This window comes from Streptomyces sp. NPDC058812 (assembly GCF_042744565.1).
GTDB classification, from domain to species: Bacteria; Actinomycetota; Actinomycetes; order Streptomycetales; family Streptomycetaceae; genus Streptomyces; species Streptomyces thinghirensis.
Genome location: NZ_JBHYOB010000007.1, coordinates 170,571 through 285,913, shown reverse-complemented (window position 1 = coordinate 285,913; position 115,343 = coordinate 170,571). Strand labels below are relative to the sequence as shown.

Annotated in this window: 88 protein-coding genes, 1 tRNA gene and 1 pseudogene (2 of these 90 cut by a window edge); 45 read left to right on the top strand and 45 right to left on the bottom strand. The window is 72.2% G+C overall.

The window, feature by feature from the left end; genetic code table 11:
• Positions 1-94, bottom strand: partial view of a helix-turn-helix domain-containing protein gene (locus ACFW48_RS16980; protein WP_386315368.1) — the 5' end (the start) only. It extends 164 nt beyond the left edge of the window; only the first 94 of its 258 coding nucleotides appear in the window; its start codon is at positions 92-94; the stop codon falls past the left edge of the window.
• A gap of 175 nt (positions 95-269) precedes the next feature.
• Between ACFW48_RS16980 and ACFW48_RS16975 the strand changes: the two genes are divergently transcribed.
• Both ACFW48_RS16975 and ACFW48_RS16970 read left to right on the top strand, forming a co-directional pair.
• Complete coding sequence (locus ACFW48_RS16975; protein ID WP_386315366.1) at positions 270-704, top strand: hypothetical protein; 435 nt, start codon at positions 270-272, stop codon at positions 702-704.
• 452 nt (positions 705-1,156) lie between these two features.
• Entirely contained in the window at positions 1,157-2,536 is a 1,380-nt protein-coding gene (locus ACFW48_RS16970) for an integrase (RefSeq protein ID WP_386315364.1), read from the top strand.
• 213 nt (positions 2,537-2,749) lie between these two features.
• Here ACFW48_RS16970 and ACFW48_RS16965 read toward each other — a convergent pair whose 3' ends face one another.
• Positions 2,750-3,364: a TetR/AcrR family transcriptional regulator gene (locus ACFW48_RS16965; RefSeq protein WP_386315362.1), complete on the bottom strand. Its 615-nt coding sequence runs from the start codon at positions 3,362-3,364 to the stop codon at positions 2,750-2,752.
• A gap of 223 nt (positions 3,365-3,587) precedes the next feature.
• On the opposite strand from ACFW48_RS16965, the gene ACFW48_RS16960 reads away from it, so the two are divergent.
• Positions 3,588-4,388 (top strand): phosphatase PAP2 family protein, encoded by an 801-nt coding sequence (locus tag ACFW48_RS16960; RefSeq protein ID WP_386315361.1) that lies wholly within the window; start codon positions 3,588-3,590, stop codon positions 4,386-4,388.
• On the top strand, positions 4,385-5,392 hold the full coding sequence (locus tag ACFW48_RS16955; protein ID WP_386315360.1) for a hypothetical protein: 1,008 nt from the start codon (positions 4,385-4,387) through the stop codon (positions 5,390-5,392). The genes ACFW48_RS16960 and ACFW48_RS16955 overlap by 4 nt, the downstream gene beginning before the upstream one ends.
• Before the next feature lie 18 nt (positions 5,393-5,410).
• Here ACFW48_RS16955 and ACFW48_RS16950 read toward each other — a convergent pair whose 3' ends face one another.
• Positions 5,411-7,465, bottom strand: a complete 2,055-nt coding sequence (locus ACFW48_RS16950; RefSeq protein WP_386315358.1) for a phosphocholine-specific phospholipase C — start codon at positions 7,463-7,465, stop codon at positions 5,411-5,413.
• Positions 7,466-7,637: 172 nt separating this feature from the next.
• On the opposite strand from ACFW48_RS16950, the gene ACFW48_RS16945 reads away from it, so the two are divergent.
• Positions 7,638-8,933, top strand: coding sequence for an MFS transporter (locus tag ACFW48_RS16945; RefSeq protein WP_386315356.1), 1,296 nt, complete (start codon positions 7,638-7,640; stop codon positions 8,931-8,933).
• 19 nt (positions 8,934-8,952) lie between these two features.
• Here the strand turns inward: ACFW48_RS16945 and ACFW48_RS16940 are convergent, their stop codons facing one another.
• The 4 genes from ACFW48_RS16940 to ACFW48_RS16925 form a co-directional block, all read right to left on the bottom strand.
• The gene (locus ACFW48_RS16940; protein WP_386315354.1) at positions 8,953-11,037 is read right to left on the bottom strand and encodes a hypothetical protein; all 2,085 of its coding nucleotides are present in this window, start codon (positions 11,035-11,037) and stop codon (positions 8,953-8,955) included.
• The gene (locus tag ACFW48_RS16935) at positions 11,034-14,597 is read right to left on the bottom strand and encodes a DUF5682 family protein (protein WP_386315352.1); all 3,564 of its coding nucleotides are present in this window, start codon (positions 14,595-14,597) and stop codon (positions 11,034-11,036) included. The genes ACFW48_RS16940 and ACFW48_RS16935 overlap by 4 nt, the downstream gene beginning before the upstream one ends.
• Before the next feature lie 74 nt (positions 14,598-14,671).
• Positions 14,672-19,720, bottom strand: coding sequence for a DNA-binding protein (locus tag ACFW48_RS16930; protein ID WP_386315350.1), 5,049 nt, complete (start codon positions 19,718-19,720; stop codon positions 14,672-14,674).
• A 38-nt stretch (positions 19,721-19,758) separates the two neighbouring features.
• A complete protein-coding gene (locus ACFW48_RS16925) occupies positions 19,759-20,655 on the bottom strand; it encodes a DUF4132 domain-containing protein (protein ID WP_386315349.1) in 897 nt (298 codons plus the stop codon).
• Positions 20,656-20,863: 208 nt separating this feature from the next.
• On the opposite strand from ACFW48_RS16925, the gene ACFW48_RS16920 reads away from it, so the two are divergent.
• Genes ACFW48_RS16920 through ACFW48_RS16910 form a run of 3 tightly spaced genes read left to right on the top strand, consistent with a single transcriptional unit; the run spans position 20,864 to position 23,084 of the window.
• Positions 20,864-21,937, top strand: a complete 1,074-nt coding sequence (locus tag ACFW48_RS16920; RefSeq protein ID WP_386315347.1) for a Rieske 2Fe-2S domain-containing protein — start codon at positions 20,864-20,866, stop codon at positions 21,935-21,937.
• Positions 21,934-22,149 (top strand): hypothetical protein, encoded by a 216-nt coding sequence (locus tag ACFW48_RS16915; RefSeq protein ID WP_386315345.1) that lies wholly within the window; start codon positions 21,934-21,936, stop codon positions 22,147-22,149. The genes ACFW48_RS16920 and ACFW48_RS16915 overlap by 4 nt, the downstream gene beginning before the upstream one ends.
• Complete coding sequence (locus ACFW48_RS16910; RefSeq protein ID WP_386315343.1) at positions 22,146-23,084, top strand: PDR/VanB family oxidoreductase; 939 nt, start codon at positions 22,146-22,148, stop codon at positions 23,082-23,084. The genes ACFW48_RS16915 and ACFW48_RS16910 overlap by 4 nt, the downstream gene beginning before the upstream one ends.
• Here ACFW48_RS16910 and ACFW48_RS16905 read toward each other — a convergent pair.
• Positions 23,035-23,865 carry an IclR family transcriptional regulator C-terminal domain-containing protein gene (locus ACFW48_RS16905; RefSeq protein WP_386315341.1) on the bottom strand — a complete coding sequence of 277 codons (831 nt, stop codon included), beginning with the start codon at positions 23,863-23,865 and terminating at the stop codon, positions 23,035-23,037. The two genes, ACFW48_RS16910 and ACFW48_RS16905, sit on opposite strands and share 50 nt — an antisense overlap.
• Positions 23,866-24,100: 235 nt before the next feature.
• On the opposite strand from ACFW48_RS16905, the gene ACFW48_RS16900 reads away from it, so the two are divergent.
• The 4 genes from ACFW48_RS16900 to ACFW48_RS16885 are packed head-to-tail and all read left to right on the top strand — an operon-like array spanning position 24,101 to position 27,443.
• Complete coding sequence (locus tag ACFW48_RS16900) at positions 24,101-25,069, top strand: ABC transporter substrate-binding protein (RefSeq protein WP_386315339.1); 969 nt, start codon at positions 24,101-24,103, stop codon at positions 25,067-25,069.
• Entirely contained in the window at positions 25,066-25,839 is a 774-nt protein-coding gene (locus ACFW48_RS16895) for an ABC transporter permease (RefSeq protein WP_386315337.1), read from the top strand. Before ACFW48_RS16900 ends, ACFW48_RS16895 begins: the two co-directional genes overlap by 4 nt.
• The gene (locus tag ACFW48_RS16890) at positions 25,836-26,615 is read left to right on the top strand and encodes an ABC transporter permease (RefSeq protein ID WP_386315335.1); all 780 of its coding nucleotides are present in this window, start codon (positions 25,836-25,838) and stop codon (positions 26,613-26,615) included. The genes ACFW48_RS16895 and ACFW48_RS16890 overlap by 4 nt, the downstream gene beginning before the upstream one ends.
• Positions 26,616-26,636: 21 nt before the next feature.
• A complete protein-coding gene (locus ACFW48_RS16885; protein WP_386315334.1) occupies positions 26,637-27,443 on the top strand; it encodes an ABC transporter ATP-binding protein in 807 nt (268 codons plus the stop codon).
• Here ACFW48_RS16885 and ACFW48_RS16880 read toward each other — a convergent pair.
• From ACFW48_RS16880 to ACFW48_RS16850, 7 genes are all read right to left on the bottom strand, one after another.
• Positions 27,415-28,125, bottom strand: a complete 711-nt coding sequence (locus tag ACFW48_RS16880) for a GntR family transcriptional regulator (protein WP_386315332.1) — start codon at positions 28,123-28,125, stop codon at positions 27,415-27,417. The two genes, ACFW48_RS16885 and ACFW48_RS16880, sit on opposite strands and share 29 nt — an antisense overlap.
• Positions 28,122-29,123, bottom strand: a complete 1,002-nt coding sequence (locus ACFW48_RS16875) for a proline racemase family protein (RefSeq protein ID WP_386315331.1) — start codon at positions 29,121-29,123, stop codon at positions 28,122-28,124. The genes ACFW48_RS16880 and ACFW48_RS16875 overlap by 4 nt, the downstream gene beginning before the upstream one ends.
• Positions 29,124-29,133: 10 nt before the next feature.
• On the bottom strand, positions 29,134-30,024 hold the full coding sequence (locus ACFW48_RS16870) for a dihydrodipicolinate synthase family protein (protein WP_386315329.1): 891 nt from the start codon (positions 30,022-30,024) through the stop codon (positions 29,134-29,136).
• On the bottom strand, positions 30,021-31,442 hold the full coding sequence (locus ACFW48_RS16865) for an NAD(P)/FAD-dependent oxidoreductase (RefSeq protein WP_386315327.1): 1,422 nt from the start codon (positions 31,440-31,442) through the stop codon (positions 30,021-30,023). Before ACFW48_RS16865 ends, ACFW48_RS16870 begins: the two co-directional genes overlap by 4 nt.
• Positions 31,432-31,731, bottom strand: a complete 300-nt coding sequence (locus tag ACFW48_RS16860) for a (2Fe-2S)-binding protein (protein ID WP_386315325.1) — start codon at positions 31,729-31,731, stop codon at positions 31,432-31,434. Before ACFW48_RS16860 ends, ACFW48_RS16865 begins: the two co-directional genes overlap by 11 nt.
• Positions 31,728-32,879, bottom strand: a complete 1,152-nt coding sequence (locus ACFW48_RS16855; protein ID WP_386315323.1) for an NAD(P)/FAD-dependent oxidoreductase — start codon at positions 32,877-32,879, stop codon at positions 31,728-31,730. Before ACFW48_RS16855 ends, ACFW48_RS16860 begins: the two co-directional genes overlap by 4 nt.
• Before the next feature lie 62 nt (positions 32,880-32,941).
• Complete coding sequence (locus tag ACFW48_RS16850; protein ID WP_386315321.1) at positions 32,942-33,601, bottom strand: hypothetical protein; 660 nt, start codon at positions 33,599-33,601, stop codon at positions 32,942-32,944.
• A 232-nt stretch (positions 33,602-33,833) separates the two neighbouring features.
• Here ACFW48_RS16850 and ACFW48_RS16845 point away from each other — a divergent pair, with 232 nt between their 5' ends.
• The 3 genes from ACFW48_RS16845 (at position 33,834) to ACFW48_RS16835 (ending at position 35,440) form a co-directional block, all read left to right on the top strand.
• Complete coding sequence (locus ACFW48_RS16845; protein ID WP_386315685.1) at positions 33,834-34,490, top strand: helix-turn-helix domain-containing protein; 657 nt, start codon at positions 33,834-33,836, stop codon at positions 34,488-34,490.
• Between the two features lie 32 nt (positions 34,491-34,522).
• Positions 34,523-35,062, top strand: a complete 540-nt coding sequence (locus ACFW48_RS16840) for a toxin-antitoxin system, toxin component (protein ID WP_386315683.1) — start codon at positions 34,523-34,525, stop codon at positions 35,060-35,062.
• A gap of 138 nt (positions 35,063-35,200) precedes the next feature.
• A complete protein-coding gene (locus tag ACFW48_RS16835) occupies positions 35,201-35,440 on the top strand; it encodes a hypothetical protein (RefSeq protein ID WP_386315319.1) in 240 nt (79 codons plus the stop codon).
• Positions 35,441-35,518: 78 nt separating this feature from the next.
• Here the strand turns inward: ACFW48_RS16835 and ACFW48_RS16830 are convergent, their stop codons facing one another.
• Together ACFW48_RS16830 and ACFW48_RS16825 are read right to left on the bottom strand one after the other, a co-directional pair.
• Positions 35,519-36,199 (bottom strand): 4'-phosphopantetheinyl transferase, encoded by a 681-nt coding sequence (locus ACFW48_RS16830; protein ID WP_386315317.1) that lies wholly within the window; start codon positions 36,197-36,199, stop codon positions 35,519-35,521.
• Positions 36,196-37,065, bottom strand: a complete 870-nt coding sequence (locus tag ACFW48_RS16825; RefSeq protein WP_386315315.1) for a metallophosphoesterase family protein — start codon at positions 37,063-37,065, stop codon at positions 36,196-36,198. Before ACFW48_RS16825 ends, ACFW48_RS16830 begins: the two co-directional genes overlap by 4 nt.
• A 282-nt stretch (positions 37,066-37,347) precedes the next feature.
• Between ACFW48_RS16825 and ACFW48_RS16820 the strand changes: the two genes are divergently transcribed.
• Positions 37,348-38,517 (top strand): ATP-grasp domain-containing protein, encoded by a 1,170-nt coding sequence (locus ACFW48_RS16820; protein WP_386315313.1) that lies wholly within the window; start codon positions 37,348-37,350, stop codon positions 38,515-38,517.
• A gap of 25 nt (positions 38,518-38,542) precedes the next feature.
• Here the strand turns inward: ACFW48_RS16820 and ACFW48_RS16815 are convergent, their stop codons facing one another.
• Positions 38,543-39,880 (bottom strand): 6-phospho-beta-glucosidase, encoded by a 1,338-nt coding sequence (locus ACFW48_RS16815; RefSeq protein WP_386315311.1) that lies wholly within the window; start codon positions 39,878-39,880, stop codon positions 38,543-38,545.
• Between the two features lie 450 nt (positions 39,881-40,330).
• Between ACFW48_RS16815 and ACFW48_RS16810 the strand changes: the two genes are divergently transcribed.
• From ACFW48_RS16810 to ACFW48_RS16790, 5 genes are all read left to right on the top strand, one after another.
• Positions 40,331-41,170: an IclR family transcriptional regulator gene (locus tag ACFW48_RS16810; RefSeq protein WP_386315309.1), complete on the top strand. Its 840-nt coding sequence runs from the start codon at positions 40,331-40,333 to the stop codon at positions 41,168-41,170.
• 105 nt (positions 41,171-41,275) lie between these two features.
• The gene (locus ACFW48_RS16805) at positions 41,276-42,472 is read left to right on the top strand and encodes a sensor histidine kinase (protein WP_386315307.1); all 1,197 of its coding nucleotides are present in this window, start codon (positions 41,276-41,278) and stop codon (positions 42,470-42,472) included.
• Positions 42,469-43,137: a response regulator gene (locus ACFW48_RS16800; protein ID WP_386315305.1), complete on the top strand. Its 669-nt coding sequence runs from the start codon at positions 42,469-42,471 to the stop codon at positions 43,135-43,137. Before ACFW48_RS16805 ends, ACFW48_RS16800 begins: the two co-directional genes overlap by 4 nt.
• Positions 43,138-43,283: 146 nt before the next feature.
• A complete protein-coding gene (locus ACFW48_RS16795; RefSeq protein WP_386315303.1) occupies positions 43,284-45,389 on the top strand; it encodes an MMPL family transporter in 2,106 nt (701 codons plus the stop codon).
• Positions 45,390-45,656: 267 nt separating this feature from the next.
• Positions 45,657-47,057, top strand: coding sequence for a glycoside hydrolase family 16 protein (locus tag ACFW48_RS16790; RefSeq protein WP_386315301.1), 1,401 nt, complete (start codon positions 45,657-45,659; stop codon positions 47,055-47,057).
• Positions 47,058-47,145: 88 nt separating this feature from the next.
• On the opposite strand, the gene ACFW48_RS16785 is transcribed toward ACFW48_RS16790, so the two are convergent.
• On the bottom strand, positions 47,146-48,066 hold the full coding sequence (locus ACFW48_RS16785; protein ID WP_386315299.1) for an AraC family transcriptional regulator: 921 nt from the start codon (positions 48,064-48,066) through the stop codon (positions 47,146-47,148).
• Positions 48,067-48,223: 157 nt separating this feature from the next.
• On the opposite strand from ACFW48_RS16785, the gene tkt reads away from it, so the two are divergent.
• The 7 genes from tkt to ACFW48_RS16750 are packed head-to-tail and all read left to right on the top strand — an operon-like array spanning position 48,224 to position 58,277.
• Positions 48,224-50,308, top strand: coding sequence for a transketolase (tkt, locus tag ACFW48_RS16780; RefSeq protein WP_386315297.1), 2,085 nt, complete (start codon positions 48,224-48,226; stop codon positions 50,306-50,308).
• Positions 50,309-50,367: 59 nt separating this feature from the next.
• Complete coding sequence (gene tal / locus ACFW48_RS16775; protein WP_386315295.1) at positions 50,368-51,513, top strand: transaldolase; 1,146 nt, start codon at positions 50,368-50,370, stop codon at positions 51,511-51,513.
• Positions 51,510-53,288: a glucose-6-phosphate dehydrogenase gene (zwf, locus tag ACFW48_RS16770; RefSeq protein WP_386315293.1), complete on the top strand. Its 1,779-nt coding sequence runs from the start codon at positions 51,510-51,512 to the stop codon at positions 53,286-53,288. The genes tal and zwf overlap by 4 nt, the downstream gene beginning before the upstream one ends.
• On the top strand, positions 53,285-54,220 hold the full coding sequence (gene opcA / locus ACFW48_RS16765) for a glucose-6-phosphate dehydrogenase assembly protein OpcA (protein WP_386315292.1): 936 nt from the start codon (positions 53,285-53,287) through the stop codon (positions 54,218-54,220). Before zwf ends, opcA begins: the two co-directional genes overlap by 4 nt.
• Entirely contained in the window at positions 54,213-55,877 is a 1,665-nt protein-coding gene (pgi, locus tag ACFW48_RS16760; RefSeq protein WP_386315291.1) for a glucose-6-phosphate isomerase, read from the top strand. The genes opcA and pgi overlap by 8 nt, the downstream gene beginning before the upstream one ends.
• Before the next feature lies 1 nt (position 55,878).
• Positions 55,879-56,760: a phosphogluconate dehydrogenase (NAD(+)-dependent, decarboxylating) gene (gnd, locus tag ACFW48_RS16755; protein WP_386315289.1), complete on the top strand. Its 882-nt coding sequence runs from the start codon at positions 55,879-55,881 to the stop codon at positions 56,758-56,760.
• Between the two features lie 56 nt (positions 56,761-56,816).
• Positions 56,817-58,277, top strand: a complete 1,461-nt coding sequence (locus ACFW48_RS16750; protein WP_386315287.1) for a membrane-associated oxidoreductase — start codon at positions 56,817-56,819, stop codon at positions 58,275-58,277.
• Here ACFW48_RS16750 and ACFW48_RS16745 read toward each other — a convergent pair.
• Positions 58,264-60,060 (bottom strand): TIM barrel protein, encoded by a 1,797-nt coding sequence (locus tag ACFW48_RS16745; protein WP_386315285.1) that lies wholly within the window; start codon positions 60,058-60,060, stop codon positions 58,264-58,266. The genes ACFW48_RS16750 and ACFW48_RS16745 overlap by 14 nt on opposite strands.
• Positions 60,061-60,075: 15 nt before the next feature.
• Positions 60,076-60,954, bottom strand: a complete 879-nt coding sequence (locus tag ACFW48_RS16740; protein ID WP_386315283.1) for a shikimate dehydrogenase — start codon at positions 60,952-60,954, stop codon at positions 60,076-60,078.
• A 160-nt stretch (positions 60,955-61,114) separates the two neighbouring features.
• On the opposite strand from ACFW48_RS16740, the gene ACFW48_RS16735 reads away from it, so the two are divergent.
• The 3 genes from ACFW48_RS16735 (at position 61,115) to ACFW48_RS16725 (ending at position 64,702) form a co-directional block, all read left to right on the top strand.
• The gene (locus ACFW48_RS16735) at positions 61,115-61,780 is read left to right on the top strand and encodes a TetR/AcrR family transcriptional regulator (protein ID WP_386315281.1); all 666 of its coding nucleotides are present in this window, start codon (positions 61,115-61,117) and stop codon (positions 61,778-61,780) included.
• 162 nt (positions 61,781-61,942) lie between these two features.
• On the top strand, positions 61,943-63,301 hold the full coding sequence (locus ACFW48_RS16730) for an MFS transporter (RefSeq protein WP_386315279.1): 1,359 nt from the start codon (positions 61,943-61,945) through the stop codon (positions 63,299-63,301).
• Positions 63,302-63,466: 165 nt separating this feature from the next.
• Positions 63,467-64,702 carry a serine hydrolase domain-containing protein gene (locus ACFW48_RS16725; protein WP_386315277.1) on the top strand — a complete coding sequence of 412 codons (1,236 nt, stop codon included), beginning with the start codon at positions 63,467-63,469 and terminating at the stop codon, positions 64,700-64,702.
• Between the two features lie 14 nt (positions 64,703-64,716).
• On the opposite strand, the gene ribA is transcribed toward ACFW48_RS16725, so the two are convergent.
• Positions 64,717-65,379 carry a GTP cyclohydrolase II gene (gene ribA / locus ACFW48_RS16720; RefSeq protein ID WP_386315275.1) on the bottom strand — a complete coding sequence of 221 codons (663 nt, stop codon included), beginning with the start codon at positions 65,377-65,379 and terminating at the stop codon, positions 64,717-64,719.
• Positions 65,380-65,443: 64 nt separating this feature from the next.
• Between ribA and ACFW48_RS16715 the strand changes: the two genes are divergently transcribed.
• Positions 65,444-66,202, top strand: coding sequence for a creatininase family protein (locus ACFW48_RS16715; protein ID WP_386315274.1), 759 nt, complete (start codon positions 65,444-65,446; stop codon positions 66,200-66,202).
• A gap of 134 nt (positions 66,203-66,336) precedes the next feature.
• Here the strand turns inward: ACFW48_RS16715 and ACFW48_RS16710 are convergent.
• From ACFW48_RS16710 to ACFW48_RS16690, 5 genes and pseudogenes are all read right to left on the bottom strand, one after another.
• Positions 66,337-67,092: pseudogene (locus ACFW48_RS16710) on the bottom strand (YbhN family protein); the annotation flags it as partial.
• Between the two features lie 152 nt (positions 67,093-67,244).
• Complete coding sequence (locus tag ACFW48_RS16705) at positions 67,245-68,300, bottom strand: hypothetical protein (protein ID WP_386315682.1); 1,056 nt, start codon at positions 68,298-68,300, stop codon at positions 67,245-67,247.
• Positions 68,301-68,695: 395 nt separating this feature from the next.
• On the bottom strand, positions 68,696-69,916 hold the full coding sequence (locus ACFW48_RS16700; protein ID WP_386315272.1) for a glycosyltransferase family 4 protein: 1,221 nt from the start codon (positions 69,914-69,916) through the stop codon (positions 68,696-68,698).
• On the bottom strand, positions 69,913-70,311 hold the full coding sequence (locus ACFW48_RS16695; RefSeq protein ID WP_386315270.1) for a 6-pyruvoyl tetrahydropterin synthase family protein: 399 nt from the start codon (positions 70,309-70,311) through the stop codon (positions 69,913-69,915). Before ACFW48_RS16695 ends, ACFW48_RS16700 begins: the two co-directional genes overlap by 4 nt.
• 149 nt (positions 70,312-70,460) lie before the next feature.
• Positions 70,461-71,441: a zinc-binding alcohol dehydrogenase gene (locus tag ACFW48_RS16690; RefSeq protein WP_386315268.1), complete on the bottom strand. Its 981-nt coding sequence runs from the start codon at positions 71,439-71,441 to the stop codon at positions 70,461-70,463.
• Between the two features lie 109 nt (positions 71,442-71,550).
• Here ACFW48_RS16690 and ACFW48_RS16685 point away from each other — a divergent pair, with 109 nt between their 5' ends.
• The gene (locus tag ACFW48_RS16685) at positions 71,551-72,324 is read left to right on the top strand and encodes a CDP-alcohol phosphatidyltransferase family protein (protein WP_386315266.1); all 774 of its coding nucleotides are present in this window, start codon (positions 71,551-71,553) and stop codon (positions 72,322-72,324) included.
• Between the two features lie 71 nt (positions 72,325-72,395).
• On the opposite strand, the gene ACFW48_RS16680 is transcribed toward ACFW48_RS16685, so the two are convergent.
• The 5 genes from ACFW48_RS16680 to ACFW48_RS16660 form a co-directional block, all read right to left on the bottom strand.
• Positions 72,396-73,277, bottom strand: coding sequence for a GNAT family N-acetyltransferase (locus tag ACFW48_RS16680; protein ID WP_386315264.1), 882 nt, complete (start codon positions 73,275-73,277; stop codon positions 72,396-72,398).
• Between the two features lie 302 nt (positions 73,278-73,579).
• Complete coding sequence (locus ACFW48_RS16675; RefSeq protein WP_386315262.1) at positions 73,580-74,812, bottom strand: MDR family MFS transporter; 1,233 nt, start codon at positions 74,810-74,812, stop codon at positions 73,580-73,582.
• Positions 74,809-76,599 (bottom strand): ABC transporter permease subunit, encoded by a 1,791-nt coding sequence (locus tag ACFW48_RS16670; protein WP_386315260.1) that lies wholly within the window; start codon positions 76,597-76,599, stop codon positions 74,809-74,811. The genes ACFW48_RS16675 and ACFW48_RS16670 overlap by 4 nt, the downstream gene beginning before the upstream one ends.
• 3 nt (positions 76,600-76,602) lie before the next feature.
• The gene (locus ACFW48_RS16665) at positions 76,603-78,111 is read right to left on the bottom strand and encodes an ABC transporter substrate-binding protein (RefSeq protein WP_386315258.1); all 1,509 of its coding nucleotides are present in this window, start codon (positions 78,109-78,111) and stop codon (positions 76,603-76,605) included.
• A 101-nt stretch (positions 78,112-78,212) separates the two neighbouring features.
• Positions 78,213-78,749, bottom strand: a complete 537-nt coding sequence (locus ACFW48_RS16660) for a GNAT family N-acetyltransferase (protein WP_386315256.1) — start codon at positions 78,747-78,749, stop codon at positions 78,213-78,215.
• Between the two features lie 343 nt (positions 78,750-79,092).
• On the opposite strand from ACFW48_RS16660, the gene ACFW48_RS16655 reads away from it, so the two are divergent.
• Both ACFW48_RS16655 and ACFW48_RS16650 read left to right on the top strand, forming a co-directional pair.
• Positions 79,093-80,217: a hypothetical protein gene (locus ACFW48_RS16655; protein ID WP_386315255.1), complete on the top strand. Its 1,125-nt coding sequence runs from the start codon at positions 79,093-79,095 to the stop codon at positions 80,215-80,217.
• Positions 80,218-80,767: 550 nt separating this feature from the next.
• Positions 80,768-80,896, top strand: coding sequence for a DUF6408 family protein (locus ACFW48_RS16650; RefSeq protein ID WP_386315253.1), 129 nt, complete (start codon positions 80,768-80,770; stop codon positions 80,894-80,896).
• A 53-nt stretch (positions 80,897-80,949) separates the two neighbouring features.
• Here the strand turns inward: ACFW48_RS16650 and ACFW48_RS16645 are convergent, their stop codons facing one another.
• The 4 genes from ACFW48_RS16645 to ACFW48_RS16630 form a co-directional block, all read right to left on the bottom strand.
• Positions 80,950-83,091 (bottom strand): DUF2075 domain-containing protein, encoded by a 2,142-nt coding sequence (locus ACFW48_RS16645; RefSeq protein ID WP_386315251.1) that lies wholly within the window; start codon positions 83,089-83,091, stop codon positions 80,950-80,952.
• 119 nt (positions 83,092-83,210) lie between these two features.
• Positions 83,211-85,100, bottom strand: coding sequence for a DNA/RNA helicase domain-containing protein (locus tag ACFW48_RS16640; RefSeq protein ID WP_386315249.1), 1,890 nt, complete (start codon positions 85,098-85,100; stop codon positions 83,211-83,213).
• Between the two features lie 182 nt (positions 85,101-85,282).
• Positions 85,283-86,302, bottom strand: a complete 1,020-nt coding sequence (locus tag ACFW48_RS16635; RefSeq protein WP_386315247.1) for an alpha/beta hydrolase — start codon at positions 86,300-86,302, stop codon at positions 85,283-85,285.
• A gap of 62 nt (positions 86,303-86,364) precedes the next feature.
• A complete protein-coding gene (locus tag ACFW48_RS16630) occupies positions 86,365-87,996 on the bottom strand; it encodes a phosphodiester glycosidase family protein (RefSeq protein WP_386315245.1) in 1,632 nt (543 codons plus the stop codon).
• A gap of 233 nt (positions 87,997-88,229) precedes the next feature.
• Between ACFW48_RS16630 and ACFW48_RS16625 the strand changes: the two genes are divergently transcribed.
• The 5 genes from ACFW48_RS16625 (at position 88,230) to ACFW48_RS16605 (ending at position 95,770) form a co-directional block, all read left to right on the top strand.
• Positions 88,230-88,751, top strand: coding sequence for a hypothetical protein (locus ACFW48_RS16625; protein ID WP_386315243.1), 522 nt, complete (start codon positions 88,230-88,232; stop codon positions 88,749-88,751).
• Positions 88,751-90,145 (top strand): hypothetical protein, encoded by a 1,395-nt coding sequence (locus tag ACFW48_RS16620; protein ID WP_386315241.1) that lies wholly within the window; start codon positions 88,751-88,753, stop codon positions 90,143-90,145. Before ACFW48_RS16625 ends, ACFW48_RS16620 begins: the two co-directional genes overlap by 1 nt.
• Positions 90,142-91,578: a VWA domain-containing protein gene (locus tag ACFW48_RS16615; RefSeq protein ID WP_386315239.1), complete on the top strand. Its 1,437-nt coding sequence runs from the start codon at positions 90,142-90,144 to the stop codon at positions 91,576-91,578. The genes ACFW48_RS16620 and ACFW48_RS16615 overlap by 4 nt, the downstream gene beginning before the upstream one ends.
• 86 nt (positions 91,579-91,664) lie before the next feature.
• Positions 91,665-92,789 (top strand): AAA family ATPase, encoded by a 1,125-nt coding sequence (locus tag ACFW48_RS16610; protein ID WP_121750124.1) that lies wholly within the window; start codon positions 91,665-91,667, stop codon positions 92,787-92,789.
• Positions 92,786-95,770, top strand: coding sequence for a hypothetical protein (locus ACFW48_RS16605; protein WP_386315237.1), 2,985 nt, complete (start codon positions 92,786-92,788; stop codon positions 95,768-95,770). The genes ACFW48_RS16610 and ACFW48_RS16605 overlap by 4 nt, the downstream gene beginning before the upstream one ends.
• Before the next feature lie 447 nt (positions 95,771-96,217).
• Here the strand turns inward: ACFW48_RS16605 and fusA are convergent, their stop codons facing one another.
• Together fusA and ACFW48_RS16595 are read right to left on the bottom strand one after the other, a co-directional pair.
• Complete coding sequence (gene fusA / locus ACFW48_RS16600; protein WP_386315235.1) at positions 96,218-98,296, bottom strand: elongation factor G; 2,079 nt, start codon at positions 98,294-98,296, stop codon at positions 96,218-96,220.
• Between the two features lie 437 nt (positions 98,297-98,733).
• Positions 98,734-98,818: transfer RNA gene (locus ACFW48_RS16595), tRNA-Leu, on the bottom strand.
• A gap of 139 nt (positions 98,819-98,957) precedes the next feature.
• On the opposite strand from ACFW48_RS16595, the gene ACFW48_RS16590 reads away from it, so the two are divergent.
• Positions 98,958-100,289: a DUF2254 domain-containing protein gene (locus tag ACFW48_RS16590; protein ID WP_386315233.1), complete on the top strand. Its 1,332-nt coding sequence runs from the start codon at positions 98,958-98,960 to the stop codon at positions 100,287-100,289.
• A gap of 34 nt (positions 100,290-100,323) precedes the next feature.
• On the opposite strand, the gene ACFW48_RS16585 is transcribed toward ACFW48_RS16590, so the two are convergent.
• From ACFW48_RS16585 to sucC, 3 genes are read right to left on the bottom strand one after another with little or no spacing between them, the layout of a single operon-like run.
• Positions 100,324-101,910: an aldehyde dehydrogenase family protein gene (locus tag ACFW48_RS16585; protein WP_386315231.1), complete on the bottom strand. Its 1,587-nt coding sequence runs from the start codon at positions 101,908-101,910 to the stop codon at positions 100,324-100,326.
• Positions 101,907-102,809: a succinate--CoA ligase subunit alpha gene (sucD, locus tag ACFW48_RS16580; RefSeq protein WP_386315229.1), complete on the bottom strand. Its 903-nt coding sequence runs from the start codon at positions 102,807-102,809 to the stop codon at positions 101,907-101,909. Before sucD ends, ACFW48_RS16585 begins: the two co-directional genes overlap by 4 nt.
• A gap of 14 nt (positions 102,810-102,823) precedes the next feature.
• Positions 102,824-103,966 (bottom strand): ADP-forming succinate--CoA ligase subunit beta, encoded by a 1,143-nt coding sequence (sucC, locus tag ACFW48_RS16575; protein ID WP_386315227.1) that lies wholly within the window; start codon positions 103,964-103,966, stop codon positions 102,824-102,826.
• A gap of 143 nt (positions 103,967-104,109) precedes the next feature.
• On the opposite strand from sucC, the gene ACFW48_RS16570 reads away from it, so the two are divergent.
• The 4 genes from ACFW48_RS16570 (at position 104,110) to ACFW48_RS16555 (ending at position 110,697) form a co-directional block, all read left to right on the top strand.
• Entirely contained in the window at positions 104,110-105,792 is a 1,683-nt protein-coding gene (locus tag ACFW48_RS16570; protein WP_386315226.1) for a thiamine pyrophosphate-binding protein, read from the top strand.
• Positions 105,793-105,803: 11 nt separating this feature from the next.
• The gene (frc, locus tag ACFW48_RS16565; protein ID WP_386315224.1) at positions 105,804-107,036 is read left to right on the top strand and encodes a formyl-CoA transferase; all 1,233 of its coding nucleotides are present in this window, start codon (positions 105,804-105,806) and stop codon (positions 107,034-107,036) included.
• A gap of 4 nt (positions 107,037-107,040) precedes the next feature.
• On the top strand, positions 107,041-109,185 hold the full coding sequence (locus ACFW48_RS16560) for an acetate--CoA ligase family protein (RefSeq protein WP_386315222.1): 2,145 nt from the start codon (positions 107,041-107,043) through the stop codon (positions 109,183-109,185).
• A 123-nt stretch (positions 109,186-109,308) separates the two neighbouring features.
• Entirely contained in the window at positions 109,309-110,697 is a 1,389-nt protein-coding gene (locus ACFW48_RS16555) for an OFA family MFS transporter (protein ID WP_386315220.1), read from the top strand.
• A gap of 393 nt (positions 110,698-111,090) precedes the next feature.
• Here the strand turns inward: ACFW48_RS16555 and ACFW48_RS16550 are convergent, their stop codons facing one another.
• From ACFW48_RS16550 to ACFW48_RS16535, 4 genes are all read right to left on the bottom strand, one after another.
• A complete protein-coding gene (locus ACFW48_RS16550; RefSeq protein ID WP_386315219.1) occupies positions 111,091-112,296 on the bottom strand; it encodes a sugar phosphate isomerase/epimerase family protein in 1,206 nt (401 codons plus the stop codon).
• A 114-nt stretch (positions 112,297-112,410) separates the two neighbouring features.
• Positions 112,411-113,808: an alkaline phosphatase family protein gene (locus ACFW48_RS16545; protein WP_386315218.1), complete on the bottom strand. Its 1,398-nt coding sequence runs from the start codon at positions 113,806-113,808 to the stop codon at positions 112,411-112,413.
• Entirely contained in the window at positions 113,805-114,977 is a 1,173-nt protein-coding gene (gene eboE, locus ACFW48_RS16540) for a metabolite traffic protein EboE (protein WP_386315216.1), read from the bottom strand. Before eboE ends, ACFW48_RS16545 begins: the two co-directional genes overlap by 4 nt.
• Positions 114,978-114,980: 3 nt before the next feature.
• Positions 114,981-115,343, bottom strand: the end of a protein-coding gene (locus ACFW48_RS16535) for a TatD family hydrolase (protein WP_386315215.1). 486 nt of this gene lie beyond the right edge of the window; 363 of the gene's 849 nt are visible here — the last part of the coding sequence; its start codon lies beyond the right edge, outside the window; the stop codon is at positions 114,981-114,983.

Sequence of the window (115,343 nt, the reverse complement as noted above, 5' to 3'; positions counted from 1 at the left end):
CTTGTCTGGCCAACTCGGTCTGGGTGAGCCCCGCTTGCATGCGCTCCTCGCGGATCGCGTCCCCGTTGACCTCGAAGGTCGGGGGTTGGTGCATGCCTCGAAACTAACCCTGGTTGACCCTAGTTGTCTACCCCTGGATGGCCATGAATGACTGTGGATGACCCTCACGGATGGTTCTGCATGGTTGCCAGTGACCTACGGTTCACGAGAATCGGCCGTTTACCTGGTTGGAACTGGTTGGAACTGGCTGGCCCTGCGAAGATGTCGACATGACGACCACCCCCCGCGATCTCGACCGCCTCGCACAGACCGTGAAACGACATCGCATGCAGCAGTACCCGTCGCGCGACGCCGCGGCCGAAGCCGCCGACATGACCAGGAACACCTGGAAGCGCGTCGAGGAGGGGAAGAACGTCTACGAGTCGACCTACATCAAGGTGGAGAAGGCTCTCGGCTGGGTTGTCGGCAGCTGTATCGCCATCGCCGAAGGTGGCGCGCCCGCGCTCGCAGCCGAGGCCAATGGCCCATCTGCGGGACCGTCGGCGCCTGCGGCCTTACTGACGGAGGAGGAGGCTCGGCGGGCGGTGTTCGAGGCGGCGCGGGCGCAGATGCCTGCGTCCACCCCGATCGGTGCCCTTGACGGGTTCAGTGACGAGCTTGTGGAGATCCTGCGGAGGGCAGGCGTCGTGAAGGATGGCGACTGAACTGCAGCGTTTCCCCGTACAACCTTTTCGCCGTGACCGTATCGTGACCTAAACGGGCTGATGAAACCTCAACAACCCCCTGCCGTTCATGTGTTCGCCGTGTAACTCTGTGCTCAACCACCCTGGGAGGTTCCCGACGGCACTTAGGGGGACCGGTGAGTAATGTCATCAACCTGGACCTGGGTTCGGACTCCGAATTCCTCGGATACCCGACCCAGATTGCGGGAGTGACGGTGTGTGTCCTGTCCTCCAGGACCGCCACCGACCACGCTTTTCAGGGGCGTGTGAGGCGGTTCATGGAAGCCGAGGGCCGTGACTGCGGAACCTGCCGCGCCTGTCCCGTCGGACAGGCACTCTAGGACCACAGCCACAGAGGAAGCGGTCGGCGGCAGGGGTACCCGCCACCACTTCCCACACCAAGTCGCTCGAACATCCGGGGGGATGACAACCACATGCCCTACGTCGAAACCCGCGGCGGCAACATCCGCGTCAAGTGGTGGAGCGGCGAGTACAAGATCGACGCCCACGGAAAGCCCACCAAGAAGAAGAAGTACGAGAGCGCCAGCGGCCCGGCGCGCGGCCAGAAGTTCCAGGACGAGAACGAGGCCTACACATTCGGCTTGGACCGCGAGTACGAAGTCCGCCACGGCAAAGGCGTCCGCCGCGCGAGCGCAGCCACCCCGATGTCGGAGTACATCTGGATGTGGTTCGACGCCGCCGACATCCGCCCCAACTCCGTGAAGAAGTACCGGTCAGTGCTCCGCGCCAGGATCGAACCCTACTGGGGCAGCCGGCCTGTCGGCGAGATCACGCCGATCGAATACGACTTCTGGAAGCGGCAGATCAAGGGACAGTGCTCAGAGAACTATGCCGGTGACATCCTCACCGTCTTCCGGATGCTCATGAACGACGCCGTCCTCCGCTACAAGCTGCGGGTCGAGTCGCCGATTGTCGAGCAGAAGAACCGGGGCCGGTACAAGAAGAAGCAGACGAAGCGCGTCAAGCAGGAGCTCCCTCTCACAGCTGTCCACCAGCTCGCCGTGAACGCCTACCACGTGTGGGGCTACACCGGCTGGGCCTACATCTGGACCCTCGCGTTCGCCGGCCTCCGGCCCCCAGGGGAAATGATCGGCCTTCAACGCGGGTTCGCGTCACCGTGCTGGCCGGCCACCGACCCGGACCCGGCACACCGGCGTGAGGCGGGGAAGCGGTACCACGGGATGCACGTGCTGCGGGTGGAGTACCAGTCGTACTACGTGGACAGCCGACCCATGTTGGCGGGGCCGAAGTACGACAGCCAGAGAACCTTGGTGATCCCGCCATTCCTGCACGAAATTCACGAGGCGCTGCTGAGCTCTCACCGGTCGCCGTGGGTTTTCCCGTCCATGACGGGGAAGCACCTGCTGACGTCTGGGGAGTTCACCAAGAACTACTGGCGGCCGATCCGCGACGGCGCCGAGGAGCGCAAGCCGCGTCCGCGGTACATGCGCCATGTGCGGCCGAGGATTCCGGCGGTGCCGGAGATGGCAGGGCAGGACTTGTACCGGCTGCGGCACTGGCACCGGGAGTTGCTCGATGAGCCGGGGGCCGACATTGCCACCGTGGCGAAGGAGGCCCGGATGGGCCACGAGGTGGCCGGCATGGAAGGCGTCTACAGCCGGGTGACGATCGGGATGGAGATGCGGATCGTCGAGTACCTTCAGACGGTGTGGGAGAAGCAGGTAGTGGCGAGGGGTCTGTGGACGCCACCGTTTCCCATTCGTCTCCCAGATCCTCTGCCGGGGAGTGCATCGCCGCTGTTCAGTGGGCTTCCGGTGTCGGGCGAGTCGTGATCGACGAGATCACCAAGGGCATCGAGGTGGACTCCAGCGGCGGGGGCGGCAACGGACAGGACGTCTGACCGGCCCCGGACAGCAGTCGGCCGGGTGGGGCGCCCTTCCGCTCAGAAGGCGTCCCACCCGGCCGGGGGTGCGCGCCGCCCCCGTCCCCACGGTGCGGCGCGGGCAGGCCACCGTCCAGTCATCCCGTGGACGGCGACCTGAGTCTCAGGGGAGGCCGAGCGCCGGCAGCACGACGGCCTCCACGAATCCGACGAGGTACTCCGCGTCGGCCTGCTCGCCCTCGACGACGGGCCGCATCCGCAGCATGCCGAACAGCTGGGCGGGCACGTACTCGAGCGCCGGGTGGCCGGCGGGGACCTCGCCCCGTGCGACGCCGCGCGCGAGGATGTCGCGGAGCGCGGCGATCTCCGGCTCGACGAGCGCCTCGCGCAGCGCGCCCTTGAGTTCCGGGTCCTCCATGACCGCGTGGCCGAGCGCCTGGAGCAGTCCCGTGTCCTTGCCCGCTCCCTCGCCCGCGGCCCGGGCCGCCTGGCGCAGGTCCTCGGCGAGCGACCCGGTGTCGATGTCGGTGAAGCGCACCCGGCGGTTGGAGCGCAGTGCGGCGGCCACGAACTGGGGCTTGGTCTTCCACTGCCGGTAGAGCGTGGACTTGCTGCACCGGGTGCTGGCGGCGATGCCGTCCATGGTGACGGCGTCGTAGCCGCAGGACCGGATCTGTTCGAGCACGGCGTCGAAGAACTCCTGCTCACGCTCAGGCGTGATCTTGGAGCGGCGCGAGGCGCCGGCCGGTTCCGGTCGGTCCGCGGCCTGCGACGTCATCGGCGGTGCTCCTCACGGTCCGGGTGGCGGCGGGGGCGCTCAAGCGGCCCGCACTCCAGTGTGTCGTATGTCTATCGATACGCCAGTGTACCGGTACAGCAGCGTATCGGTACACTGGCGTATCGGAACGAGGCCGTATCGATGAGAACCGTCACACGCCCCCGGACCTGTGCGCCACACACCTGTGCGCCACACGCACCACCGTCAGTGAAGGGGCCGGGGGATGAACGCCAGCACCGAGCCTGCAACAGCAGAAGCGGGGCCGGACGCGCACGCGCGTCCCCCGCTCGTCCGTGAGCTCCTGCTCGTGGCAGGGCTCTTCCTCGCGTACAAGTTCGGCCGGCAGCTCGCGACGGGCCACACCGCCGAGGCCTTCCGCAACGCCCACCACGTGTGGGACTGGGAACGCGCGCTGCGGTTGCCCGACGAGGGCACGGTGCAGTCCCTGCTCCTGCACGGCGACACCCTGATACACGCGGCGAACACCTACTACGCGACCGTCCACTTCCCGGCCACCGCGGCCTTCCTGATCTGGCTCTATCTGCGGCGGCCGGGACACTACGTCTGGGCCCGCCGGGTACTGGCCGCGGTGACCGGCGCCGCACTGGTGCTGCACCTCCTCTTTCCGCTCGCCCCGCCGCGCATGCTGGGCGCCACCGGTCTGATCGACACGGCCCGGGTCTTCGGTCCCTCGGTGTACGGCCCGCCGAGCACCGATCAGTTGTCGAACCAGTTCGCGGCGATGCCCTCGCTGCACTTCGGCTGGGCCCTGATGGTGGCGGTCGGGCTGATCGTCGCGACGCGGTCGCGCCTCCGGTGGCTGTGGCTGCTGCATCCGCTGCTCACGCTGCTGGTGATCGTGGGCACCGCGAACCACTACTGGCTCGACGTGCTCGTGGCGGCGGCCATGCTCGGCCTCGCCCTCGCGGTGGTCCGCCGGCCGCGGTGCACCGTGGCACACCGCCGGCCCGAGCTCCGTCGCCGGACGGCGGAGCGGCGTGACCTGGTGGGGGCGGGCCGGTGAGCGCCGCCCTGATCGCCGTCCTGCTGTCCCTGGTCTCCGCCTGCGCCTACGCCGCCGCCGCCGTCGCCCAGGAACGGCTGGCCGCCCGCAGCGCCGGCACGGGCGCGCTGCGGATGCTGGCCCGCGGGGCCTGGTGGTGGTCGGTCGCGCTCAACGCCTCGGCCGCGCTGCTGCACGTCGTGGCCCTCAAGTACGGCCCCCTCACCGTGGTCCAGCCGCTCGGCGCGCTCACCCTGGTCGCGGCGGTGCCCCTGGGGGCACGGCTGGCGGGCCGGCGGGTGCGCGCGGTCGAGTGGCGGGGCATCGGCCTGACGCTGCTCGGGCTCGGCGCGCTGCTGCTCACCGCGTCCGGACCCGCGCCCGACGACGTGCTGAGCGTGCCCGAGGCGCTGGCGGTCTCCGGCGCGACGGCGGCGCTGATCGGCATGCTGTGCCGGCCCGGCACCCGGCCGGGTCTGCGGCACGCGACGGCGTCCGGCGTCGCCTCCGGGGTCGCCTCGGCGCTCACCCAGACCGTCACGGTCGCCGTCACGGACCACTCGGGCTCGCTGCTCAGCGCCCAGGTGATCGGCGTGGCCGTGCTGGTGGCGGCCTTCGCGGCGGGCGGGCTGCTGCTGGCGCAGACGGCGTACCGGGGAGGTCTGGGCGCCCCGCTGGCGGTGGTGACGCTGGCCAATCCGGTGGCCGCCGCGGTGATCGGGCTCTCCCTGCTCGGTGAGCGGCTGCGGGGCGGGGCTGGCGGCGTGCTGGTCGCGCTGACCGGTGCGGCGCTGGCCGCCTGGGGCGTGGTCCAGCTGAGCCGGGCGACGCCCGGGCGCTCCGACGACGCCGGGGCGACGGCCGCCGCACCGGCACCGGCACAACCGGCGCCGACGGGCCCGGAAGCGGGGGGACCGGAGGCGGTGGGCCCGAGGCAGGTGGGACCGGAAGCGGTGGGCCCGAGGCAGGTGGGACCGGTGCTGGTGCCCCGGCAGCCGGGGCCGGGGCACCTCACGCGGCTGTAGGCCTGTCCGGCCGCGCCGTCAGTCCGTGACCATCGCCGGGTCGCTCACCCCCGGCCGCCCGTTCTCCACGTGTCCGGCGAGGCGCCGCAGGAACGCCGGGTCGGCCTCGGAGGTGACCGTCACGTCGTACCAGCGGCGGCTGCGCGTGAGGTCGACGGTGTGGTGCACGGTGGCGCCGGGGCGCACGGAGACGGTCCTGCCGGGGTCGCCGTAGGCGTTCTCGACCCGGAGACGGACCGTGCCGGACCCGGTGTTGGTGAGGGTCAGCCGGACGTCGTCGCCGGTGTGGCGGGCGGTGACCTCGGGCCCGGCGTTCTTGTTGGGGCCCCGGAAGGCGCGCAGGAAGCCGTTGGGGCCGTGCACGGTGAGGTCGTACGAGCCGTCCGAGTACGCCGAGTTCCAGGTGTCCGCGATGGTCTTGCCGGCCTCGGTGGTGTAGGTCCAGGGGCCGTCGGTGCGGTTGCCGGAGGTGACGAGGAAGGCGGCACCGGCCTTGGCGCCGGAGGCGAAGGTCAGCGTGAACTTCCCGGCCGCCGCGTCCACGGCGCCGTCCACGTGCGGGGCGTACCGCAGCGGGCGGGCGGGGCGCAGACCGCGTTCCTGCCGGGGCATGTCCGGGTCGGCGGGCGGCGTCGGGCGGTAGTCCGGGTGGCGTTCGCGGTCCGGCGGTTCGTAGGCGTCGGTGTCCGGCAGGTCGGCCGGGCGGCTGTCCTGCCGGGAGAAGTCGAAGGCGGCGGTCAGGTCACCGCAGATCGCGCGTCGCCACGGCGAGATGCCCGGCTCGCGCACACCGAAGCGGCGCTCCATGAACCGGATGATCGAGGTGTGGTCGAAGGTCTCGGAGCAGACGAAGCCGCCCTTGCTCCAGGGCGAGACGACCAGCATGGGCACGCGGGGGCCGAGCCCGTAGAAGCCCTCGCGGTGGGTCTTGCTCCCCTTGAAGACGTCCAGGGAGACGTCCACGGTGGACCGGCCCTGCGCCGCGGACTTCGGCGGCAGCGGCGGCACCAGGTGGTCGAAGAAGCCGTCGTTCTCGTCGTAGGTGATGAACAGGGCGGTCTTCGCCCACACCGCCGGGTTGGAGGTGAGCGCGTCCAGGACCTGGGAGATGTACCAGGCGCCGTAGTTCGAGGGCCAGTTGGAGTGCTCGGTGAAGGCCTCCGGGGCGGCTATCCAGGAGATCTTCGGCAGCCGTCCGGCCTTGACGTCGGCGCGGAGCAGGTCGAAGTACCCGTCGCCGTTCCTCACGTCCGTGCCGGTGCGGGCCTTGTCGTACCAGGGGTCGCCGGGCTTGGCGTTCCGGTACTTGTTGAAGTACAGCAGGGAGTTGTCGCCGTAGTTGCCGCGGTAGGGGTCGTCGATCCAGCCCCAGTGGCCGGCCGCGTCCAGGCCGTCGCCGATGTCCTGGTAGATCTTCCAGGAGATACCGGCCTCCTCCAGACGCTCGGGGTACGTCGTCCAGTCGTAGCCGAGTTCGTCGTTGCCGAGGACCGGGCCGCCGCCCGTGCCGTCGTTGCCCGTGTGACCCGACCACTGGTAGTAGCGGTTGGGGTCGGTGGAGCCGATGAAGGAGCAGTGGTAGGCGTCGCACACGGTGAAGGTGTCGGCGAGCGCGTAGTGGAAGGGGATGTCCTCGCGGGTCAGGTACGCCATGGTGGTGGTGCCCTTGGCGGGCAGCCAGCGGTCGTACTTGCCGTTGTGGTAGGCGTCCTGGCCGTCGGACCAGCCGTGCGGCAGCCCCTCCAGGAACTGCATGCCGAGGTCGTCGGCCTCGGGGTGGAAGGGCAGCACCTCGGTGCCGTCGCTCTTGGTCTGGTGCCAGACGGACCTGCCGCCGTCCAGGGCCACCGGGTGCGGGTCGCCGAAGCCGCGGACGCCGCGCAGCCTGCCGAAGTAGTGGTCGAACGAACGGTTCTCCTGCATCAGGACGACGATGTGCTCGACGTCCTCGATGGAACCCGAGCGATGGTTCGCCGGGAGCGCGGCGGCCCGCTCGATGCTCGCCGAGAGGGCGCTGAACGCCGTGGTGGCGCCCGCGAGTTGGAGGAATCGGCGCCGGTTCACTTCGGCCATGGGGTGTAAGAGCCTCTCGCCTTGGGGGGACTCACCCGGCCGGACGGCGCCGGATGATGACGGAATGCGCGCGAAAGGAGTGTTCCAGGAGCAGCAAACGTCAGGGAAGGGTCCGGTGGCGCTGGTGTGAAAGTCACCGGTACGTGAGGTGTGCCGGGCCCGCCACCCGGGGATGGTCGCGATCATGACAGGCACGCACACGGAAGCGCCCCCGGCCCGACGGCCCGTACGCCAGCTCCTCGCCGCCTCGGTGGGCAACGCCGTGGAGTGGTACGACTGGTACGCCTACACCTTCCTGGCCACCTACATCGCCGACCAGGTCTTCCCCGAGAGCGCGGACAACTCGCTGGTGCCGCTGCTGTCGACGTTCGCGGTGTTCGCGGTGGGCTTCTTCATGCGGCCGGTCGGCGGCCTGTTGATGGGCGCGATCGCCGACCGGCGCGGGCGGCGCGCCGCGCTGACGGTCACCATCCTGCTGATGGGCGGCAGCAGCCTGCTGGTCGGCCTGACCCCGACGTACGCGGCGGCCGGTGTGCTGGCCCCGGTGGTCCTGGTCGTGGCCCGGCTGCTCCAGGGTCTGTCGGTGGGCGGCGAGTTCGCGGCGTCGACGACCTTCCTGGTGGAGTCGGCGGGCCCGGGCCGACGCGGCCTGTTCTCCAGTTTCCAGTACGTGTCGACGACGGCGGGGCAGCTCGTCGCGTCCGGTATCGCGACTCTGCTCGTGGACACACTGAGCGAGGGGCAGATGAACGGCTGGGGGTGGCGGGTGCCGTTCGTCCTCGGCGCCGTCCTCAGCCTGGTCGGCTTCTGGATCCGGCAGGGCGCCCAGGAGACCCGCAGCGCCGAACAGCAGAAGGCCCCGCGCCCCGGCCTGTTCGAGGCGCTGCGCCGCCATCCGCGCGAGTCCCTGCTGATCTGCGGCATCACGGCGGGCGGCACCATCGCCTACTACACCTGGACCTCGTACCTGCCGACGTACGCCGAACTCAACACCGGGCTGGACAAGGCGGACGCGCTGCTCGCGGGCACGATCTCGCTCGCCTTCTTCGCGCTCCTCCAGCCGCTCGGCGGGCTCCTCTCCGACCGCTTCGGCCGCCGGCCCCTGTTGTTGTTCTTCGGCGTGGGGTTCGCCCTGCTGAGCGTGCCCATGCTGCACTCCCTGCGCGACTCGTTCGCCGTGCTGCTGCTCGTGCAGTGCGCGGGCATGATCCTGCTGACCGGCTTCACCTCGATCAGCGCCGCCGTCAACGCCGAGATCTTCCCGCCCCGGGTGCGGGCGGCCGGCATCGGCTTCCCCTACTCGCTGACGGTCGCCCTGTTCGGCGGCACGGCGCCGTACGTGGGCACGCTGTTCAAGGACCTGGGCCACGCGGGGCTCTTCCCCTGGTACGTCGCCGTCCTGTGCCTGCTGTCCTCGCTGGTGTACCTGCGGCTGCCGGAGACGGCGCACAAGGAGCTGGAGCGCTGACGCCCCGTACGGGTCGGGTTCATCCGCGCCAGGTGCGGCGGGCGAGTGCCGCTTCCGTACCGGCGAGATAGACGGCCGTGGCGAGCCACTGGGCGGTGTAATGGTCCTGATCGTCCGGGCGGAGGCGGCCGAAGGCGTCGCGGGTGCGGTGCGCGGCCACCGCGCCGAGCGCGGCGACCAGTTCCGCGCCGGTGGCGAATCCGCCGCGGCGCAGCGCGGCCTCGTGTCCGTGCCGGTCGTTCTCGCGTGCGGGTTCGGCGACGGCCCGGCGTCCTCCGGCGACCGACAGTTCGACCATCCCGCGAACGCGCCAGAGCGGCGAGTCGGCCGCGGGGACGGCGTCTTCGGAGGGGGCGGACGAGGACGGACAGGGGCGGTCCGGCGGGAAGTGTTCGCTCCGGAGGTGGTCGTAGCCGAGATCGGCGCGGCCCTGCCACTCGTCCGGCAGGCGCAGGGTCGCCCCGGTCCCGGGTACCGGCCCGACGGCGAGTGGACGAAGGGCCGTGACCCGGTCGGGGTCGACGCGGCCGAGGACCCGGATCCGCAGACCGGGGTGCGCGCCCAGCCGCCGGAGGTTGGCGGTGTGGGCGAGGCCGGGATGGCGGTGGGCGGGGACCAGCCGGGCGGGTGGCACGGATGCGGGCCGCCGCTCGTTGCACGGGTCGCCCGGCCCCGGCAGTACACGCACCAGCAGTTCGTCGCCGTCGGCCGCGACGATCTCCGCGTCGCAGCCGGTCAGGGGCGCGGCATGCCCGGCTCCCTCGGGGGCGGGCTCCGAGGCCGGACGGGCGAACACCGTCGCCCAGGCGGCATCGGTCCAGGGGCGTCCGGCGGCGAAGGTGGCCCGGACACCGCTCTCCGGCAGAAGGCGGCCGTCCGGGTCGACGACCGCCCCGGAGAGGATCAGACCGCCGCGGGACAGCCGGAAGTGGTCGCTCAGGAAGGACCGGATGGCGACATGTGCGGTACCGGCGCGGCGAGCCCTGGCCGGGCCGCCGGGCTTCACGTCGCGGAGCGCGTACCAGCGGCCGTCGCCGTCGACGAGATGGGTGACCACCCCGCCGGGGGCGGCGGAGCCGTCGGGGCCGCCGGGGGCGCCAGGGCCGATCACCGGCTCGCGGCAGACGCCGTAGAGCCGCAGCGGGCCGTCGGGGTGGTGATTGTGGCGGACCGTGCCGATCAGCGCCGGATTCGGGTCGGCCGCCTTCAACCGGTGGGTGACCAGGAGGAGTTCACGCAGCGCGCGGACCAGCTCGGCGATGCCGTGTGCACGGTGCGGATCGCGTGCGTCGCGCAGATGGCGTACGACGCTGAGGGCCGCGCCCTCCGCTCGGTGCAGGCCGGCCAGGCGAGCCGTGTGGGCGGCACGGAGCAGCTCGGCCTGGAGGACGGCTCCGGCACCGGCGGTGCCGGCGGAGAGCACGGCCGCCGCCACCGCCCAGAGACGGGAGGCGGCGCGGGTCTGTTCGGCGGAGGGGGTGGCGGGAGGGAGCGAGTCGGTGGGAGGGGTCGACTCTGCGGGGCGGCTCGGTTCGGCGGGACGGCTCGGTTCGGCGGGACGGCTCGGTTCGGCGGGACGGCTCGATACCGTGGGGCGGCTCGATTCTGCCCGGCGGCTCGATACCGTGGGGCGGCTCGATACCGTGGGGCGGCTCGATTGTGCGCGGCGGCTCCATTCCGTGGGGTGACTGGGTTCTGCGGGGCGGTCCGCTTCGGCCGGACGAAGCGGGGCCGCGCGGCGGTCCGGCTCCGTGCGACGGTCCGCGTCCTCGGACGGGGTGCCGCCCGCCGGTTCCGACTCGGCGACCGGGCAGGCGCCCAGGACCGCTGCCCGGTGCAGGCAGCGCGGAGCCAAGAGGCAGGTGCAGCGGGCCTGGTCGGCGTCGGTGACCGCGCCGGACGGGCCCGGCGCCAGCGTCACCCGGGCGTCCTCGCCGCAGCGGACGCCGGAGGTCCCGTCGCCGGTGGTGACGGGTGCGACGGCCAGGGCCTCGACGGCCGCGTCCAGCCTGCCGCGCAGCCGCGTGGTCAGGCTCTCCACCGCGGAGGCGAAGACCTCCGGCGCGACCGGTGGGAGTGGGGCGCCCGGACGGGCAGGGCTCATCGGGTCGCTCCACGGACGCGCTCGCCCACCCAGCGGGCGAGCGAGAGAGGACTGAGGGCGGCCACCGGCATACCCGCCGCGACGAGTTGCCGGGTGACCGGCACCGAGTAGCGGGGGACCCCGTCGCCGTCCAGGGCGGCGCAGCCCAGCGGTTGGACACCGGAGGAGACCACGGCCCGGACCTCGGCCAGCAGGCCCTCGATCGCTGCTCCCTCCTCGAAGTCACTGACGACCACCATCAGTGTGCGGTTCGGCACCCGCACCAGCGTGCGGGCGTGCGCGAGTCCGGCCGCGATGTGCGTGCCGCCGCCGACCTTCACCTCCAGCAGCAGGGAGAGCGGATCGGCGACCCGGTCGGTCAGGTCGACGACCTGCGTGCTGAAGGTGAGGAAGTGGGTGGAGAGCATGGGCGCACCGCTCAGTACGGCGGCGGTGATCGCCGACCAGATGACCGAGGACTCCATGGACGCGGAGACGTCGACGACGAGGATCAGCCGCCAGTCGTTCTCCCGTGCGGTGCGGGTGGTGAAGACGGGCCGTTCCGGGATGACCTCGACCCTGCCGTCCTCCAGTCGGCGGGTGTGGGCGAGGTTGGCCCGAAGCGTGCGGGGAAGGTCGAGCCGGCCGCCGGGGCGCCGGGTGGGGCGGGGCGTGGTGAGACCGGTCAGCGTGGGACGCAGTCGGGTGGCGAGTTCCCGGGTGAGTTCTTCGATCAGCCGTTTGACGAGCGGCCGGAGGCTCGCCATGCGCTCCTCGGGCATCCCCCTGGCGAGCGACAGCACGGCCGACAGCAGTTCCACGGAGGGACGTACCGAGGCGGGGTCGAGGTGGGCGATGAGGTCGGTACGGCCGCTCTCGACGGCGCGCCCCAGGACTTCCTCCCGGATGTCCGCGCCGAACAGTGCCCCGAGTTCCTCGGCCCAGTGCCGGGCGCTGGGAAAGCTCGGGCCCCGGCCGCCGGTGCGCCCGCCGTCATCGCGGCCGTCGGCCGAGTCCGCCTCACCGCCGCCGCCCTGCTCGCCGCCGCCCGCGCTCTCCCCGTCCCCCGAGCCGTCCTGCCCGTACTGGCCGTCCTGCCCGTGCTGGCCGTCCTGCCCATCCTGTCCGAACAGCTCGTCGAGGGCCCAGGCGTACGGCATCAGGTCCGGGGGCAGTTTCGCCGTGTCGCGGCTCAGTAGCAGCCGCCAGCGGTCGGCGGGGCCGATCCGTGCGGAGCCGTGCGCCGGGCCGCTCAGTGCCTCGGCTTCCGGGTGCGGTGGGCGACCGTGGCCGGTGTCCGAGTGCGTCGGCGCCGAAGGACTCACCAGCCCGGCCAGGCCCACCGCCCTCAGTGCGGCGAGCCCTTCGTGGTCGGCCTCGGCCCACCGGCCGACCAGCTCGGCGGAGGCGGGGAGCCGCAGGCCGGGCCGGTGGCCCAGGCGGTCGGTCACGGCCGCGAGCAGCCGGCCCCGGCCCGCCGGGGTCAGCGCCCGGAAACCGCCGCGCAGCGCGGGGAGCCGGTCGAGGAAGTCACGGTCACTCATGGTCTCGACGCGCTCGAACAGCGGGTCGAGGGCGCTGGGGACGGACTCCATCAGGGGACCGGCGGCGATGAGCACCCCCGTGAGCCGACGTTCCAGTCGGCGCCGGGTGTCCGGCCCCGTCGCCGCGTCGACCCACCCGGCGAGCCTTTGCCCGAGCAGGTCCGAACCGTCCAGATCGAGCAGCACCCGGGCGGCGAGAGCCGCACCCTGGACCAGCGGGGACCCGGCGGTGGCGAGCCGGTACAGCTCACCGTCCAGCCGCAGGCCGAGCCGTTCCTCGGCGCTTCGGACGGCCAGGGTCACGACCGCGGCGGCGTCCTCCTCCTCGTCACTGCCCGCCAGCCCCGGCAGGGCACGGACGGCGGCTTCCAGAACGGTGTCGGAGAGTTCGGCCGCCCGGACGCGTACCCGTTCGGTGGTGCCGGGCAGATGTTCGCGCCGTAGGGACTCCAACAGGTCCAGGGCGTACAGCAGTTCGGGCAGAGTGGCCGCAACGGGCAGCACCCGCGTGGCCTCGGCGAGGCAGTCGCCGACCAGGTCCGGCAGCGCACACCTGGCCGCGGCGCCCAGGACGTCGATGACCTGGGCCGGGGTGGCTCCGCCGGCGGCCTGCGACGCGCGACGGTGGTTCTCCCGGAGGGTGCCGTCGGTCGCCTGGGCGGCGGTGACGCCTCTGACGCCCACCAGTTCGAGCCGGGCGGCGACCGCCGGGGTCCAGGTCACCCGCCAGCGTGTGGTGAGGGCGCTCCCGTCCCCCGTGGCGGACACCTCGACCGGCTCGGCGTAGCCCGCCCCGCACTCCTTGAGACGCTGAAGCAGGATCTCGCGCCGGGCGTCGAGGGCGGAGCGCAGTGGCTGGAGCCGGAGCTCCCGGCGGGCTGGGCCGCTCGGACCGGGCATGCGCAGCGACGCGAGCTCCGCCTCCACCCAGGGGCCGAGTCCGGAACGGGGTGTGCCTGGGGCGAGGTGGCCGCGGTCCGTGCCGACCAGCACCGTTTCCAGCACCCTGCCGAGCGGTTCGCCCTGGCCCAGTACGGAGGTCACCGCTTCCAGCAGTTCGCTCCGGCCGGGTGCCGGCAGGCCGCGCAGGGTGCCGAGATCGCAGGCCAGCCGCAGGGTCTCGATGGCCTCACCGGTCCCCGCGGCGTGCCCGGACGCCCGGATCTCCCGGCACAGTTCGGTGATGACGCGGGCGGCGGCGTCGCGTATCCGGCCGGGATCGCCCCCGGCGTCGAGCACGGCCTGCCGCCAGCGCGGGTCACGGACGCCTGCCGGGTAGCCGGAGCGGGGGTCCAGCAGGGCGAAGGCGTACGGCACGAGCGACGTGACGACCGCGGAGCCGCCGCCGGGGAGGCCGCCGGCAGTCGCCGTCGGGTCCGGGGGCTCCTCCTGGCCGGCCAGGCCGGGGGCGTGGAACGCGCCGATCACCGCCGCGACCCGGCGCCCTTCGGCCGCGGCGACGGCGACGCCGCGGCGCATGTGTGCCTCACGGGCGAGGTCGACGGCCGCGACACCGCCATGCGTCCGCCGGTCCCGGCGCAGCATCCAGCCGGCGCCCAGGGCCGCACGGCGTACCGCCTCGGGTGTACTGCCCGGAGCCAGTGACTCCACGGTGCGGTCCCACAGGTCGTCTCCGTCCGGTCCGGGCGGTCCCGCGTCGGCGTCGGCTCCGGCCCGCCATCGTGCAGCGGTGAGGGGGAGGTCGCAGCAGATCACTTCCGCGTCCTTTTCCCGTGCCCAGCGGATCGCCGCCAGTTCCGGGGAGAAGTCGGCGAGGGGGTACGAGCGCAGCCGTCCGTCCTCGTACGCACCGGTCAGCGCCACCGGCGCGGCGGTGCGCGGATCCGAGAGATAGGGCAGCCACGGCTGGAAGTCGGCCGGCAGCTCCACGCACACGACCTCGGCCGCCGCGGCGTCCAGCAGCCGGGGTACGGCGACGGCGAGCGCGGGGCTGTGGTGCCGTACCCCGATCAGGTACGGCCGGGTGCGGGCTGCCAGCGCGGCCACCTGGGCGGCCGCCTCTTGTCTTGCGGTCATACGGTCCTGGGTCCAGGTGAGTGGTTCCGCGGGGACGGCCGCACAGCGGCGACCGCCCCCTCCAGTGGTGGAACTCAGCGGCGGCGCTTGCGCGGTCGCGGCACCTCCAGTTCCTCCAGTCGCGGCCCGTCCCCGTCCTGGACCCGCTGCCAGGCCTCGCGGTACAGACCGGCGACGGGCCGGGTGGGCACGACGACGCCCAGTACGGGGCTCTCACCGTCGAGCAGGTCGTACATCGGCAGTTTCCACCGCTCCAGCGGCAGGTGCGGATTGGCGGGCTGGGTCCAGCCGCCGGGCAGGAACAGCGAACGTCCGGCCTTGGAGCGGTTGCCTTCGACCACGAGGTCGGTGGCCGCGAGTTCGGTGCGGGCGGCGCGGAGCCGGGCCGTTCCACCGCGTTGCTTGCCCCAGCCGGTCCAGCGCGCGGTGTTGCGGTCGGTGGGGTCCGGCATGGCGAGCAGCATCAGGTAGAGGACGGCGGCGTCCTCGCCGATGCCGTGCCGCTTGGCGACCTCGCCGACCAGGTCGGGCACGGACCGGGCGGGGTCCTGCGGCCACCACAGGCCGTCCTCGTCGCGCTCGCCCGCCACCGGGTTGCCGGGGTCGGCGAGCAGCTCGGCGAAGGACCGGTCGTGGACCATGCTCAGCGCGGTCTCCTGGGCGTTCGGTCGTTCCCCCGTGAACAGCGCCGTCAGGTGGGGGTCGTGGCCGGCCTCGTCCAGCAGCGCGGGCCGGATGGCCGGGACGGGTTCGGACCGTTCGGTGCCCAGCACGACCGCGCCGTAGCGCACGAAGTCCTCGCCGGTCTCCGTGGGATCTCCGGCGGCCCGCCGGAACGCCTCCCAGTCGATCCGCCGGTCGAGAGCGATCAGCAGGCCGGGGTGGGCCAGCCGGTCGCGCAGCGCGCTCAGTACGACGGGCAGGGTGGCGCGGACCGGGTCGCCGGACGGGAGCCGGTGGGCGAGCCACGCGGCCAGGGCCACGGAACCCTTGAGGACGTCGTTGTCGAAGCCGGGTGTCTTCTCGGCGGTTTCGAGGTAGTAGCGGCCGAACTTCCAGGTCAGGTCCCGCGTCAGGCGGGGCTCGGTGGTCATGTCGACGAAGCCGTGCAGGGCTCCGGGCGGTGCCCACCCCGGTGACACCACGGTACGGGCCGCGTCGTGGAGCACGTCCTCGGAGACGGGCGTGCGTCGGCCCAGCCGCTCGTTCCAGATCTCGGCCGCGCGGGCGGCGTCGGGGCCGTCCGTCCACAGCCGTGTCGGCTCGGCGGGGAGCAGCGCCGCCACGACCGCCTGCCGGGCGCCCGCGTCGAGGGAGCGCAGTTCGTCCTTGGCCACGCGCGCGTCGGCCGACTTCACTCCGATCGTCCTGAGCGTCGCGGGGGGCACCGCCTCGCGCTTGTCGTCGATCATGGGCAGGCCGGCGACCACCAGCCGGGCCATGGTGGGGGTGACGCCGGTGAGTCGCGCGAACTCCTCGGCGGCCACCGGGAACCAGGGTGCCGGGCCGCGCTCGGCGAGTTCGGCGCGGAACGCCGCCGCCCAGCCGGGCGATCGTGTCGGCTTCGGCACGAACGGCCCCGCGGCGACCAGAGTGTACGGCGCGGGTACCTCGAACCGGCCGGACGGATCGTGGAAGACCGCTCCGTAGCGCTGGCCCGTGGTGTCGTCCTCGGAGTCCCATTCACGCAGGAAGTCGAACGCGCGGTGGGGGAAGAGCAGGAACGCGCCGCCGTCGAGGTCCAGCACCGTCTCGTCCGTGTTGCCCTGTACCGCGTCGGGCCCCTCGAACAGGCTCTGATCCAGCCGCAGCCGGACGCGGCGCCAGTGGCCGGGGTCCAGCTCCGTGAGTCCCTGCGCGTCGAATTCCGCGAGGAACGCGTCCAACGGCTGCCGGTGCTCCTCCACGGTGGGCACCGAACCGGCCCGCAGGGCCACAATCGCGGGCAGCTCGGGCAGAGCCAGGGCGTCGATCTTCCTCAGCGACTCCTGTCTGGCCAGCTCGCGGTGGGTCCGACCCGGGGGAACCGGCTCGGCCAGGCCCCGCATCGACCGGCCCAGCAGGAGCGGCAGGTCGTGGAGGTAGTGGTCGCCGGCCCAGTAGTGGGGGCGCCAGCCCCGGCCGGTCAGGCCGACACCGTTCACCGCCGCCTCGAGCAGCTTGTCTCCCGTCCTGGGCTGTGGCTCCTGCGGCTCGACTCCGGCGATCGCGGAGTCGAGCCGGGTCAGCGCCTCGTCGAGGACGCGCTGCTGTTCGGCGGCGAACCTCACCACCCCGGCGATGCCCGCGCGCAGCGCCTCGTGGCCGACCTCGGGCAGGAGCGTGCGGACCAGGCTCTGCACCACGTCCCGGTCGTCCGTCTCCTCCCGGTCCTTGACCGGCTCGTCGTCCCTTTCGGCAGCCGGCGCGGCCACGGCCCCCGCCAGGAGTGCCGCCGCGGTGTCCTCGCCGACCCTGCGGAGCGCGGCGGACCCCTGCGGGTCGCGCGGCTGGAGGAGGTGCCAGTAGCGCAGGTGCGGAAGCAGGGCCGTACCCGCGTTGAAGGGTCCGGCCCTGAAGCCGGACCCGCTCTCGGCGACCAGCGCGCCGTTGGCGTCGAGCAGCCGGACCGTGCGCGACTTCTGGGTCACGGTCACCGGCCGGTCTGCGCCGGGGAACACCAGCGCGTGCTCCGGGTCCGCGTCCACTCCGGGCGGCACGACGACCGAGCGTCCGGCCAGGTCCTCGCCCCGCCGCGAACCGTCGGGGAGGGTCACCACCCGCCAGCCGAGCACCCCGTCCACCGGGGCGCACATCGGGCCCGGTACGGCGGCGGGCGCGGGCAGCAGCCAGGCGCTCCCCAGGGTGCTGCCCTCCGGAGCGGTGCGCAGCGCCTCGCCGATCCACTCCGGTGCTCCGGGTTCGCCCAGCGTGTCGCCGACCGGGTCGTACGCGCGCCAGGTGTACCGCTCCTTCTCCCCGTCCTCCTTGGCCCACACCCAGTACGACGTGCCGTCACTGATCACCTGCCGCGTCCACGGTACGAAGGCGTCCCCTCGGCGCAGCACCCCGTGACCGGTGGCCCGGCCGCCTCCGGGAAGGGGAAGGGACGCGGGGGCCATACCGCCGTTGACTCCTCCGCTCCCGTCCACCTCGCACGGCCACCAGGCGTGGACGTCACCCTCGACCGCCATGCGTGGCGAGTCGGTGGTGTCGTGCCAGTACCCCTGCCAGGTGAGGGTGGAGCCGGCCGTGGAGGACAGTCGCCACCAGACGAGCAGCCCGCCGTCCACGTACTGACAGGAGAACGACCCGAACAGGTCCGAAGGGTCCGGGAGGCGCGGCACACACGCGAGAACCGTGCCCTCCGCCCCGATCACCCGGGCCTCTCCACCGGACATGACGATGAGGTACGGCCAGCCGTCGACGACCCTGATGCCACGGTTCTTCTCCCGCGAGGCGTCGGACCGCAGGGCTTCCTCCCAGGCGGGCCAGCCCAGCTCGTCGAGGACGCCGGTGCGCAGGGTGCGGGCCAGCGCGGGGGCGACGCCGGTGGCGAGGGCTTCCCGCACCTCGTCGGCGGCGACGGCCAGCACCTCTCCCGGCAGCCAGGACAGCGTGCGCAGCGGGCCGGAGTAGCCGAGGAACTCGGCCAGTTCGCTGGTGAGGTACGCGCGGGCGGCCTCTGCCACCCATGGGGCGAGCATCGGTCGCCCGCCGGGGGACGCGGCCAGGTTGACGACGGTCTCCTCGCTGTTGCCCCACTTCCCCTCGGGACAGCCGCGCCGGAACGCCGGACGGAAACGTGCGTCGGCCTCCAGCGCGAGGAGATCCCGCCGGTACTCGCGGGCCGCCCACGTGCTCAGGGCGAGCCTCTGGTCGTCGCCCGGTTCCGCCACCGGTATGCCCAGGGACAGCAGCTGGTCGAGCAGGTTCACGTCGCCGACCGGGGGCTGGAAGGTGTCCCCCTGGGCCCGGAGCTCGGCACGCAGCGCGTCGGCCATGCGGTCGACGAGGGGATAAAGTTCCGGCGGCGCGGCCTGATACCCGTCGGTCCCGCACAGTGCGAGGAACCTGCGCGTCCATCCGACCGTGCCGTCGGGGGAACGGGCCTCGGCGGGCAGCGTGGCGTCGCACAGCCCGGCAGTCGCCCCGGAGTCCTCCAGCAGGGCCAGCCACTGGGGCAGTTCGTCCCGCTCCCACTCCGCCGGCAGCAGTCCCAGCAGCGTGCCGCGGACGGCGGGCTCCCGCCGGGCCAGTTCCAGCAGGGCGGCCCGGTGGGCCTTCCACCAGCCGGGCGGTGCCTTGACCGTGCCGGGCAGGGGCAGCATCTCGCGGAGGTAGGCCATCTCCTCGGTGAGCGCGTACTTGCCCGCGACCGCCTTCGCCAGCCGGCGCAGGTCGGCCGCGCCCGGGCTCGACGGCGGCACGCCGTGCGCGGCGAGCCGGACGAAGAGCCCGCGCAGGTGCCGGAAGGCCGTCGCGGCCGGTACGCGGGACGACAGCCCCTTGGCGTAGCCGGAGAGGATCTTCGTCGGCACCGCACCGGCCAGGGCGAACTCGAGGAACACCGCGTCCATGCGTGCCTCGTCGAACGGCAGCGCGTGTGCCGTCTCGGCCTTGCGCGCGTTGACGAACATCTGGGACGCGTAGGCCGTCTGGTCGGCCCCCAGGAACACCCGCCCGGCCTGCTCGTAGAAGGTCGGCAGGAAGTGCGGTACGGAGCCCGCGAGCCGTTCGCCGATCGACTCGTAGGTGGCGCGGGCCTTCTTGGCCCGGGATCTCACCGTCCGCGCGACCTTGTCCATCTCCTCGACCAGGGACATCGCCAGGTGCCCGTCCGAGGGATGACGGGCCAGCACCCATTCGGGGAAGCCCATGGCCCGGTGCTGTCCGACACCGACCTCCACCGGCTCGCCCTCGGGTTCGAGTCCGAGGAAGCCCGTGTCCGGGTCCCCGGTCCCGTCCTCGGCGATCAGGCGCACCACGGTCCGGCCGTCCAGTCCCGGATGCCGGTAGGCTTGGGCGTACACGGGCACGGCCCGGTCGCCTCCTCCGGTGGTGCCCGGCGGCAGTACCGCGCCGGCCCGCAACAGCTCCTCCACCTCTGCCGTCGCCGCGTCCCCTGTCGTGCCGTCGCTCATGCTCAGGTGCCTTCCGTGGGTGTGCGTACCGCTGCCGTTCACTCGGTGCCGTCCGTGGTCACGGTGCGGCCGGCGTGCAGGGCCGCGGCCATGCGCATGCCCTCGGACCAGGCCACGGGGCCGACCTCGGTCAGCGGGAGGCGCCGGTGCCCGTCCTCGTCGCTCCAGGTCAGGCTGCCGGTCCAGGCCTTCTCCTCGGTGTAGGGATCGCTCATGCCGACCGTGGCGGTGATGACGCGCCCGGCGTCCCGGATCTTGTCGACGACGCTGCTGCCGGAGATCTTGTAGCCGAGGGACGTGGCGCGGGAGGAGAGGTGGAACCAGGAGCGGTACTCGGCGTCGGCGAACTCGGTGACCCTGTCGGCCCCGCCGCCGGTCCCGGCGGGTTTGCGCCAGGTGGCCCGGTGGATCTGTTCGACGCCCTGGACCACACCCAACTCGGCCGCGAAGGTCCGCAGTTCCTCCAGGTCGGGGAGGAGGACCGGGTGGGGCATGGTCACCGTCCGGGCTGCCGGGCGGACGGTCTCGCCGTCCAGGTTCACCACCCGCAGTCCGCCCGAGTCGTCCGCGTCGCGCAGGAAGCCGGTCTCGTCGGGGGTGTCACCGACGATAACGATGTCGCGGAGCGCCGCCCGCCATGCCTCGTCGGGCCAGACCCGGGCCAGCAGCGCGGTCGGCACCGGCAGCGAGGACACCATCCAGTTGCCGACCTGAGCCGCGCACTCGGCCGCGTGCCGGTCCAGCCACTCGGCGAAGCGCTGGAGTTCGACGACTTCCGGGCGGTCCCGTATCTCCGCGGGCAGGGGTCTGACCCGCTTCCCCTCCCGCCCGTTCGCCTCATGCCCGGCCGGGGGCGGTCCCGACGCGGACCGGGCCACCACCCGGCCGTCCACCAGAGCGACTTCATATGTGTCGCCCGCTGCCAGCCAACCCATCGCTTCCTCGCCTCTTCCACATCCGGGATCCGGCACAGCGTGTCCGGCGGCCCCGATCGGCGCGCCTCACCGTGACGTTGGCGAAAGACTAGAGGCACCCACCGACAGCGCCCGCGGGGCCGCCCTTCCGTGAGGCGGAAGAAGTGTTGCCACCCCGCGACGCCCTCCCCGACGATGCCACCACCCACGACGGACGGGAGCCGCAACGATGCCGCACATGACCGCCTTCGCCAGGAACCAGTGGTACGTCGCCGCCTACAGCCACGAGGTCGGCCGCGAGTTGCTGGGACGCACGCTGCTCGGTGAGCCGCTCGTCCTCTTCCGCACCGAGGAGGACGGGACGCCGGTCGTCCTGCACGACCGCTGCGTGCACCGCCGCTACCCGCTCTCCGAGGCGCCGACGCGGCTGGACGGCGACCGGATCGTGTGTGGGTACCACGGGTTCACGTACGACACGACCGGCACCTGCGTGTACGTCCCGGGCCAGAAACGCGTCCCGCGCACCGCCCGCGTCGCCTCCTACCCGGTGGTCGAGCAGGACTCCCTGGTGTGGGTGTGGATCGGGGACCCGGCACTGGCCGACGCCGGGACCGTGCCGCGCGCCCGCCACCTCGACTCCCCCGGCTGGGTCACGGTCCGGGGCATGGAGCCGATCGACGCCGACTACGGACTGCTGGTCGACAACCTCCTCGACCTCTCCCACGAGACGTACCTGCACGGCGGCTACATCGGCACGCCCGAGGTCGCCGAGACGCCGATCACCACGGAAGTCGACGAGGGCGCCGGGATCGTCCGGGTGAGCCGGCACATGGACGACGCCGAGTGCCCGCCGTTCTACGCCAGGTCCACCGGCGTCAGCGGGCGCATCGACCGGTGGCAGGACATCGAGTACCACGCACCCTGTCTGTACCTGCTGCACAGCCGGGTCGCCCCGACCGGTGTGATGCCCGAGGCGGACGGCAGCGATCCGAACGGCTTCCACACCGAGATCACCTACGCCATCACGCCGTCCGGCGACGGCAAGGTGTACGACTTCTGGGCGGTCTCGCGGGACTGGGCGACGGACGACGCCGAGGTCACCGAGTTCCTGCGGAGGAACAACCGCACGGTTGTCATGCAGGACGTCGACGCGCTCAACCTGCTCCAGCGCACGCTCGGCACCGAGCGCACCGGCTACCAGGAGCTGAGCATCAACATCGACACCGGCGGCCTGGCCGCCCGCCGCATCCTCGCCCGGCTGGTCGAGGAGGGCGACAAGCCCGTCGAACGGGCGGCCCGATGAGCGGGCGCACCGGCGAGGTCTACCGCATCGACTGGCTGCCGGACACCGACGTCCTGCACGGCACCTGCCACTGCGGCGCCGAGCACACCGCCGAGGACCCCGTCACCATGTGGGACTGGATGCTCGCCCACCCACAAGGACACCCGCAGGGGCACCCACAAGGACACCCGCAGGGCCACCCGCAGCGAAGGCGCCGGGGAAACGACTCATGACCCTCTACGAAGCCGAACTGGTCGTCCACCACCGGGAGACCGCGGCCGACGGCGTGCTCACCCTCGCCCTGCGTCACCCGCTCGGCGAACCGCTGCCCGCCTGGGAGCCCGGCGCCCACATCGATCTCGTCCTCGCGCCGGACCTGGAGCGGCAGTACTCCCTGTGCGGCGACCCGGCCGACCGGGCGGTGTGGCGGATCGCCGTGTTGCGCGAGGCCGCGGGGCGGGGAGGGTCGGCCCACGTTCATGGCGAGTTGGGACTCGGCGACAAGGTCCGTGTGCGAGGACCGCGCAACCACTTCCGGCTGGAGCCGGCCCCCCTCTACCGCTTCGTCGCGGGCGGTATCGGCATCACCCCGATCCTGCCCATGCTGGCCGCCGTCGAGGAGGCGGGCGCCGAGTGGAGCCTGCTCTATGGCGGGCGGACGCGGAACACCATGGCGTTCACCGGGGAGTTGGAGCGGTACGGCGACCGGGTCACGATCGCCCCGGAGGACGAGTCGGGGCTGCTGGACCTCGCCTCCGTACTCGACGACGTACCCGTGGGCACCCTCGTCTACTGCTGCGGACCCGCGCCGCTGCTGGACGCGGTCGAGGCGCGCTGCCCGGCCGGGATCCTGCGCCTGGAGCGGTTCCGCCCGAAGGAGGCGGCGGCGACCGGCCCGGAGGCGGAGTTCGAGGTCGTACTCGCGCGCAGCGGGCGCACGGTCGCCGTCCCGGCGGACGTCTCCGTACTGGACGCCGTCCGGGCCGCCGGCGTCGAGGTGCTCCACTCCTGCACCGAGGGCACCTGCGGCACCTGCGAGACCGACGTCGTCGCGGGCGAGCCGGACCACCGGGACTCGGTACTCACCGACGAGGAACGGGCCGCCGGGGAGACGATGCTCATCTGCGTGTCCCGCTGTCGTGGCCGACGGCTCGTGCTGGACCTGTGAGCGCCTGACCGGCGATCCGGAGGTCGGCGTCGATCCGGGCGACGGTCGCCAGCAGGTGCGGCAGCAGGTCCCGGCGTACGGACTCCACGGAGTTGCGGCCGGCGTGCACCGCGATGTTCACGCCGGCCACCGCCTCGCCGTCCCGGTCCCGCACCGGCGCGGCGACGGACCTGAGCCCGTCCTCGAGTTCCTGGTCGACGAGGGCGTAGCCCTGGCGGCGCACCCGGCGCAGTTCCGCGCGCAGGGCGTCCGCCGAGGTGAGGGTGCGGGCGGTGTGCGGACGCAGGTCGGCGCGGGCGAGCCGGGTCTCGATCTCGGTGTCCGGCAGATCGGCGAGGATCACCCGGCCCACTGAGGTGAGGTGCGCCGGGAAGCGGGTGCCGACGGTGATCGACGCGGTCATGATGCGACTGGTCGGGACGCGGGCGACGTACACGACGTCGTCGCCGTCCAGGACGCACAGCGAGGACGACTCCCGTACCTGCGCGACGAGTCGCTCCAGATGCGGTTCGGCGATCTGCGGCAGCGTGAAGCCGGCCAGATAGGAGTAGCCGAGCTCCAGCACGCGCGGGGTGAGCCGGAAGAGCCGGCCGTCGGTGTGGACGTAGCCGAGGTCCGCCAGGGTGAGCAGGAAGCGGCGGGCCGCCGCGCGGGTCAGTTCCGCGGCGCGGGCGACCTCGCTCAGGGTCAGCGCCGGGTGGGCGGCGTCGAAGGCCCGGATGACGGCGAGGCCGCGTTCGAAGGACCTGACGAAGTGCGGTGCGCGGGCTGCATCGGACATCTGGCCTCCGGCGAGAGCCTCACGGCAGGGCGTGCGGCACGAACGACCGTACGCAGTGCGCACGCTATGAGTGCGCGTCCCGCACTGTCAACGAATCCAGGTCGAATCCTCAACGGCCCATATCGGCGCGGGCATTGACCTGGGCTTCGCACCGGCCCTACGTTCCCGCTGAGCACGTTCGTGCTGTCTGCGCACAGCCTGTCGGAGCACCTGGTCCGGTCCCACAGGGGGAGTCATGCGTCGTCTGTTCGTCGGCCTCACGGCCGTGTCCGTCCTGACCGCCGCGACGGCTTGCGGCTCGTCCGATTCCGGAGGGTCGGACGACGCCGGGTCGTCCGGCGGCACCACCACGGTCAAGGTGGGCCTCATCCCCATCGTCGATGTCGCGCCCCTGTACCTGGGGCAGAGGAAGGGCTTCTTCGAGGAGCGCGGGCTGAAGCTGTCCTTCGCCGGCGCGCAGGGCGGCGCGGCGATCGTGCCCGGCGTGGTCAGCGGCCAGTTCGAGTTCGGCTTCTCCAACATGACGTCCTTGATGATCGCCCAGTCCAACAACGTGCCCGTCAAGGCGGTGGCCAACGGCATCGCCTCGACCGGCGTCGTGGGCGAGGACTTCGAGGCCCTCACGGTCAAGGGCGACAGCCCGGTCAAGTCGCCGAAGGACCTGGAGGGCAAGAAGGTCGCCATCAACACGCTGAAGAACATCAACGAGACCGCGGTGCGGGCCTCGGTCGGCGCCGCGGGCGGTGACCCCGACAAGGTGGACTTCGTGGAGCTGGCCTTCGACCAGATGCCGGCCGCGCTCGACGGCGGGCGGATCGACGCGGCGATGGTGGTGGAACCGGCGCTGGCCACGGTCAAGAGCCAGGGCGGCCGGGAGATCGCCTCCCCCATGGTCGACATCCATCCGAATCTGACGGTCGCCATGTACTTCACCTCCACCCGGTACGCGCAGGAGAACCCGGAGGTGGTGAAGAAGTTCCAGGAGGCCACCGCCGAGTCCCTCGCGTACGCCGACGCCCACCCCGACGAGGTCCGCGAGATCGTCACCACGTACACCAGGATCCCGGCGGATGTGCTGGCGAAGGTGACCCTGCCGAAGTGGCCGGTCGAACCGGACCGCTCGTCCCTCCACGCACTGGGGAAGCTCGGTTACGAGGACGGCCTGTTCGAGCGGTTCCCCGACCTGGACGCGCTGTTGCCGTGAAGGGGGCGAACGCCGCGCTGGGCGCGGCCGGGCTCGCGGCATTCCTCGCCCTGGGCGAGGCGGTGCCGCGGCTCGGCCTGGTCAAGGAGGAGTACTTCCCGCCGACCAGCCGCATCGCCGACGCGCTCGGCACGGAGGTGGCGGACGGCGCCTTCTGGACCGCGCTCGGCGACACGCTCACCGGCTGGGCGCTGGGCCTGGCCCTCGCGGTCGGCGCCGGAATCGTCGTCGGGGTGCTCCTGTCGGTGGTGCCGTACCTGCGCGAGGCGACGGCGTCCACGATCGAGTTCCTGCGCCCGATCCCGTCGGTCGCGCTGATCCCGCTGGCGGTGCTGATGTACGGCACCGAACTGCGGTCGGTGCTGCTCCTGGTCGTGTACGCCGCCTTCTGGCAGATGCTGGTCCAGGTCCTGTACGGCGTCCAGGACGTCGACCCGGTCGCCGAGGAGACGGCGCGGTCGTACGGTCTGGGCACCTGGGCGCGGGTCCGGCACGTGCTGTGGCCGACCGCGCTGCCGTACGTCATGACCGGGGTGCGCCTCGCGGCGGCCGTCGCGCTGATCCTCGCCATCACGGCCGAACTCGTCATCGGCGCACCGGGGCTGGGCGCCCGGATCGCCGTCGCGCAGACCTCGCAGGCCGTGCCCGAGATGTACGCGCTGATCGTCGTCGCCGGTCTGCTCGGGCTGCTGATCAATGTCGGGGCCCGGTCGGTCGAGCGACGGGCGCTGGCCTGGCACCAGTCGGTACGCGGGGAGGTGGCGGTGTGAGGCGCGTACTGCTGCGACTGGTGTTCGCGCTCGCGCTGCCCGCCGTGCTGGTGGCCGTCTGGTGGGTGTCCTCGGCCGGCAGCGAGGACGTGTACTGGCCGCCGCTCGGCACGATCCTGGAGACCTTCCCGGACGTGTGGACCGGCGAGCGCTGGCGCGGTGACGTGCTGCCCAGCGTGCTCAGGCTCGCGGCGGGCTACGCGCTCGCGGCGGTCGCCGGTGTCGCGCTCGGCACGCTCATCGGCTCCTACCGGCGGGTGCGGGCGGTGTGCGAGCCGGTGCTGGAGTTCCTGCGGGCGGTGCCGCCGCCGGTGCTCGTGCCGGTCATCATGCTGTTCGCGGGCATCGGCGACACCATGAAGATCATCGTGATCGCGGCCGGCTGTGTGTGGCCGGTGCTGCTCAACACGGTCGAGGGCGTCCGGGCGGTCGACGCGGTGATGGCCGAGACGGCCCGCTCCTACGGCATCACCGGTGCCGCGTGGCTGCGGCACGTGGTGCTGCGCTCGGCGAGCCCGCAGATCTTCGCGGGTCTGCGCCAGGCGTTGTCGGTCGGCATCATCCTGATGGTGATCAGCGAGATGTTCGCCGCGAGCAACGGCCTCGGTTTCACCATCGTGCAGTTCCAGCGCTCGTTCGCGATCCCCGGCATGTGGACCGGCATCCTGCTGCTCGGCCTGCTCGGCTTCGTGCTCTCGGTCCTGTTCCAGCTGGTCGAGCGGCGGGCGCTCGGCTGGTACCACGGCCTGCGCGCCGCCGCCCGGCGGCCTGGGTGAAGCTTCCTGAAAGGGCGGTCCATGCTCGACGTACGCGGCCTGAAGAAGGTGTACGAGGGATCGGGGCGGCGCGTCGAGGCGGTGCGCGACCTGACCTTCTCCGTGGCGGCCGGGGAACTGGTCTGCCTGGTCGGCCCGTCGGGCTGCGGCAAGACGACGCTGCTGAAGTGCGTGGGCGGGCTGCTGGAACCGACGGCCGGCGAGGTGTTCCTGGCCGGGCGGAAGGTGGCCGGTCCGCCGCCCGGCATGGCGTTCGTCTTCCAGGAGTACGGGCGCAGCCTCTTCCCGTGGATGCGGGTCGGCGAGAACGTCGAACTGCCCCTGAAACAGAAGGACCTGGGCAAGGCGCGGCGCCGGGAGCTGGTCACGGACGCCCTCGCCTCGGTCGGGCTCGCGGACGCCGCCGGGGCCTACCCCTGGCAGTTGTCCGGGGGCATGCAGCAGCGGGTCGCCATCGCGCGGGCGCTGGCGTACGAGCCCGAAGTGCTCCTGATGGACGAGCCGTTCGCGGCGGTGGACGCGCAGACCCGCGCCGACCTGGAGGATCTGGTACGGCGGCTGTGGCGGGAACGCGCGATCACCGTCCTGTTCGTCACCCACGACATCGACGAGGCCGTCTACCTGGGCGAACGCGTGGTCGTGCTGTCCGCCTCCCCCACGGTCGTGCGGGAGCAGCTCAAGGTCGACCTGCCGGACGAGCGGGACCAGGCGCACACGCGGGTGGCCCCGCGCTTCGCCGAGCTGCGGACCCATGTGTACGAGCAGATCCAGGCGGCGAAGCGCGGGGCGGGACAGCCGGTCAGGAAGGACGCGCCGCCGTCTCACTGACCCGGGCCGCCCACAGCCCGCGGACGTGTCCCAGGTGCCGCGTCATCACCCCGCGCACCGCCTCCTCGTCGCGGGCGAGCAGCGCGTCGAGGATCTCCAGGTGCTCCTCGGCCGACGCCTGAAGCCTCCCCTGCTCCACCAGCGCCGTCAGTCCGTACAACCGGGAGCGCCGGCGCAGGTCGCGTACGACCTCCACCAGGTGGGCGTTGCCGGCCAGCGCCAGCAGCCCCAGGTGGAAGCGCAGGTCGGCCTCGACGTACGCGATGAGGTCACCGGCCGCGGCCGAGGTGACGATCTCCTCGGCCGCCGGGCGCAGGGCCTCCAGCGCGACGGCGTCGGCGGTGGTGGCGAGCCCGGCGACGGTCGGGATCTCGATGAGCGAACGGATGTGGGTGTACTCGTCGAGTTGCCTGTCGGAGACTGCGGTGACCCGGAATCCCTTGTTGGGAACGGTGTCGACCAGCCCTTCCTTGGCGAGGTCGAGCATCGCCTCGCGCACGGGGGTGGCGGAGACGCCGAAGCGGGCGGCGAGGCCGGGGGCCGAGTAGACCTCGCCGGGGCGCAGTTCGCCGGCGATCAGGGCGGCGCGCAGCGCCTCGGCGACCCGCTCGCGGTGGCTGGGCTTTCTGCTGCCGAGGACGGGCAGGACGGGGCCGGTGGCGTTCGCGTTCACCTCGCTCACAGCACGAACCCCGCGGGGAAGGGGTCCTCGGGATCGAGCAGGTACTGTGCGGTGCCGGTGATCCAGGCGCGGCCGGTGAAGCTGGGCAGCACGGCGGGCAGGCCCCCGGCCTCGGTCGTGCCGAGCAGCCGGCCGGTGAACCGGGTGCCGATGAAGGACTCGTTCACGAACTCGGTGTGCAGGGGGAGTTCGCCCCGGGCGTGCAGCTGGGCCATGCGGGCACTGGTGCCGGTGCCGCAGGGCGAGCGGTCGAACCAGCCGGGGTGGATCACCATGGCGTGCCGGGAGTGGCGGGCGGTGGCGTCGGGTGCGGTCACCTGGACATGGTGGCAGCCGCGGATGGACGGGTCCTGTGGGTGGGCCGGCTCCTCGTCCTCGTTGATGGCCGCCATCAGGGAGAGGCCGGCGGCGAGGATGTCGTCCTTGCGGGACCGGTCGAAGGGCAGCCCCAGCCGCTCCAGGGGCAGTACGGCGTAGAAGTTGCCGCCGTAGGCGAGGTCGTACGTCACCGTCCGGCCGTCGGGCAGGGTCACCTCGCGGTCGAGGCCGACGGCGAAGGAGGGCACGTTGCGCAGGGTCACCGCCCTGGCCGCGCCGCCCTCCACCGCCACCTCGGCGACGACGACTCCGGCGGGGGTGTCGAGGCGGATGGTGGTGACGGGTTCGACGACCTCGACCATGCCGGTCTCCACGAGGACGGTCGCCACGCCGATCGTGCCGTGTCCGCACATGGGGAGGTAGCCGGAGACCTCGATGTAGACGACGCCCCAGTCGCAGTCGGGACGGGTGGGCGGCTGGAGGATCGCGCCGCTCATGGCGGCGTGGCCGCGCGGTTCGTTCATCAGCAACCGCTTGACGTCGTCGCGGTGTTCGCGGAAGTACAGCCGCCGCTCGTTCATGGTCGCGCCGGGGATGGTGCCGATGCCGCCGGTGACCACTCGGGTGGGCATGCCCTCGGTGTGGGAGTCGACGGCGTGCAGGACGAGTCTGCTGCGCATGGTCGTGCCCCTACGCCAGTCCGGCCGCGAGGGCCTTCTCGGTGGCGGCGCGGACGGCGGCCTCCTGTTCGGGCAGCAGCGGCACACGCGGCGGGCGGCAGGCGCCGCCGTGCCGTCCGGCGAGGTCCATGGAGACCTTGATCGCCTGCACGAACTCGACCTTCGAGTCCCAGCGCAGCAGCGGGTGCAGCTGCCGGTACAGCCGGTCGGCCGTGGACAGGTCACCGGCGACGGCGGCGCGGTACAGCTCGACGCAGGCCGCGGGCAGCGCGTTGGGGTATCCGGCGATCCAGCCCTTCGCCCCCGCGAGCGCCAGCTCCAGCAGGACGTCGTCGGCGCCGGCCAGCAGGTCCAGGTCCGGGGCGAGTTCCGCGATGCGGTAGGCGCGGCGGACATCGCCGGAGAACTCCTTCACGCCCTGGATGAGCCCCTCGCCGTGCAGCCGGGCGAGCAACTCGGGCACCAGGTCGACCTTGGTGTCGACGGGGTTGTTGTACGCGACGACCGGCAGGCCCGCCCTCGCGACCTCGGCGTAGTGGGCGAGGACGGAACGTTCGTCGGCCCGGTAGGCGTTGGGCGGCAGCAGCATCACCGCGCCGCAGCCGGCCTCCCGCGCCTGCTCGGCCCAGCGGCGGGCCTCGGTGGACCCGTAGGCAGCGACGCCGGGCATGACCCGCTCCCCGCCGACGGCGGCGACGGCGGTCTCGACGACCCGGGTGCGTTCCTCGGGGGTGAGCACCTGGTACTCGCCGAGGGAGCCGTTGGGTACGACACCGTCGCAGCCGTTCGCCACCAGCCAGGCGCAGTGGTCCGCGTAGGCGTCGTGATCGACGGAGAGGTCGTCGTTCAGCGGGAGGGCGGTGGCGACGAGGACGCCGCGCCAGGGGCGGTGGTCGGTCATGAGGATCCTCTCTCGGGCTGTTCCGGCTCGGGCTGTTCCAGCTCCGGCTGTTCCGGCTGTTCCGGCTGTGGCTGGGCAAGGACGCCGAGGGGTACGGGGCGGGCGAACGGCCGCCGGGAAGGAGTGGCTTCGCATCCGGTGAGACCGGCGACGGCGGTGGCACACATCCGCCCCTGGCACCAGCCCATCCCGGCCCGGGTCAGTAGCTTCACGGTGCGCACGTCACCCGCGCCGAGTCCGTCGACGGCCTCCCGGACGGCACCGGCGGTGACCTCCTCGCAGCGGCAGACGACGGTGTCGTCGGTGACCTGGTCGGTCCAGTGGGCGGGCGGGGCGAAGGCGGCGGCGAGGGCCTCGGCGGAGGTCCGCAGCGTCTCGCGGGTCCGCTCGGCGTCCTTCCGTCCGGCCGGTTCGGGCCCGGTGCCCCGCAGTCGGGCGGCGACCGAGCGTCCGGCGACGCGCCCCTCGGCTAGCGCGAGGGCGGCGCCGCCGATGCCGGTGGACTCCCCGGCCGCCCAGACGCCGGGGACGCTCGTGCGCTGCTCGGCGTCGACGGCCACGGCCGGTCCGTCCAGGCGGCAGCCGAGGCCGTCGGCGAGGTCGGTGTGCGGGAGCATGCCGTGGCCGACGGCCAGGGTGTCGCAGGGGAGGTACCGCCCGGTGCCGCGCCGGACGCGTCCGGCGGCGTCGAGGGCGGCGACGGTGACGCCGGTCAGCCGGTCGTCGCCGTGGGCGCGGACGACGGTGTGCCGAGGGAGGAGGCGGACGCGGTGGCGCAGGAGGCGGGCGGCGTATCCGGCACCCTCGGGGAGTTTGCCGGCCAGGGCGCGGGCGTGGCGGGCGACCTGCCTCGGGTCGGCCGACTCCACGAGCGCCGCCACCCGCGCCCCGGCCGCCGCGAGCCCGGTCGCCACGGGCAGCAGCAGCGGCCCGGTACCGGCGACGACGGCGGCCCGTCCGGGCACCACCAGCCCGCCCTTGAGCATGGCCTGGGCGCCCCCGGCGGTGAGTACGCCGGGCAGGGTCCAGCCGGGGAAGGGCAGGACGTGCTCGTAGCCGCCGGTGGCGAGCAGCACCGCGTCGGCGTGTACCGCGACCGGCACGTCCTGCCCGGGCCCGAGCAGCGCGTGCACGGTGAAGGCGCCGGACCGCTCCTCGACGAACCACACATGATGGTCCGTCAGCACGCGTACGCCACTGGCGGCGAGCCCGTCCCGCAGCCGCTCCCAGGTGCGCCACCGGTGGTGCAGCGCCCGTGGCCGCCGGGCGCCCAGTTCGGCGGCGGGCTGCCGGAAGAACTGCCCGCCCGGCCGGTCGGCCGCGTCCACGACCGTGACCCGTACCCCGCCGGCGGCCGCCGTCAGCGCCGCCGCGAGCCCGGCCGGTCCGGCCCCGATCACCGCGAGGTCAGTCCTCATGGCCGGTCCCCTCCTGGGTGCGGATCACGTCGCCCGGGTGCACGGGGACCAGGCAGGCGCGCTGGTTGGGGCGGTCGTTGACGGTGACGAGGCAGTCGAAGCACACGCCGATCCCGCAGAACACCCCGCGCGGCCGGCCCGCACCCCGGGTGGTGCGCCAGGAGGTGATGCCGGCCGCCCACAGCACGGCGGCGACCGTCCGGCCGGGCAGCGCCTCGATCGTCCGCCCGTCGACGGTGACCGTGCAGGCGGCCGCCGGCCGGGCCCGGACCAGCCGGAGCGGGTTCACCGGACCTCCTCGGGAAAGCGGTCGGGCCGGAACGCGGTGAGATCGAGGGCGGGCCGCTCACCGCTCAGCAGTTGGGCGATCAGGTGTCCGGTGCCGGTGGACAGGCCGATGCCCGCGCCCTCGTGCCCGCAGGCGTGGAAGAGACCGGGCGCCCTCGGGTCGGGGCCGATCGCCGGCAGGTGATCGGGCAGATACGGCCGGAACCCGGCGTACGCCCGCAGGGCCCGTACCCGCGCGAGGAAGGGGAACAGCCGGGTCGCGCCCGCCGCCAGCGCCCGCAGTGCCGGAAGGGACACCGACCGGTCGAAGCCGACCCGTTCGCGGCTGGCGCCGATGAGGACCGGTCCCGCGGCGGTGCCCTCCACGACCGGGGAGGTCTGCAGGGCGGCCGAATCGCTGGCGACGTCGGCGACGTAGTCCGCGGCGTACACCTTGTGGCGTACGCGGGGCGGCAGTGGTTCGGTGACGAGGACGTAGCCGCGTCTGGGCAGGACCGGCAGCCGTACGCCGGCCAGGGCGGCCAGTTCGCCGCCCCACGGTCCGGCCGCGTTGACGACGGCCGGGGCGTGCAGGTCGCCGCGGTCCGTGCGTACTCCGCGCACGGCGCCGTCGGGGCCGCGCAGGACGCCGGTCACCGTCCGGCCGGTGTGCGGCCGTGCCCCCGACGCCCGCAGCAGGTGGGCGGCGGCCAGGGCGGGCATGACCTGGGCGTCCTGCGGGTAGTGCACGGCGCCCGCCAGACCGGGGGCGAGACGGGGTTCGAGGTCGTGCAGCCGGTCCGCCGGGACGCCCACCGCCTCCACCCCGGCCGTCCGCTGGCCGGCGGCGAAGACCTCCAGGCCGGCCAGTGCCTCGGAGGTCTCGGCGACGACGACACCGCCCTTGGCCTCGTACTCGACGGCGCGGCCCAGTTCCCCGGCCAGCGCGGTCCACAAGCGGGCGGACAGCAGGGCGAGTTCCAACTCGGGTCCGGGTTCCTTGTCGGAGACGAGGAGGTTGCCCTCCCCCGCTCCGGTGGTGCCGCCGGCCACCGGGCCACGGTCCACCACTGTCACGTCGAGTCCGGCGCGGGCGGCGTACAGCGCACAGGCCGCGCCCACCATTCCGGCCCCGACCACTACGACATCGCAGGTCAGCGGCATGCTCACGCCAGTACTATGTCACACAACACACTGGCTGGGAACAGGGCGGCACCCGCTCGCGCGGTGGATCACTCGGGGGCGGGGACCACCCTCAGATGGGCGGCGGCGCGGTGGGGGCGTGCGGGGCGGGGCGGGGTGCGGCGGGGTTCGCGCAGGACCAGCGTCAGCCGGGTGTAGCCCAACTCCTCCAGCGCCTTGCACGTTTCGACCACGACCCGGCACTCGGTGGCGCCCCAGCGCGGGTCGGGGTGGTGCAGCGGCCGTACGGCACCGCCGAGTTCGACGGCCTCCGCGCCGACGGCACGGATCCAGTGCGGCAGGCCCTGACGGTAGGCGGCCTCCATGATCGGATCCTGGGCGATGTCGCGGCGGACGGCCTGCAGACCGTTGTCGTGGCCGTATCGCTCCAGGGCGCCGGCCAAGTGCGCCAGCATGGGCAGGCACCAGCTCGACTCGTGCTCCCCGAGGACCGCGGAAGCGTCGGGGTGGAACAGGACGAATCTGAGGAAGTTGTCGCCCGGCATGGCCGTCGGGTGCGGTCCGGCCCCCCGGAAGAGTGTCCGGAAGGCACCGTTGGTCAGCGCCACGTCCCAGCGGTGGTCGACGACGAGGGAGGGGAAGGACACGGCCTCCAGGAGCGCGGTGTAGTCCTGGAGGTACGCCTGGGCGTCGGGGGTCGTGTGGACGGGCCGCGGCGCCGGCCGCTGCCCTCCTGCCTGAAATGCCATCGGGAGGTCACCCCTCTTGCCTATGCGGCCTTCTCGCGGCGTCCCGATCCTGGTGCCCCCACGCGAGGCGTGTCAACTATCGTGGCATTTCGTGCCTGTTGACGGCTGAAATAGGCCACAGTTGTGGCGAGACCTGGATGTGAGTTCGAGCGGCAGGCTACTCTCCGGGAAGTTCACGGCAACCGCTTGTGAGAAGCCTGTGAGGCCTGTGAGAGACGTAGGAGAGCTGTCGGTGACGGGTGGCTTCGAGGGTCCGGGCGCCATGCCGACGGCCGTGCTGTCCGCCGTCGTCGCCCGCGTCACCGCACTCGCGGACCGGCTCGGCGTGCCCGCCGCCGAGGTCTTCGACGTCGGCCGCCTGTCCGCCGCCTCCGGCGTCCCCGAGTCCGTGGCGGGCGCCCTGCTGAGCGGCCGCCCGGCGGGCGAACCCGATGTGCAGGCCCGGTTCGTGCAGCGTCTTGACCTGCTGCGCCGCACTCGGCTGAAACCGAACGGACGCAAGTACACCCAGCAGGAGATCGCCGACGGCGCCGGCATGTCCCGGCAGCAGGCCGGCGCCCTCATCAACGGCGACCGACGGCCCACCATGGAGCACTGCGACGCCATCCAGCGCTTCTTCCGGGTGCACGCCGGATTCCTCACCGCCGAGGACCCCGAGGCGCTCGCGGGCGCCCTCCAGCACACCGAACAGGAACTGCTGCAGCAGCTCGCCGACCGGGAGCGGAAGGCGGCGGCCGCCGCCGGCGACCCGCTGGAGCGGCTGTTGCAGGACCACGGCGTCCGCGGCATCGCCTGGCGGGCCGCTCAACTGCCCACCGACCAGCACCGCGACAAGGTCGCCGAATGGCTGGACATGCTCCTGGAGAGTGTCAAGCGGCCCGAGTCGTGAGCCTGGGGAGAGACGTGGGCATCGGTAGGGAGATGCGCCGCCTGTGCGGCGAGTTGGTCGAGGAGCTGACGCTCCCCGCCCCGGCGCGGCCCGCCGAGTTGTACGCGGCGCTGTGCGAGGCGATGAGCAGGCGGCGGGGCCGTCCGGTGCTGTTCCGCACGGCCGCCTTTCCGCCCGGGACGGCCAGCGGCCTGTGGCTCGACATGGCCGACCAGGACCTGGTCGTCGTCGAGGAACGCACCGCGCCCGACCACCAGTTGGTCATCCTGGGTCACGAACTGTGGCACATGAAGGCCGGACACCGCGGGCACCACGTCGAGGGGGCCACGGTCGCGGCCCGGCTGCTCGACGCCGACGGCGCGGACCGGGACGAGGAGGTACTGCGCGCCACCGTGCGCACGGTCGCCGCGCGTTCCCGCTTCGACCTCGCCGACGAGAAGGAGGCGGAGACCTTCGGGCTGCTGCTGGCCAGCAAGTGCCGGACGTGGCTGGACGGTTCGGCTCTGCGCGGGCCGGTGCAGCGGGACCACCTGGCGGGACGGATAGGGGCTTCGCTGGGCTACCTGGGCTGATGGCTCGATCGGCCCAGGGCGGGGCGGCGCACGGGGCGCGGCTCGGCGGGATTGTCAGTGGTGGACGGCAAGCTGGGAGTGCGCCGCCGCTGTGCGGGGGCGCGTGACCACTGACGTCATTGTGGGGAGAGCCGACCGATGACCACCACCGCCGTACTGACCGACCACGAGCGCACCGCCGTTCAGGCCTACCTGCGGCTCCTGCACACGGTGCGCGCCGGTTTCGACACCGCGGCGGGACCGGCCGACGCACCTCGTCCGCCCGTCGTCCCGCCCTCCGTGCTGGCCGAGGCAGAGCAGGCGCTGGAGGCCGCCGGGCTGGCCGGTAACGAGGAGGAGTTCTTCCGGCTGCTGCGGAGTTGGTGCCCGCGGCCCTGACGCGCCGCGCCCCGCTCGTCGTGCGGCCGGCCGCGGGCGGAGCGGACCCCGGGGAGCGCGGGCGGCGCGCCGGAAGACTCAGGTGTGCGGGACCGTGACCGCCGTGGCGACCAGTCCGTGCCCGGCGGTCCAGCGGCCGTCGAAGTGGGTCAGCCGCCTGCCGCCCACGGTCGGTCCCGGCACCAGGAGGGTGGCGCGCAGGGTGCCGCGGCGCGGGTCGCCGGGGTTCACGAAGATCTCGATGTCCGCCTCCATGAAGTCCAGCCACTTACCGGTGAGGGGGAACCACGCCTTGTAGACGGACTCCTTGGCACTGAACAGCAGCCGGTCCCAGTGGACGCCGGGACGCTCCCCGGCCAGCCGGCGCAGTCGTTCCGCTTCCCCGGGCAGGGACACGGTGGGCAGGACGCCGTCCGGGAGCGGCCCGTCGGGTTCGGCGTCGATGCCGAGGGAGGCGAGGTCGGTGGCGCGGACCAGGGCGGCGGCGCAGTAGCCGTCGCAGTGGGTCATGCTGCCGACCAGTCCGGCGGGCCAGCGCGGCGCACCGCGTTCGCCGGTCAGCACGGGCTGCGCGGGCACACCGAGCTTCTCCATGGCCCGGCGGGCGCAGGACCGGACGAGGGTGAACTCCCGGCGGCGCTTGGCGACCGCGCGGGCCACGAGCGCCTCCTCCTCCGGGTAGAGGGGAAGGTGCCCCGTCTGGTCCTGGCCGTGGGCCTCCACGGTGACGACCGTCTCGGGCAGCAGTTCCTCGATCACCGGGCCACCTCCTCTCGCGTCGCCGACGGCAGGATGCGGCGCAGCGCTCCCGGTGGCCCGGTCCGCTTGCGCCATTCACGGGGGTAGCCCACCGACACCTCCTCGAACCGGACGCCCTCGTGCCAGGTGGTCCGCGGGATGTGCAGATGCCCGTAGACCATGGTGTCGACCCGGAACCTGCGGTGCCAGTCGGCGGTCAGTCGCGTGCCGCACCACATGGCGAACTCGGGGTACCACAGGACGTCGGTGGGGTGCCGGTCCAGCGGATAGTGGTTGACGAGGATCGTCGGCAGGTCAGCGGGGAGCGCGGCGAGCCTGCGCTCGGTCTCGGCGACCCGCGCCCGGCACCAGGCGTCACGGCTCGGGTAGGGGTCGGGGTGCAGCAGGAACTCGTCGTTGCACACGACGCCGGTGCCGTGGGCGTACGCCAGTCCCTCGTCCTTGGTCGCCGATCCGGCGGGCAGGAAGGAGTAGTCGTAGAGCAGGAACAGCGGCGCGACGACCGCCGGGCCGCCGGCTCCCTCCCACACGGGGTACGGGTCCTCGGGTGTCGTCACGCCGAGTTCGCGGCACATCTCGACGAGGTGCTCGTAACGGGCGACGCCGCGGAGGGTGAGGGCGTCCTTGGGATGCGTCCACAGTTCGTGGTTGCCGGGGGCCCAGACGACCCGGCGGAAGCGGTCCGCGAGGGTGCCGAGGGCCCAGCGGATGTCGGAGACGGTCTCCGCCACGTCGCCGGCCACCAGGAGCCAGTCGTCGTCGGACTCGGGACGCATCTTCTCGACCAGGGCGCGGTTCTCCGCATAGCCGATGTGCAGGTCGCTGATGGCCCACAGCCGCCCCGGGCCACCGTCCGTCGCCGTCATCCCCCACCCCTTCCGGACGCGCGTTCGACGCCACGAGATCACATCGCGGGCCCCGGTCACAAGGGCGGCTCGCCACGCCGGACCAGGGCGTCCCGGCCGCGCCGTGGTCCCGCCCGTGCATCCGTGTGACGCGCTTTGCGTCCGGAGGCGTGGAACCCCCTATGATCGGCCCAACACCACCGCCACGATTCCCTCCGCGCAGGGCGGCTTGGTGTCCCTCCAACCCCCTGGCCGGGCACGGCCTCGCTTCGCCCTGCCCGCGAACCGTGAAAGGCGGCCTGCATGGTTTCTCCCGTACGCGTCTGGCTCAACCGCACGTACGCGGAGAACGTCTTCTTCATGGATCAGCTGCGGAGAAATCCCGCCGACCGGGCCGTCGAGATCCACGCCACGCACGGCGACCCGGACTCCCCCGTGCTGGCCGCCGCGGACACCGCCGACCTGGAGCCGGAGGGCCTGTCCCCGGCCGGTTACGTCGAGTACGCCCTGGACCAGTGCGCGCGGCGCGGCATCGACGTGTTCGTGCCCCGGCTGTACCAGTCCGCGATCGTGGCCCACCGTGCCGAGTTCGAGGCGGCCGGTACGGCGCTGCTGGCGCCGCCGCCGGAGGCGGTGGCCGTCTTCCAGGACAAGGTGATCGCCTACGAGGCGGTCCGGGCGATCGGCGTGCCGGTGCCGCCGTGGTGGCGGGTCCGCACCGCCGGAGAACTCGTCTCGGCCGTCGAGGAGCTGGAGGCGCACGGGCACCGGGCGTGCTTCAAACCGGCGTCCGGCGCGGGTGGTGTGGGCTTCCGGATGGTCACCCGGGACCCGTTCTCCCTCGCGCACCTGAACGGCTTCCCTGGTCCGTCCGTGCCGCTGCACCTGGTCGTCGAGGCGCTGCGGGCGGCCGAGGAGCCGGTCGACTGGCTGGTGATGCCGCGGCTGGAGCAGCCGGAGGTCTCGGTGGACTGCCTCACCGGGCCCGACAACAGGGTGCGGCTGGCCGTGGGCCGTACCAAGGACGGCCGCCGCCGGGGTTTCACGCTCCACGAGCAGTGGCTGGCGCCGGCCCGGCGGATCGCCGAGGCGTTCGGGCTGCACCACCTGTCCAACGTGCAGTTCCGGATGTACGGCGACCGGCCCGTCCTGATGGACGTCAACACCCGGCCGGCCGGGGGACTGCACCAGCTGGCGCTGTGCGGGATCAACGTGCCGTGGGCGGCGGTCCGGCTGGCCCTCGGTGACGACCCGGGCGAGCTGACGCCGCCGTTCCTGGGCCAGGACTACACGGTGGTGTCCGGACTCCGCCCGCTGCGGCCCGTCTCCCTGCCGCATCAGCGCACGGACCTCCCCGCCGTGGCGGCCCCGGCCCCGGCCTCGGCCCCGGTGAAGTGTCCGGCGGTCACCGCATCGGCCGTCGGCCCGGTCACCGCCCCCGCACCGGACCCGGCCGCCGGGGCTCCCGCGTAGGACGCGGCCGAGAGGCCGGCCGTCCCTACCTCAGATACGCCAGACCCGGATGGGCGGCCGTGTAGCCGTCGACGAGGCGGTGGGCGACGTTGACCGAGTCGACGAGCGGGTGCAGCGCGAAGGCGCGTACCGCTGCCGTACGGGAGCCGGTCCCGGCCGCCGTCAGGATCTCGCGCTCGACCGCCTTGACCGCGCAGACCAGGCCGGTGGCGTGGCCCGGCAGCGGGTCCACGGCCACCGGGTGGGCACCGTTCGCGTCGACCAGGCACGGGACCTCGATCACGGCGTCGGCGTCGAGGACCGACAGCGTGCCGCGGTTGCGGACGTTGAGGATCAGGGTGGTGCGCTCGTCGCGGGCGACGGCCCGCATCAGCGCCAGCGCCACCTTCTCGTAGCCGCCGGACAGGTCGTCGGCCTCGCGCTCGCCCGCGCCCGCCGCTTCGCGGTTCTCGGCCATGTAGGTGGCCTCGCGCTCGGCGCGGGTGCGGTCCCAGGTCGCGAGGGCGGGGGCGTCGGGGCGGCGCATCTGGTCGTAGAAGCGGGCCTGCTGGTCGCGCAGGAACGCGCCGCGGGTGCGGTCGGCCTCCTGGTAGGCGCGGACGGTCTCCCGGTTGAAGTAGTAGTAGTGCAGGTACTCGTTGGGGATCGCGCCCAGCGAGCGCAGCCACTCGGGGCCGAAGAGGCGGCCCTCCTCGAAGGAGCCGAGCAGCGCCGGATCGGCGAGCAGCCGCGGGAGTTCGTCGCGGCCGGCGACGCCCAGGCCGCGCACCCAGCCGAGGTGGTTGAGGCCGACGTAGTCGATCCACGCCCGGTCCGGATCGGCGCCCAGCACGCGGGCGACGCGGCGGCCGAGGCCGACCGGCGAGTCGCAGATGCCGATGACGCGGTCGCCGAGGTGCCGGGACATGGCCTCGGTGACCAGGCCGGCCGGGTTGGTGAAGTTGATGACCCAGGCGTCCGACGCCAGCCGGGCCACGCGGCGCGCGATGTCGACGGCGACCGGGACGGTGCGCAGTCCGTACGCGACGCCGCCCGCGCCGACCGTCTCCTGCCCGAGGACGCCCTCGGCCAGCGCCACCCGTTCGTCCTCGGCCCGCCCCTCCAGACCGCCGACGCGGATCGCGGAGAACACGAAGTCGGCCCCGCGCAGCGCCTCGTCCAGGTCCGTCGTCGCGGTCACCTCCGGCGCGTCCGCCACCCCGGCGGCCTGCTCGGCCAGTACCCGGGTCACCGCCGACAGCCGGGCCGCGTCCAGATCGTGCAGCACGACATGCGTCACGCGGCCTTCGGAGCGGTCCCCGAGGAGCGCCCCGTACACGAGCGGCACCCGGAATCCGCCGCCGCCCAGAATCGTCAGCCTCACGCCCGCACCCTTCCGTCACCGGCCCGACTTCCGTCTGGCGCCGATCATGGCACGCCCGGCCCGACGGGTCGGCCCCCGTCGCCCGCCGCAGCCCACACGTGCCCCACCCGCCTCGCACGCACCGACAGCACCTCCGGCTCCGCATCCCACCAAGCGCCCAGCCGTGCACCCGGCCCGGCAGGCCCCCGCCGCCTCCCACACACCCCACCCGCCTCGCACGGCGTCGACGACATCCCCTGACCCGCCCCCGCCACGCACCCGGCTCGCTGATCTCACCGCCGCCCACACACCCCCTGTGCCGGGCGCGGCCGGCATCGTACGCTCGGGCCGACGCCCCACCCCCGCCACGCCCCAGCCCCACCCCCGCCACGCCTTCGCCCCGCCATCGCCATCGCCATCGCCATCGCCATCGCCATCGCCATCGCCATCGCCATCCGAGGATGCCCGGCCATGACCGCCCTCCCCCACTCCCGGCGTCGTTCGAGCGGGGGGACCCCCGTGCGCGGGGGCGCCCCCACCGCGCCCGACCGGCTGCTGTCGGTGCTCGCCGCGTTCGACCACGAGCACCCGGCGCTGTGCCTGACGGACATCAGCCGCCGGGCCGGACTGAGCCTGACCACCGCGCACCGGCTGGTGCGGGCCCTGACCGAATGGGGCGCGTTGGAACGGGACGAGTCGGGCGCCTACCAGGTCGGACTGCGGCTGTGGGAGGTCGCCGCACTCGCCCCGCGCGGTCTGCCGCTGCGGCAGGTCGCGCTGCCGTACCTGGAGGACCTGTACGAGGCGACCCACGAGAACGTGCAGTTGGCGGTGCGGGACGGTGGAGAGGTCGTCTACATCGAGTGGCTGGCGGGGCGTTCCTCGGTCGGTGTACACATCCGCGTCGGCGCCCGCTGGCCGCTGCACGCCACCGGGGTCGGGCTCGCCCTGCTCGCCCATGGCGAACCGGAGTTCCAGGAGGCGTACCGCGTGGGTCCGCTCGCCTCCTTCACCCCCTGCACGATCACCGATCCGGAGCGGCTGCGCCGGGTGCTGGCCGAGGTGCGGCGCACCGGCGCGGCGGTGAGTGACCGTCAGGTCACCGACGACGCCCTGTCGGTGGCCGCTCCGGTGTACGGCCCGGACGGCACGGTGACCGCGGCCGTCTCGGTCGTCGTACCGCACGCCGGCGCACAGGTGCCGGCGCTGGTCCCCGCGGTGCGGCTGGCGGCACGCGGGATCTCACGGGCGCTGGGGTGGCGGCCGGAGGAAACGGTGCGGGGCGGCGCGGGGCGTCCGTCCGGCCGGTGAGGCCGGGGGCCCTGCCGCCGGGCACCGGATATCCCTCTCACCGGTGAGGACGCGACCCCGGGGGCCTCGTGATACTGGGACGGCCCGTGCCCCGAGGAGCCGCCCATGTCCGCCCGGTCGCCGCTCGCCTCCGTCGTCGCACGGCTGCGTACGACGAATCCGTACGCCGTCGACGCGGCCGTCGCCGCGCTGGTGCTGTTCGCCGTCTCCCTGCAGTGGCTGTTCCCGGACGAGGGCGACGATCCGCTGACCTGGCGGGGCTGGCTGCTCGGGGCCGCCACCGCGGTTCCGCTGGTCTGGCGGCGCTCGGCGCCCTTCGCTACCGCCTGTGCCGTGTCGGTGGCCACCCCCACGCAGGCGTTGCACCACGCGCCCCCGCCCGACCTGATGTACGGCGGATTCGTCGTCCTCTACACACTGGCCGCCCTCGCCCGGCCCTGGCAGCGGCGCCTGATGCTGGCGGGCTGGCTGATCGGGGTCGCCGTCACCATCAGCCACAAGGAAGACGCCGAGCCCTTCGAGTACGCCTTCCAGCTGCTGAGCATCGTGTGCGCGTACGCGCTCGGCACGCTCTCCCGCACCCAGCGGGCCTACACCGCCGAACTGGAGGACCGGGCCCGGCGGCTGGAGCGCGAGCGGGCCGCCGACACCGCGCGGGCCATGGCGCAGGAACGCTCCCGCATCGCCCGCGACATGCACGACATCCTGGCGCACGCGGTCAGCCTGATGGTGGTGCAGGCCGAGGCGGGACCGGTCGTCGTGCGCAGTGACCCGGCGCGCGCGGAGGCCGCGTTCGAGGCGATCGCGACCGCCGGCCGGGACGCGATGACCCAACTCCGGCGCATTCTCGGCGTACTCAAGCAGGAGCAGTCGGCCGCCGTACCGCAACGCCTGCCGCAGCCGGGTGTGGCCGCGCTGTCCGGCCTGGTCCGGCAGGTGGGCGAATCGACGGGGTTGCGCGTGGAGTTGCGAGTGACCGGCGAACCGCGCCCGCTGCCGCCGGACACCGAGGTCGCCGCCTACCGCATCGCGCAGGAGGCACTCACCAACACGGTCAAGCACGCGTACGCTTCCTCCGCGACGGTCGGACTCGACTGGGCGGAGGACGAAGTGACCTTGACGGTGACGGACGACGGACGGGGTCCCTCGGCCCCGGGCGACGGCGGACACGGGCTGATAGGCATCCGGGAGCGGGCCGCCGCCTGCGGGGGCGGGGCCACCGTGGGCGGCGCGCCGGACGGCGGCTTCCGCGTCGTCGTACGCCTGCCCGTCGCCACCGGACGGCGGGCGGCGCTCGGGTGAGTATCCGGGTGGTCGTCGCGGACGACCAGGAGCTGGTCCGCAGCGGGTTCAGCATGATTCTGGAGGCGCAGGCCGACATCGAGGTCGTCGCGGAGGCGGGTGACGGTGCCGAGGCGGTGGCCGCGGTCGAGCGGCACACGCCCGACGTGCTGCTCCTGGACATCCGCATGCCGGTCATGGACGGCCTCGACGCGGCCCGGCGGGTGTGCGCGCGGTCCGCCTGCAAGGTCGTCATGCTGACCACCTTCGACCTGGACGAGTACGTGTACGAGGCGTTGTACGCGGGCGCCAGCGGCTTCCTGCTGAAGGACGTGCGCCGGGACGACCTGGTGCACGCGGTACGGGTGGTCGCGGCCGGCGACTCGCTGCTGGCACCGGCGGTGACGCGCCGGCTGGTCGCGGACATCGTGCGGCGCCGGCGGGAGGAGGCCACCGCCGAGGTCACCCCGCAGCGCCTCGACGTGCTGACCGCCCGCGAGGTGGAGACGCTGCGACTGCTGGCGCGCGGGCTGTCCAACTCCGAGATCGCCACGACCCTGTTCGTGAGCGAACACACCGTCAAGACCCATGTCAGCAACGTGCTGAGCAAGCTCGGTCTCAGGGACCGGGTGCAGGCGGTGATCTGCGCGTACGAGACCGGCCTGGTGGCCCCGGGCTCCCCCTGAAGAGTGAGGCGGGCGGCGGGCTCCCCCGTCGGGGCGAGTCCCGTAAACCACTCCCTCCGGCGATCCGGCATCGTGCCGCCGGCACGAGTCTGTTGGCGATGCCGAAAGACGCATCCCAAGCCGGATGACGATTGCCGGGAGGCACCGTGCTGTCCACACTCGCCCGGGCGGCGACCCGCCGCCCACTGACCGTGATGCTCCTGTGGGGGCTGTTCCTGCTGCTCGGCTTCGGACTCGGGACGGGTGTCTTCGGAAAGCTCTCCGACGACGTGCCCGACGTCCCCGGCACCGAGTCGGAGGTCGCCGCCGAGTACCTGGACGGCCTCGGCCCGTCGGGCGAGTCGATCACCGCCGTCGTCGAGGCCGCCGCCGTCTCCGGCCCCGAGGTGCGCGCCCAGGTGCGGCGGGCCGTCGCCGACCTGCGGGAGATCGCGGGCGTCGCCGCGGTGCCCGACCCGTACGCCACCCGCGGCCTGGTCGCCGAGGACGGGCGGGCACTGATCGTGCCCGTCACCTTCGAGGGCGGTCTTGACGACGACGCGGAGGAGGCCGCGGTCGACGCGGCGGCCGGCCGGCTGCACGGGATCGACGCCTCCGGGGTTCATGTCAGCGGCGGTCCGCTGCTGGGTGAGCAGCTCGGCGAGCGGGCCCAGGAGGACGTGAAGAACGCGGAGTTGATCTCGCTTCCGGTCGTGCTGGTGCTGCTGCTGGTCATCTTCGGCGGGCTGCGCGCCGCGGGGCTGCCGCTGCTGGTCGCGGTGGCCGGCATCGCGGGCGCGCTTTTGGGCCTGTTCGCCTTCAGCCAGTTCACGGACATCTCCGTGTACGCGATCCAGGTCACGACGATGCTGGGGCTCGGCCTCGCCGTGGACTACGCCCTGCTGATGCTGGTCCGCTTCCGGGAGGAACGGCGGGACACCACCGACGTGGTGGAGGCCGTGCACCGCACGGTGGTCGCGGCCGGGCGGACCGTGCTCTTCTCCGGGCTGACGGTGGCGGTGAGTCTGGCCGGGCTGCTGGTCTTCCCGAGTACGTTCCTGCGCAGCATGGGTCTGGCGGTGGCCGCGGTGGTCGTCGTCGACATGCTCGCCGCGCTGACGCTGCTGCCGGCGCTGCTGGCACGGTTCGGCGGGAAGATCGCCCCGGCGAAGGTGCGCCCGAAGGGGGAGGAGGGCCGGCTCTTCGCACGCCTGGCCCGCTTCGCGGCCCGGCGGCGCGTGGCCGTCCTGGCCGTCGCCGTGCCGGCCCTGCTGGTGCTGGCGCTGCCCGTCACCGGCATGCGCATCAACATCGGCGACGCGCGGCAGCTCCCGAAGAGCACCGAGGCACGGCAGCTGTACGACGCCGTCGAGGCGCACTTCCCCCCGGGCACCGGAGTCTCGCCGGTCACCGTGGTCCTGCGGCCCGGCACCGACGCGGCGACGGCCGACCGGATCCGCGCGCTCACGCCGGGCACCGGGAGCCGCGACCTGCCCGGCGGGACGACCGTGCTCGAACTGCCCCCCGCCGGCACCGTCGACGGCAGGGCCGCCACCGAACTGGTCGAACGGGTACGGGACATACGCGGCGACGCCCCTGTCCAGGTCACCGGTACCGCGGCCCAGCTGGTCGACTTCCGGGAGATGCTCGCCGACCGGGCACCCTGGGCGGCGCTGACCGTGCTGGCCGGGATCTTCGTGCTGCTCTTCGCCTTCACCGGGTCGGTGCTGCTGCCGCTGCGCACCATCGCGACCACGCTGCTCAGTCTCGCCGCCGCGCTCGGCGCCGTGGTGTGGGTGTTCCAGGACGGCCATCTCGCCGGGCTGATCGGGGCCGAGGGGCTGGGTGCGCTGAGTCTCACCGCCCCGCCGCTGATCATCGCGATCGCCTTCGGACTCGCCATGGACTACGAGCTGTTCATCCTGGCGCGGATGCGCGAGGCCCGGGAGCAGACCGGCGACGACCGGGAGGCCGTGGTGACCGGGCTGCGCCGCTCGGGCCGGGTGGTGACCTGCGCCGCGCTGCTCCTCGCGGTGGTCTTCGGCGCCTTCATGACGGGCGGCTTCTCCCCGATCCTGCAGATCGGGCTGGGCCTCACGCTGGCGGTGCTGATCGACGCCACGGTCGTACGGATGCTGCTGGTGCCGGCGACCATGGCGCTGCTGGGCCGCCGCGCCTGGTGGGCTCCGAAGCCGCTGCGCCGGGCGCACGAGCGGTTCGGAGTGCGTGAGGAGGCCGCCGCCCCGGCCGCGCCGCAACCGGCGCACCACTGAGGCACCGGCCACCGCGGTCCGGCCGGCCGCGGTCCCTCCGACGGGGGTGGGGGACCGCGGCCGTGGTGCGCACTTCGGCACATTCGCGTCGTTCACGGGGTGAACTCCTCTGCTCCGCAGGGACTTTCTCGGCTTCACCTCTTGACGACCGGTTCGGCCGAGAGCACATTGGCCGCACTCTGAGAGCGCTCTCAGCACGGCCCGCCGCACGGGGGCGCGCTCGGGGCCACTTCCGCTTCCCACCCCGCACCGAGAGGCGACCCCCACATGAGAGAAACCTCCGGCAACCCGCCCGGACGACGGCGACTGCGCCGGGCGCTGGTGGCCGTCGTCGGCACGCTCGGCCTCGCGGCGGCCGCCACCGCCGTCACCGGGCCGTCCGCGAACGCCACCGTCCCGCCACCCCCGTCCGGCTGGACGCAGGTCTTCGCCGACGACTTCGACGGCGCCGCCGGCTCCGGCGTCGACACCTCCGACTGGCAGTACGCGACCGGCACCTCGTACCCCGGCGGCCCCGCCAACTGGGGCACCGGCGAGATCGAGACGATGACGTCGTCCACCAGCAACGTCTCGCTGGACGGCAGCGGCAACCTCCGCATCACCCCGCAGCGCGACGGCGCCGGCAACTGGACCTCGGGCCGCATCGAGACGAAGCGTGCCGACTTCGAGCCCCCGGCCGGCGGCAAGCTGCGCGTGGAGGCCCGCATCCAGGTCCCGAACGTCACCGGGGCCGCGGCCAAGGGCTACTGGCCGGCGTTCTGGATGCTGGGCGCGCCCTACCGCGGCAACTACTGGAACTGGCCCGCCGTCGGCGAGATCGACATCCTGGAGAACACCCAGGGCCTCAACACCGTCTGGGCCACGATGCACTGCGGCACCTCGCCGGGCGGTCCCTGCAACGAGACCAGCGGCATCGGCGGCAGCACCGCCTGTCCCGGCGCCACCTGCCAGGCGGCCTTCCACACCTACCGGGTGGAGTGGGACCGTTCGACGAGCGTCGAGGAGATCCGCTTCTACGTCGACGGCAACAACTTCCACACGGTGCGCGCCAACCAGGTCGACGCGACGACGTGGCAGAACGCCACGAACCACGGCTACTTCATCATCCTCAACGTGGCGATGGGCGGCGGCTTCCCGGACGCCTTCGGCGGCGGCCCGGACGCCGGCACCCAGCCCGGCCACTCCATGCTCGTGGACTACGTCCAGGTGCTGTCGGCGGGTGGGAGCGGTACCACTCCCCCACCGACCGGCGGTGACCGCGACGCGTACAGCGCCGTCGAGGCCGAGTCGTACGACGCCCAGGCCGGCACGATGACCGAGGACACCTCGGACTCGGGCGGCGGCCGCAACCTCGGGGCGCTCGCGAACGGCGACTGGGTCCAGTACAAGGGCGTGAAGTTCGGTTCGACACCGGCCACTCAGTTCAAGGCCCGGGTGGCGAGCGGCGCGGCGTCCGGCGTCAGCGGTCTGGTGGAGGTGCGCCTGGACAGCCGTACCAGTACACCGATCGGCAGCTTCGCGGTCGGCAACACGGGCGGCTGGCAGTCGTGGCGCACGATTCCGGCGAACATCGGCTCGGTCACGGGCACGCACGACGTGTACCTGACCTTCACCAGCGGCCAGCCGGCGGACTTCGTGAACGTGAACTGGTTCAGCTTCGGCCGCTGAGCGGCAACCGGCCCCCCGCGGGAGGGCGAAGGGGCTCCACGCACGCGTGGGGCTCCTCCGTCGTGGTCCCGAGGGGGCCGCTCGGCGCTCAGCGCAACTCCGCCCGGAAGACCGCCGGTGTCTGTTCCGTGTGCTGCTGGAAGAACTTGGAGAAGTTCGCCGCGTCCGGGAAGCCGACCGCCGCGCCGACCCGGCCGATCGGCATGTCGGTGTGGGCGAGCAGGCGCTTGGCCTCCAGGACGACGCGCTTGTCGATGAATCCCTTGGGCGTCTCGCCGGTGGCGGCGCGCACCGCGCGGACGAGAGTGCGGCGGGAGTAGCCGAGCGCGTCGGCGTAGGCGCTGACGCTGTGGTTGGTGGCGAAGCCCCGTTCGACCGCGTCCCGGAAGAGCGTGAAGGTGGTGTCGCCCGGCGTGTCCGCCCGCCCCGGGCGCGCCGCCTCGGCGGAGCTGACCGCGAGATGCGCGAGACGCAGCAGGAACGCGGACAGCGTGTGGCGCAGTACGGCGGTGTGCAGGCTGAGGGGCAGGGTGGTGGCGTCCTCGTACTCGCGCCGCAGCTGGTCGAGTGCGGCCGTGAGCCCGGCGAGCCGCGCCTCGTCGGGGTGGAGCAGGGGCGGCAGGTCGTAGCGGTAGAGGCCGGTGGCCTCCACGGTGGCGCGGGGCAGGAAGCCGGGCTGCATGGTCAGGACCGTTCCGCGGTACTCGCTCGTCTGCGAGAAGCGGTGGACCTGTCCGGGCCGGATCCACAGCAGATCGCCGGCCGTCGCCTCGTACTCGGCGAAGTCGATCATGTGTCGGACCGGGCCGCCGGTGAAGAGCATGACGACGTGGAAGTCGATGCGGTGCACGCGGTGCAGCGGTGCCTGCGCGTGCCAGGTGCGGCCGGCACCCATGGGACCGACCTGCATGCCGACGCCGAGGAGGCTGAGATCGACCGGGAAGAGGAACGTTCTGATCCCGTCGCCACCCCTGCCGCCACCGCCGTCTTGGATGTTTTCGTCCGCCATGTCCTTCTCGTGCCGTCCCACCCGTGCGCCCGGACGCCGGGGCGTGTCCCAGTTTCACCACAGGCTGGCACACCTCGACCTTCACTCTCAAAAGTCAGACTTTTAAGTTTGAACACGTCAGACCAGTTCCTTCGCTCCGATCGAGGATTTCTTGAAGATGAGCACGCACACAGTGGACGGCGCGGACCGCTTCGAATGGACCGAACTCGACCGGCGTGCCGTCGACACCGCCCGAGTTCTCGCGGCCGATGCCGTGCAAAAGGTCGGGAACGGCCATCCCGGCACGGCGATGGCCCTGGCCCCGGCGGCCTACACGATCTTTCAGAAGGTGATGCGGCACGACCCCGCCGACCCCGAGTGGACCGGCCGCGACCGCTTCGTCCTCTCCCCCGGCCACACCTCACTGACCCTCTACACGCAGCTCTACCTCGCCGGGTACGAGTTGGAGCTGGACGACCTGAAGGCGTTCCGCACGCACGGCTCGAAGACGCCCGGCCACCCGGAGTACGGGCACACCGCGGGCGTGGAGACGACGACCGGCCCGCTCGGCCAGGGTGTCGCCAACGCGGTGGGCATGGCGATGGCCGCCCGCTACGAGCGCGGCCTGTTCGACCCGCAGGCCGAGGAGGGCGAGTCCCCGTTCGACCACACCATCTGGGCGATCGTCTCCGACGGCGACCTCCAGGAGGGCGTCTCCGCCGAGGCGTCGTCGATGGCCGGTCACCAGCGGCTCGGCAACCTCGTCCTCCTCTACGACGACAACCACATCTCCATCGAGGGCGACACCGCGACCGCGTTCTCCGAGGACGTGCTGAAGCGCTACGAGGCCTACGGCTGGCACGTGCGGCGCGTCGAGCCCGCCGAGAGCGGCGACGTGGACACGCACGCGCTGTACACGGCGCTCAGGTCGGCGCAGGCCGAGACCGGGCGCCCCTCCATCATCGCCATGCGCACGATCATCGCCTGGCCCGCCCCCAACGCGCGGAACACCGAGGCCTCCCACGGCTCCGCCCTCGGCGAGGACGAGGTCGCCGCCACCAAGCGCGTCCTCGGCTTCGATCCGGAGCGGTCCTTCGAGGTGGCCGACGAGGTCCTCGCCCACACCCGCAAGGCCCTGGACCGGGGCGCCGAGGCGCACGCCGCCTGGGACAAGCGGCTCGCCAAGTGGCGCGGCGACCAGCCCGAGCGCGCCGGACTGTTCGACCGCGTGGTCGCCGGCCGGCTGCCCGAGGGGTGGGAGGACGCCCTGCCGGTGTTCGAGACCGGCAAGTCCGTCGCCACCCGCGCCGCCTCCGGCAAGGTCCTCCAGGCGCTCGGCCCGGTCCTGCCCGAGCTGTGGGGCGGCTCCGCCGACCTGGCCGGCTCGAACAACACCACGATCGACAGGACCAGCTCCTTCCTCCCCGAGGGCAACCCGCTGCCGGAGGCCGACCGTTACGGCCGCACCGTCCACTTCGGCATCCGCGAGTTCTCGATGGCCGCGGAGATGAACGGCATCGCCCTGCACGGCAACACCCGCGTCTACGGCGGCACCTTCCTGGTCTTCTCCGACTACATGCGCAACGCGGTGCGCATGTCCGCCCTGATGCAGTTGCCGGTGACATACGTGTGGACGCACGACTCCGTGGGCCTCGGCGAGGACGGACCGACCCACCAGCCGGTCGAGCACCTGGCCGCGCTGCGCGCCATCCCCGGTCTGAACGTCGTACGCCCGGCGGACGCCAACGAGACCGCGACCGCCTGGGCCGAGATCCTCAAGCGGCACTCCACCCACCCGGCCCCGCACGGCCTCGCGCTCACCCGCCAGGGCGTACCGACGTACGAGCCCAATCCGGACGCGGCGCGTGGCGGCTACGTCCTCGCCGAGGCCTCCACCGGCGCCCCGGAGGTCGTCCTGATCGCCACCGGCTCCGAAGTGCGGCTCGCCGTGGCCGCGCGGGAGGCGCTGGAGGCGGAGGGGACGCCCACGCGGGTGGTGTCGATGCCGTCCGTGGAGTGGTTCGAGGAGCAGCCGCGCGAGTACCGCGAGAGCGTGCTGCCGCCGTCCGTGAAGGCCCGGGTTGCCGTGGAGGCCGGTATCGGGCTCACCTGGCACCGGTTCACCGGGGACGCGGGCCGCATCGTCTCCCTGGAGCACTTCGGCGCCTCCGCCGACGCCGAGACCCTGTTCACCGAGTTCGGCTTCACCGCAGAGCACGTGGCCGCCGCCGCCAGGGAGTCCCTGGCCGCCGCCCGCGGCTGAGCCGACCGGACACGACCGAAAACACCACAAAGCACTGGAAAGCACCACAGAAAGAGAAGATGATCACTGTGCCCGAAGCAACCGCGACCGCGGGAGCGCTGCGACGCCTGTCCGAGGCGGGCGTCTCCATCTGGCTGGACGACCTGTCGCGGCGGCGGATCGAGTCCGGCAACCTCGCCGAACTGATCGAGACGAAGAACGTCGTCGGGGTCACCACCAACCCGTCGATCTTCCAGGCCGCCATCGGATCCGGCGAGGGCTACGAGGAGCAGCTCGCGGACCTGGCGACCCGGGGCGTCACCGTCGACGAGGCGGTCCGCATGATGACCACCGCCGACGTCCGTGCCGCCGCCGACGTGCTGCGCGACGTGTACGACGCCACCGGCGGCCGGGACGGCCGGGTCTCCATCGAGGTCGACCCGCGTCTCGCCCACGACACCCGGGCCACGATCGCCGAGGCCCGCCAGCTGGCCTGGCTCGTCGACCGCCCCAACGTGATGATCAAGATCCCGGCGACGAAGGCCGGTCTCCCGGCGATCACCGAGGCCGTCGGCGCCGGCATCAGCGTCAACGTCACGCTGATCTTCTCCCTGGAGCGCTACCGCGAGGTCATGGACGCCTACCTCGCCGGCCTGGAGAAGGCGCAGGCGGCCGGGCTCGACCTCGCGGCCATCCACTCCGTCGCCTCCTTCTTCGTCTCCCGCGTCGACAGCGAGATCGACAAGCGCCTGACGCTGCTGGGCACGGACGAGGCGCTCGCCCTGAAGGGGAGGGCGGCGCTGGCCAACGCGCGGCTGGCCTACGAGGCGTACGAGAACGTCTTCGCCGGTGACCGCTTCACCGCCCTCGCCGGGGCCCGCGCCAACCCCCAGCGCCCCCTGTGGGCGTCGACCGGGGTGAAGGACCCGGCATTCCGGGACACCCTGTACGTGGAGGAGCTGGTCGCTCCCGGCACCGTGAACACGATGCCGGAGGCCACCCTGCACGCCGCCGCCGATCACGGCGACGTGCAGGGCGACACGGTCACCGGTGGTTACGCCCAGGCCCGGGCGGACCTCGCGGCCGTGGAGCGGCTCGGCATCTCGTACGACGAGGTGGTGCAGCAGCTGGAGCAGGAGGGCGTGGCCAAGTTCGAGGTGGCCTGGCAGGACCTGCTGGACGCCGTGACGAAGTCCCTCGACAGCAAGGGAGTTGACGGGGAATGAGCGAGGACCTTCCCGCTACGACGGTCCACGAGACCAAGGCGACGAAGGAGGCCAAGGAGTCGAGGACGGCGCAGGAGGCCGCGGGGCCGTCGCACGCCCAGGAGGCCGATGAGTCCGGGACCGCCAAGGCCTCGAAGCCGGCCAGGACGGCCAGGTCCGCCCGGACCGCGAAGAAGTCCGGGACGGCCGGCGCCGCCAAGGGCGCGAAGGCGGACGCGGTGGACGCGAAGGCCGTGACGCCCGTCGCGCCCCTCGACTGGAGCAACCCCCTGCGCGATCCCCAGGACCGGCGCCTCCCCCGCATCGCGGGCCCGTCGGGACTGGTCATCTTCGGTGTCACCGGCGACCTCTCCCGCCGGAAGCTGATGCCGGCCGTCTACGACCTGGCCAACCGCGGCCTGCTGCCGCCGGGCTTCTCCCTGGTCGGCTTCGCCCGCCGGGACTGGGAGAACCAGGACTTCGCCCAGGTCGTGCACGACGCCGTCAAGGAGCACGCGCGCACGCCGTTCCGCGAGGAGGTCTGGCAGCAGCTCGCCGAGGGCATGCGCTTCATCCCCGGCGACTTCGACGACGACAACGCGTTCGAACAGCTGCGCAAGGCCGTCGAGGAGCTGGACGCCTCCCGCGGCACCAGCGGCAACTACGCCTTCTACCTCTCGGTGCCGCCGAAGTTCTTCCCGAAGGTCGTCCAGCAGCTCAAGAAGCACGGGCTGACCGACGCCCCGGACGGCTCCTGGCGCCGCGCGGTGATCGAGAAGCCGTTCGGGCACGACCTGGGCAGCGCCCGCGACCTGAACGCGCTGGTGCACGAGGTCTTCGACCCGGAGCAGGTCTTCCGCATCGACCACTACCTGGGTAAAGAGACGGTCCAGAACATCCTGGCGCTGCGCTTCGCCAACCAGATGTACGAGCCGATCTGGAACCGGTCCTACGTGGACCACGTGCAGATCACGATGGCCGAGGACATCGGCATCGGCGGCCGGGCCGGCTACTACGACGGCATCGGCGCCGCCCGCGACGTCATCCAGAACCACCTGCTCCAGCTGCTCGCGCTGACCGCGATGGAGGAGCCCGCCTCCTTCGACGCGGCGTCGCTGCTCACCGAGAAGCTGAAGGTGCTGAGGGCGGTGCGGCTGCCGGACGACCTCGGCGAGCACACCGTGCGCGGGCAGTACGCGGGCGGCTGGCAGGGCGGCGCGCAGGTGCCCGGCTACCTGGAGGAGGAGGGCATCGACCCGGCCTCCACGACCGACACCTACGCGGCCATCAAGCTGGGCATCGACAACCGCCGCTGGGCGGGCGTCCCGTTCTACCTGCGCACCGGCAAGCGGCTGGGCCGCCGGGTGACGGAGATCGCGGTCGTCTTCCAGCGGGCCCCGCACTCCCCCTTCGACTCCACCGCGACGGAGGAGCTGGGCGAGAACGCGATCGTCATCCGCGTCCAGCCGGACGAGGGCATGACGGTGCGGTTCGGCTCCAAGGTGCCGGGCACGTCGATGGAGATCCGGGACGTGTCCATGGACTTCGCGTACGGCGAGTCGTTCACGGAGTCCAGCCCGGAGGCGTACGAACGGCTGATCCTGGACGTCCTGCTGGGCGACGCCAACCTGTTCCCCCGTCACCAGGAAGTGGAAGAGTCCTGGCGGATCCTCGACCCGATCGAGGGGTACTGGGCCGCGCACGAGAAGCCCGCGCAGTACGCCGCGGGCGGCTGGGGACCGCGGGAAGCCGACGAGATGCTCGCACGAGACGGACGGAGCTGGCGCAGGCCATGAGGATCGACCTGACCGACACCACGGCAAGCAAGATCAACAAGGCGCTGGTGCAGGGCCGCCGGGCCATCGGCACCCCGGCCGTGGGCATGGTGCTCACGCTGGTGATCGTCACGGACGAGGAGAACGCCTACGACGCGGTCAAGGCGGGCGAGGAGGCCTCGCACGAGCATCCCTCGCGCACCCTGGTCGTCATCAAGCGTCACCCCCGCAACCTGCGCGACCGCACCCGCTCGCACCTCGACGCGGAGGTCCGGGTGGGCTCCGAGGCCGGCACCGGCGAGACGGTCGTGCTGCGCATGTACGGGGAGGTGTCCGAGCACGCCGACTCGGTGGTACTGCCGCTGCTGCTGCCGGACGCCCCGGTCGTCGTGTGGTGGCCGGTGGAGGCACCGGACGACCCCGCGGGGGACCCGCTGGGCGCGCTGGCGCAGCGCAGGATCACCGACCTGTACGCGGTCGAGCGGCCGATGGAGGTCCTGGAGCGCCGGGTCCGCGCGTACACGCCCGGCGACACCGACCTCGCCTGGACCCGGCTGACGCTGTGGCGCTCCATGCTGGCCGCGGCGCTGGACCAGGCCCGGGTGCCGGTGACCTCGGCGACCGTGGAGGCCGAGGCCGAGAACCCGGCCGCCGAGCTGCTGGCACGCTGGCTGGAGGCGCGGCTGCACGTCCGGGTCGACCGCGTGGTCACCGACGGTCCGGTCGTCACGGCCGTCCGCCTCGGCACCGCGAACGGCGAGATCGTCATCGACCGGCCCGAGGGACCGATCGCCACGATGACCCTGCCCGACCAGCCCCCGCGCTCCCTCGCGCTCAAGGTCCGCTCGACCGCCGAACTCATCGCCGAGGAGCTCAGGCGCCTCGACGCGGACGATATGTACGCCGTCGCCCTGCGCGGCGAGGCCGGCAAGGAGACCCCCGTCCATGTCTGACACCCCGAAGCTCGACCGACGGCCCGAGTGGACCGCGCTGGCGGACCACCGCAAGGACGCGCTGCCGCAGCCGGACCTGCGCGAGTTGTTCGCCTCGGACCCCGGGCGGGCGGAGCGGTACGTCGTGCGCGTCGGTGACCTGCGCATCGACTACTCCAAGAACCTGGTCACCGACGACACGCTGGCCCTGCTGCGGGAACTCGCCGCCGCCACCGGCGTCTTCGACCTGCGCGACGCCATGTTCCGCGGCGAGCGGATCAACATCACCGAGGACCGGGCGGTCCTGCACACCGCCCTGCGCGCCCCGCGGGACGCGGTGATCGAGGTCGACGGCGAGAACGTCGTCCCCAAGGTGCACGCCGTGCTGGACCGCATGACCGACTTCGCCGACCGGGTCCGTTCCGGTGAGTGGACCGGGCACACCGGCAAGCGCATCCGCAACGTCGTCAACATCGGCATCGGCGGCTCCGACCTCGGTCCGGCGATGGCGTACGAGGCGCTGCGGGCCTTCACCGACCGCTCGCTGACGTTCCGGTTCGTGTCGAACGTGGACGGTGCCGACCTGCACGAGGCGGTCCGGGACCTGGACCCGGCGGAGACCCTGTTCATCGTGGCGTCCAAGACGTTCACCACCATCGAGACGATCACGAACGCGACCTCGGCGCGCTCGTGGCTGCTGGCCGGACTGGACGGCGCCGCAAAGGGCGACGAGAAGGCGGTCGCCAAGCACTTCGTAGCGCTGTCGACGAACGCCGAGAAGGTCGCCGCGTTCGGCATCGACACGGCCAACATGTTCGAGTTCTGGGACTGGGTCGGCGGCCGGTACTCGTACGACTCGGCGATCGGCCTCTCCCTGATGATCGCCATCGGCCCGGACCGCTTCCGGGAGATGCTCGACGGCTTCCGCATCGTCGACGAGCACTTCCGCAACACCGAGGCCCCGGACAACGCCCCGCTGATCCTGGGCCTGCTGGGCGTCTGGTACGGCAACTTCTTCGACGCCCAGTCGCACGCGGTCCTGCCGTACAGCCACTACCTGTCGAAGTTCACGGCCTACCTCCAGCAGCTCGACATGGAGTCCAACGGCAAGTCGGTCGACCGCGACGGGCGTCCGGTGGAGTGGGAGACCGGTCCGGTGGTCTGGGGCACGCCCGGCACCAACGGGCAGCACGCCTACTACCAGTTGATCCACCAGGGCACCAAGCTCATCCCGGCCGACCTGATCGGCTTCGCCCGGCCCGTCGCCGAACTGAGCGACGAGCTGAAGGCCCAGCACGACCTGCTGATGGCCAACCTCTTCGCCCAGGGACAGGCGCTGGCCTTCGGCAAGAGTGCCGAGGAGGTCCGGGCGGAGGGCGTGCCCGAGGAGCAGGTGCCGCACCGCACCTTCCGGGGCAACCACCCCACCACGACCGTCCTGGCCACCGAGCTGACCCCGTCCGTCCTCGGCCAGCTGATCGCGCTGTACGAGCACAAGGTGTTCGTCCAGGGCGCGATCTGGAACATCGACTCCTTCGACCAGTGGGGCGTCGAGCTCGGCAAGGTGCTGGCCAAGCGCGTCGAGCCCGCCCTCACCGAGGGTGCTGACGTGCCCGGTCTCGATCCGTCCACGGCCGCGCTGGTGGCCGCCTACCGCGAACTGAAGGAAGTGCACTGACATGCAGATCGGTCTTGTTGGTCTCGGCAAGATGGGCGGCAACATGCGCGAGCGTCTGCGCAACGCCGGCCACACCGTCGTCGGATACGACACCAATCCCGAGCGGGCCGACGTCGGCAGTCTGGTCGACCTGGTCGAGCGACTGGAGCGGCCGCGCGCGGTCTGGGTGATGGTCCCGGCCGGCGCCGCCACGCAGCACGTCATCGACCAGCTGGCGAACCTGCTCAGGCACGGTGACACCGTCATCGACGGCGGCAACTCCCGCTGGACGGACGACGAGAAGCACGCCGAGGAGCTGGCCAAGCGCGGCATCAACTTCGTCGACGCCGGTGTCTCGGGCGGCGTGTGGGGGCTGAAGAACGGCTACGCCCTGATGGTCGGCGGCGAGAAGGAGGTCGTCGACGACCTCGAGCCCATCTTCGACGCCCTCAAGCCCGAGGGCCCGTACGGCTACGTGCACGCGGGCAAGGTCGGCGCCGGGCACTTCTCCAAGATGGTCCACAACGGCATCGAGTACGCCATGATGCAGGCGTACGCCGAGGGCTGGGAGCTGCTGGAGAAGGTCGACTCCGTGGACAACGTCCGCGAGGTCTTCCGGTCCTGGCAGGAGGGCACCGTCATCCGCTCCTGGCTCCTCGACCTGGCCGTCAACGCCCTCGACGAGGACCACCACCTCGACGAGTTGCGCGGCTACGCGGAGGACTCCGGCGAGGGCCGCTGGACCGTCGAGGCGGCCATCGACAACGCCGTGCCGCTGCCCGCGATCACGGCCTCCCTCTTCGCGCGGTTCGCGTCCCGGCAGGACGACTCGCCGCAGATGAAGATGATCGCCGCGCTGCGCAACCAGTTCGGCGGGCACGCGGTGGAGGCCGCCAAGAAGTAGGCGGCACGGAAAGCGCGTTGACGTGATCGGCCGGTTCGGGTCAGAGTCCCTCCCTGATGGAGATCAACGACCTGACACCGGCCGAGGCGCGCGTCTGGCGGGCGTTCGCCACGGGCACCGCGGTGGACTTCCGCGCCGCCGACGACGAGGACCCGGCCGACGGCGGTGCCTGGGGCCCCGAACGGACCGTACGCGCCGGTGTGCTGCGGGCACTGCTCCTGGACGGCCCCCGGGAGGACGGCGAGGTGGCCGCGCTGAACCTGGCGGGCGCGCGCGTCACCGGGCCGCTGGAACTCCAGTACGCGACGGTCGACCACCCCGTGCGGCTGCGGCACTGCCACTTCGACGACGTGCCCAGGCTCTACGCGGCCCGGCTGCGCGAGGTGAACCTGAGCGAGTCCGTCCTGCCCGGCCTGATCTCGCACGCCGTCCGGGTGGACGGCGTACTGCGGCTGACCCGCGCCCGGTTCGGCGGGATGGTGCGGCTCGGCGGCGCGGAGATCACCAGCAGCCTGTACCTGGAGAGCACGGAGATCCACGCGCCGGACACCGAGGGGCCGGTGCTCCAGCTGAACCAGGCGGTACTGGGTGCCGACCTGTGGGCGCCGGGGCTTCGGGCCCGGGGCACCGTGCGGCTCGACGGCGCCCGGGTGGCCGGGACGGTCAATCTCACCGACGCGGTACTCGACCGGCCGGACGGCACCGCCCTGCAGGCCGAGACGCTCGCCGCCGAGGCCGATGTGCTCATGCGGCATGCCGAGGTGCGGGGCCGGCTGGAGTTCCGCGGTGCGCGCATACCCGGTCGGCTGGACCTGTCGCAGGCACGCCTGGTCAATCCCGGGGGAACCGCGCTGCGCGCGAGCAGTTGCGTGATCGGTGAACTGTGGCTGCGCCAGTGCCCGACGGTGGAAGGCACCCTCAACCTGCGCCGCTCCCAGGTGGAGGTGCTGTTCGTCGAACCGGAGGTGGTACCGCGCTGGGTCCAGCTGAACGACCTCACCTACACGTCGCTCATCCCGCACGAGCCCGCCGAGCGGCGGCTGCCGATGCTGGAGCGCGGCGACAGCTATCTGCCCTTCACCTACGAGCAGTTGACCGCCTCCTACCGCCGGATCGGCGACGACGACGCGGCCCGGCTGGTCCAGCTCGCCAAGCAGCGCCGGCACCGCCGCACCCTGCCCTGGTACGGCCGGGTCTGGGGACTGCTCCAGGACGCCGCCGTCGGCTACGGCTTCCGTCCGCTGCGGGCCGGCGGCTGGCTGCTGTCGCTGCTCGCGGTCGGCTCGGTCGCGTACGGCCTGCGGCACCCGCCGCCGCTCAAGCCTGCGGAGTCCCCCGACTTCAACCCGGTGTTCTACACGCTGGACCTGCTGCTGCCGGTGATCTCCTTCGGTCAGGAGAGCGCGTTCGCGCCCGAGGGCTGGTACCAGTACCTCGGTTACGTCCTGATCGTCATGGGCTGGATCCTGGCCACCACCGTCGTCGCCGGTGTCACCCGCACCGTCAGCCGCCAGTGAACCCCCGCACCGCGTGCTGCGCGGCCAGCCGGACCGGGGCGTTGGCCGCGCCGTAGCCGCGGTAGCCGCCGCCCCGCTGGACGAGTTCGAAGAAGACCCGGCCGACGGTGTGCGTGTAGCAGTGCCGGAAGGTGCCGTGCGCGTCGCGGTCGTAGAGGATGCCCAGCTCCCGGTACGTCTCCAGCTCGCCGTCGGCGAACTCGAAGCGGGCGGCGAGGTCGTCGTAGTAGTTGCCGGGGATCGGGAGCAGCGGCCCGCCCGCGGCGCGGAAGCGGCGGGCGGCGGCGACCACGTCGTCGGTGGCCAGGGCGATGTGCTGGGCGTGCGCGGTGTCGTCGGTGGGTGCCGCGCCGACGGTCAGGACGATGCGGACCCCGCCGTCGTCGGTGGTGACGGCGCGGCTGCGCAGCAGGCCGTAGGGGTCGGCGACGTCCACGCTCTCCTGCGGTCGCAGCCCGAGGACGCCGCGGTGGAAGAGCACCGCCTCGTCGAACTGGTGCCAGGGCTGGGTGAGGGAGAGGTGGTCGACGCGCCAGTCCCGGTCATCCTCGGCAGTGGCCTCCGTGTCCTCGAAGTCCGCCCGCCAGTCGGGCAGTCCGGGGCGCTTGGTGGCGCAGAAGAACAGCTCCGTGCCGTCGGGCGCGGCGACCGCCTCCAGCGGGGCGTCGCCGGGGGCGCGGCGGCGCGGCAGCACCGGAGCGAGCAGGGCCTCGGCGCGGCGGGCCGCCCCGGCGGGGTCGGGCGACTCCAGGCCGACGGCGGCCAGCCGGGTGCCGTCGCGGCGTTCGGCCGGTCCGGTGTTGACCAGGAGGCGGGCGTCGCCCCGCTGCCACAGGTCGACGGGTTTGCCGCGGTGGCGTGCGGTGCGGGCGAAGCCCAGCGCGCCGAGGACGGCCGAGACGGGTGCGGCGTCGGGCGTGACCAGTTCGGCGAAGGCGACCCCGGTGGGCGGAGTGGGGGCGGGCGGCGCGGTGAGGCCGGCCGTCTCCTGGAGCGTCAGCAGGGAGCGCTGGGCGTCCACGGCCGTGGGGCCGGCCTCGGACTGCCGGAAGACGTCGTTGAAGACCTCCAGGGACAGCGGACCGTCGTAACCGGCGCGCAGTACGTGCCGCAGCAGCCCGGCGACGTCGAAACCGCCCTGGCCGGGGAAGCAGCGGTAATGGCGGCTCCACTGGAGGACGTCCATCGCGAGCAGCGGGGCGTCGGCGAGCTGGAGGAAGAAGATCTTCTCTCCTGGGATGTCCTCGATGCCCCCCGGGTCACTGCCCCGGGAGAGGATGTGGAAGCTGTCCAGGCAGGTGCCGAGCGCGGGGTGCCCGGCGGCCTCGACGACGCGCCAGGCGTGGTCGTAGGTGCTGATGTGCCGGCCCCAGGCGAGCGCCTCGTAGGCGACGCGGACGCCGTGGTCCTCGGCCAGGCCGGCGAGCCGGCTCAGCTGCTCGGCGGCGAGCGCGTCGTCGTCCACGGCGTGCGGGGAGACGCTGGAGCAGACCAGGACGGTGTCCGCGCCGAGCCTGCGCATCAGCTCGAACTTGTGCCGGGCGCGTCGTAGCGCGCGGGCGAACTCGTCCTCGGGCAGTGCCTCGACGTCCCGCATGGGCTGGTAGAGGTCGATGGTGAGGCCGAGGTCGGCGCAGCGGGCGCGGATCTCCTCGGGGGTCAGGGGGCTGGCCAGCAGGTCGTTCTCGAAGATCTCCACGCCGTCGAAGCCGGCCAGGGAGGCGGCCGTGAGCTTCTCGGTGAGGGATCCGCTGAGGGAGACGGTGGCGATGGACGTCCGCACGTGGCTACCTCTTTCCTACTGCGGGGCCCCGAGGGCGCCCGCCAGGTCGGTGATGTCGGCGAGCATCCGCACGGCGTCGGGTTCCCGCCCGGTGAACAGCCGGAACGCGTCCGCGGCCTGGAAGACGGCCATGCCGCCGCCGTCGAGCGTGGCGCAGCCCAGCGCGCGGGCGGTGCGCAGCAGCTCGGTCTCCAGCGGGCGGTAGACGACCTCGGCGATCCACAGCCCCGGGTGGAGCAGTTCGGCGGGCAGCGGCAGCCCGGGGTGGGCGGCCATGCCGGTGGGGGTGGCGTGCACGATGCCGTCGGCCCGGGTCAGCGGCCCGGCCAGCCGGTCCGGGGTGGCGTGGGCGGCGCGGCCGTCCCCGAAGTGGCGGTTCAGCTGGGCGGCGAGGGTGGCGGCACGCTCGGGCATCGCGTCGACGACGGTGACCCGCCCGGCGCCCAGGGTGAGCGTGGCGTGGGCGACGGCCGCGCCCGCGCCACCGGCGCCGAACTGCACGATCCGCTCCAGCGGCGCGTCGGGCAGCCCGCGGGCGAAGGAGGCGGCGAAGCCGGTGACGTCGGTGTTGTGGCCGGTGGCGCGGCCGGTGTCGTCGAAGACGACGGTGTTGACCGCGCCGAGCGCCTCGGCCTGCGGGGCGAGGGCGTCCAGGTGCTCGATGACGAGCTGCTTGCAGGGGTGGGTGATGTTCAGCCCGTCGAAGCCCAGGTCCCGGGCCGCGCGCAGCAGGTCGCCCACCGCCTCGGGCCGGACACCGAGGGTGTCGATGTCGATCAGCCGGTACAGGTAGCGCAGCCCCTGCCGGCCGGCCTCCCGTTCGTGCAGTGCCGGGCTGAGCGACGGGCCGATGCCGGAGCCGATCAGCCCGACGAGATACGAGTCCTTGGCCACCGGGGACCTCCTGAGCGGCTCGGGCTGCTGCCCGAGCGACCAATGTACGAACCAGTACGTTAGTCATAGCAGGAGGGCGGGACGTGGGGGAAGCCCGAGCCTTCTAGAATCACCGGCACGCCCCAGCCCGCAGTCCCTGCCCCGCAGCCGGAGGAACCCGATGACCAGCGTCGACGAACCGGCACGAGCCGCCACGCGCACCCGCGACGCCGCCCGCACCCGGGCCGAGATCCTCGACGTGGCGACGCGCGAGTTCGCCCGGGCCGGCTACGACGGGGCCCGCGTCGACGAGATCGCCGCCCGCACCCGCACCACCAAGCGGATGATCTATTACTACTTCGGCGGCAAGGAGCAGCTGTTCACGGCCGTGCTGGAGCGGGCGTACGGCGTGATCCGGGAGGCCGAGCAGCAGCTCGACGTCGAGCACCTGGACCCGGTGGCCGCCATCCGGCGCCTCGCGGAGGTGACCTTCGACCACCACGAGCGGCACCCCGACTTCATCCGCCTGGTGAGCATCGAGAACATCCACGACGCCGAGCACATCGCGTCCTCGGAGATGCTGGCCAGCATCGGCTCGCCGGCGCTCGACGTGATCCGCCGGATCCTGGCGGACGGGCGGCGGTCCGGCCTGTTCACGGCCGACGTCGACGCCGTCGACCTGCACGCGATGATCAGCTCCTTCTGCTTCTTCCGGGTCGCCAACCGGCACACCTTCGGCGCCCTGTTCGGCCGCGACCTGGTCGCCCCGGAACAGCGCGAGCACTACCGGGCCATGCTCGGCGACATGGTGATCGCCTACCTCACGGCGGAGCGCGCGGCGGACTGACCGCCGCGGCGGCGGAACGGCGGGACCTCTTGACACACGGGAAACGTGCGCGCAACATCCCTTCCCAACCGCGACTAACTATCCAGTGGGTTAATTAGCCGATCGGCACTTCTCCCCTCCGCTCACTCCGCCTACCGTGGAGCCCCCCGAAGGAGCAACGCCGTGTCCGTCCCCGCCCCCGCGTCCCAGGGCGCCGCCCCGCCCGGCCAGCCGAAGAAGGCGGCGACCGCCGCCTGGATCGGCAGCGCACTCGAGTACTACGACTTCTTCATCTACGGCAGCGCCGCCGCGCTGATCTTCCCGGAAGTCTTCTTCGACGAGTCCGACCCGGCCACCGCGACCCTGCTGTCGCTGGCCACCTTCGGTGTCGCGTATGCCGCCCGTCCGGTCGGCGCCTTCTTCCTCGGCCACATCGGCGACCGCATGGGCCGCAAGAAGATCATGGTCTTCACGCTGATCCTGATGGGCGTGTCGACGTTCCTCATCGGCTGTCTGCCCACGCGCGACCAGGTCGGCACCCTCGCCCCGGTCCTGCTGGTGCTCTGCCGCGTCCTGCAGGGCATATCGGCGGCGGGCGAGCAGGCCAGCGCCAACTCCATGACGCTGGAACACGCCCCACCGCACAAACGCGGCTTCTTCACCAGCTTCACCCTCAGCGGCACCCAGGGCGGGCAACTGCTCGCCACGCTGGTCTTCCTCCCCATCGCCGCGCTCCCCGAGGACCAGCTGCTGGCCTGGGGCTGGCGCGTGCCGTTCTGGCTGAGCGTCGTGGTCGCGATCGTCGGCTACGTCATCCGCCGCAAGCTGGACGAGACGCCGGCCTTCGCGCAGCAGGCCGCCACGGAGGGCGTCGCGAAGATGCCGCTGGCGGTGCTGGCGCGCGACCACTGGGCGGACGTACTGCGGGTGGTCGCGGGCGCGCTCATCGCCTCGGTCAGCACGATCTTCACGGTCTGGGCGCTGGCGTACGCCACCAGTGACTCGGTCGGCATGTCCCGTACCGCGATGCTGTGGGTGGGCGCACTCGCCAACGTCGTCGCGCTCGCCGCGATCCCGCTGTGGGCGACGCTGTCCGACCGCATCGGCCGGCGTCCGGTGTTCCTGATCGGCGCGGTGGGCAGCGCGGTGACGATGTTCCTGTACCTGTGGGCGATCTCGACCGGCTCCTACCCGCTGACGTTCCTCACGGGCATCGTCGCCTTCGGCGTCGTCTACAGCGCCGCGAACGGCGTGTGGCCCGCCTTCTACGGCGAGATGTTCTCCACCCGGGTCCGGCTGTCCGGCGTGGCGATCGGCACCCAGATCGGCTTCGCGGTGGCCGGGTTCGCGGTGACCTTCGCCGGGCGGATCGCCGGTCCGGACGGCGACGACTGGTTCGCGGTGTCGCTGTTCACGGCGGCGCTGTGCGTCCCGCCGGTGGTCGCCGCGCTCTCGGCCCGGGAGACCCACAGGGTCCCGACGGAGGAGCTCGGCGAGCGTGCCCGCCCGGAGGCGGCACAGCCGGAGACGGTGACGGCCTGACGCCTTCGGGCGGCTGCCCGCCGCCCTCCCCGGCGAGGCCGTGGTGCCGGAATGCCACGCGGCGGGGCGCGCCGGTGCACACCGGCGCGTACGGCGGGTCATCAGGCCTGAAGTCGCGTGCGCGGGGTATGCCGGACCCACCTCGACGTACGACCAAGGAGGGCGATGGTGACGGCACCACTGCGGCGGGAGGTCGACCCGGGTGCGGCCGGGCTGGATCCGAAGGCGCTGGACCGGCTCGACCGGCACTTCGCCCGGCAGGTCGACGAGGGCCGGCTGCCCGGGTTCCTGGTGGCCGTCGCCCGTGGCGGACGGGTCGCCCACCTGACGGTGCACGGCCGGCGGGACATCGCGGCCGGGCTGCCCGTGGCGGCCGACACGCTGTGGCGGCTCTACTCCATGACCAAGCCGGTCACGTCCGTGGCCGCGCTGATGCTGGTGGAGGAGGGCCGGCTGTCGCTCGACGACCCGGTGGCGCGGTACCTGCCGGCCTTCGCCGAGCCGCGGGTGTACGTGGGAGGGTCCGCACACGACGTCATCACCCGGCCGGCCGCCGGACCGGTCCTCGTACGGCATCTGATGACCCACACCGCCGGGCTGACCTTCGGCTTCTACCACGCCCACCGGGTCGACGAGCTGTACCGCGCGGCCGGCCTGGAGTCGTCGGTGCGGCCGGGCGCGGGTCTGGCCGAGACGGTCGACCTGTACGCGAGCCTGCCGTTGCAGTTCGAGCCGGGCACGCAGTGGAACTACTCGGTGGCCAGCAACGTGCTGGGGCGGCTCGTGGAGGTGGTGTCCGGGCAGCCGCTCGACACGTACTGCGCCGAGCGTGTCTTCGGGCCGCTCGGCATGACGGACACCGGCTTCCACGTCACCGACGAGCAGGCCGGCCGGCTGGCCGAACTGTACGGCGAGACGGACGGCGGTGGCATCGAGCCGGTCCCCGGGCTGCCGCTGCGGGGCCGGCCGCGGTTCCTGTCGGGCAGCGGCGGCCTGGTCTCGTCCGCGTACGACGTGCACCGCTTCGCGGAACTCCTGCGGCGCCGGGGCGAACTCGACGGTGTCCGCCTGCTCTCCCCCGGGACGGTGGACCTCATGACCCGCAACCACCTGCCCGGCGGCGCCGACCTGCGCGCCTGCGGCAGCCGCCCGGCGCACGACGAACCCGGCAACGACGGTGTCGGCTTCGGCCTCGGCGTCTCCGTGGTGATCGACCCGACGCGCACCCAGGCCCCCTCCGGGCTCGGCACGTACGGCTGGAGCGGGGTGGCGACGACCACCTTCTGGGTCGACCCGGGCCGTGATCTGACGGTGCAGTTCATGACCCAGGTACGGCCGAAGTCCTCGCACACGGTCTACCCGGACCTCAAGCGGCTCGTGCACGAGGCCGTCACCGACTGATCCGGCCCCTGGAGTCAGGACGACACATGCGCCACCGCGTCCAGGTGGGGCAGATGGTGGTCGAGCCGCTCCCGCTTGGTGCGCAGATAGGTGATGTTGCTCTCGCACGGCGGTATCAGCAGCGGCACCTGCTCGGTGACCTCGATGCCGTGGCGCACCAACGCCTCCCGCTTGCGCGGGTTGTTGGACATCAGGCGCACGGACCGCACCCCGAGGTCGTCCAGGATGCGGGCGGCGACGCCGTAGTCGCGGGCGTCCACCGGCAGGCCGAGGGCGAGGTTCGCCTCCACCGTGTCGAGGCCCTCCGCCTGCAACGCCATCGCGCGCAGTTTGGCGAGCAGCCCGATGCCGCGGCCCTCGTGCCCGCGCAGATAGACCACGACGCCGCCGCCCGCCGCGGCCACCTCCCGCAGTGCGCGGGCGAGTTGGGCGCCGCACTCGCAGTGCTGGGAACCGAACGCGTCACCGGTCAGGCACTCCGAGTGCAGCCGGGTCAGCACGCCGTCGGCGCCCGGATCGCCGTGGACCAGTGCCACTTGCTCGTCACCGCGCTCGTGGTCGAAATAGCCGAATGCCCGGAATTCGCCGTACACGGTGGGCAGCGGCGTCACCACGACCCGCTCCACATCCGTGCGCTGCGACGCTTTCTTGCCGAGTACACCAATTTTTTCTGTCATGATTCTCGCGTTCCTCAACAGACTGCTCAACAGTTTCTCGACCGAGACGAAAGGCCGTGCGGGAATGGATGTTTCACTGGTGCCGGCGGACACGAGCGAGGACGTGCGCAGGCGGGGCTGCGGGGTTCCGCGACAGGTGGCGGTGCTGCCGGTCGGAAGTTTCGAACAGCACGGCCCGCACCTGCCGCTGGCGACCGACACGCTCGTCGCGTGCGCCGTCGCCCGGGAGATCGCCGCCGCGTACCCGGTGCACCTGCTCCCACCGGTGACGATCGGCTGCTCCCACGAGCACGCGGACTGGCCGGGGACCGTCAGCATCTCCTCGGTGACCCTTCACGCGGTGGTGCGGGACATAGCCGACTCGCTGCGCCGCTCGGGCGTCGACGCCCTGGTGGTGGTCAACGGGCACGGCGGAAACTACGTGCTGGGCAACGTCGTCCAGGAGTCCTCCGCGCGCGGCGGACGGATGGCGCTGTTCCCGGCCGCGGAGGACTGGGAGACGGCTCGGGAGCGGGCGGGGGTGGCCACGTCGCTGCTCACCGACATGCACGCGGGGGAAATCGAGACCTCCATTCTTCTGCACACGCACCCCGAATACGTCCGGCCCGGTTACGAGGCCGCCGATTTCGTCGCGGACGACCGGCGTCATCTGCTCTCCCTCGGTATGTCCGCCTATACCGATTCCGGTGTCATCGGGCGCCCTTCACTGGGTTCGGCGGAAAAGGGGAAGGAACTGCTGGCGAGTCTCGCGGATTCCTTCGGAGCGTGTTTCTCGCTGCTGACGTCGGTGACGGTCACGGCGCCCGGTGGTGAGCGCGGGTAGTGCCCGTCGGGCGCGCGGTGCGGGGCGGAGCGGCCGCGCAGCCCCTCGCCCCAGCGGACCACGAGAACGGCGACCCCGGGCAGGCTCGCCACGAGGCTGAGCACCCCGTAGACCACGGCCACGCCCAGCCCGGTGCCCGCGCCCAGCCCGGCCGCCCCGAACGCCCAGGCGGTGACGCCCTCCCGGGGGCCCCATCCGCCGACGTTCAGCGGCAGTCCCATGGCGAGCAGCGCCAGTACGGCCAGCGGCGTCAGCACCGCGACGGAGGCGCCGCTGCCGGCCACCCGGGCGGCGAGGACGAACATCGCGAGGTGCCCGGCCAGTACGACGACGGACGACACGGCGACCCCCGGCAGGTTCCGCCGGGACAGCAGCCCTTCGCGCGCTTCGCGGAGCGTCGCCCGCAGGGCCCCGGCCGCCGCCCGCCCCCTGCGGGAGGCGGCCCGGTGCATGCGCAGAGCGAGGACGACGGCGAGCGCGCCGAGTACGCCCATTCCCACGAGCGGTGCGAGGTGCCGGGTCCCGGCCCGCACGGGTGACTCCATCGTGAGCAGCACCGCGACTCCGACTGCGATCAACGCCACTTGCCCGGCGGCCCGTTCGAGGACGACGGCCCGCACGCCCCGCCCCAGGTCGCCGGCGCTCCGTCCGTGCCGTACCGCGCGGTGCACGTCGCCGAGTACGCCGCCGGGGAGGGCGGCGTTGAGGAACAGCGCGCGATAGTAGTCGGCGACGGCCGGCCCGAGCGGCAGCCGGATGCGCAGCCCCCGGGCCACCAGGGCCCAGCGCCAGGCGCTGAACACCGTGGTGACCAGTCCGATCCCGAGTGCTGTCAGCAGCGTGGGAGCGTCGATCCGGCGCAGCCCTTCCAGGAAGACACCGGTCCCCATCCGCCACAGGAGTACGGCGAGGATGGCGACGCCGGCGAGGATGCCGAGGTGGGTGCGCAGGGCGCGGCGGCGGGGGCTGTCGCCGATGGCGGCCGCGTCCCGGCGTACCGCCGTCGGCAGGGTTCCCGTCCCCGCCGGTGCCGTCGGTGCGCTCACGAGACCCCGCCCGTCGGCCGGCACAGGGCCAGCAGGTCGGTGTGGTGGACGACGACGCGCAACTCCCCCGCGGCGCAGGCCGCGAGACGCTCGCCCAGGTAGCGGGCGGCCGGTTCGCGCAGTGCCGGGCGCTGTTCGACGGCCGCGCCGACCCAGCCCCGTAGCCACTGGGCGGTGAGCGCGGCCTCGCCGGGGCCCAGCCGCCAGGGGCTGGGGTGCGCCCGTACCGTGGCGCCGTGCTCGGCGAAGGCCTCCGCCGCCACGGTGACCGCGTCCGGTCCGAGCATGCCGGTCCGCCGCTGGTGGGCGTTGAACGCGTCGGCGATCTCGGCGTCCAGAGGGTGGGCGGGGGTGAGGTCGACGCGCCCGGCGACGGAGAGGGTCAGCAGGGCGGGGCAGCCGGCCGAGGCGCAGGCGGCGGCGAGAGTGCCGACCTGCTCGCCGGTGAGGACGTCGAGCAGCGCGGACGCCGTCACCAGCGCGGCGCCGGCCAGCGCGTCCGGGGTGAGGCGGCCGAGGTCGCCGCGCCGGGTCTCGACGGTGACGCGGCTGCCGTCGGCGGCCGAACGAGGGGCGGCGACGGCGGCGAAGTGCAGGAGGTAGGGATCGTGGTCGTGCAGCACCCAGTGCTGGGCGCCGTCGAGCAGCGGGGCGAGCCAGCGTCCCATCGATCCGGTGCCGCAGCCCACGTCGTGCACGACCAGCCCGTCCGCCCGCCTCGGCAGGTTGGCGAGGCGGATCCGCAGCGGGTCGAGCAGCTCGCGCGCCCGCGCGGCGGCATCGGCGGGCTCGCGGAGCCGTAGCCATTCGGGGGCGTAGCGCGGAGGTTCGCCGGGGCGCCCCGGGGCCGCCTCACGCAGGCGGAGGGTGGCGCGCTCGGCGGAGGGCAGCCCGGGGCGGTCGGTGAGCGACTCGACGGAGGGCCGCCCAGGGCCGTCGGGGACCGACTCGGCGGAAGACCGCCCAGGGTCGTCGGCCGGCGACTCGACGGAAGCCTGCCCAGGGCCGCCGGCGACCGACTCGGCGGAAGACCGTCCGAGGCAGTCGGCCAGCGACTCGACGGAAGACCGCCCAAGACCACCGGCCAGCGACTCAACGGAAGCCTGCCCAGGGCCGCCGGCGACCGACTCGGCGGAGAACCGTCCGAGGCAGTCGGCCAGCGACTCGACGGAAGACCGCCCAAGACCACCGGCCAGCGACTCGACGGAAGCCTGCCCAGGGCCGCCGGCGACCGACTCGGCGGAGAACCGTCCGAGGCAGTCGGCCAGCGACTCGACGGAGGACCGCCCAAGACCGCCGGCCGGCGACTCGACGGAAGGCTGCTCGGGGCGGCCGGTGAGCGGATCGGCCGGGCCCGCGCCCGGGAGCGCGCTGTTCGCCGGCTCGGGGGCGTCCTGGGGGCCGGGCTGGGCCGGGATCACCCGCGCGGCCGGTGTCGTGGTCTTCCTCATGCCGCCCTCCGGGGTTCGCTCGGCAGCCGGTGCAGTACTCCGGCCAGGCTCTGGGCCGTGGTTGCCCAGCCGTCGAGGGCGGCGCGGCGGCCGCGTGCCGCGGCCTTCAGCCGGCGTCGTACGTCCGCTTCCCCGAACCAGCCGCGCAGTTCGGCGCCGAGCGCGACAGGGTCCTCCGGCGGGACGAGGATGCCGGGCACCCCGCCGTCGGGAGCCCGCCCGACCGCCTCCGGGAGGCCGCCGACGTCCGTGGCCAGTACGGGGATGCCGCGCGCGAGGGCCTCCGTCACCGCCATGCCGTACGTCTCGGCGTACGAGGTGAGGACCATCAGGTCGGCGGTGGAGTAGGTGGCGTCCAGTTCCGCGCCGGCCCGCGGTCCCGCGAGAACCAGCCGGTCCTCCAACCCGTGCCGCGCGATCAGCGCCCGCAGCCGGTCGACGTACTCCGGGTCCTGCCCGAGCCCGCCGACGCACACGCAGCTCCACGGCAGGTCGGCGACCGCCGCCAGGGCCTCCACCAGCCGGTGCTGGCCCTTGCGGGGTGTGACGGCGGCGACGCACAGCAGCCGGGAGACGCCGTCGGTGCCGGGCGCGAGGGGCGCGATGTCGGCGCCGGGGGCGGCGACGTGGACGCGGACCGGGTCGAGGCCGTGGTGGGAGACGAGGCGCCGGACCGCCCAGTCGCTGGTGGCGACGACGGCCGGGACGGCCCGCAGCACCGCGCGTTCACGCGCGTCCAGTTCGGCGGCCACGGCGGGGTCGAGGCCGGTCTCGTCGCCGAGCGGCAGGTGGACGAGGACGGCCATGCGCAGCCGCTCGGCCTCCGGGACCACGATCTCCGGCACACCGCAGGCGACCAGCCCGTCGAGGAGGACGACGGCGCCGTCCGGCAACCGGCGCAGGAGGCGCGCGAGTTCCGCGCGGGCGGGGCCGTCCGGCCGTGGCCAGTCTCCGGCCACGGGCAGACCCCGTACCCGCCAGCCGAAGCCCGGCAGGTCCAGCCGCACCCGCCGGTCGTAGGCGTTGCCGCCGCTCGGCGCGGCCGGGTCGTCGACTCCGCCCGGCAGGACGAAGTGCACGGAGCGCAGGGACATGGGGACGATCCCCCCGTTCCTCGGGGCCGAAGTCGGCGCGGACGTCTGTGCGGGGACGTAGGTGAGCCGGGTGCGTCCGGCGGCGGTCGCACCGGTCGTCGTTTCGACGGACGTGTCGGTCACAGCGCACGCTCGTAACTCGCCCAGGCGACGTGCGACTCGTGCAGGGTCACGGTGAGGCCGGCCAGACCCTTGGCCCCCTCGCCGAGCCCGCCCTTGTGAACGCGCTCGGCGAGCCGGTCGGCGATGACCTTGGCCAGGAACTCCGTGGAGGTGTTGACGCCGGCGAAGTCGGGTTCGTTGTCGAGGTTGCGGTAGTTCAGCTCGCTGACGACGGCGGCCAGTTCCCGGGTGGCCAGTCCGATGTCGACGACGATGTTGTCCTCGTCCAGCTGCTCGCGCCGGAAGGTGGCGTCCACCAGGAACGTCGCTCCGTGCAGGCGCTGCGCGGGCCCGAAGACGTCGCCGCGGAAGCTGTGGGCGATCATGATGTGATCGCGGACGGTGATGCTGAACAACGGACGACCCTCCAGGTGTGGCACGTCTGATCCCCCGCCGATCGGTGCGCGGGGTGCCGTCTATTACGGCTCGGTGCCTTCCCTTGTTCAGCGGCCCGTACGTCTTTTCTCAAGGTCAGGCGCCGATGCCGTCCCCGGCGGCTGGAGGGTCAGTCGCCGGGGTACCGGATCCGGTGGCACAGCGCCGGGATCTCGCCGGAGGCCAGTCCCGCCAGCACGTCCGGCAGTTCGGTGAACACGGACTCGCCGGTGACGAGCGCGTCGAGCGCCGGGTCGGCGAGCAGGCCGAGGGCGAGGGCGAGCCGGTCGGCGTACGTGCGGGTGGCGCCGCGCGCCGGGGAGACGGTGCCGACCTGGCTGCCGCGCAGGGTCAGGCGCCGCGAGTGGAAGGCCTCGCCGAGCGGGAGGGCGACGCGCCGGTCGCCGTACCAGCTCAGTTCGAGGACCGTGCCCTCGGGCCGCAGCAGCTCCAGCGACCGGGCGAGGCCCGCCTCCGTCGCACTGGCGTGAACGACGAGGTCGAGGCCGCCGAGGGCGTCGGCGGGGGACGCGAAGCCGACCCCGAGAGCCTCGGCGACCTCGGCCCGGGCCGGGTCGGCGTCGACCAACTGGACGCGGACGCCCGGGAAGCGGGCCAGCAGTGCGGCCACCGAGCAGCCGACCATGCCGCCGCCGACCACGGCGATCCGGTCGCCGACCAGGGGCGCCGCGTCCCACAGGGCGTTGACGGCGGTCTCGACGGTGCCGGCGAGTACGGCCCGCTCGGCGGGGACCTCCGGGGGCACCGGCGTGACGGCGGCGGCCGGGACGACGTACCGGGTCTGGTGCGGGTACAGGCAGAAGACGGTTCGCCCGACGAGGTCCGCAGGGCCCTCCTCCACCACGCCGACGTTGAGGTAGCCGTACTTCACCGGCCCGGGGAAGTCGCCCTCCTGGAACGGCGCGCGCATGGCCGCGTACTGGTTCTCGGGCACCCGGCCGCCGAAGACGAGCGTCTCCGTGCCCCGGCTCACGCCGCTGTAGAGCGTACGTACCAACACCTCGTCCGCCGCCGGTGCGGACAGTTCGACGTCGCGGATCGCGCCCCGGCCCGGGGATTCGAGCCAGAACGCACGTGCCATGCCTGTCATCGGATGTCCTCCTGAACGATCGGGAAGCCGCCCACGTACCGAGGGATGCACGAGCCGCGCACAAGGCAGCGGCGTTGATCGACTCTGTCACACGGCCGGAGGGTGTTCGGTGACCCTGAACAACACGTACGACGCGTACGACGCGAGGCCCGTTCAGCAGGAGACCGCGGTGGGAGCGGGCGCGCAGATCCTGCTCCTGTCGCTGCTCGGCACGGCGATCGGGATGGGCACGGCGGGCTGGCTGACCGGCCTCGCGTTCGCGTTCGCGACCTGGGCGGTGCTCTCACGGGCTCTGCACCGCTCCCGGCTGCCGTCGTTCGGCCCGGCCAACCGGGTCACCCTCGGCCGGGCCACCCTGGTCGGCGGGGTCACGGCCCTGGTCGCGGACTCCTTCCGCAGCGCGCCGCCGGTCTCCCTGCTCGTCGGCCTGACCGCCGTGGCCCTGATCCTGGACGGCGTGGACGGCAAGGTCGCCCGCCGCACCGGCACGTCGTCGCAGCTGGGCGCCCGCTTCGACATGGAGGTCGACGCGTTCCTGATCCTGGTGCTCAGCGTGTACGTCGCGATGGACCAGGGTCCGTGGGTACTGCTGATCGGCGGCATGCGCTACGTGTTCGTCGCCGCGGCCCGCGTGTGGCCGTGGCTGACCGCCCCATTGCCGCCGAGCACGGCCCGCAAGGCGGTGGCCGCGCTGCAGGGCGTGTTGCTGCTGCTGGCGGGCGCGGAGCTGCTGCCGCACGCGGTCAACACCGGGGCGGTCCTGCTGGCACTGGGGCTGCTGGTGTGGTCCTTCGGCCGGGATGTGCTGTGGCTGTGGCGGACGTCGCGGACGCGGAGCGCCGCCCCGGCGGCCGAGGCGATGCGGGAACTCGTCGCTCAGTGAGGCTTTTCGGGTGGCCGGCGATCGGCTCCGGCCCGTCCGCGCCCGCCTCCGCGTCCGTCTACTCGTCGTCCCTACAGATCGAGCTGGTACTGGAGCGTCGTGTGTGTGGGTGCGTAGCCCAGACCGTCGTTGACGCGTCGCATGTACGTGTTGCTGTCGGCGGTGTCGGTCAGCAGCCCGCCGAGTTCCGGATGGTTCTGGCGGGCCTGTCGGATCGACTCGGCCTTCATCCACCGGGCCAGGCCGTGTCCGCGGTGCTCGGGCAGCACGCCGGTGCCGTAGTGCTGACCGTCACCGGTGCCGTCGCCGGGGACGACGAGTTCCGTGAAACCGGCGATCGAGTCGTCCGAGGTGTCGATGGCGACGACGGTGTGCAGATGGTCGCCGCGATCGTCGATGGCCTTCGCCGCTGCCCTGACCCGGTCCACGTCCCAGACCACGATGCCGTGGTCGGCGTCGTCCATGGGCATGTCGTCCATGGCACGCCGTGAGGCGGCGAACGTCCGGGCCAGGTCGTCGGGCACGGTTCCCTGCCAGGAAACCAGCCGGTAGCCGGGGCACGGACGCTCGACGATCTCGTCGAGCGCAGTGACGTCCACGTCTGCCAGCGGCAAGCGGGCGAACCGCAGGGTGAGGACCTTGCGGAAGCCGCGGGCCGACAGGAAGTGGTCGCCGGGCGATCCGGCCTCGCTCTGCGCGACAACACGGCGTCGGGTGTTGTCGCGAGCGGCGGCCACCGCGGCGTCGACAAGCCGCGTGCCCACGCTCTTGCGTCGCTCCACGGGGTGGACGTGGAGGGACAGTTCGGCCAGGTGCTCCTGTCCGGCGCTGGTGAACAGGCGCAGGAATGCCGTTCCCACAGGGGTGGAATCGGCGTCGGACGCCAGCCATGCGAGACGCCGGTCGTGCGGCCCGTGGGTGGGGTCGGTCAGTGGGGTGATGCGAAGCGACAAGGTGTCTCCGTCGTGAGGAGCTGGGAAAGGTCGGTACGCGGGCTCAACTGCCGGGCAATCCTGCGCATGTGCTCCACACCTCCTCGTCGACGACGCCGGCCCGGTGGAACAGGGCGGCTGGGACAAAGTAGCGGTCCCTCCGCCTCCTGATCAACGGGTTATATCCCGCACGGCTCCTTACGCGGCTGCCACATGGCTCCTTGCACGGCTGCCGCACGGCCCCTTGGAGGAGCCGCAGGAGCCGCGCGCCGAGATCATCACGCTGGCGGCAGGCCAGGGCCGGTCGAAGGTGCCCGGGCGGCTCAGTGACGCCGAGGCAGCACCCCCACCGCCGCCAGCGGTACGGCGGCCAGGACCAGCCACGGCACGGCGACCGGCAGCCCGCTGTCCAGCAGCAGTCCGGTCGCGGAACTGCCGGCCAGCACGATGAGCCCGGAGACCGAGGACAACGCCCCGGTGTACAGCCCGAGCCGTCCGTCCTCGGCGAGGTCCGGAACCCAGGCACGGGCGACGGGCGCGACGAGCATCTGCCCGAGGGTGAGCAGCACGACGAACCCGGCGGCGGGCACGAGCCCACCGGTGCCCGTCCACCCGGCGGGCCGCGCCACCGCCACGACGGCGAACCCGGCCGCGATCAGCACCAGCCCGACCACCATCGACCGGCGCGGGGGCAGCCGCTCCCCCGCCCACCGGGTCACCGGCAACTGCGCGGTCACCACCAGCAGCGAGGACAGCGCGAACAGCCAGGCCAGCGGCGCCTGCGAACCGGCGGCGCGCTCCACCTCGGCGGGCAGCGCGAGGTAGAGCTGGTTGTAGGCGAGCAGATAGGCGCCGTACGCGCAGCACAGCGCGAGGAAGCGCCGGTTGCGCAGCAGCAGCCGCGCCCCGCCCTTGACCCGGACCCGCGCCCGCCCGGCAATGCGCTGCGGCAGCAGCCACGCGTGTCCGGCGAGGACGAGCACGAAGACGCCGGCGCCGGCCAGGCACGCCGTGCGGAAGTCGACGGCGAGCAGCAGAGCCCCCAGCAGCGGCCCGACGAAAGCCCCCGCCTGTCCGGCGACGGTGAACAGCGCGAGCACCCGGGTCCGGTCCCCTCCACCCTCCTCCTCCCAGACGACGGCCTGTCTGGCGACCTCGGACTCGACGGCCGGCGAGAAGAGCGCGGCGGCGAACCCGATCAGCAGCACGGCAGCGACAACGGCCCAGGTCCGCTCGGCGAACCCGAGCCACCCGAACCCGGCGATCCGCAGCACGCATCCGGCGAGTACGACCGGCCGGATGCCGTACCGGTCGGCCAGCGCCCCGCCGACCACGAACAGCCCCTGCTGGCTGAAGGTCCGCAGCCCCAGCACGAAGCCGACCAGCCACCCCGCCATGCCGATGCCCTGCCCCAGATGCTCGGAGAGGAAGGGCAGGACCGCGAAGAAGCCGATGTTGAAGGCGAGTTGGGTGACGATGAGCAGCCGGAGCAGTGGGGAGAGCGGGGCCCCGCGGCCGGGAGCCCTCACGAGCCGGCCGATGGACGGTGCGGTCATCGGGCGCCGGCCAGTTCCTTCTCTTCGACGGCCGCTGGGCTGACGACCGGGGACGTACGCCGAGGCCGCCGCCGGGGCCGCCGCAGCCCGCCCGCGGCGGTGACGGCCAGCGCGCCGAGCAGGGCGAGGACGGCGGCGGGGGCGAGGACGGCCCAGGGGGCGCGCTCGGCGTAGGGCTGGTTCTCGGCGAGGAGCAGGCCCCACTCGGGGGACGGCGGCTGGGCACCCAGGCCGAGGAAGCCGAGGGAGGCGAGCGCGAGGGCGACACCGGGCAGCCGCAGCAGAGCGTGCCGGACGACGGGGGGCAGGACGGCGGGCAGCAGTTCGCGGCACAGCAGGTACCACCGTCCGGCGCCCAGCCCCCGGGTGGCGGTGATGTGCAGGGTGGCGCGTTCCTGCCGCAGCAGCGAGGAGGTGTGCGCGGCGAGCGGCGCCCACGCGACGGCGGCCACGGCGAGGGCGGGCGTGGCCGTTCCGCTTCCCGCGACGGCGGTGACGAGCAGAGCGGCCAGCACCGGCGGTACGGCGTTGACGGTGTCCACGAGCGGTGCCGACACCCGGGGTACAAGACCGAGGAGTACGCCCGCGAGCAGCGCGGCGGCGGTGATGGCGGAGGCGAGGAGCAGCGTGTCCAGAGCCCCGTGGCCGACGCGGGCGAGGAGGTCCCGGCCGAGGGCGTCGGTGCCGAAGGGATGATCGGGGGAGGGCGCCCGCAGCCGCTCCCCCGTGTCGAGGGCGAGCGGGTCGCGCGCCAGGCCGAATCCGATGACGGCGAGCAGGACGACGCCGTAAAGCAGGGGCAGCGGTCCGCCGGCGGGCGGGGCGGGCCGGTGCAGGGAGGAGAGGGAGCCGTCGCGCAGGGCGGGTCCGGTGAGCAGGCGGGCGGCGACGCGGGTGGCACCGGTCGCGAGCGCGGCGAGGAGGACAAGGACGAGGGTGCCGGCCTGGAGGACGGGCAGGTCCTGGGCGAGGGCGGCCTGGAGGGTGGTGCGGCCGAGCCCGGGGATGTCGAAGACCTGCTCGACGGCGACGGCCCCGCCGGTGAGGCCCACGACGAACAACCCGAGGTTGGGCAGCAGCGCGGGCACGCAGCGCCGTACGGCCTGGCGGGCGATGGACCGCCCGGTCAGCCCACGCGCCGCCGCGGCCAGCGCCCACGGCTCGCCGAACGCGCCGGGCAGCAGATCGTCGAGCAGCCGCCCGAGCACGGCTCCGGCGGGCAGCCCGAGGGCGAGCGCGGGCAGTACGGTCCACTGGGGCCCGTACCACCCCAGCGCGGGCAGCCATCCCAGCTGCACCCCGACGACGGTGGCGAGCACGGAGGCGACGAGGAACTCGGGCAGTGAGGCGATCACGGCGGAGGCGGTGCCGCCACGCCGCCGCCCACCGAGTCGCCGCCGGGCGCCGAGCTTGAGCGTGCGGGCGCAGATGAGCCCGGCGGTGAGGGCGGCGACGAGGAGCGCGACGGCCATGAGCAGCAGGGAGGCCCCGAGCGCCTGGAGCACGTCGGGCAGGACGTCGCTCCCGGAGATCCACGACCGCCCGGCATCACCGCGCAGGAGCCCGCCGAGCCACTGCCCGAGCAGGTGCAGCGGCCCGTCGTCGAGCCCGAGCTGCGCACGGATGTCGGCGAGCACCTCGGGGGTGGGTTCACGCTCGGCCGACCGCGCCTTGAGCACGGTGTGGGCCGGATCGGTCCGCGTCAGCCACGGCAGCAGCCCGATCCCGCACACCAGCCCCGCCGCGAGGACGACCCGCCACACGACGGTGGCCACCTGCTGCCGCACGGTTCAGCGCCGTGTGCCGGTGCCGACGAGGGTGCGCTCGTACGGGTCGAGGACCACGCCCTGTACGGAGCTGCCGACGCCGGTGATGATCCGCTGGTGCACGAGCGGCACGACGGCGTCGCTGCCGAGGATGCGGGCCTCGGCGGCCATGGCGGCGTCCTGCCGCTTCGCGGTGTCGGCGGTCTGCTCGGCCTTGGCGACGGCCGCGTCGACGTCCTTGTCGCAGAGCTGGGCGATGTTGTAACCGCCGTCGCAGGTGTAGTCGCTGGCGAGGACGGCGACGGGGTCACCGGTGTCGACGAGGGTGTTCCGGGCCAGCACGAACGCGTCGAACTTCCCCGCCAGGGCGTCCCCCTCCAACCGCGAGTACTCGCGGACGGTGAGCTTCACCTTGAACCCGGCCTTCTCCAGCTGCTGCTTGACCACCTGGGCGACCTCGGGCAGCTCGGGCCGGTTGTCGTAGGTGGCGAGGGTGATGGTGTCACCGTCGGCCTGCTTGGCCGCCGCGCGTCCGACGGGTTCGGTCCGCTTCCCCTCGGCCCAGGTCACGGCGGGCCCGTAGACCCCCGCACCCGGGTCGGCGTACCCCTCGTACACGTCCTTGGCGAACACGGAGGTGTCGACGGCGGTACGGGCGGCGGCCCGCAGCCCGGCGTCCTTGAAGGCCCCGGACGAGGCGTTGAGGAGCAGGCTGGTGGTCCGGGTGGTGGCGGTGTCGCGCCGCGTCTTCTCGTCGAGGGTCGCCGCCTGGGCCACCGGGATCGCCTCGGCGATGTCGAGCTCGCCGGTCCGCAGCGCGTTGGCGCGCGCGGTGCCGTCGGCGATGAAGCGGGCGTCGATACCGGAGGCCTGGGCGCGGCCGCCCCAGTAGTCGTCGAACCGGTCGAGGGAGGCGGAGGTGGCGCCGTTGACCTTGGTCAGCTCGAAGGGGCCGGTGGCGGTGCCGACGGGGTCGACGCGGCCGCTCTTGCCGTAGGCCCCGGCCGACAGCACGGCGAGGCTGGGACTGGACAGCCGCAGCGGCAGTACGGGGTCGGGCTCGGCGGTGGTGATCCGGACGACCCGTTCGCCCTGGGCCTCGGCGGTGAGGGTGACGCCTGCCAGGGCGGCGGGCGCGGGTTTGGCGTCGGTGGCGTGGGTGAGCGAGTCGGCGACGGCGGCCGGCGTGACCTCGCCGCCGTCCTGGAAGGTGGCGTCGCGGAGGGTGAACTCCCAGGTCTTCTCCCCGTCCCGGCGCCAGGACTCGGCGAGCGCGGGGGCGGCACTGCCGTTGGCGTCGAGCGCGGTGAGGCCCTCGGTGACGGCGAGGCGGCTGAGGAGGGTGGCGTCGGCGCCGTACGGCGAGAGTCCCTCGGCGGGCGGGAAGGCGAGGGCTACGCGGAGACGGGAGCCGTCACCGCCGCCCTCCCCACCGGGGCCGGAGCCGTCACCGCCTCCGGAGGCGAAGCAGCTGGATATCAGCGGGATGAGCAGGAGGGGGGCGAGCAGCCGGGGGCGGCGGTGGGAGCGCATGGTCCTCGGATCGATCGGGGCGGGGCGGGCGAGCGGGGCGGGCGAAGGCGCAACGAGGCGGAGACTACATGACAATCATTTCCATCGACTGCCCGCCCCCCTCACACCATCGGCACGTCGAAGTGCACGATCCCCTGCCCGCCCCCCGCATCCTCCCGCTCGTCGTGCACGACCTTCGCAAGGGACCGCCAGAACGGCTCGGCACCGGTGACGGCCGGGTCGGTGTGCAGGTACACGGCCCGGTACCCGCCGTCGGCGGCGGCGAAGGCGAGCAGCTCGTCGACAAGCCGCCGCGCCAGCCCACGCCGACGGTGCTCGGGCCGGACGTACACCCGACGCAGCTGCGCGGTCACGCCGGAGGGGTAGCGCTCGGCGACGTGGCGAGGATTCGGGGGGTGCGCGGGACCACGGGAGTCGAGAGCACCGGTGGCGACGACCTCGCCGGCCGCGTCGACGGCGACGAGGAGGGTGTGCCGCTCGGGGGTCAGGTACGCGGCGCCCGGGTCGACGATGTCACCGTGCCAGCGCGGGACGTAGCCCGTGCCGAAGTCGCGGTAGACGGTGTCGAGCATGACGGCTCGGGCGGGGGCGAGGTCGACGGGGGCTGCGGTCCTGATGCTGTAGTCACTCGTGCGCACTTGCACATCTTACGCATTAACAGGGCCCCGCCCGATCAGTGCCCTGGCCTCTCTCAGGCCGAAGATGAACTCCTACACCCCACCCACCTCGCAGCAGCACTGAGCCTTCGCGATTTTCCGTGGTGCCGGGATGAAGGATCGCTCGGTGGTGCCGGAATGAAGGATCACGACGGAGGACAGCTCAACGGCACCAGCGCCCCACAATGTCGCGCTAGAGTTGTGCAGCTCACGGGACTTCCGGCCACATACGTGCTGGTTACTGAATCACCGTGTTGAGGCGCCAGCAGGCTTGCCCGAACGCGGCGACCTGGCTGGACGTTCAAGTTTCTGGGGGGAACTTGCCATGACCGAGAATCCGATTGACGCAGACGACACCGGTGGCCATGACGACGCCGACCGCAAGGTTGTCGAGCAGGAACAGGCCGAGATACGGGAGTTCGTCAAAGGGCTGAGCGCGGACGACATCAAGTCGGGCAACTGGTTCACCAAGCTCAGTGCTCAGGCCATGAGCTCCTACACCGCCAAGGTCGACTGGCAGTACTTCCAGGACCGGTATGCGGGCGTCCCCGCGGACGGCATCGTCGATCAGCGGATCAAGATGGCGGCTCGGTACGCGGCGCTCGAAGGCGGACTCTCTGCCGGGGCCTACACGGCGGCGGTCGCCGCCACCATCGGCAGCCTCGGTGGTGCCTCGCCGGCGACTGTCCCGGCCGCCGTCGCGACCCTGATGGTCGATGTCGCGTTCATCACCCGGCTCCAGCTCCGCCTGGCCTACGACATCTCGGTTCTCTACGGGGTGCCGCTCGACCTGTCCGACCCCGATGACATGTGGAAGCTCATTCGCGTGGCCTTCACGATCAAGAGCGGGGAAGCCGTCCGGGGAGGCGTGGTCAAGGCGGTCCCGGCCGTAGTGCGGCCCGTGATCAAGCGCTTCTACTCCAGAGCAACGCTGACCGCCGCGAAAGGGCTCCCCGTCGTCGGCAAGTTCCTCCTGCAGCGCAACGTCATCAAGATCGGCATCCCCCTCGTCGGCGTTCCCCTTGCGGTGGTGCTGAACCGCTACACCACGCAGCTCGCGGGACGGCACGCGCAGGCCGTCTTCCGGAACGAGGCGCGGGTGATCGAGGTCGCCGAGAACCTGAGCAAACGGAGCCAGCACCCGCAGTTGATGCTGTGGGTCGCATGGCTCGTCATCAGGGCGAACAGCAAGATCGCTGACGATGAGACGCTGTTGATGCGCCACCTGGTGAGGCTGGTCCGGGAGCAGCATCAGGTGGTCGACGAAGAGCTCGCTCACGTTGTCGACATCGACCCCGCCGAGGTGTGGCAGCGTATCGACGCCGAGCCGGGCGATCTGAGCGACATCCTCGACGCGGCCGACCGGGTGGCCACGGTGGACGGCACCGTCAACGCGCGCGAGAAGGCCGTCATCTCCGAGCTCCGAAAGCGTTGCCGCAACCGAGTCTGACCCCGTCATGCCCCCTCCGTACGGTGGCTCCCCGTACTCGGTCAGGTGCTGGCTCCCTGCGCTCCGCTCCCGGCCCCGTGACGGACTTCGTCATACCGCCTGCACACCGAGTCGGGCCACGGTCTACTCATCGTCAACACCCTCGCCGACCGTTGGGGCACTGAGCCGTACTCGCCCACCGGCAGGACGGTTTGGGCCGAGTGCGCCTTGTGACCAGGCCGCTTTCCCAATCGGCCATGTAGGCAGTGCGGACGCGATCCCGGAACCAGCGCTGACCGGAAACAGGCTCGCCCCCACTTCGCTGCCAATGTGCTCGCGGCTTGGGCAGGGCGGGTGGTTCCTTACTCCAACGACCGCGCAACTGTGCGTGAAGTAGGGTGGCTTGTGCTGCGCATCCTCCCGGGAGGGGTACGAGTGCGGAGTTCATGTGCCCATCGGAGGCATGTGAGCAGTGATGGTGAATCGCCGTGCGCATGCGTGCGGTGTGTGAGCGGATGCCCGGTGGGCCGTCCCCCCACCATTCCTGCTCACCGCCAAGGAGTGGTCACCCATGGACCCTGTCGAGTACCAGCCTGCGCGTTACGCCCGGTTCCGCAAGATCCTGGCGAACGTCGCCATCAATGTGGTTGCCAACCTGTTGGTCGCCGCCATGATGTCGGCAGTGCACCTGCTCTTCTGAAGCAGGAGCGTGGCGGGCTCCTGGGGGCCCGCCACTCCACTCGGCCCGAAAGCTCAGAACAACATCATCTCGTTCTTCCGCTTGGCCTTGTTCCATGCCCGCCGCGCTCGGCGGCTCCGCGAGCCCCCGCCATCTCTGAGGATCCTCAGCTCGGGCGGGATGGATTCCTGGGTCGGCCTGAGCCCGTGCACATCGGTCTCCCCGACCAGTCCCCTGATGTGCTGCCGGGTCTCCTCGTCGGTGGAGTAGAGCACGGTCGCCCGGCTCGCCCTGGTCAGAAGCACGTGATAGGCGTGGCGGACGCAGCGGGCGAAGTCGTCGTCGTCGAGCGTGCTCGTGCGCACCTTCGGATCGAGCGATCCTGGTTTCGTCACCCGGTTCACCCCGGCGTCCGCATCCTTGCGCTGCTTACCGCGCTGGAACACCCAGCGGTCGTTGCGCCAGACCATGTCATCGCCCATGATCACCCCGCACCAGTCCCACTCGAGCCCTTGCGCCGTGTAGACACAGCCGATCTGCCCGATACCGGCGTCGTGCACGGGCCAGATCCTCGACGGCGGCTCGCCGTTGGCGCAGAAGGAGTCACTCGACGCGTTCCACGGGCGGTGCCAGTCACCGATGCGCACGTCGTTCTCGAGGTTCTTGCCCTTGTCCGGTTTACTCCAGGGCCAGCAGTATCCCGCGACCATCCGGGCGGTCGCACCAGCCTCGAACTCGGTGTGGACGATGCGCTCCATCTCGTCGGGGGTATCGACGACCTCGATGTGCATGAGTCCGTCCGGGACCCACTCGTAGGCCTCCTGCGGTGACACACCGAGCAGTGCACGGGCCCAGCGGATGTACGCGTCACTGCCTCCGCACCGGTACTGCTCCACCAGCCGGTAGTGACGGAAGACGGCATCATGGCGTCGCGCGGCGTCCTCGATGAGCTCCGCTGTGCCCACCTCGTACGGGCGCACGGTTTGGGCCGCGTCGAGGAAGAACACGGTCAGGCGAGACGCCTCGAGGAGTTCGTCCACCTGTGGCTTGGTGCCCTGCTTCTCCGCGGGAAGGCGCCAGTTCTTGGACATGTCCCGGAGCCGGTGTGCCTCGTCGCAGATCAGCACGTCCAACGGTGGCTCGGGCGGGTTCACGAAGCTGCTGAAGTACGCGAAGCGCTCCCGGAACTCGGATTCGGTGTATCCGACGTTCTCCTTGATCGCGGCGTTGAAGGCCCTCGATCCGCTCGCGTACTTCACCGTTCGGCCGGCGGCTTCGAGATCGGCTCGCAGCTGAAGCCCGATAGCGCTCTTCCCGGTGCCGGCTCCCCCTGTGACCAGGAAGACCGCACGCTGCGGACGGGGAACGAGCGCCTCCCGGCCCGGGGCGCCCAAAATCAGTTCCGAAGCTTCGAGTACGTCGTCGGCGACCTTCTTCTGCCGGCCCCTCAGCGTGAAGACCGTGTCCTCACCGTTCGACTTGACCATGGCGTCGAGCAGCGGTGTGTTCCGGAGGTTCATCCGGTGCAGGATGTACTCGGCCGCCGAATACTCGTCCTCGTCGGTGAAGTGGCGCTGCAGGTCCTCGAGGAGCCTGGCCCGGCTGTCGATCGTGTACGTGCGGGCGTAAGGCCCCGTGGGTGCATCGACACCGAGCAGTGGCCGGACGGATTCGTCCGTGGCGTTGTGCAGGTAGGCGAATCCGCCACATTCGAACTGCAAGCCGTTCAGCGGGCCGGTGGGCCCGGTGAACAGCGCGTGGTACTCACCGAGCTGAAGAGCAGGGTGGCTGACGGGATCCTCGATCCCCGGTACGTACACGAGGTCGGCCGTCGCGGCCTCCACCCTCGTCACCGACGACCATTGCTTCAGCTCGACGAGCTGCACGGAGAGGGTGCCTTCCGCGGGATGCCTGCCCACGAGGACCACATCGATCTGACCGTGCTTCTTCGTCGCCCCTTCCGAAGCGTCCACGGTGGGCGAACACTCGACGATCATCTCGACGTTGCCACGTTCGGCAGCGACCAGGTCTTCCGCCAGCGAGACGAGACTGCGCGCCCACGCCGAGCGCTCGCCGTCAGAGGACTCGCCTCGCTGGAAGTGCACCCAGCGGGCCGCGAGGTGGGGCACCAGGCGGCGCCGTGTGTTCAGAGCTAGCAGGTCCCGTGCCGCTAATCGCAGCAGGAGCATGGACACGAGGAGGATCCCCCAGAGCACGAGTGACTCGTGCGGGTGGGGGCGTGTCCATGCAGGAAGCCCGTCGGGCCGCAACCGGTACCGGGGATCTTAGACAGGCACCGGCTCGGCCCGGAAATCACGAGCGGAAACTGGCCCGTTCAGACGAACGAAGCCGGCTCCCGCGTCGAGCCTCCCGCGAGTTGGCGCAGCTTCGCCCGCGTCTCGGGGTCCGTGGACCAGACGATCGTGCCGACCATGCCTCGTGTCAGCAGCACCTTGTAGGTATTGCGGATCAGGCGGTCCACGTCGGCGTCCGGCGTGGACTTCTTGAAGACCGGGTCCTTGGAGGCCGCTCGGTCCGTGATCCAGCGGTCGCCGCGCCAGAGGAGGTCGGGCCCGATGATGACGCCGGACCAGTCGTACTCGAAGCCCTGGGCGGTGTAGACGCAGCCGACCTGAGCGAAGCCGGCCGGGTCGGTGGCCCACAGGGCGGCGGGGGGTGCGCCCGAGACGGAGCGGTCGCCGCGTAGGTTCCAGGGGCGGGCCCAGTCACCGATGACGACGTCCAGCGGGAGTGGGTGGCCGGGCTTGGGCTCCGGCGACCAGCGCCAGCAGTAGCCGGCGGACATGCGGGCACCGTAGCCCTGTGCCCGGCGGGACTCGAGGAGCGCTTCCATCTCCTGCGGGCTGTCGGCGACCAGCAGTTGCATGCGGTCGTCGGGTTCCCACACGACGGGGCCGCCGGGTTCGAGGCCGAGGAGACGGACGACCCAACGAAGATAGGCGTCGCTACCGCCGCAGCGGAACTGACTCTCCAGTGGGACGACATGGCAGGGGATGCCCCTGTTGGCCGCTGCCGCCTTGATGTCAGCCACGGTGCCCATCTCGCCCGGACGAACCACTTGGTGCTCGTCGAGGAGGAAGACGGGCACATGGGCGACGTCGATGAGTTCGTCGATCTGAGCCTTGCCGGTCCGGTGCTGGGCACGCGTGTAGCGGTTCGCCGATGTCTCACGGATGCGGTGCGCCTCGTCGCAGATCAGCACGTCCAAGCTGTTCTTCTCGGCGGTCATGAAGCTGTTGAAATACTTGAACAGGTCCTGTACCTCCCGCTTGCGCGAGCCGGCGACCTTCCGCATCGTCTTGGTGAACGACTGGGAGCCGGTGGCGTGCAGGGCCGGCATCCCACGCCGGTACAACTCGCCGAGCAGTTGGAGAGCGATCACGCTCTTGCCGGTGCCAGGCCCGCCGGTGACGACGACCACCTCCTTGCGGTCGGCGCGCTTGGCCTGCTCCACCGCGTTGAGCACCGCCCGGTAGGCGACCTGCTGCTCGTCGAGGAGCACGAACTGTTGACGTTCGCGCACCTCCTCGGCTGCCACGGACATGAGCTGCTTCGACGGCACCGTGGCACCCGACAGCAGTTCGTCCGCAGCTCGGGCGCCGGAATGCCTGTCACTGAGCTTCGAACGAAGATGGTCGAGGAACTCGCCGCGGCGCTGCCCCGTGAACAGAAGTCCGCGACCGTCACGCTCGATCTCCCGAAGACCGGCCACGTCGAACTCCGTGGCGTTGTGCAGGAACGCCACTCCGCTGACCCGGTGTCCGTGTTCGGCCACCGCTCCGTTGAAGTTGACCAGGTAGTCGCAGTAGCGGCGCACCTGTTCGATGGGGTTGAGGACAGGATGGGCATAGGGGGCGACGTGGCACAGTGTGGGGTCGTCCTCGTCGGGCAGGACCTCGCTCCACTGCTTCAGTTCCACCACGACGTACGACGGCTCCCCGGTGGAGGGATGCACTCCTGCGAGCACGACGTCGGCCCGCTTGCTGTTCAGCGGGAGCGCGTACTCCAGCATGACCTCCACGTCGCCCAGACCCGCGTCGTTGAGCGCGGCGGCCAGGACGGGAATGCTGCGCTCCCACGAGCGCACCTCCGGAGTCCCGGGGCGGTAGCCATGCATGTGGACGAACTGGTCAGTGAGGTGCAGGAACAGCGAACCGTCGAACGCCATGACGGCGACCGTTTTCGCGGACGCGCGGAACAGCAAGGACTTCCCCCAGGCAGCACGAAATGACTCGTGCGGGTGGGGGCATGTCCTTCGAGACTCCACCGAAGTGGAGCGGAAGCCCGTCGGGCCGCGTTGACGATGATTTTGAGGTTACCTTGTGGCACTGACGGCGACCCCTGGTGGCCATGGCGGCAGTGAAGTTTCGCGTCCGGGAGCCTGCCTCAACGCTCGACCCCCAACGCTCCCAGCAACATCGGCAGCGAAGCATGCAGCTCCCGCTCCCAGTACGCCCACCCATGGGCCCCCGGCCCGTAGAAATTGGTGGTCACATGCCTCGCCCCCACCCGCCGCAGCTCCGCCGCCAGGGCATGGTTCTGCCGGTTGAAGTCCGCCTCCAGCGCGCTCACGCTCCCCGGCGCATCCAGCGGCCCCGTCGTCCCGTCACCGCAGGACAGGTACACCGGGATCGGCCTGAGCCGTTTGGCGAGGTGGAAGGGGTCGCGGGCCTGCCAGATCCGGCGTTGTGCGACCGGGTCGCCCCAGACGCGGAGGGGGTCGTTGTGCTGGCCGGCGAAGAAGCCCATGATGCGGGTCACCGACTCGTCGTCGAGGAGGGGGTGGGCCGAGCCGGAGTAGGAGGCCGTGGCCTTGAACATGCCGGGGTGGCGGGCGGCGTAGAGGAGGGCGCCCTGGCCGCCCATCGACAGGCCGGCCACCGCGCGGTCGCGGCCGGCGCCCCAGTCGCGTTCCAGGAGGCGGCGCAGCTCGACCGTGTGGAAGGTCTCCCACGCGGGGTCGCCGCCCCCGCCGTGGTTCCACCAGTCGCTGTACCAGCCGTTCCGGCCGGCCTCCGGCATGACGACCATGACGTCGCGCAGGCTGTCGGTCTCCGCGACGTCGGTCATCGCGGTCCACGAGGTGTAGTCACCGCAGCAGCCGTGCAGCAGCCAGAGGGTGGGCCAGTGCTGTCGGTGGCGTCGGTCGTGCGGGTTCCAGCCGTCCGGGGTGAGGAGGCGGACGTTGACCGTGCGTCCGCCCAGGGCCCGCGACCGGACCGATAGGTCGACTAGGCGGTCCGCGACCTGGGTGACGGCGACGACTTCGGCGCCGGGGCGGGCGATGTCCGGCTGCCCCGCGGCCAGGGCCGGGGCGGTCGGCGTGAGGGTGGCCAGGAGGACGGCCAGGACCAGGAGGACCCTGGCTCTGAGGGGGGACGGGGCGGTTGGCACGTTCGCGAACACGGCGGCTCCCTGGGGTGGGCTGCTGTTCGTCGCGCTGTGGTGCGGGGGGTCTTCTGCGGAAGCTAGGAGTCAGTGCCGTGGCTGCGGGGCAGCACCAACAGGGCGTCTCCGATGGCGCGTTCGCCTGCCGCGTCCGAGGGGTCGTTGATCACGTCGCCGTTCGCGACCATCGTCGTCGAGCCGCCGCCGTCGAGGTTGACCGCGTCGCGCAGGCCCAGTGACTTGGCGACCCCGGCGCTCTCTCCGATGCTGAGCCCGAGGGAGTTCGTGCTGCGGCCGTCGGCGGTGACGAGGACGGTGCGGCCGGCGGCGTCGACTCCGGCCAGCGTGCGTGGGTTGCGCTTGTGGACCCAGCCGTAGTACCAGCTCGGGTCGCCGGGGTGGACCATGCCGTCGGTGGCGGGGGTGATGTGGAGCCTGCCGTCGCGGACCAATTCGGGGCCGGCGTTGAGGATGTCGGTCCGGGGGGAGGGTGAGACACGGTGGCCGCGTTCGTCGAACAGGGTTGTGCTGACGCGGAGGCGGTGGCCCACGTGTGCGAGGGCGGCCAGGTCGGCGACGCGGCCACCGGTTGCCTGGATGGAGCTGCCGCCCGGCGGGAGCGTTCCGCCTCGTGGTGAGCGAAGCTCCACGACCCGGTCGTGAGCGTCCAGTACGGCCTCCAGGCCCTCGCCCTGGGGCGTGTGCCGGCCGTAGTCCGGTGTGAAGGTGACCAGGTCGTCGGGGTTGGTGCAGGTGACGTCGTGCAGGGGCCGCGAGGTGGGCGCGTCGCCCTTGGTGCCGCCGCAGTTCCGGATCAGGCCCGGGACTCGGTTGACGCCGTTCAGGTGGAGGGTGGAATCGCGACCGGTGACCCGGCCTCGCCAGATGAGACGCGTGACCTGCGTTCGCCGGCCGTTGTCGTGGATCACCAGGCCGGGACGTCCGGCCACCGGTTCGCTGAGCAGGCGTCCGTCGTACACGCCCACGCCTGCCGGGTCGCCCGGTGCGCCCGCCTTGGGGTCGAGGACGAAGAAGCCGGCGTTCACCGCGGCGGTCGCGTCGGCCGACGCCGACAGTTCGCTGGTCGTCTCGCGGTTCTCCAGGTCCGGGCCGTACGACGCGTCGAGGCTGCCGCGGAATCCGCGCGGGTCGATGGTGAGCACGTCGACGTGCCATGGGCCGCGGTCCGTGGCGTCGCCGTCCCAGCCGGTGTACACGGCGGATCCGGTGTGACCGGCCGCTCTCAGGCGTGCGCGTTCGGACGTCGCGGCAGCCTGTGAGTCGTACGCTCCGATGCGGACTCGCCAGCCGAGGGTGCCGCCCGCGTAGTCGGCCACCTTCGGCGTCGTCACCTGTTCCACCCGGGCCTGGAAGCCGTCCCGTTCCAGCTCGGCGGCCAGTTCGTCGGCGCTCGCCCTGTCCTTGAGGGCGGTGGGCGGCGCGTCGGGGTCCGGCGACGTGTCGCCGCCGGGGATGGAGACCTCGACCGTCCAGTGGAGTGCCGGGTCGTCGGCGTTCCCGCGCACGATGCGGGTGAGGGTGACGCCCGGCTGGAGGGTCGTGGTGGTGCGGGTCTCGGGCAGGTTCGAGGGGCCCAGGGGCAGGGTGTGCGGTTTCGGTGGTGGCGCCGGGGACGATGCCTGTGCCGGCAGTGCGCCCACCGTGACCAGGACGCCGAGGACGGCACCCGCACCGCACAGTCTCTTCTTCATCTGCACCGCCTGGATCGAAGACCGGGGACGAACACGCGCCATCCTCTCCGCTCACCGCTGACACGGACATGGACAGCCGCCCAACGTCCACTGCACAAGTGGCGACCGGTTCCGGACCGACGTCAAGGTCGCGGCCGGCGTCCGGGGGCGTTGTCAGTGGCCGCCGATAGATTCGGTCTCGTTCCGCCGAGGTGGCGTGAACATCCCCTTTCGCATGCATGGGAGATGGTGCGTTGTCCGTCTGGGAGAAGTCGAGCACGGCGCGGGTGGTGCCGGCCGCGCGGCCGCGGAAGCTTGCCAAGGTGCCGTTCGTCGAGCTGGCCGACGGGCGGTTGCAGGGTGTGGTGTCCAGTGGGTCGGACATCGGGCGCGTGTACGTGTCCTCGGTCGCGGCGGGCTCGTACGCGTACGCGTGCAGCACCAACAACAATCGTCCCTGCGGCGGGGCGCGCGGCTCGTTCTGCAACCACATACGCGCGCTTGTCGGCGAGGCCGTGCTCCAGTACGGGGCCGAGCGCGTGGGCCGCTGCCTGAAGATCGAGGTCGGCGACGGGGAATCCGACGCGCACTCGCTCACCTCCGCCATGACGTCCACTCGGCCCGGGGCGGACGACACTTCCGCGGCGGCCCAGGTGTTCAGCCGGTTCCTGCGGCACCTTGCCTATCTCGAACTTCCGGCCACCACTGGCCCGCTGCCCGAGATGCAGTGGTTCCCGACGGCCGGCTTCCCGACGACCGGGGCGGTGGCTGCCTGATGCGTGTCGATCTGCTCTCCGACGACGTCGACGGGCTCGACGAGGCCCTCGCGGCCGTGGACGGTTTCGACGAGGCTCTCGTGGGCGGGTTGCTCCGTCCGCGGCCCGGGCAGGCCGGGGGACTGGCCGGGATCGCCGACGCCGTCGCCGGGACGCCGCTGGCCACGCGGGTCGCCGAGGCCGCCGACAAGACGGCCGCCGGGGCCGGCGACGAGGGGCACTTCGTCGCCCTCGCCGCCGCCCGTACCGCTCTGCTCGGGTCTGTGCACGACGCGCTGATCGTCAGGGTGGCAGAGGCTGTCGATCGGCCGGGAGTGGTCGATGCCTCCGCCGGCTCGGTGGCCGGCGAGGAGCATGCGGTGAACCTGCTGGTCGCCGCGCGCAGTTGGCTGTGCGATCTGGCGCGGGCCGGGTGGCAGGGCATCGATCACGAACTCGTCGGCGGGGCCGCGCCCGTCGTCTCCGCGATGCTGCCCGACCCGGCGCTGCGCCGGCCGGCCACGCTGCTCGACGGGTTCGCCGCCGAGCTTGCCGCCTGCTGTCCCGGGGCGACGCTGGCGCAGGTGCCGGTGCGTCGCTGGGCCGATCTGTGGGCGCGTGCCCTGTTGCTGACGCTGCCCGGGGCTGCCTCCGCGCCCGCCATGGGGGAGGTGACCGGGCGGCTGCTGCCGCTCGGTGTCGACGTCCAGGAGCACGCCACCGCCGTACAGGCGCAGGTGCACGCGGTGTTCGAGCCCGCGGACGGCGGTACGTCGCGGCTGGTGCGGGCCTCGGTGTCCGCGCCGAAGCCCGACACGGTCGTCGGGGCCGGTCTGTGGCAGCTCCTGCGTCCGCACATGTCCCTGCTCGCCGCCGTGAGCGAGGGGCGCTCCATGGACCTCGACGCCATGCCGGTCACCGCCGAGGGTGATCTGGTGTGGGACGACGCGCGTGCTCGTGTCGGTGAGCCCGCCGATCCCTTCGTCACCGCCCGGGTGGCCCTGCCCACCGCCGCCCCGTTCGACGTGTCGCCGCTGGACCGCCATCCGGCCCGGATCGCGGTGCCCGTCCTGGTGGAGGGGTACGGCGTGGCGGACGGGGCCGACGGAGTCGTGCTGGAGGTCGCCGGGTGCCGTCTGGGCGTCGACGCCGACCGTGTGCCGGCCGCCGGGCCGCTCACCCCGGAGGTCTTCGCCTCGTCCACCGCTTGCCTCGGGCTGCTGCGCTGGGATGGTGGGGAGTTCCTGCTCCAGCCGCTCGCCGTCGAACGGACCGTGCGGAAGAAGACCGTCGCCGTGCATGCCGGGGCCTGGGCCGGGGGGACGACCGACAAGGCCGGGGTCCGGGCCGAGAAGGCCGCCACCGACGCCGTCACGGTGCTGCGCGAACGCGCCGGGAAGCTGCTGCGGAAATGACCTGGCCCACCAGCGGGGACGTCCCCGCACCCGACCCGCACGACAACCGGCGGCAGGTCCTCTACTGGCGGCTGCTGGCCCGGCTGTTCGACCCCGAGGAGCAGGCCGCCCTGGAGTCGGCGAGCCTCGCCGTCGTCGAGGACATCGGCCTGCCTCCCGCACTCCTCGACCCCGACGCGTCCGTCGGCTCCGTCGCGCAGCGGCATCCGGAACTGGCCGCCGAGTTCGACGGGTTGATGACGCCCGAGCCCGAGGAGGACGGCGCACGGGACCGGGCCGCCGAGGTGCGGCGCGCGGCACTCGCCTCGAAGGTGCTGCTGAACGTCTTCGCCTCCCGCCCCGGCAACGTCACCGCCGAGCAGCTGGCGCGCTGGCAGTCCGACGCCGAGTGGCTCGAGCGGGCCCTCGGCTGCCGGCCCGGCGAGCTGCGCGGCGGGCGGGGCGGGCAAGGGAGCGGCACGAAGCCGGCGGGGGCCGGTGGCGGCGTCAGCCCGACCGGCACCGGGGGCGGCGGGCACACGCCCGACCTCAGCCGCCTCATCCCCGCGATCGGGCCGGAGCTGGGCTCCATCGAGGCCGGTCTCGTCAAGCGCATGCAGCTGCGCGAGGTACTGGCCGACCCCGCCCTGGCCTCCCGGCTGACGCCGAGCATGTCCCTGATCGAGCAGTTGCTGCGGGACAAGAACAACCTCTCCGGTGTGGCCCTGGCCAACGCCAAGGCGCTCATCCGCCGTTACGTCGACGAGGTCACCGAAGTGCTGCGCACCCAGGTGGAGAAGTCCACGGTCGGCGAGCTCGACCGGTCGGTGCCGCCCAAGCGCGTCTTCCGCAACCTCGACATCGACCGGACCATCTGGAAGAACCTCACCAACTGGAGCCCGGAGGAGGAACGGCTCTACGTCGACCGCCTCTACTACCGGCACACCAGCCGCAAGACGACACCCCAGCGGCTCGTCGTGGTCGTGGACCAGTCGGGTTCCATGGTCGACTCGATGGTCAACTGCACCATCCTGGCCTCCATATTCGCCGGGCTGCCGAAGGTGGACGTCCACCTGATCGCGTACGACACGCAGGCGTTGGACCTCACTCCGTGGGCGCACGACCCCTTCGAGACGCTGCTGCGCACCAAGCTCGGTGGCGGCACCGACGGCACGGTCGCCATGGCGCTCGCCCAGCCGAAGATCTCCGAGCCGCGCAACACCGTCGTGGTGTGGATCTCCGACTTCTACGAGTGGCGCCACCAGGAGCTGTTCGACAGCATGGCCGCCATTCACCGGTCGGGCGCGAAGTTCATCCCGGTCGGCTCGGTGACCAGCTCCGGTCGCGGCAGCGTCAACCCGTGGTTCCGGGAGCGGTTCAAGGACCTCGGCACCCCGGTGATCTCCGGACACATCAAGAAGCTCGTACACGAACTCAAGACGTTTCTCACCTGACTCAAGACGCTCTCACCTGATCACCGAACACCGCCCTTCATGCCGTTCATGTCGTCGTGATCACCGTACGGAAAGGCCTTCCCCTCATGTCCGACCTGCTGCGCGCGCCCGCCGAGATCAAGTACGCCGAGGAGCTCGACTGGCTGGAGTCGATCGACGACAGCCCCAAGCCGTTCTCCTGGCGGCTGTCGCCGAAGATGGTCCGACTGTTCATCCTCGGCTCCGAGCGCTCCGACGGCCTGGACCGCGAGGTCTCGCAGAAGTGGTTCGGCGACCGCAGCTTCGTCGAGCGGTCCATCGTCACCCTCGCCTCCGACCGCGGTCTGCTGCTCATCGGGGACCCTGGTACCGGCAAGAGCTGGCTGGCCGAGCTGCTGTCCGCCGCGATCAGCCGCAACTCCACGCTGGTGGTGCAGGGCACGGCCGGCACCACCGAGGACCACATCAAGTACTCGTGGAACGTCTCCATGGTCATCGCCAAGGGACAGTCGCGGGAGTCGATGATCCCCTCGCCGATCATGACGGCGATGGAGGCCGGTTCCATCGGGCGCTTCGAGGAGCTGACCCGCTCCACGAGTGACGTGCAGGACGCGCTGATCTCCATCCTCTCCGAGAAGTACATCTCCGTGCCCGAACTGGAGAGCGGTGGCGGGGACGACAACATCGTCTTCGCCAAGCCCGGCTTCTCGATCATCGCCACGGCCAACAGCCGCGACCGGGGTGTCAACGACCTGTCCTCCGCGCTCAAGCGCCGTTTCAACTTCGTCCGCATCCCGGTCGTGACGAACAGGAAGAGCGAGACGGAGATCGTCCGCTTCCGCACCGAGGAACTGCTGCGCCGGCATGCGATCGACCTGGACGTGCCGCCGAACCTGCTCGACGTGCTCCTGCAGAGCTTCGCCGACCTGCGCGCGTCCGCCGCGGCGGCCGGCAGCGACGACGAGAAGCTGGAGTCCGCACTGTCGACGGCCGAGCAGATCGGCGTGCTGGAGGACGCCGTGCTGCACAGCAACTTCTTCGGCGAGCGCGCCCTGACCGCCCGCACCCTCGCCTCCTCGCTCGTCGGCTCCCTCACCCGCCGCGAGCCCGAGGACCTGGCCATCCTCAACAAGTACCTGCACGGTGTCGTCGAACCGCGCAGCAGGGAGGAGGGCGGCTCGTGGCCCGAGTTCCTGGAGGGCGGCCGCGACGCGATCGCCACGCTGTCGTGAGTACGCCGCAGGAGAGCACGTCGTTCGCCGCGCTCCGTGGGCAACTCCAGGAGGCGGCCGCCACGTTCGCCGGCGGGCCCGACGCCCTGGAGGGCATCCTCCTCGGCCTGGTCGACGACGTCGACCGGGCGGTGCGCGAGCCGCTGGAGATCTTCCCCGTCTGTCACCACTCCCCCGCCTCGGCGACCGCCATGGCCCGGCGGCTGCGCGAGAAGCAGCCCAAGGTCGTGTACCTGGAACTGTGCGAGGACATGGCGCCGCTCCTGACCGAGCTGCGCAACTGCCGGCTGCCGGTGGCGGTACAGGCCTTCGCCGGTGACGTCGACGGCTTTCCCGCCGAGTGGGCACCGCTGTCGGTCGTCGCGCCGATCACCGAGGCGTCCGCCGAGTACCAGGCCATCGCGTACGCACTGGACACGCCGGGTGTGCAGCTGGTCCTGGTCGACCGCTCCTCGGACCACGTCTTCCAGTGGGACAGCAGGGGCGAGCGGGCCCGGGAGGTCACGCCGGAGGGCGCCGACCCCGCGGCCGAGGCCGGGACCGAGCCCGGGGCCGGGCTGCACGGTGAGGCCGTCGGTGTCGAGATCGGCGACCTGCGGCCGCGCTTCGCCGAGTTGGAGGAGCACCTGCTGCGGCACGGCAAGGTGCGGCACTGGTCAGAGTGGTGGCACCAGTACGTCGAGGTGCCGCTCGGCGACAGCGCCGGCGACCACACTGCCGACCACGACACCTACCGCCAGGTCATGTTCCTCATCGGCAGCCTGTTCCGGCGGCTCGCTCCCGGCGACGGCGCCCGGGTCCGCGTGGACGAGGACCGCGAACGGTACATGTGGACCCGGATGCGCGAGCACCTGCGCGCGACCGGGACCGATCCGGCGGACTGCCTGTACGTCTGCGGGGCCTTCCACGCGGCCAGCCGGGTCGCGGAGTTCGGGGTGGACGGCACCGACACGTTCACGATCTCCCCGCGCTCCGCGACCGCCTGGCAGTACGGGCTGATCCCCTCCAGCCACGCCGCGATCGAGGCGCAGTTCGGCCTCGCCGCGGGGTCCGTGTCGATCGCCTCGACGGAGTGGGCCAAGAGCCTCAAGCGCACCCGTGTGCAGCCTTACCGGTTGGCGGGTCAGGCCGGTGGGAAGTCCTCTGGGACAAGGGCCTCGGCGAAGAAGTCCTCGGCGAAGCAGCCTCCCCGGAAGAGCACCGCCGCCCCGCCGCCGGAGCCCGACGACGCCGCGGACCGGCTTTCCGGCTTCCTGCGCCGACCGCCCGTGCTCGACGGGCTGGACGAGGCCGAACTGCTCGGCTGGTCCGTGGACATCGTGCGCGCGGCCCGGCGCAACGGCTACCTCGCCTCCACCGCCGACGCCATCGCGGTCTTCGAGACGTCGATCCTGCTCGCCGGCGTGCGGGACCGGGCCAAGCCGACGCCGTACGACTTCCAGGACGCGGCGGTCACCTGCATCGAGAAGGACACCGTTCCCGGGCGGCGGGACGTGCGGCGCCTCGTCGAGATCATGATGGGCGGCGACCGGATCGGCCAGGTCGGCTACGAGGCGCTGCCGCCACTCGCCCGGGACGTGCACGACCGGCTGGAGCCGCTCGGGCTGAAGCTCCAGCAGCGCGGCGTGCAGCGGGCGCTGCTGGACATGGTCTCCCGGCCGGAACTCCAGGCGTGTTCCGACGTGCTGTGGATGCTGCGACGGCTGCTGCCGCACGGGGCGGCACGGCCGATCATGGGTGAGCGGCGACTCGGTGAGCGTTCGATCCAGGAGTCGTGGGACCTGGCGATCGGCACCCACCAGCGGGCTCTGATCGAGCTCGGTTATGAGGGCGTCAGTATCGAGCAGGTCCTGGAGCAGCGGTTGCGGCGCGACGCGTACGGGCCGCGGGCGACGACGGCGACCGTGCTGGCCGCGGTCGAGGACGCGACGCTGTATCTGCGCAGCCGGCGCCTCGCCGACGAACTCGGCACGCACGCGCTGAAGGTGCTCGCCACCGAACGCAGCGTCGACGGCGCGCCGGAGGTACTGCGCCGGGTGCGGGCGCTGCTGGCGTACTACCGGACCAGCGAGCCGGTGCTGCCGGCCTGGATCGAGTCGTTCGTCAAGACCGGTTACGCGCACTATTGCACGCTGCTGCCGACGGCGTTCCGGGACGAGGACGCGAGGGTCGGGCAGGTCGCGGCGATGCTCGGCTTCCTGTTCAGCATGGAGAGCCTCGCGCTGTCGCTGGGCTGCGACCGTGCGCAGCTGGAGCTGGCGGTCGCCCAGTCGCACCCCGACGATCCGTCGAAGACGGCCCTGCTGTGGGCGGCTCGGGTGCAGCTCGGCACCCTGTCGCGGGCCGAGCTGCGGGCCCGGTGCGACGCGCTGCTGGACAACCCGCTGGTGGTGCCCGCCTATCCGCGTTACCTCAGCGGCTTCGTGCACGCGCTGGAGCCGGTGCCGGGGCTGGCGGACGTGGTCGTGGAGGCGGTGTCGAACGCGTTCGGGCGGTTGCCGGACGCGGTGCTGCTGCCGTGGCTGCCGCTGCTGATCACGACCTTGCGGTCCGGTGCCGGGGAGCTGGCCCCACTGCTGATCCGCGAGGCGGGGCGGATCTTCCCGGGCCGGCTCGCGGAGCTGGACGCGTGGGTGCCGCCGTGGCGGACGGCTCCGGCCCTGCCCGTGGCCCGCCGGGCGGAGGCTGACGAGCCCGGCCGCCGGGGTGCCGCTCTGCTGACGGCGCATCCGGCGACCTGCGACGCGGTGGCGGAGCTGTTGGGCTGCGCCGGGGAGTGGGCACGCCAGGGAACCCCGACCGGGCCGTCGGGCGCCGGGCTGCTGGCCGCCCATCCGGCGACCTGCGACGCGGTGGCCGACCTGATCGGCTGCGACGGGGAGTGGGCCACGAAGGCCACTTCCACTCCCGTCGGCGCCGTGCTGACGGCTCGCCATCCGGACGCGGCGGCCGCCTGGGAGTCGCTGCTCGCGAGAGCCTGACGGCGGAGGCCGGGCCCCGGACCGTCCGGGACCCGGCCACGCGCCCGCGGGCATGCCGGGACGCGCCCCAACAGCTCAGGCTGCCTCGTGCCCGCGCGCTCTCCCGCGTATCGACGGGCCGATGAGCCGACTCGCGGTGGGCTCGGCGGCGGGACCGGGTTCGGGTGGTGACGTCAGGAACATCGTCGCCGAGCTGATGGCCGACGGGCCTGGTGAAGGAGGCGGGGCGGGCGCCTACGGACTGGCGGCGGAGGCAGGCGCCCGCCGTACGGACTGGCGGCGGAGGCAGACACTCGCCGTACCTCTGCCCCAGCCCCGGACGCTTGGCCCCGCGCAGGCACCCGCCGTACCTCTGACCCGGCCCCGGCCCCCTGACCCCGCGCCGGCGCCGGCACCGGTACGGGGCTGGCTGCCCCCTCCCCGGTCGGGAGCGGGCAGCCCCGCACGCTACCGCGCCGGCGGCGCGGCGGCGGCGGTGGGCGCCGGTGCGTAGCCGGTGGGACGGGCGGTGAAGGTTCCGCGGCCCTGGGTGCGGCTGCGCAGCCGCGTCGCGTAGCCGAACAGCTCGGCCAGCGGCACCGTGGCCGAGACGACCGCGGCACCGGCCCGCGTGTCGGAGCCGGTGACCCGGCCGCGCCGCGCGGCGAGGTCGCCGAGCACGCCGCCGACCGCGTCCTCGGGGACGGTGACCGTCACCTCCACGACCGGTTCCAGCAGGACCATCTCCGAGGCGCGCAGGGCGTCGCGGAGACCGAACCGGCCGGCGGTGCGGAAGGCCGTGTCCGAGGAGTCCTTCACATGGGTCTGGCCGTCGGTGAGCGTGACCCGGAGGCCGGTCACCGGGTGGCCTCCCAGGGGGCCCTCGGCCAGGGCGTCGCGGCAGCCGGCTTCGACGGCCCGCACGAACTCGTGCGGCACGCGCCCGCCGACGACCGCCGAGCGGAACACGAAACCGCCCTCCTTCGAGCCCACCTCCGTGTCCTCCTCCCACGGCTCCACGTCGAGCACGACATGCGCGAACTGTCCCGCCCCGCCGTCCTGCTTGACGTGCCGATAGACGAAGCCGGTCACACCTTCACCGACCGTCTCGCGGTACGCCACGCCCGGGCGGCCCACGGCGACCTCGAGGCCGTGTTCGCGCCGGACGCGCTCCATCGCGACCTCCAAATGGAGTTCGCCCATGCCCGACAGGACGGTCTGGCCGGTCTCCGGGTCGGTCCGCACCGCCAGCGAGGGGTCTTCCTCGGTCAGCCGGGCCAGCGCCGAGGCCAGCCGGTCGGTGTCGGTGGAGCGCCGGGCCTCCACCGCCACGTGCACGACCGGTTCGGCCACGCCCGGAGGCTCCAGGACGAGCGGGGCGCCCGGCGCGCACAGGGTCGAGCCGGCACGGGCGGACTTCAGCCCGACCACGGCGACGATGTCCCCGGCGACCGCCCGCTCCAGCGGGTCGTGGCGGTCGGCCCGTACCCGCAGGATGCGGCCGACGCGCTCGGTGCGGCGGGTGCCCACGTCCCACACGGTGTCTCCCTTCTCGATGGTGCCCGAGTACACCCGCAGGTACGTGAGCCGTCCCGTCGGGGTCGCGTTCACCTTGAACGCCAGTGCCGCCATCGGTGCCGCCGGGTCGGCGGACCGTTCCTGCTCCTTGCCGTCGTGAGTGCCGCGTACCGGAGGTACGTCCAGCGGGGACGGCAGGTAGGCGACGACGGCGTCCAGCAGCGGTTCGACGCCGCGGTTGCGGTAGGCCGAGCCGCACAGCACCACCACGCCGTCGCCACCGCGGGTCAGGTCGCGCAGCGCGTCGGCGAGGGTGGCCGCGGTGAGCGCCTCCCGGTCGCAGAACTCCTCCAGCGCGGCCGGGTGGCGTTCCGCCACCGCCTCCTCCAGCAGTCGCCGCCTGTGTGCCGCCTCCTCGCACAGGGCGTCGGGCACCGGCCCCTCCGCCGCCGTCTCCGCTCCGTCGGCCCACACCAGGGCGCGCATGCGGACCAGGTCGACGACGCCGGTGAAGCCGCCCTCGGCGCCGATGGGCAGTTGCACGACCAGGGGGACCGGGTGCAGCCGCTCGCGGATCGAGGCGACGGCCGTGTCGAGGTCGGCGCCCGCGCGATCCATCTTGTTGACGAACGCGATCCTCGGCACGCCGTGCCGGTCGGCCTGCCGCCACACCGACTCGCTCTGCGGCTCCACACCGGCGACCGCGTCGAAGACGGCGACCGCACCGTCCAGCACACGCAGGGAGCGCTCGACCTCATCGGCGAAGTCGACGTGCCCCGGGGTGTCGATCAGGTTGATCCGGTGACCGTCCCAGGAACAGCTGACGGCCGCGGCGAAGATGGTGATGCCGCGATCGCGCTCCTGCGGATCGAAGTCGGTGACGGTCGTGCCGTCGTGGACCTCGCCGCGCTTGTAGGTGGTACCGGTGGTGTAGAGGACCCGCTCGGTGACGGTGGTCTTGCCTGCGTCGACATGGGCGAGGATGCCGAGGTTGCGGACGGTGGTGAGGGGGTTGGTGTGGTTGCGCACGGCCCGTGGCCTTTCGCTGATCTGTGAAACCGATCTGTGAACAGGGCGGCGCGATTCCCGGGAGGAGGGGGCTGAACGGGGCGACGGCCCGCCGTGGCACGGCGGGCGTGAGGGCTGGCACCTGGAGGAGTGGCCTCCAGGGCTCTCGCCGCGTCAGATACTCGTCGCGGGCTTCCGGTGCCGGCCGCGCAGCGGACACCGGACGGCCGAAGACACCAGGATCACCTCGTACCGGGACGGGGGAACGACGGCAGCGGTGCGGATACGCACGGCCCGGCTCCCCTCACTCGGTGTCGATGTTGATGTCGATCTTGATGTCGATGTGAGTGTAGGGAAGCCGGGCCGGGTGCCGCATCGCCTTTTCGTCCGGCGGCCGCACAACGCGAGATGCCGGCCGGGATCTCTCCCGGCCGGCATCTCGTCTCTGCCTGATCTTGTGTCCGAGGGGGGACTTGAACCCCCACGCCCGATAAAGGGCACTAGCACCTCAAGCTAGCGCGTCTGCCATTCCGCCACCCGGACCAGGTGTCTGTCGCTGCGCGGGGCGTCCCCGCGGCGACATGGACAACCATACCAAGGTTTCGCAGTGCCTTTCACCTGCGTTTCCTTCCCCTGAGCGGCGATCCGGGGCCGGCGGCCCCACGACACCTAGGGTCGCACCATGAGTGACTGGCTGGTTACCCAGAGCCCGCTTCCGCGTCGTCGGCCGCGGGCGTTGTCGCCGCTCAGGGAGCATTTGCGGGACACGTTCTGGTTCGCGCCCACCGCGGCCATGGTGGGCGTCTTCGTGGTGTGGCTGGTGGCCCAGGAACTCGATGCCGCCCTCGTCCGCTCGCTGCGGGACGACGGTGACTACGACACACTGGCCGAGCTGCTGAGGTTCGCGGACGACGCGAAGACGGTGGTGTCCGCGGTCGGCTCGGCGATGATGACGTTCATCGGTGTGGTGTTCAGCATCTCGCTGGTCGCCGTGCAGATGGCCGGCGGGCAGTTCACGCCGCGGGTGGTGCGGCTCTTCGTCCGCAGCCGGATCACGAAGGCGACCTTCGCGGTGTTCCTCGCCACCTTCGTCCTGACGCTGCTCGTCCTGACCTCCTACGAAAGCGGCGCCGACCCCGGCATCGTCACATCGGTCCCCCTGGTGCAGTCGGTGCTCACGCTCGTCATGGTCGCCCTGAGCCTGCTGCTGTTCGTGGTGTATGTGAACGCGACCCTGCGGCTGATGCGGGTCAGTCATGTGATCGCCCGGATCGCCGCGGAGTCCTTCCGGGTGGCCGCACTGATGCCCGTACCGGTGGGCGGCGGGGAGGCGCCCGCCCTCGGGTCCGCGACCGCGTGGGTCGCTCACGACGGGCAGGCCGGTGTGCTGCGGGACGTGCACATCGCGCGGCTGGTACGGGTGGCGCGCAAGCATGGCGTCGTGCTGCGGATGATCCCGCGGATCGGTGACTTCCTGGTGCCCGGCACCCCCGTCCTGGCGGTGCACGGCGGGCAGGCCCCGCCGCGCCGGGCACTGCGATACGCCCTGTCCGTCGGGGTGGAGCGCACCTTCCACCAGGACCTGGCGTTCGGACTCCGCCAGCTCTCCGACATCGCGCTGCGGGCCCTGTCCAGCGCGGTCAACGACCCGACGACCGCCGTGCAGGCCCTGGACCGCGTCGTGCAGATCCTGGCCACCCTGTCCCGGCGGCCGCTGGACGCCGTCGTACACCGGGACCGGCGCGGGGCGGTGCGGTTGGTGCAGCCGGTGCCGGGCTGGACCGAGCTGGTGGATCTGGGGTTCGCCGAGATTCGAGCCTCCGCCGGAGGAACGCCGCAGGTCACACGGCGCATGCTGGCCGGTCTCGACGACCTGCTGCTGCTCGCTCCGCCGGACCGGCGCGAGCCGCTGCTGCGCCACCGCGAGCTGCTGCGGCAGACCGTCGAGCGGTCCGCACCGACCCCGGCGGACCGGGCCTTCGGCCTTCAGCCGGACCGGCAGGGCATCGGCTGACCGTCGGACGCCCCGTGCGCCCGGCTCACGGCCGTCACGGCATGAGGTGGTGGTCCGGGAAGTTCCCGGGCAGCCGCTCCCCCGCCGGGCCCCGGGTGACGGCGCGTACCAGCAACTCGCCGCCGACGAAGGCTCCGCGCCAGGACGCGCCGTGACCGCCGAACAGTTCGTCGCGGTCACCGCGGGAGCGTGGCACGCCGTGGCCGACCTTGAACGCGCGGATCTGCGGCGCCAGCCTGTCGTACGTCGCCGGGTCGTCGGTGGACAACGTGGCCACCAGCGCGCCGTTGGAGGCGTTCATCGCGGCGAGCAGCTCGGCCTCGGTGTCGACCAGGACGATGGTGTCGACCGGGCCGAACGGTTCCGCGTGGTGCAGCGGTGAGGACCGGGGCGGGTCCAGGAGCGTGACCGGCTGGACGTAGGCCGAGGTGTCCTGGCCGGGCAGGAACCGCGCGTCGGCCGTGCTGCCGCGGTGCAGGGGTACGGCTCCGCGCTCGACGGCCTCGGCGACCTGGTCCCGCAGTTCCTTGGCCTTCGCCGCGTTGATCACCGGCCCGAAGTCGAGCGTGGGGTACGGGTCCTCCGGTGCCCCGACGGCGAGCGGATGTCCGACGCGCAGCGTGCGGACCGCCGGGAGGTAGGCCGCGAGGAACGCGTCGAACAGCCGGCGCTGGACGACGAAGCGCGGGTAGGCCGTGCAGCGCTGCTTGCCGTAGTCGAAGAGCCTCGGAACCACCGCCGTGAGCGCGTCCCAGTCCGTGAAGTTCCAGATGCCCCAGGTGTTGAGTCCTTCCTGTTCGAGGATGTGCCGCTTGCCCAGGTCGGCGACGGCGGTGGCGACGGCGGCTCCGGTGTCGCGGCCGCCGACGAAGGAGACGCAGCCGATCTCGGGCGCCCGCACCAGCGCCTGGGACAGCTCGCCTCCGCTGCCGCTGACGAGGGTGACGGGAATTCCCTCGCGGGCGGCGAGCGCGCAGGCCAGGGTCAGACAGGCGACGCCGCCGTCGGTCGGGGTCTTGGCGATGACCGCGTTGCCTGCCAGTGCCTGTACCAGCAATGCGTGAACGAGCACGCTCATCGGGTAGTTCCAGCTCGCGATGTTGGACACCGGCCCGTCCAGCGGGGCCCTGCCTTCGGCCATCTCCTCGATGCCGTCGACGTACCAGCGCACACCGTCGACGGCCCGGTCGACGTCGGCCTGCGCGAGCCGCCAGGGCTTGCCGATCTCCCAGACGAGCAGCAGCGCGAGCAGTTCGCGGTGTTGGGCGAGGGCGTCGAGGGTGGCCGCGACGCGGGCGCGGCGTTCGGTCAGGGGGACGTGGCGCCAGGCACGGTGCTGGTCGAGGGACGCGCGTACGGCTTCGTGGGCCGTCGCGCCGTCCAGCCGGGGCGGGCCGGTGATCGGGGTGCCGTCGACGGGGCTGGTGGCGGGCAGGACGCGGCCGTCCGCCCGCCAGCCGGCGTTCCAGAGGTTGAGGACACGGTCGTCCCGGAACGCCTCGGGGGCGACGGTCAGACAGCGCTGCCAGGCGTCGGCCCAGGAGGTGCCGGACTTGAGGACGAGGGCGGATGCGGCGGCTGTCGCCCCTGCGACCGGTGTCGTCTCTGCGACAGATGTCATACGGGGGCTCCGTCCCGTGCTTCGCTCCCCAGTGCGGCGGCGACGTGCCGTGCCGTCTCGGTCGGCGTGCTCCCGACCCGCACCCCGGCGGCCTCCAGCGCGTCCTTCTTCGCCTGCGCGGTGCCCGATGCCCCGGACACGATCGCGCCGGCGTGGCCCATGGTCCGTCCCTCGGGCGCCGTGAAGCCGGCGATGTAGCCGACGACCGGCTTGGTGACGTGGTCGCGGATGTAGGCCGCCGCGCGCTCCTCCGCGTCGCCGCCGATCTCGCCGATGAGGACGATCAGTTCGGTGTCGGGGTCGTCCTGGAACGCGGCGAGGCAGTCGATGTGGCTGGTGCCGACGACCGGGTCGCCGCCGATGCCGACGCAGGTCGAGAAGCCGATGTCGCGCAACTCGTACATGAGTTGATAGGTGAGCGTGCCCGATTTGGAGACCAGTCCGACGCGGCCGGACTTGGTGATGTCGGGCGGGATGATGCCCGCGTTGGACTGGCCGGGCGTGATCACGCCGGGGCAGTTGGGGCCGATGATCCGGGTGCCCCTGGTCCCGGCGTACGCGGTGAAGGCGACGGAGTCGTGGACCGGGATGCCCTCGGTGATGACGACGGCGAGGCCGATGCCGGCGTCGGCGGCCTCGACGACCGCCGCCTTGGCGAAGGCGGGCGGCACGAACACGACGGTGACGTCCGCGCCGGTGCGCTCGACGCCCTCGCGCACCGATCCGAAGACCGGCACGGTCCGCTCGTCGAACTCCACGGTGCGGCCCGCCTTGCGCGGGTTGACGCCGCCGACCACGTCGGTACCGGCGGCCAGCATGCGGCGGGTGTGCTTCATGCCCTCGGCGCCGGTCATGCCCTGGACGAGGACCTTGCTCTCCTTGGTGAGGTAGATCGCCATGTCGTCCTGTCTCCTTATCCGGCGGTGGATGCCGCGGTGGCGAGTCGGGCGGCACGGCGGGCGGCGCCGTCCATGGTGGTGACCTGTTCGACGAGCGGGTGCGCGCGTGCGTCGAGCAGGGCCCGGCCCCCGGCGGCGCTGTTGCCGTCGAGGCGTACGACGAGCGGTTTGGTCAACCGGACCTCCTCCAAGGCCCGGACGATGCCGTCGGCGACCGCGTCGCAGGCGGTGATGCCGCCGAAGACGTTGACGAGGACGGACTTCACGGCGGGGTCGGAGAGGACGACCGAGAGTCCGTCGGCCATGACCCGGGCGGAGGCACCGCCGCCGATGTCGAGGAAGTTCGCGGGCCGGGCACCGCAGCCGGCGACCACGTCGAGCGTCGACATGACCAGGCCCGCGCCGTTGCCGATGACGCCCACCTCGCCGTCGAGCTTGACGTAGTTCAGGCCCTTGGCCGCGGCCCGCGCCTCCAGCGGGTCCGCCGACGCGCCCCGCTCATCGCCCCAACGGGACTGACGGAAACGGGCGTTGTCGTCCAGGGTGACCTTGCCGTCGAGAGCCACGATGCCGCCCCGCGCCGTCCGGACGAGCGGGTTGACCTCGACGAGGAGGGCGTCCTCGCGAACCAGTACCTCCCAGAGCCGTACGAGTACGTCGACGGTCTGCGGGGGCAGGCCGGCGGCGTCCGCGACGCGTGCCGCCGTGGCCGTGGTCACGCCCTCGGCCGGGTCGACGGGGATCCGCGCCACGGCCTCGGGCCGCTCGGCCGCGACCTCCTCGATCTCCGTGCCGCCCTCGGCGGAGGCGATCGCGAGGAAGCGACCGGCCGCGCGGTCGAGGACGTAGGAGACGTAGAACTCGCGGTCGACGTCGACCGGTTCGGCGAGCATCACCGTGCCGACGGTGTGCCCCTTGATGTCCATGCCGAGGATCCGGCGTGCCTCGCGTTCGGCGGCGGCCGGGTCGGCGGCGAGCCGCACTCCGCCCGCCTTGCCCCGCCCACCGGTCTTCACCTGCGCCTTGACGACGACGCGGCCGCCGAGCGCGCGGGCGATCGCACGGGCCCGGTCGGGCGAGTCGGTGACCTCGGCCCTCGGCACCACGATGCCGTGTTTCTCGAAGAGTTCCCTTGCCTGGTGTTCGTACAGGTCCATTTCGGCTCCTGACTGAAAGTGCCGCACGCCCCCTGGACACCACCCACCGGATGCGGGATAACAAGCTTCATACAGTATTCGTCGACTGTATGCAATGTACCGCGAGAGCGCCCCAACCCCTCGTGAAGGGACAGGACTTCGCCATGCCCGACGACACCCAGGACGTCATTTCCGGCGGTCACCTCGTCGCCAAGGCACTCAAGGCCGAGGGGGTCGACCGCATCTACACGCTGTGCGGCGGCCACATCATCGACATCTACGACGGTTGCGTCGACGAGGGCATCGAGGTCGTCGACGTACGCCACGAGCAGGTCGCCGCGCACGCCGCCGACGGTTACGCCCGCGTCACCGGCAAGCCCGGCTGCGCGGTGGTCACCGCGGGACCGGGTACGACCGACGCCGTCACCGGTGTCGCCAACGCCTTCCGCGCCGAGTCGCCGATGCTGCTGATCGGCGGTCAGGGCGCGCACACCCAGCACAAGATGGGGTCCCTCCAGGACCTGCCGCACGTCGACATGATGACGCCGATCACCAAGTTCGCGGCGACCGTGCCGGACACCGCACGGGCCGCCGACATGGTGTCGATGGCGTTCCGCGAGTGCTACCACGGTGCGCCCGGACCCTCCTTCCTGGAGATCCCGCGCGACGTGCTGGACGCCAAGGTGCCGACCGAGAAGGCGCGGGTCCCGAAGGCCGGGGCCTACCGCGCCTCGACCCGTTCGGGCGGGGACCCGGAGACGGTCGAGCGGCTCGCCGACCTCCTGGTCCACGCGGAGAAGCCGGCCGTCCTGCTCGGCAGCCAGGTGTGGACCACCCGCGCGACCGAAGCGGCTGTCGAACTGGTCCGCACGCTGAACGTCCCGGCGTACATGAACGGCGCCGGTCGCGGCACCCTGGCGCCCGGCGACCCGCACCACTTCCAGCTGTCGCGCCGCTACGCCTTCTCCAACGCCGACGTCATCGTCATCGTGGGCACGCCCTTCGACTTCCGCATGGGCTACGGCAAGCGGCTCTCCCCGGACGCGACCGTCGTGCAGATCGACCTCGACTACCGCACCGTCGGCAAGAACCGCGACATCGACCTCGGGATCGTCGGCGACGCGGGGCTCGTCCTGAAGTCGGTGACCGAGGCCGCCTCCGGAAGGGTCGACGCAGGCGCGTCGAGGCGCAAGGAGTGGCTCGACGAGCTGCGCGCGGCCGAGCAGACCGCGCTGGACAAGCGGCTGCCGCAGCTCAGGTCGGACGCCTCCCCCATCCACCCGTACCGTCTGGTCAGCGAGATCAACGACTTCCTCACCGAGGACTCGGTCTACATCGGCGACGGCGGCGACATCGTCACCTTCTCCGGGCAGGTCGTGCAGCCCAAGTCACCGGGTCACTGGATGGACCCGGGTCCGCTGGGCACACTCGGCGTCGGTGTCCCCTTCGTGCTCGCGGCCAAGCAGGCGCGGCCCGACAAGGAGGTCGTCGCCCTCTTCGGCGACGGCGCCTTCTCGCTCACCGGCTGGGACTTCGAGACCCTCGTCCGCTACGACCTCCCCTTCGTCGGCATCGTCGGCAACAACTCCTCCATGAACCAGATCCGCTACGGCCAGGCCGCCAAGTACGGCAAGGAGCGCGAACGGGTCGGCAACACCCTCGGCGACGTGCCGTACGACCGGTTCGCGCGGATGCTGGGCGGCCACGGCGAGGAGGTCCGCGACCCCGCCGACATCGGCCCCGCACTGCGCCGGGCCCGCGAGTCCGGCAAGCCGTCCCTGATCAACGTCTGGGTGGACCCGGACGCGTACGCCCCCGGAACCATGAACCAGACGATGTACAAGTGAGGTGAACACTCATGACAGCGAAGGCTCTTGAGGGCATCCGCGTCCTGGACATGACGCATGTGCAGTCCGGGCCCTCGGCGACCCAGCTGCTCGCCTGGCTCGGCGCGGACGTCGTCAAGCTGGAGGCGCCGACCGGTGACATCACGCGCAAGCAGTTGCGCGATCTGCCGGACGTCGACTCCCTCTACTTCACGATGCTCAACTGCAACAAGCGGAGCATCACCCTCAACACCAAGACCGAGCGCGGCAAGGAGATCCTGGCCGAACTGATCCGGCGCTCGGACGTCATGGTCGAGAACTTCGGACCGGGCGCGGTCGACCGGATGGGCTTCACCTGGGACCGCATCAGGGAGATCAATCCGCGGATCGTCTACGCCTCCGTCAAGGGGTTCGGCGAGGGCCCGTACACCGCCTTCAAGGCGTACGAGGTCGTCGCGCAGGCCATGGGCGGATCGATGTCCACCACCGGTTTCGAGGACGGACCGCCGCTGGCGACGGGGGCCCAGATCGGGGACTCGGGCACGGGCGTGCACGTCGTGGCGGGCATCCTCGCCGCGCTGTACCAGCGGGAGCGCACCGGACGCGGTCAGCGGGTGAACGTGGCCATGCAGCACGCGGTGCTCAACCTCTGCCGGGTGAAGCTGCGCGACCAGCAGCGCCTGACCCATGGTCCACTCGCCGAATATCCCAACGAGGACTTCGGTGACGAGGTTCCCAGGTCGGGGAACGCGTCCGGCGGCGGGCAGCCGGGCTGGGCGGTCAAGTGCGCGCCGGGCGGCCCGAACGACTACGTGTACGTCATCGTCCAGCCGGTCGGCTGGCGGCCGCTGAGCGAGCTGATCGGCCGGCCAGAGCTGGCCGATGACCCCGAGTGGGCGACGCCCCAGGCCCGGCTTCCGAAGCTGAACAAGATGTTCCAGCTGATCGAGGAGTGGTCGTCCACCCTCCCCAAGTGGGAGGTGCTGGAGCGGCTCAACACCCACGACATCCCGTGCGGGCCGATCCTGTCCACCAAGGAGATCATCGAGGACCGGTCCCTGGTGGCCAATGAGATGGTCGTGACCGTCCCCCACCCCGAGCGGGGCGAGTTCGTGACCGTCGGCAGTCCGCTCAAGCTCTCCGACTCCCCGGTGAAGGTGACCAGTTCGCCTCTGCTGGGCGAGCACAACGAAGCGGTCTACGTCGGCGAGCTGGGCCTCGGCGACGAGGAACTGCGCCTGCTCAAGTCGAACGGGGTGATCTGACGTGATGGCCGAGGACCGGACTCTGCGGGTGCGCGGGCTCCTGGACTCCGTACGGGCCGAGGGGCGCACCGCGCTGACCGCTCCCGAGGGCAAGGTGCTCGCCGACGCCTACGGGATCGCCGTACCGGGCGAGGAGCTGGCGCGGGACGTCGACGAGGCGGTGGCGTGCGCGGCGCGGTTCGGCGGGCCCGTCGTGATGAAGATCGTCTCGCCGGACATCCTGCACAAGACCGACGCCGGCGGTGTGGTCGTCGGGGTGGAGGGCGCGGCGGACGTACGAGCCGCGTTCTGCCGGATCGTCGACAACGCGCGCGCGTACGACGTCTCGGCGCGCATCGAGGGCGTGCAGATCCAGGAACTGCTGCCGAAGGGGCAGGAGGTCATCGTCGGCGCGGTGACCGACCCGACGTTCGGGAAGGTGGTGGCGTTCGGGCTCGGCGGGGTGCTCGTCGAGGTGCTGAAGGACGTCACCTTCCGGCTCGCTCCCGTGGACGCCGACGAGGCGCTCTCCATGCTGGACTCGATCCGGGCGGCGGAGGTGCTGCGCGGGGTCCGTGGGCAGGCCGGCGTGGACCGGTGGGCGGTGGCCGAGCAGATCCGCCGGGTCTCCGAACTCGTCGCGGACTTCCCGGAGATCGCCGAGGTGGACCTCAACCCGGTGATCGCCACACCCGCGGGCGCGGTCGCCGCCGACATCCGGGTGATCCTCGCGACCGACACGCCGAAGGGAAGGCGCCGGTATTCGCGCGAGGAGATCCTCACCTCGATGCGCCGCCTGATGGAGCCCTCGTCGGTCGCCGTGATCGGCGCCTCCGGTGAGCCGGGGAAGATCGGCAACTCGGTGATGCGCAACCTGGTCGACGGCGGTTTCGCGGGCGAGATCCACCCGGTGAACCCCAAGGCCGATGACATCTTGGGCCGCAAGGCATACAAGAGTGTCACCGACGTCCCCGGTGAGGTGGATGTGGCGGTCTTCGCGATCCCCGCGCGGTTCGTGGCCGCGGCTCTGGAGGAGGTGGGACGCAAGGGGATCCCCAACGCCGTACTGATCCCCTCCGGGTTCGCCGAGACCGGTGAGCACGCGCTCCAGGACGAGATCGTGGCGGTCGCCGAGCGGCACGGCGTCCGGCTGCTGGGTCCGAACATCTACGGCTACTACTCGACGTGGCATGACCTGTGTGCCACGTTCTGCACGCCGTACGACGTCAAGGGCGGCGTCGCGCTGACCTCCCAGTCGGGTGGCATCGGAATGGCCATCCTGGGCTTCGCGCGGACCACGAAGACGGGCGTGTCGGCGATCGTCGGCCTCGGCAACAAGTCGGACCTGGACGAGGACGACCTGCTCACCTGGTTCGGCGAGGACCCGCACACCGAGTGCATCGCGATGCACCTGGAGGACCTCAAGGACGGGCGCGCGTTCGTCGAGGCCGCGCGGGCGACCGTACCGAGGAAGCCGGTCGTGGTGCTGAAGGCCGGGCGGACCGCGGCGGGGGCGAAGGCCGCCGGGTCGCACACCGGGGCACTCGCCGGGGACGACGCCGTGTACGACGACATCCTGCGGCAGGCCGGGGTCATCCGGGCGCCCGGCCTGGGCGAGATGCTGGAGTACGCGCGCGCGTTGCCGGTGCTGCCCACTCCCGTGGGCGACAACGTGGTGATCATCACCGGGGCCGGCGGCAGTGGCGTGCTGCTCTCGGACGCGGTGACGGACAACGGGCTGTCGCTGATGGAGATACCGCCGGACCTGGACACGGCGTTCCGCGCGTTCATCCCGCCGTTCGGGGCGGCGGGCAACCCGGTGGACATCACCGGGGGCGAGCCGCCGTCGACGTACGAGGCGACGATCCGGCTCGGGATGGAGGACCCGCGCATCCACGCGCTGGTCCTCGGCTACTGGCACACCATCGTCACGCCTCCCATGGTGTTCGCCGAACTCACCGCGCGCGTGGTGGCCGAGTTCCGTGAGCGGGGCATCGAGAAGCCCGTGGTGGCCTCCCTCGCGGGCGACGTGGAGGTCGAGGAGGCGTGCCAGTACCTCTTCGAGCGCGGGGTCGTGGCGTACCCGTACACGACCGAGAAGCCCGTGGACGTACTCGGTGCGAAGTACCGCTGGGCGCGGGCCGCGGGGTTGCTGGGGGGCGGTTCATGAGCTGAGGGAGCACGGGCCCGGCCGACGGTGCGCGTCGGCCGGCCCCAGGACCCGCGCGCACACGAAAGGAAATGGACAGGGGGCGCTGGCCAGATCTTTCGAACGCAAGGGGTGCAAGACGACATGACAACGACCGACCAGCGGACCTCGGCTCCGTACCGAGAGGTGACCGACGCGAACGGGCGCGTCTACCGCGTCGGTGAGACGGACGTCGACGTCATGGGCCGCAAACGCAAGTGGATGGTCATCCTGCCGTGGGTCGGCATGATGGGCATCAGTTCGGCGGAGTACGCGTTCGCGTCCGCCGAGGACACCTTGCACACCGCCCACAGTTGGAGCAGCGCGCACATCTTCTGGATGCTCGGCGTCTGGGTGTTCTTCCAGGCGGCGGTGGCCTTCCCCGCCGGGAAGCTCCGGGAGAGCGGCAAGTTGCCGGCCCGCTGGGCGATGATGTGCGGCGCCGTCGGCACTCTGCTGGGATATCTCTCGCTCGCGTTCGCGCCGCATGTGATCGTCGCCTACATCGGGTTCGGCATGTTCAGCGGTATGGGTGCCGGCATGGTGTACGCGACCAGCGTGAACATGGTCGCCAAGTGGTATCCGGAGCGCAAGGGCGGCAAGACGGGCTTCGTCAACGGCGGTTTCGCCTACGGATCCGTGCCGTTCGTGTTCATCTTCACCGGCTACATGGACGGCACCAACTTCCGCTGGGTACTGGTCTCGGTGGGTGTCTTCCTGGCGGCGGTCGTGGCGGTCGCCGGTTACTTCTTCAAGGACCCGCCGAAGAACTGGTGGCCGGCCGACGTCGACCCGCTCAACAAGCCGACCGACGCCCGTACCCGGCGCGCGCTGGAGAAGAACCCGCCGGCCGTGCACCAGTACACCCCCATCGAGGCGTGGCGGACCGGACGTGTGGCCCTCATGTGGTTCTGTCTGCTGTGCACCTCCGGTGTGAACATCTTCGGTATCGCCTTCCAGGTGCCCTTCGGCGACGAGGCCGGCTTCGCGGGCGGCATCGTGGCGACCGCGATGTCCCTGAAGGCCATCGTCAACGGCACCGGCCGCGGTGTCATCGGCTGGCTGTCCGACCGCTACGGCCGCAAGCAGTGCCTGATCTTCGTCTGCATGGTCCTCGGGCTGTCGCAGTACGGCATCCTGCTCTCCGGCAACATGGGCAACCTGCCGCTGTTCCTGATCTTCTCGTCCATCTCCGGCTTCGGCGGCGGGGCGATCTTCCCGATGTTCGCCGCGATGACAGCCGACTACTTCGGTGAGAACAACAACGCCACCAACTACGGTCTGGTGTACTCCTCGAAGCTGGTCTCCGGTCTGCTGGGTTCGGGCATGGGCGCGGTCGTGGTGGCCGCGTGGGACTACGCCGGGGCGTTCGTCCTGGCCGGTTCGATCTCGATCTTCGCGGGCTTCGTGGCCCTGCTCCTGCATCCGCCGGGACGGCCCAGGCCCAAGCACGTCACCCCCAATCCGCAACCGCTCGGCGAGGAAGCGGCATGACATGACCGCGCCATTAGCCATTCAGCCATTCGGGCCCGCTCGGTGGCACGGTGGCGGGGCGGCAGTACGGCGGCGGCCCTCCCCGCGAGGTGTCTCACGGGAAGGGCCGCCGCCGTACTGCCGAGCGGGACGGCTAGTGGCCTGTCCGGCGGATCATGCCGCAGACGCGGGGGCCGGCACGCCCATCTGCGGCGTTGTCGTCGGTTGTCGACTCCCCCACGCTTGGCTTCTCCCCCACGCTCGGCTTCGCTCGAGCGGGGGGGACCCCATGCGCGGGGGGACCCGCATCGCGTTACCGCCCTCCTCCGCCTTGCAGCTGGACGCACCAGCCCCCGCTCACCCGCGCTGATGAGACGCCGTCGCTTTCCTGCGACCTGATCCGCCGGACAGGCCCTAGCGGCGCCGCTTGCGCAGGGCCGCCAGGTTGTCGTAGCTGATCTTGGCCTCCCGCAGCGACTGACCGGGATCGGTGGCGCTCGGGGAGTTGTCGTCCTCGATCATCGGGTTGTGGTAGTTCCGCTGCCCGACCCGCGAGAAGAACGTCGTGTAGTCGATGACGCCGGTTCCGAAGGGCACCATGTCGTAGCCCATGCCGTTGGTGGTGCTGACGACACCGTCCTTGGCGTGGAACAGCGGGTAGCGCTTGTTGTTGCGGGCGACGAGTCCGGCCGGGTCGAAGACCTGCTTACGGGTCGAGCCGTCATGTGCGGTGTACGTGTGGAACTTGTACTGGGCGACGTGCGCCCAGAAGATGTCCATCTCCAGCCATACGAGCCTCGGGTCGGTGACCTTCAGGAAGTACTCCAGCTTCCGGATGCCCGAGCTGCGGGTCGGCCGGCCCTGGTCGTCCAGCGGACCGCCGTCGAGCAGGAAGCCGTAGGCGCTGTCGTGGTTGTGGGTGTAGAGCTTGACGCCTTCGCGGTGGGCGATCGCGCCGAGGGCGTTCCACTTGTCGGCGGCCACGTCCCAGTCGGCGCGGTAGGAGCTGCCGGTGGGGTCGCCACCGGTGCCCATGTGGTCGAGGCCGAGGATGTTGGCGATCTCCAAGTGCTTCTTGAAGGTGTCCTTGTCCGCCGTGGTCAGCGGCCAGGAGGACGGGATGAAGCCGTGGTTGCCCTGGGCGCGCAGGCCGTAGTCGTCGAGCCAGCAGCGCAGCAGCCTGGCGCCCTCGACGGTTTCCAGGTTCGCGCCGCCGGGCGCGTTGGCGTGCTGGCGGTACCCGGCGAACTCCACCTGCCGGTAACCGTGGCGCGCCAGCTGCTTGAACACCTCGCGGAAGCCGGAGGGCAGGTCGGTGGCGAGGGGGTCACGACCGGTGGCGTCCCGGACGGTGTACAGGATGATGCCGCGCTTGTCCGCCGGGACGAGGACGTGCCCGCCGTGCCCATGTCCATGCCCGTGGTCTCTGTCCCGGTCCTGGGCGAGGGCGGGGGCGGCGCCGAAGACGGGGGCCGCGACGGCTCCGGCCGCCACGGCGGTACACGTGCTGAGGAAGCGGCGCCGGTCCACGCCGAGGGTGCGGCGCAGCCCTTCGCCCGGGCCGTCGACGGCCGGGTCCGTGGTGGCGTCGGTGCGGGATGGGTCGGAGAACAGGGTCACGGGTGCCTGCCTTCTGGGTCGTGGCCTGCCCTGTTGCGGCTGGGGCGGGCCGTTGTCAGTGCCGTGTGTTTCACTCTCAGTAGCTGGATCTCGGGGGCCGTACGTGGTGCCGCGTCAGCCGAGTCCGGCGAGCTGGAGCAGGAGTTGTTTCACATCGGTGGCCGCGACGCGGTCTCCGACAGCGCGGGGGGTGGAGCAGATGAGGAGCGGACCGTCGTCGTCGCTCGCTGGGATGCGGCCGTGGCTGCCTCGAATAGGTGAGGGATCCAGGGGCACGACCGCCATGCGGTAGCGCATGCCGAGTTTCTTGCGGGCCAGGGCGGCGCCCGCCTTGACCTTGACGTAGGGGTCGAGGGGGTCCATGAACAGCTCGACCGGGTCGTAGCCGGGTTTGCGGTGGATCTCGACGAGCTGCGCGAAGTCGGGCGCGCGGTCGTCGTCGAGCCAGTAGTAGTACGTGAACCAGGCGTCCGGCTCCGCCACGGCGACGAGCTCGCCGGCACGCGGGTGGTCGAGGTGGTGGGCCTTCTTGCCCTCGTCGTCGAGGAGTTGCTCGATCCCGGGCAGTCCGTCGAGGGCGGCGCGGGTGGCGTCGAGGTCCTCGGGACGGCGCACGTAGACATGGGCGACCTGGTGGTCCGCGACCGCGAAGGCGCGGGAGGCCATCGGGTCGAGGTACTCCATGCCGTCCTGCGTGTGCACCTCCAGCAGGCCGGCGCGGCGCAGGGCGCGGTTGATGTCGACGGGCCGGTTCACGCGGGTGATGCCGTACTCGGACAGTGCGACGACGGTGCGGCCCTCGGCGCGGGCGTCGTCGAGGAGCGGTGCCAGCGCCGCGTCCAGGTCGGCGGCGGCCTTCAGCGACCGCGGGTCGTCGGGGCCGAAGCGCTGCAGGTCGTAGTCGAGGTGAGGGAGGTAACAGAGCGTCAGGTCGGGGTGGCGGGTGGCCATGACGTGCCGGGTCGCGTCGATGATCCACTGGCTGGAGACCAGGTCCGCGCCGGGTCCCCAGAAGTGGAAGAGCGGGAAGGTGCCGAGTCTGTCGGTGAGTTCGTCGTGCAGGGCCGGGGGCCGGGTGTAGCAGTCGGGTTCCTTGCGGCCGTCGGCGTAGTAGACGGGACGGGGGGTGACGGTGAAGTCGGTGTCGGCGCCCATGGCGTACCACCAGCAGATGTTGGCGACGGTGTAGCCGGGGTGGGCGCGGCGGGCGGCGTCCCAGAGCTTGTCGCCGGCGACGAGTCCGTTGTGCTGGCGCCAGAGCAGGACGTCGCCGAGTTCGCGGAAGTACCAGCCGTTGCCGACGATGCCGTGCTCGGAGGGATGGGTGCCAGTGAGGAAGGTGGACTGGGCAGCGCAGGTGACGGCGGGCAGGACGGTGCCCAGCGGCGCGCGGGAGCCGGACTGGCCGAGCTTCTTGAGGTGGGGCATGTGGTCGAGGAGACGGGGGGTGAGGCCGACGACGTCCAGGACGAGGAGTGGGGTCGGTCCGTCGGAGTGGATCGGTGGGGTCATGGCAGCTCCTTCAGGCCGAGGTCCGTCAACAGGTCGCGGGCGAGGGTCAGCTCGGCGGCGATGCCGTCGGTGAGCTGGGCGCGGGCGCGGGGCCGCAGCTCGGGCGGGAGGGCCTGCCAGGTGTAGGTCTCGACCTCCAGATGGCGGGTGAGCGGGTGCCGGCCGCCGACGAGCCGGGTCAGTGCTGCCGTGAGCACGGGGAGGGTGGAGGTGAGGGGCGCGGCGGGGGCCGCGTGGAGGGGGACGTGGAAGTGGGCGCGCCAGGGCGCGGTGCCGGGCAGGGTGCCGCCGTCCGCCAGGGCCTCGTCGAGGTCGTCGGTGCCGTTCAGGCCGGCGGGGGTGGCGGCGCGGGTCTGGTGCAGGAAGCGGGGTTCGGCGAAGGCGGCGAGAGCCTCGCGGACCTCGGGGAGAGAGGGCTGTTCGGCGTGCAGGGCGGCGGAGAGCTGGGACTTGACGATGGGGACGCGGGCGTCGGTGAGGGCGTCCAGGGCGGTGTGCGGGTCTTCGAAGGAGGTGGCGAGGTGGCAGGTGTCGACGCAGACGCCGATGCGGTCGTGGGCGATCGCGGTCAGCGGTGCGATGGCGTCGTGGGTGGTCTCCACGACACAACCGGGTTCGGGTTCCAGGCCGACGCGGATGGAGCGTCCGGTCAGTTCCTGGAGGGCGTCGAGGCGTTCGGCGAGGGTGACCAGGGCGGTGCGGGCCTTGTCGGCGCGGGTGTCGTCGTACGCGGTGCGCCACGCGAGGGGCAGGGTGGAGATGGTGCCGTCCGTGACGTCGTCGGGCAGGAGGCCGGCGAGGACGCGGGCCAGGGAGGTGGTGTGGTCGAGGCGTTCGGGGTCGGCCCAGTCCGGTTTGTAGACGCGGTACTTGACCTCCCCGGCACCGAAGCCCTCATAGGGAAAGCCGTTGAGGGTGACGACCTCCAGACCGCGCCGGTCGAGTTCGGTGCGCAGCCCGCGCAGTGCGGCGGGGTCGGTGACCAGGGCGTGGGCGGCGTCGCGGGCGAGCCACAGTCCGATGCCGAGGCGGTCGCGGCCCAGGCGGCGGCGGACCGGCTCGCAGTGGTCGCGGAGCTGGGCGAGGACGCCGTCGAGGGTCTCGGCGGGGTGGACGTTGGTGCAGTAGGCGAGGTGGACGGTCGAGCCGTCGGGGTGCCGGAAGCGCATGGCTCACTCCCCGCCGCGCAGGATGGAGTTGCCCTCGTGCGTGGCGTCGGCCGGGGTCACGTCGAGGACCAGCCGCCCGCTGAGTCCGTAGAAGGCTACGGGGTTGCGCCACAGCACCCGGTCCACGTCGTCCTCGGTGAAGCCCTCGTCGAGCATCAGGTCGCCGACCTTGCGGGTCTTGAGCGGGTCGCTCTTCCCCCAGTCGGCGGCGGAGTTCACCAGGACCTGTTCCGGGCCGTACTCGCGCAGGAGGGCGACCATCCGCGCCTCGTCCATCTTGGTGTCCGGATAGACGGAGAAGCCGAGCCAGGCGCCGCTGTCCTTGGCCACCTTGACGGTGGTCTCGTTGAGGTGGTCGACCAGCAC

Coding starts and splice junctions, on each gene's coding strand:
- ACFW48_RS16975 (WP_386315366.1), top strand. CDS start 270: ATGACGACCACCCCCCGCGATCTCGACCGCCTCGCACAGACCGTGAAA.
- ACFW48_RS16970 (WP_386315364.1), top strand. CDS start 1,157: ATGCCCTACGTCGAAACCCGCGGCGGCAACATCCGCGTCAAGTGGTGG.
- ACFW48_RS16965 (WP_386315362.1), bottom strand. CDS start 3,364: ATGACGTCGCAGGCCGCGGACCGACCGGAACCGGCCGGCGCCTCGCGC.
- ACFW48_RS16960 (WP_386315361.1), top strand. CDS start 3,588: ATGAACGCCAGCACCGAGCCTGCAACAGCAGAAGCGGGGCCGGACGCG.
- ACFW48_RS16950 (WP_386315358.1), bottom strand. CDS start 7,465: ATGGCCGAAGTGAACCGGCGCCGATTCCTCCAACTCGCGGGCGCCACC.
- ACFW48_RS16945 (WP_386315356.1), top strand. CDS start 7,638: ATGGTCGCGATCATGACAGGCACGCACACGGAAGCGCCCCCGGCCCGA.
- ACFW48_RS16940 (WP_386315354.1), bottom strand. CDS start 11,037: ATGAGCCCTGCCCGTCCGGGCGCCCCACTCCCACCGGTCGCGCCGGAG.
- ACFW48_RS16935 (WP_386315352.1), bottom strand. CDS start 14,597: ATGACCGCAAGACAAGAGGCGGCCGCCCAGGTGGCCGCGCTGGCAGCC.
- ACFW48_RS16930 (WP_386315350.1), bottom strand. CDS start 19,720: ATGAGCGACGGCACGACAGGGGACGCGGCGACGGCAGAGGTGGAGGAG.
- ACFW48_RS16925 (WP_386315349.1), bottom strand. CDS start 20,655: ATGGGTTGGCTGGCAGCGGGCGACACATATGAAGTCGCTCTGGTGGAC.
- ACFW48_RS16920 (WP_386315347.1), top strand. CDS start 20,864: ATGCCGCACATGACCGCCTTCGCCAGGAACCAGTGGTACGTCGCCGCC.
- ACFW48_RS16915 (WP_386315345.1), top strand. CDS start 21,934: ATGAGCGGGCGCACCGGCGAGGTCTACCGCATCGACTGGCTGCCGGAC.
- ACFW48_RS16910 (WP_386315343.1), top strand. CDS start 22,146: ATGACCCTCTACGAAGCCGAACTGGTCGTCCACCACCGGGAGACCGCG.
- ACFW48_RS16905 (WP_386315341.1), bottom strand. CDS start 23,865: ATGTCCGATGCAGCCCGCGCACCGCACTTCGTCAGGTCCTTCGAACGC.
- ACFW48_RS16900 (WP_386315339.1), top strand. CDS start 24,101: ATGCGTCGTCTGTTCGTCGGCCTCACGGCCGTGTCCGTCCTGACCGCC.
- ACFW48_RS16885 (WP_386315334.1), top strand. CDS start 26,637: ATGCTCGACGTACGCGGCCTGAAGAAGGTGTACGAGGGATCGGGGCGG.
- ACFW48_RS16875 (WP_386315331.1), bottom strand. CDS start 29,123: ATGCGCAGCAGACTCGTCCTGCACGCCGTCGACTCCCACACCGAGGGC.
- ACFW48_RS16870 (WP_386315329.1), bottom strand. CDS start 30,024: ATGACCGACCACCGCCCCTGGCGCGGCGTCCTCGTCGCCACCGCCCTC.
- ACFW48_RS16865 (WP_386315327.1), bottom strand. CDS start 31,442: ATGAGGACTGACCTCGCGGTGATCGGGGCCGGACCGGCCGGGCTCGCG.
- ACFW48_RS16850 (WP_386315321.1), bottom strand. CDS start 33,601: ATGGCATTTCAGGCAGGAGGGCAGCGGCCGGCGCCGCGGCCCGTCCAC.
- ACFW48_RS16840 (WP_386315683.1), top strand. CDS start 34,523: ATGCGCCGCCTGTGCGGCGAGTTGGTCGAGGAGCTGACGCTCCCCGCC.
- ACFW48_RS16835 (WP_386315319.1), top strand. CDS start 35,201: ATGACCACCACCGCCGTACTGACCGACCACGAGCGCACCGCCGTTCAG.
- ACFW48_RS16825 (WP_386315315.1), bottom strand. CDS start 37,065: ATGACGGCGACGGACGGTGGCCCGGGGCGGCTGTGGGCCATCAGCGAC.
- ACFW48_RS16820 (WP_386315313.1), top strand. CDS start 37,348: ATGGTTTCTCCCGTACGCGTCTGGCTCAACCGCACGTACGCGGAGAAC.
- ACFW48_RS16810 (WP_386315309.1), top strand. CDS start 40,331: ATGACCGCCCTCCCCCACTCCCGGCGTCGTTCGAGCGGGGGGACCCCC.
- ACFW48_RS16805 (WP_386315307.1), top strand. CDS start 41,276: ATGTCCGCCCGGTCGCCGCTCGCCTCCGTCGTCGCACGGCTGCGTACG.
- ACFW48_RS16790 (WP_386315301.1), top strand. CDS start 45,657: ATGAGAGAAACCTCCGGCAACCCGCCCGGACGACGGCGACTGCGCCGG.
- ACFW48_RS16785 (WP_386315299.1), bottom strand. CDS start 48,066: ATGGCGGACGAAAACATCCAAGACGGCGGTGGCGGCAGGGGTGGCGAC.
- tkt (WP_386315297.1), top strand. CDS start 48,224: ATGAGCACGCACACAGTGGACGGCGCGGACCGCTTCGAATGGACCGAA.
- tal (WP_386315295.1), top strand. CDS start 50,368: ATGATCACTGTGCCCGAAGCAACCGCGACCGCGGGAGCGCTGCGACGC.
- zwf (WP_386315293.1), top strand. CDS start 51,510: ATGAGCGAGGACCTTCCCGCTACGACGGTCCACGAGACCAAGGCGACG.
- opcA (WP_386315292.1), top strand. CDS start 53,285: ATGAGGATCGACCTGACCGACACCACGGCAAGCAAGATCAACAAGGCG.
- pgi (WP_386315291.1), top strand. CDS start 54,213: ATGTCTGACACCCCGAAGCTCGACCGACGGCCCGAGTGGACCGCGCTG.
- gnd (WP_386315289.1), top strand. CDS start 55,879: ATGCAGATCGGTCTTGTTGGTCTCGGCAAGATGGGCGGCAACATGCGC.
- ACFW48_RS16750 (WP_386315287.1), top strand. CDS start 56,817: ATGGAGATCAACGACCTGACACCGGCCGAGGCGCGCGTCTGGCGGGCG.
- ACFW48_RS16735 (WP_386315281.1), top strand. CDS start 61,115: ATGACCAGCGTCGACGAACCGGCACGAGCCGCCACGCGCACCCGCGAC.
- ACFW48_RS16725 (WP_386315277.1), top strand. CDS start 63,467: ATGGTGACGGCACCACTGCGGCGGGAGGTCGACCCGGGTGCGGCCGGG.
- ribA (WP_386315275.1), bottom strand. CDS start 65,379: ATGACAGAAAAAATTGGTGTACTCGGCAAGAAAGCGTCGCAGCGCACG.
- ACFW48_RS16715 (WP_386315274.1), top strand. CDS start 65,444: ATGGATGTTTCACTGGTGCCGGCGGACACGAGCGAGGACGTGCGCAGG.
- ACFW48_RS16690 (WP_386315268.1), bottom strand. CDS start 71,441: ATGACAGGCATGGCACGTGCGTTCTGGCTCGAATCCCCGGGCCGGGGC.
- ACFW48_RS16675 (WP_386315262.1), bottom strand. CDS start 74,812: ATGACCGCACCGTCCATCGGCCGGCTCGTGAGGGCTCCCGGCCGCGGG.
- ACFW48_RS16665 (WP_386315258.1), bottom strand. CDS start 78,111: ATGCGCTCCCACCGCCGCCCCCGGCTGCTCGCCCCCCTCCTGCTCATC.
- ACFW48_RS16655 (WP_386315255.1), top strand. CDS start 79,093: ATGACCGAGAATCCGATTGACGCAGACGACACCGGTGGCCATGACGAC.
- ACFW48_RS16650 (WP_386315253.1), top strand. CDS start 80,768: ATGGACCCTGTCGAGTACCAGCCTGCGCGTTACGCCCGGTTCCGCAAG.
- ACFW48_RS16630 (WP_386315245.1), bottom strand. CDS start 87,996: ATGAAGAAGAGACTGTGCGGTGCGGGTGCCGTCCTCGGCGTCCTGGTC.
- ACFW48_RS16620 (WP_386315241.1), top strand. CDS start 88,751: ATGCGTGTCGATCTGCTCTCCGACGACGTCGACGGGCTCGACGAGGCC.
- ACFW48_RS16615 (WP_386315239.1), top strand. CDS start 90,142: ATGACCTGGCCCACCAGCGGGGACGTCCCCGCACCCGACCCGCACGAC.
- ACFW48_RS16610 (WP_121750124.1), top strand. CDS start 91,665: ATGTCCGACCTGCTGCGCGCGCCCGCCGAGATCAAGTACGCCGAGGAG.
- ACFW48_RS16590 (WP_386315233.1), top strand. CDS start 98,958: ATGAGTGACTGGCTGGTTACCCAGAGCCCGCTTCCGCGTCGTCGGCCG.
- ACFW48_RS16585 (WP_386315231.1), bottom strand. CDS start 101,910: ATGACATCTGTCGCAGAGACGACACCGGTCGCAGGGGCGACAGCCGCC.
- sucD (WP_386315229.1), bottom strand. CDS start 102,809: ATGGCGATCTACCTCACCAAGGAGAGCAAGGTCCTCGTCCAGGGCATG.
- sucC (WP_386315227.1), bottom strand. CDS start 103,966: ATGGACCTGTACGAACACCAGGCAAGGGAACTCTTCGAGAAACACGGC.
- ACFW48_RS16570 (WP_386315226.1), top strand. CDS start 104,110: ATGCCCGACGACACCCAGGACGTCATTTCCGGCGGTCACCTCGTCGCC.
- frc (WP_386315224.1), top strand. CDS start 105,804: ATGACAGCGAAGGCTCTTGAGGGCATCCGCGTCCTGGACATGACGCAT.
- ACFW48_RS16560 (WP_386315222.1), top strand. CDS start 107,041: ATGGCCGAGGACCGGACTCTGCGGGTGCGCGGGCTCCTGGACTCCGTA.
- ACFW48_RS16555 (WP_386315220.1), top strand. CDS start 109,309: ATGACAACGACCGACCAGCGGACCTCGGCTCCGTACCGAGAGGTGACC.
- ACFW48_RS16545 (WP_386315218.1), bottom strand. CDS start 113,808: ATGACCCCACCGATCCACTCCGACGGACCGACCCCACTCCTCGTCCTG.
- eboE (WP_386315216.1), bottom strand. CDS start 114,977: ATGCGCTTCCGGCACCCCGACGGCTCGACCGTCCACCTCGCCTACTGC.